We start from the raw sequence: 111,418 nt of genomic DNA on the forward strand, positions 1-111,418 counted from the left end.
CGTCCCCCAACAACCCGGGATCCGCTTCCGCCAACTCACCCACATTCCGATACCGCACCCGCGGCACCACCAACACATGCACCCTGGCCTGCGGATTTATATCCCGAAACGCAAACGTCTTCTCATCCTCATACACCACATCAGCAGGAATCTCCCCACCAATAATCCGCTCGAACAACGTCTCCGCATCACTCATCCCCCCACCCTACAAACCACCCCAACCACCACGCCGCAGGCGACCCTAAAACCCACCACGCTGATTCAGCACCACCCGCACCGTGGGGGGTCCGGGGGGCTCGGCCCCCCGGGCAATACGCGGAAACCGCTGCGGCGAAGGAGGCTGCGAAGCACCTCCGAAGACGCCGCGGGCGGTGGAGCCTGGGGGTCGCTCCACCGCTCCGCGGCTCCGCCGGACCGAGGGGGGAGGTGCCCGGCGGGGTTTTCGGGTACGCGCACACCGGTGTTCCCACCCAGTTGCGCGCCGAAACCTTGGTTTTCTTGCGCGTCGGTCACGAGCGTAGCTGCCCGGAGCGTGATCACGCCATAACTCGCCGCAAAATCCGCGCGTTTTTTCCCTGGTCCGGCTCAGTGCCAGCGGCTGGTCAGGGCGCCCAGTGCGCCGAGGGCGACGGCGGCCGCGGTGGAGGTGCGGAGCACTGCCGGGCCGAGGCGGACGGCGATGGCGCCGGCGGCTCGGAGGGTGGCGAGTTCGTCGTCGGTGATGCCGCCTTCGGGGCCGACGACGAGCAGGATGTCGCCGGTGTCGGGGAGGTCGACGTCGGTGAGCCGGCTGGTGACGCCGGATTCGAGCACGAGGGTGCGGGACATGGTGGCGGCGAGCTGGGCGAGTTCGCGGGTGTCGACGGGCTCGGTGACGTCGGGGATGTGGGCGCGGCGGGCTTGTTTGGCGGCGGAGCGGGCGGTGGCGCGCCAGCGGGCGAGGGCTTTGTCGCCGCGGGTGCCGTCTTCCCAGCGCGCGACGCTGCGGGCGGCACGCCACGGGACCACGGCGTCGGCGCCGGCTTCGGTGGCCAGCTCGACCGCCAGCTCGCCGCGGTCGCCCTTGGCCAGCGCCTGCGCGACATGCACGCGCAGCGCGGGCGGCTCCTCCGTCCAGCGTTCGACGACGGTGAGGGTGAGCTGGGCTTCACGTCCGGCTTGGACGGCTTCGACGGTGCAGCGCGCCATCGCGCCGGCGCCGTCGGAGAGCACGAGCTGCTCCCCGACACGCAACCGGCGGACGGTGGCGGCGTGCCGGGCCTCCTCGCCGTCGAGCACCGTCCGGCCGGCTTCGGGCAGGGCGGTGGCGAGGAAGACCGGCAGCGTCGTGTCGGGCACTTTTCCGGCTACGCCTAACGGTTCTTGGCGCGCAGCTTGGAGAACAGGCCGCCGTGCTTGCTGCCGTTGGAGGCCAGCGTCGGCACCTCTTCGCCGCGCTGCTGGGCCAGGTCCACGAGCAGGTCGCGCTGGGCCTCGTCGAGCTTGGTCGGCACCACGACGTCGACGTGCACGTGCAGGTCGCCACGGCCGTCGACGCGGCCGGACGAGCGCAGCCGCGGCATGCCCTTGGCCGTGAGCACCAGCTCGGTGTTGGGCTGGGTGCCGGGCTCGATGTCCAGCTCGTAGTCGCCGTCGACCAGTGTGGTGATCGGCACGGTGGCGCCGAGCGCGGCGGTGGTCATCGGGATGCGGAAGTTGCAGTGCAGCTCGTTGCCCTCGCGGATGAACACCTCGTGCGGGGTCTCGTCGATCTCCACGTACAGGTCGCCCGCCGGGCCGCCGCCGGGGCCGACCTCACCCTGGCCGGACAGCCGGATGCGCATGCCGTCGCCGACGCCCGGCGGGATCTTCGCCGTGACGTTGCGCCGCGCGCGGATCCGCCCGTCGCCGCCGCACTGGCGGCACGGGTCGGGGATGACCTCGCCGAGGCCGCGGCAGACCGGGCACGGGCGGGCCGTGACGACCTGGCCGAGGAACGAGCGCTGCACCGACTGCACCTCGCCGGCGCCGCCGCAGGTGTCGCAGGTCTTGGTGGTCGTGCCCTCCGCGGTGCCGGCGCCGCGGCACAGGTCGCAGACCACGGCGGTGTCGACCGTGATCTCACGGTCCGCGCCGGTGGCGCACTCCTCCAGCGTGAGCGCGAGCCTGATCAGGGCGTCGGAACCGGGCTGCACGCGGCTGCGCGGGCCCCGTCCGCGGCCGCCCCCGCCGCCGGCCGCGCCGAAGAACGCGTCCATGATGTCGCCGAGCCCGCCGAAACCGGCGAACGGGTCGCCGCCGCCCCCGCGCGCGCCCGAGTCCATCGGGTCGCCGCCGAGGTCGACGACCTTGCGCTTCTGCGGGTCCGAGAGCACCTCGTAGGCGGTGGTCACCTCGCCGAACCTGTGCTGCGCGTCCTCCGACGGGTTCACGTCGGGGTGGAGCTCGCGGGCCAGCTTGCGGTACGCGCGCTTGATCTCCTGATCGGACGCGTTCTTGGCCACCCCGAGGATCCCGTAGTAGTCCCTCGCCACCGTCTTCGCCTTCTCCTTCTGCTCCGCCCGGCCCGCTGCTGATCAGCGGGCGGACAGGATCTGCCCCACGTAGTTGGCCACCGCGCGGACCGCCGCGATGGTGCCCGGGTAGTCCATCCGGGTCGGTCCGACGATGCCCATGCCCCCCAGGATCATGTCGTCGGCGCCGTAGCCGATCGACACCACGGAGGTGCTTCGCATCTGTTCGTCCTCATTTTCCTCACCGATGCGGACCGTCACCGCACCGGGGTAACGCGCCGCCGCCAGCAGCTTGAGCACGACCACCTGCTCCTCGAGCGCCTCCAGCACCTGCCGCAGCGATCCGGGGAAGTCCGCGACGTTGCGGGTCAGGTTGGCCGTGCCGCCGAGCACCAGCCGTTCTTCCGGGTGCTCGACGAGCGACTCCACCAGAACCGTACAGATACGGGTGAGGCTGTCGCGCAGGTCGGCCGGTGCCGCCTCGGGCAGCTCGGCGACGCGGGCGGCGGCCTCGGCCAGCCGGCGCCCGGCCAGCGCGCCGTTGAGCACCGTGCGCAGCCGGAGCACGCCCTCCTCGGTGACCACGTCGCCGAGGTCCACGGTGCGCTGGTCGACCCGGCCGGAGTCGGTGATCAGCACCAGCATCAGTCGCGCCGGCGTGAGCGGGACCACCTCGAGGTGGCGGACCGCCGCGTTGGTCAGCATCGGGTACTGCACCACCGCGACCTGCCGGGTGAGCTGCGCGAGCAGCCGGACCGAGCGGCGGAGCACGTCGTCGAGGTCGGTGCCGGAGTCGAGGAAGCTGATGATCGCGCGGCGCTCGGCCGGGGACAGCGGCTTGATCTCCGAGAGCCGGTCGACGAACAGCCGGTACCCCTTGTCCGTGGGGATCCGGCCGGCGCTGGTGTGCGGCTGGGCGATGTAGCCCTCTTCCTCGAGCGCGGCCATGTCGTTGCGGACCGTGGCGCTGGAGACGCCGAGGTTGTGCCGCTCGACGATGGTCTTCGAGCCGACCGGCTCCTGGTTCGAGACGTAGTCGGCGACGATCGCGCGAAGAACCTCGAAGCGACGTTCGTCCGTGTTCGCCACCCGCACCTCCTTGGTCTGCCCCCGGTACTCACCACGAGTTTACGGAAGCCTGAGCGCCCGGCGCTCAACCCGCCGGGGTCGCCGCGGCGGGCCGGGCCGCCCGCCATTGTTAAATGGTTGGCAAACGACACTTAATAAAGGCGAACCGGACAAATCAAAACTTCGCTTGCCGAGGGAACCGTAACCGGGTTTGCTGCCTCAGAAAGACCATGGTGGAACCGAGGACCCGAGGGCAGTTGTGGACATGAACGCAGGGGCACCCAATACCTCCGATATCGCTGAAATCGGGCAGCGGGCCGCCGAGGCCCAGGAACGGCTGAAGCACGTCGCCGCCACGGCGACGAGCGCCGACGGGGCGGTCACTGTCACCGTGAACACCGCCGGAGCACTGCAGCAGCTGTCCTTCGGCCCCCGGTCCGAGGAGCTGCCGCGCGCCGCGCTGGCCGCGGCCGTGGTCGCCACCGCCCACCGCGCGCAGGCGCAGGCGGCCCAGCAGCTGACCGCGATCATGGCGCCGGTGATCGGTGAGAACAGCGACGCGATGAAATTCCTGGAAGAGCAGATCCCGGCTCCCGAGGTCGAAGAGGAACCGCCGCCCGCGGAGCCGCAGCGGCAATTCTTCAATCGCGACGACGAATTCCCGCCGCCCCCGCCGCCGGCCCGCCCCGGCCCACCTGCGCCCCCGGCGCCCCCGGCGCGTCCGTCGCGGCCGGCCCGGCCGCCCGCGGGCAACACCGATGACGACGACTACTACAACGGCGGCTCGATCCTGGGGAGGGGCAACTGATGCCAGATCAGAAGGTCAGTCTGGAAGCACTGCAGACGCACAAGGGCGAGGTGCAGAGCATCGGCGACGGCGTCAAGGCGGCCGCGCAGGCGACCGCCGGCGCGGGCCAGGCGATGAGCGACAACTCGTTCGGCCTGGTCGGGGCGCCGTTCGGCGCGGCGATGGAGATCTGGACGGCCATCGCGTCGTCCTTCATCGGCGACGTCGCGAGCTCGGCCGAGGACATCGCGGACAAGCTCCAGCAGGCCCACGACATGTACAGCGATCACGACAAGCAGACGGCCGGGCACATCAACGGCATCGGCAAGGAGCTGTAGGCATGACCGAGACGCAGGAAAACCCCCTCGTCGCGAAGTCCGAGTCGCCGACCGGCTTCACCACGAACATGGGCTCGGCGCCCAATGAGCTGGACAACCTCAACGCCCAGACCTCGGGCGCGGGCATCCTCAACGACGTCGCCTCCAGCCTCACCGACTTCCGCAACGGCGACTGGCTCAACTTCGGCGTGGACGTCGCCACGGACGGGCTCGACCTGCTCGGCGCGGCGATGGACCCGCTCGGCACGCTGGCCAGCGCGGGCGTCGGCTGGCTGATCGAGCACATCAGCTTCCTCAAGGAGGGCCTCGACCAGCTCGCGGGCAACCCCGAGGCGGTCACGGCGAAGGCCACGACCTGGGAGAACGTCTCCAAGCAGCTGGAGCAGAGCGCCGGCCAGTACGAGCAGGCCGCGGCGAAGGTGGCGCCGGACTTCCAGGGCGCGGGCGGGCAGGCCTACCAGAACACGGCGAAGGGCTACGCGGCGACGCTGCGGGGTGCCTCCGGCCAGGCGCACGCCGCGTCGATCGGCATGAACGTGGCGGCCGCCCTGGTCGGCACCGAGCGCGGCCTGATCCGCGACATGATCTCGTCCTTCGTGGGCGAGCTGATCATCAAGGGCCTGGCCGCGCTGGCCGCCTCGTGGTGCACCTTCGGCGGCACGATCGCCGCGTTCATCGCCGACACCGTGGTCGAGGGCGGCATCCTGGCCGAGAAGATCGGCACCCGCATCGCCAAGGTCGTCGAGCAGCTGGAGAAGCTCGCCAAGAGCGCCGGCAAGTCCAAGGCGGCCATCGAGGACGCTGCCAATGCGCTGAAGAAGCTCGGCAAGGCCGCAGACAAGGTGACCGACAAGAGCGTCGACCTGGCCGCGAACATCGAGAAGAAGGGCAACGAGCTCACCGACTCCGCCCGCGCCGCCGGGAAGTCCCATGTGGACGAGAGCGTCGGGGACAAGGCCAAGCGGTGGGGCGAGGCGTGGGAGGACAAGGTCCCGGGCCGCGATCATGTCAAAGGCTTGGGTGACAAGTACTCCGAAGACGGCCGCAGCTTCCTCAGTCAGAAGGAATGGCGCAAGCCCGGCGAGGAAACTCCGAAGTGGAACACCGCGGACACCGTGGGTGCCGCGACCGAAGCGCGCCGCCAGGAGAACGAACAGATCGCCCGCTCCAAAGAAGGCGCCGAAGCCTACGAAAAAGAGCACGGCGGGGAAGGCGGCGGCGAGGGCGCGAAGCCCGAAGGCGGCGGCCAGAAACCCGAAGGCGGGGCAAAGCCCGAGTAACAGCATGACTCGACGGGGCCGGCCGAAGTGGCCGGTCCCGCACCGGTGAGCCGACCGTGCCGGTCATCCCTTCCCGACCGGCTGCCACCATGACGCGGACCCGAGCACAGAAATGGAAGGTGGCGACGAGTGACGACGCCGGCGAGCCCGACGGAAGTGAACGCGGCGAACCTGGCCGGTCGGGTGCATCCGTCCCAGCGGGGTCAGGTGCTGGACGGGGTCTTCTGGATCTCACTCGTGGTGGGGATCCTGATGGCCGCGCTGGTCATCATCCTCCCGCTCGCCACCGGCATCCTCTCCGGCCCCAACGCCGGGGAGAGCTACGCGGCGCTGCCCTTCGGCGTGCTGCTGGCGGTCGCCTGCCTCGGGCTGTGCTGGCGGCGATACCGGGACCTGCACCGGCCGCTGACTGTGATCAGCGGATGGACGCACGACTTCGGCAATGGCCGGTTGACCGACGAATACCCGATCGGAATGCGGTTCCAGCCGCAGGCCTACAAATCGGTCGAACGCCGGGAAGTGCGCGCCGGCGGGAGGACCTACCAGCTGACCCCGCAAATGTGGGCGCTGCTGCACGCCGACCGGAACAACACGCTCTGCCTGCTGCCCCGGACCAAGGTGCTGGTCAACGTCATTCCGTCGTGAATCCGCCTTACCGCAAGGAAAAGCACGAATGACGGCGGACGCCGAGGTGGACCTGGCCAATCGCAACGGCCGGCTCCACCCGTCCCAGCGCGGGAAGATCCTGGACTTCAACTTCTGGGCGGCCGCTGTGCTCGTGGTCGCCGGGATCGCCGGGTTGGTGGCCCTTGTCGTCAAGGCCGTCGGCGACGTCGGCGATGCGAATCGGCTGAACGACGTCACCGGCTGGACGCACGACTTCGGGGAGGTGTCCGGCAAGCGCCCGGCACCGGGGCAGTATCCGTATCCGATCTACCTGTACACGATCTACGAGCGGATCCGGTTCACCTATCTCGTCGTGAACGGGCACAGCTACCGGCTCGACGACGCGGACTTGCGGAACCGGGTCCAGGGCGAGCGCACCAATATCGTGCTCTCCACGCCCCGCACCAAGATCCTGATCAACGTCCTGCCCGCCTGAACCGCTCAGGAATTCCCCGGAAACCCGAGATTCACCCCCGCATGCGAGGTGTCCGGCCACCGCGAAGTGACCACCTTCGTCCGCGTGAAGAAGTGGAAACCCTCCGGCCCATACGCATGGCTGTCGCCGAACAGTGAGTCCTTCCAGCCGCCGAAGGAGTAGTAGCTGACGGGGACCGGGATCGGCACGTTGACGCCGACCATGCCGACCTCGACTTCGTTCTGGAAGCGGCGGGCGGCGGCTCCGTTGCCGGTGAAGATGGCCGTACCGTTGCCGTAGGGGTTGGCGTTGATCAGGGACAGAGCGTCGTCGTACGAAGGCGTGCGCGCCACTGACAGGACCGGGCCGAAGATTTCGTCGGTGTAGATCGGCATTTCGGGGCGGACGTGGTCGAACAGCGTCGGGCCGAGCCAGAAGCCGTTGCCGGTCACCGAGATGCCACGGCCGTCCATCACCAGCGCGGCACCCGAGGCGACGCCGGCGTCCACATAGGACTTCACGCGCTCGTGGTGGGCCTTCGTGACCAGTGGCCCCATTTCCGACGACGGGTCGCGGCCGTCGCCGACGCGCAGCCGGGCCATGCGCTCGGTGATCTTCGCGACCAGTTCGTCGCCGATCGGGTCCACGGCGACGACCACCGAGACCGCCATGCAGCGCTCCCCCGCCGAGCCGAAGCCGGCGGACACGGCGGCGTCCGCGGCCAGGTCGAGGTCCGCGTCGGGGAGGACGACCATGTGGTTCTTCGCCCCGCCGAGGGCTTGCACGCGCTTGCCGTGCCGCGTGCCGGTTTCGTAGACGTAGCGCGCGATCGGCGTCGAACCGACAAACGAGATCGCCTTGACGTCACGGTGTTCCAGCAGGCCGTCGACCGCCACCTTGTCGCCGTGCAGCACGTTCAGCACGCCCGCGGGCAGCCCGGCTTCGGCGAACAGCCCGGCGATGAACACCGCGGCCGACGGGTCCTTCTCACTCGGCTTCAGAACCACAGTGTTGCCGCACGCCAGCGCGTTCGGCACGAACCACAGCGGCACCATCGCGGGGAAGTTGAACGGCGAGATCACGCCGACCACGCCCAGCGGCTGCGCGATCGAATAGACGTCGACGCCGGTGGACGCGTTTTCGCTGAAGCCGCCCTTCAGCATTTGCGCGGCGCCGCACGCGTACTCCACGTTCTCCAGCGCCCGCGCGATTTCGCCGGCCGCATCGGATTCGACCTTGCCGTGCTCGGCCGTGACGATCTTCACCAGCTCGTGCTGACGCGCCGAAAGCAGCTCACGGAACGCGAACAGCACCCGCGTGCGCCCGGCCAGCGAGGTCCCGCGCCAGCCCGGCAGCGCAGCCGCGGCGGCGGCCACCGCCTGGTCCACCTCGGACGGGCCGGCGAAGTCCACCTTCGCCCGGACCTCGCCGGTCGCGGGGTCGAACACGTCCCCGGTGCGCCCGGCCGGGCCGGTGACCGGCTTGCCGTCGATCCAATGGCTGATGCGCTCGGTCACGGCGTCCGCTCCTTCTCGTCCCGGGCTGGGTGTCCACCCGAGTCTCCGGGCGGGCGCCACGCGGGCGCCATCGGCAACGTGTACGGACTGCCCGGCCCGGCCGTACAGTCTGTGCCTGCCGGTGCGGAAGGAGGCCCGAGAACCCGATGTACCCGACTGTCGCCGAGGTGCTCGCGCTGCCCGTGCTGCGCCAGGGCCGGCCCCACGTCGTCGCGGGCAGCGCCGGGCTGGAGCGGGCCGTGCGGTGGGCGCACGTCGCCGAGATCGCCGAGATCGCGCCCCTGCTGCGCGGCGGCGAGCTGGTGCTGACCACCGGTGTCGCGCTGCCGGACGACGGCGCCGCGCTCGCCCAGTACGTCACGGACCTGGCCGAGGTCGGCGTCGCCGGCGTGGTGGTGGAGCTGGTGCGGCACTGGAGCGACCGGCTGCCCCGCGCGCTGGTCGAGGCCGCCGAGAAATGCGGGCTGCCGCTGGTCACGCTCTCGCGCGAGACCCGCTACGTCGCCGTCACCGAGGCGGTGAACGGGCTGATCGTCGACGCGCAGGTGGCCGAGCTGCGGGCCGCCGAGCGCGTGCACGAGACGTTCACCGCACTCACCGTCGCGGGCGCCGAGCCGGGCGTGGTGCTGGGCGAGGTCGCGCGGCTGACCGGGCAGCCGGTGGTGCTGGAGACCCTCGAGCACGAGGTGCTGGCCTACGACGCGGCCGGCCTCGACCCGGGCGAGCTGCTCACGGGCTGGCCGGCGCGCTCGCGCGTGGTGCAGCTCGGCGAGCGCACGGGTTACCACGCGGCGGCGGGCTTCCTGATCACCGTCGTCGGCGCGCGCGGGCACGACTGGGGCCGGCTCGTGCTCGTCTGCGCCGAATCGCCGCCGCACCGGTACCGCGTGGTAGCCGAGCGGGCCGCCTCCGCGCTGGCCGTGCACCGCCTCGTGGCCCGGGATTCCGACACGCTCGAACGCCAGGCCCACCGCGCCGTGCTGACCGAACTGCTGGCCTCACCCGCGCCGTCGGCCGAGGCGCTGGCCCGGGCCTCGGCGCTCGCCGTGCCGCTCACCGGACGGCGGCTGATCGGGCTGGCCGTGCGGCCGCGCGTTTCCGCGACCACCCGGCCCGCGTTGTCCACCCCACCGCTGCTGCGTGAACTCGCCGAGGCGACCGCCCTGGCCACGCGCCGGGCGAAGGTCTCGGCGCTGGTGGCCACGGACGAAACCGGCGTCCGGGCGTTGATCGCGCTGTCCCCCGAGGCCGCGGCCGAAACGGTGCTCTCGAGGCTGGCGACCGACATCCACGAGGCCCGCGCGAGCGCGCCCTGCGTGATCGCCGTCGGCACGACCGTCACCGGCTCCGCAGAAGCACGCCGCACGCTGGTCGAGGCCGCACAGGTCGCGGCCGCTGCGCTGGGCGAGGGCGTCGAGCGGCCGCTGCACCGGCTGCGTGACGTCCGGCTGCGCGGCCTGCTGCACCTGCTCGAAGGCGACGAGCGGGTCAGCGCGTTCGCCGCCCGCGAGCTGGGGCCGCTGTTGCAACGGGACGCCGCCTCCGGCAGCCGCCTGGTGCAGGCGCTGCGGCACTACTGCGCGCAGGGCGGCAACAAGTCGGCCGCCGCCGTCGCCGCGCACACCTCGCGCACGGCGTACTACCAGCAGCTCGCGCGGATCGAGCAGGTGCTCGGCGTGCGACTGGAAGACCCGGAGTCGATGCTGTCGCTGTACGTCGCGTTACTCGCGCACGACCTGGCCACGGACACCCGTACGAGCGAGGAAAACTCACCCGGAAGAGGAGCACAGTGAGCGGCTTCCGGCTGCCGATATCCGAAGTATGGTCTTCTCTTCCCTCGCTCCGATCGCCGCATGCATGCTGGGCCTCAGCAGTGTCGCCAGTGGTGTCGCCTCGCCGGCGTCCACTGTGCCGTCGTCGATCCTCCGGCTGAGCACGCACGAAACCTCCGGCCGGATCGCGGCCACTTCGCTGACCTGCCAGCCGACCGGCGGCAGCCACCCGAAGCGCGACGCCGCGTGCGCCGCGCTGATCGCCGCGGACGGCGACTTCGCCCGGATCAAGCCGCGGCTGCAGCGCTGCACGATGCTGTACGCGCCGGTGGACGTGTCCGCCGTCGGCACCTGGGCGGGCAAGCCGGTGTCGTTCCACACGACTTACCCGAACAAGTGCATGGCGGACGCCCAGTCCGCCGGCGTTTTCGCCTTCTAGGACTCGTGAGTGTTTGTGACGGTTCTAACCGTCACAAACACTCACGAGTTCTAACCGCAGTCCACCGCAGACAGGCGGACCGCCCGCGCACTGGCCCGGCTGAGATTCCAGCCGGGCCAGCTGTCGTCCGGCAGGTCCCGCAGCACCGGGCGGAGCACGCAGCCGGCGTCCGGCAGCCGCTGCGCCACCACGGGCACGATGTCGGTGGAAAACCCGCCCAGGTAACGGGTGTCGAGCGGCTTCCCCTGCGCGGCCCGGTCGATGTTGGCCCCGGCGATCAACGCCTCCGGATCGGCCACGGCCAGCGCGAGCAGCGCGGCCGCCGCGGTGGCGATCGCGGCCCGCGGCAGCCAGGCCGAGCGCAGCCGCACCAGTGAAACACCGACCAGCAGGAACACGCAGCCGAGCCAGATCTCACAGACCTCCACCAGCAGCCGCAGCACGGTGAAGCCGTACGCCTCCTGGTACGTCCACATGCGACTCAGCGCGGACAGCACGAGGACCAGGCTCAACGCGGCGAGCGCGCCGAGCAGGATCCGCTGGCCGATCCGGTCGCCCTTGAGCTCACGCGGCCCCCAGCGCAGGGCTGCGGAGATGATGCCGAGCGTCAGGACCGTGCACGCGCACAGCTGCCAGAAACCGCCGCGGGCGTACTCGGCGGAGGTCAGGCCGCCGGTGCGGAGCACGTAATCCTTGCCCCCGAACAAAACCGCGATCCGGACGCCGACAAAGCCGGCGAACAGCACCACCAGCGTGGCGAGCGGGAGTGTCCACAGCAGACGGTCACCCTGCGCGGTCCGCGGCCCGTCCGCGGCCGGGAACGGCGGCGAAGCGAGCAGGTAACACGCGCCGGTGACGCCGAACAGCGCGACGCAGAACAGGAAACCCCAGCGGAAGATCGTGCCGGCCCCCAGGTCCGGCACGATCTCCCCGACGAAGTGCGCGAAGGCCGCGTCCGCGCTGGTCAGCAGCGGCAGGAAGACCACGACCACCGCGACGGCGGCGAGCACGGCGCCGAACACCCGCCCGCGCTGCCGTCCGGACCCGCGCAGCCCGCGGGCCACCCACGGGATCGACCCGAAGGCCTCGATCGGGACCGCGAGCACGTCGTAGAACGTGGTGTTCATGGTGCGCCGCCCGACCACCGCGAGCGACCCGGTGACCACCGCGGCGAGTCCGCAAAGGATGAACAGCCAGCCGGACGCCCGCACCGCCCCCACGGCCAGCAGCGCCAGCGAAAGCGCGGCCCACCCCGCACTGGCCCGGGTGAAATGCCGGGGCGCGTCACGCGGGCGCGCCCGCCGGTCCACCGCGAAGATCGCCCCGGCCAGCACCGCGGCGGTCAGCACCCAGCCGATCCCGGGCCGGTCCAGCGGCACCACCACCGCGGCCACCAGCCCGGCCGCCCCCGCGGCGGGCAGCACCGCCGACGCCATCGGCACCACCTCGGACTTCGGCGGTGTCACCGGCAGCATCAGCACCGGGACCTGCGCTTTCGGCAACCCCGGCGCGCCGGGTTCCACGGACTCCTGCGTCTTGGCGGCTTGCAGCACGGACTCGGCCCAGCCCCGCGCGGCGCCCTCGGCCCCCGGCGGGACAGCGTGCGCCGGACGGCGGGTGGATTCCGGATCTGTTTCGGACAAGATTTCCTGCCTTTCTCCACAACGAACACCCGCTGCGCCGATTCGGGCAGCGTTGTTCGCCTTAGCAAATGTCAGGACGGCAGAGCGGACAAACCCCAGCGGGGCAGCGAAGTCAGGCGGGCAGCGTGACCCGGATCCGGCAGCCCTCCGCGCCGGCCGCGCCAGGCTCCGGCGAAACCCCTTCCGCGCCAACGGAAACCGGGTCGGAAGTCAGGGCGGGCGTCTCCGGCGCGACGACCGCGATCGAGCCGCCGTGCAGTTCCACCACCCAGCGGGCGATGGCCAGGCCGAGGCCCGTGCCGCCGCCGCCGGCGCGTTCACCGCGGGTGAAGCGTTCGAAGACACGCGCGCGGTCCGCCGGCGGGATGCCCGGGCCCTCGTCGCGGACCTCGATGTGGGCCACGCCCGTATCGACCACCGCGCGGACCTCCACCGAACCGCCCGCGGGACCGTGCCGGGCGGCGTTCTCCAGCAGGTTCACCACCACCTGGTACAGCCGCGCGCGGTCCGCGGTCACGGCCGCGCCCGGCGGCGAAACCGACACGTCGAACCGCACGCCCCGGCCGGTCGAGGCGGCCATCGCCTCGGCTTCGACCGCGACCTCGGCGAGCAGTTCCGCCAGGTCCACCCGGGCCAGGTCCAGCGACAGCGTGCCGCCGTCGATGCGCGAGAGGTCCAGCAGCTCCGTGACCAGGCGCCCCAGCCGTTCGGTCTGGTGCAGCGCCGTGCGCAGGGTGGCCGGGTCCGGCGAGGCGACGCCGTCCACCAGGTTCTCCAGCACCCCGTTCAACGCGGTGATCGGCGTCCGCAGCTCGTGCGACACGTTCGCGATCAGCTCGCGGCGCTGCTGGTCGGCGGTGGCGAGGTCGGCCGCCATCTGGTTGAACGCGTGGGCCAGGGAGCCCACCTCGTCCCGGGCGGTGGCGCGGACGCGGCGGGTGTAGTCGCCCTTCGCCATCGCGCGCGCCGCGGCCGTCATCTCGCGCAGCGGGCGGGTCATGCCGTGGGCCAGGATCTGCGAGGTGAGCAGCGCGATCAGCATCGCCGTGACCGTGGTCTTCGGCGGCAGCCAGCCGATCCGCCAGTTGAAGAACCCGAACGCGATCCCGCCCGAGGCGAGCAGCAGGATGGCCAGCTTGAGCTTGATCGACCGGATCGGGTCGAGCGGGCGCGGCAGCAGGTCCACGAGCTTGCCCAGGAACACCCTCATACCGGTACCTCCAGCGCGTAGCCCACCCCGTGCACGGTCCGGATCAGGTCGGCGCCGAGCTTGCGCCGCAACGCCTTGATGTGGCTGTCGACCGCGCGCGTGGTGGCGCTGCCGGCGTGCACGTCCCAGTCCCACACCTCGGCCAGCAGCCGTTCGCGCGGCTGCACCGAGCGCGGCCGTCGCGCGAAGTGCACCAGCAGGTCGAACTCGATGGGCGTGAGCTGCGCGGGCTCCCCGCCGCGGGTCACCCGGCGCTCGTCGATGTCGATCTCCAGGTCGCCCAGCACGATCCGCTCCGGCCCGCGCTGGGCGGCCGAGCGCTCGATACGCCGCAGCAGGGCGTGCACCCGCGCGGTGAGCACGCGCAGGGAAAACGGCTTCGTCAGGTAGTCGTCGGCGCCGACGCCCAGCCCGACCAGCAGGTCGGTCTCGTCGGCGCGCGCGGTGAGCATCAGCACCGGCACCGGCCGCCGCGCCTGGATCCGGCGGCACACCTCGAGCCCGTCGAACCCGGGCAGCATCACGTCGAGCACCACCAGGTCCGGGCCGCTCGCGGCCTCGGCCGCCACCGCGGCCGGCCCGTCGTGCGCCAGCTCCACGGTGAACCCCTCGGCCCGCAGCCGGGCGGCGATCGACGCGGCGATCGTGAGGTCGTCCTCGACGACCAGCACCCGCCGTCCCCCTCTGTCCATGCCGACGACTCTAGGGAACCACCGTGGAGGCCATCCGGGTGAGCTGTGGAGATCCTGTGGAGAACCTGGCCGTGTTTCGCTCACTTTGCGCCGACGCTACCGGCGGATTGTGACCCAGGTCATGCACCGTCGGGGCCGTTCGCGCAATCGACAGACTGCGCCGAGGGCAGCCGATCGGTGAACAGTCTGCATATGCCACCCGCGCGCACCCGGCGCGCAGGATTCCGCAATGGAGCCGACCTCACAGGTGCACGCCGACGGGCGGGTGGAACTCGCCGACGTCCGGTCCCTGCACGGCAGCCGGTTCTTCAACGAGGAACTGGCCCCGGTCCCGATCGGGAAACGGACCTGGAGCACGTACAACTACTTCGCGCTGTGGATGGGGATGGCGCACAACATCCCCAGCTACGCGCTGGCCGCGTCGCTCATCGCGCTCGGCATGAACTGGCTGCAGGCGCTCATCACGATCACCATCGGCAACCTCGTGGTGCTCGCCCCGATGCTGCTCAACAGCCACGCCGGCACGAAGTACGGCATCCCGTTCCCGGTGTTCGCGCGGGCGTTCTACGGCCTGCGCGGCGCCAACCTGGCCGCGCTGCTGCGCGCGTTCATCGCGTGCGGCTGGTTCGGCATCCAGACCTGGGTGGGCGGCGAGTCGATCTACGTGATCGTCGGCCGCCTCGCCGGGTCCGGCTGGCGCGATTCGACCGTGGTGCTCGGCCAGCACTGGACGCTGTGGCTGAGCTTCGCCGTGTTCTGGATCGTGCAGATGCTGATCATCTGGCGCGGCATGGACGCGGTCCGGAAGTTCGAGAACTGGACCGCCCCGCTGGTGTCGGTCGGCTTCCTGATCCTGCTCGGCTACGTGCTGGTGAAGGCGGGCGGTTTCGGCCCGATCCTGGCCGACCCGGGCAAGCTCGGCTGGGGCCCAGGGTTCTGGAAGGTGTTCGCGCCGTCGCTGATGGCGATGATCGCGTTCTGGTCCACGCTCTCGCTCAACATGCCGGACTTCACCCGCTTCGGCGGCAGCCAGCGCAAGCAGGTGCGTGGGCAGATCCTCGGCCTGCCCACCACGATGACGTTCATCGCGATCGTGGCCATCCTGACCACCTCCGGCGGGCACGTGCTCTACGGCCAGGACATCTGGGACCCGGCGCAGCTGGCGGACAAGTTCTCCAGCCCGGTCGTGGTCGTCGTCGCGCTAGCCGCGCTGGTGCTGGCGACGATCTCGGCGAACCTCGCGGCGAACGTGGTCAGCCCGTCCTACGACTTCTCCAACGCCTTCCCCAAGCGCATCACGTTCGCGCTCGGCGGCCTGATCACCGGCGTCGTCGGCATCCTGATCCAGCCGTGGCGGCTCTACTCCGACCCGAGCATCTACATCTTCGCCTGGCTCGGGTTCTACGGCGGCCTGCTCGGCGCCGTGGCCGGCGTGCTGGTGGCCGGCTACTGGGTGATCGCCCGGACCGAGCTGAAGCTGAAGGACCTCTACACACCCGATGGAGTGTACTGGTTCGCCGGGGGCTGGAACTGGCGCGCGGTGGTCGCGACGCTGGTCGGCGCGGTGCTCGCGGTCGGCGGGGCCTACGGCGGCCCCTTCCCCGCGGACGGCCTCATCCCGTTCCTCAAGCCGCTCTACGACTACAACTGGGTGGTGGGCCTGGTCGGCGCGTTCGTCGTCTTCGCCCTGCTGTCCCGGTCCAGCACGAAGGAGGAGACAAGTGAGCGACCTGGTCCGAGCCGGATTGATCCAGCAGCGGTGGACGGGTGACAAGGAGTCGATGATCGGAGGCGCCGTCGAAGCCATCGGCAAGGCGGCTTCGCAGGGCGCCCAGGTCGTCTGCCTCCAGGAACTGTTCTACGGCCCGTACTTCTGCCAGATCCAGGACGCCGACTACTACTCCTACACCGAGGGCATCCCGGACGGCCCCACCACGAAGCTCATGCAGGAGGTGGCCGAGCGCCACGGCGTGGTGCTGGTGGTGCCGATGTACGAGCAGGAGCAGCCCGGCGTCTACTACAACACCGCCGCGGTGATCGACGCCGACGGCACCTATCTCGGCAAGCACCGCAAGAACCACATCCCGCAGGTGAAGGGGTTCTGGGAGAAGTTCTACTTCCGGCCCGGCAACCTCGGCTACCCGGTGTTCGACACCGCCGTGGGCCGGATCGGCGTGTACATCTGCTACGAGCGGCATTTCCCCGAAGGCTGGCGCGCGCTCGGCCTGGCGGGCGCGAAGATCGTGTTCAACCCGTCGGCGACCAGCCGCGGGCTCTCGGAGTACCTGTGGCGCCTGGAGCAGCCCGCGGCCGCCGCGGCGAACGAGTACTTCGTCGGCACGATCAACCGCATCGGCGTGGAACCCTTGGGCGACAACGACTTCTACGGCCAGTCCTACTTCGCCGACCCGCGCGGGCAGCTGGTGGGCGAGGCCGCTTCGGACTCCGAGGAGGAGATCGTCGTCCGCGACCTGGACATGGGCAAGCTCGCCGAGGTGCGCGACCTCTGGGCTTTCTACCGCGACCGCCGCCCGGACAGCTACGGCCCCCTGACGGAGGCCTGATGACCACCCTCATCAAGGGCGGCCAGGTCGTCTCCCCCGCCGGCGCCGTCGAGGCCGACGTGCTCGTGGACGGCGAGCGCATCACCGCCGTCGCCGCGCCCGGCGTGCTCACCGGCGACGAGACGATCGACGCCACCGGCAAGTACGTGCTGCCCGGCGGGATCGACGCGCACACGCACATGGAGATGCCCTTCGGCGGCACGCATTCGGTCGACACCTTCGAGACCGGCACCATCGCCGCGGCCTGGGGCGGCACGACCACGATCATCGACTTCGCCGTGCAGGCCAAGGGCACCTCACTGCTGTCCACACTGGACAAATGGCACGGCAAGGCGGACGGCAACTGCGCCGTGGACTACGGCTTCCACATGATCGTCTCGGACGTCAACGACTCCTCGCTCAAGGAGATGCGGGCCTGCGTGGACGCCGGCGTGGGCAGCTTCAAGATGTTCATGGCCTACCCCGGCGTCTTCTACTCCACCGACGGCGAGATCCTGCGCGGGATGCAGCAGGCGCGCGAAATCGGCGCCACGATCATGATGCACGCGGAGAACGGCATCGCGATCGACGAGCTGGCCGCACAGGCGTACGCCGCGGGCCGCGTCGACCCGGTGGAGCACGGGCGCACGCGACCGCCGGAGCTGGAGGCCGAGGCGACCTCGCGCGCGATCCGGCTGGCCGCCGTCACGGGCTCGCCGCTGTACATCGTGCACCTGTCCGCCTCGCAAGCGCTGGCGGCGGTGGCGGAAGCGCGTGACAACGGGCAGAACGTGTTCGCCGAGACCTGCCCGCAGTACCTGTACTTGTCCATTGAGGACTTGGCGAAGCCCGGCTTCGAAGGCGCGAAGTACGTCGCTTCGCCGCCGCTGCGGGAGAAGTCGCACCAGGCCGACCTGTGGCGCGGGCTGCGCACCAACGACCTGTCCGTGGTGTCCACCGACCACTGCCCGTTCTGCTTCAAGGACCAGAAGGAGCTGGGCCGCGGCGACTTCCGGGCGATCCCGAACGGCATGCCCGGCGTCGAGCACCGAATGGACCTGCTGCACCAGGGCGTCGTCGCCGGAGAGCTGTCGCTCGGCCGCTGGGTCGAGACCTGCTCGGCGACGCCGGCCCGGATGTTCGGGCTGTACCCGCGGAAGGGCGTGATCGCCGCGGGCTCGGACGCGGACATCGTGGTCTACGACCCGGCGGCCAGGCAGACCCTGTCCGCCGAGACGCACCACATGAACGTGGACTATTCGGCGTACGAGGGATTCGAGCTGACCGGCAAGGTCCACACGGTGCTCTCGCGCGGCCGGGTCGTGGTGTCGCCGGACGGTTTCAGCGGCGGCGCCGGCCACGGGAAGTTCCTGTCCCGCGGCCTCAACCAGTACCTGAACTGAGGGGCGGAACCGTGGACTTCGGGATCGTGCTGCAGACCGACCCGCCGGCGTCCGACGTCGTGCGGCTGATGAAGGCCGCCGAGGGCCAGGGTTTCCGCTACGGCTGGACGTTCGACTCGGCGGTGCTGTGGCAGGAGCCGTTTGTCGTCTACTCGCGGATCCTGGCGGAGACCTCGTCGCTGGTGGTCGGGCCGATGGTGACTTCGCCGGGTACGCGGGGCTGGTCGGTGATGGCGTCGACTTTCGCCACCCTGAACGACATGTACGGCAACCGCACCGTGTGCGGCATCGGGCGGGGTGACTCGGCGCACCGGGTGGTCGGCAAGCCACCGTCCACATTGGCCACGGTGCGCGACTGCATGCGGGTGGTGAAGGACCTCGCCGAGGGCCGCGAGGTCACCATGAACGACACGGCCGTGCGCATCCCGTGGGTGCGGAACGGCCGGCTGGAGATGTGGATGGCCGGCTACGGCCCGAAAGCACTGAAGACCGTCGGCGAACACGCTGACGGCTTCATCCTGCAATGCGCCGACCCGGCCATCGCCCGCTGGACGATCGGCGCAGTCCGCGACGCCGCCCGCGCAGCCGGCCGCGACCCCGGCGGCATCACGATCTGCGTCGCCGCCCCCGCGTACGTCGGCGAAGACCTGCCCCACCAGCGCGAGCAACTCCGCTGGTTCGGCGGGATGGTCGGCAACCACGTCGCGGACCTGGTGTCGCGCTACGGCTCCACCGGCGCGGTCCCCCGCGAACTGACCGACTACATCCGCGAGCGCGAAGGCTACGACTACAGCCACCACGGCCGCGCGGGCAACCCGTCCACGGACTTCGTCCCGGACGAGATCGTGGACCGCTTCTGCCTGCTGGGGCCCGCTTCTGCCCATATCGCGCGTCTGCAGGAACTCGCTGAGCTGGGGGTTGATCAGTTCGCGCTGTATCTGATGCACGATGAGCGGGAAGAGACTTTGGGCGCGTATGGGAGTCAGATCGTGGGGAAGCTGACGGCTTGACGGATCCGGAACCGCCCCGGGGTCACCTGCCTTGATGCGCCCCCATGTGGCGTTCGGTGCGTCCAACGCACCGAACGCCGCATTGGGGCGCTCTCGGGCCGCGCGCTTGCGGTAAGCCGACAGAAAGTCCCAGCCATCTATACAAACGTGTGAAAGATTCGTACTCTCGCCTCGCCGCCGCTGTCCTGTCCGCATCGTCGCGACGAGGAGTCCCGTCATGGGCGTGTCCCGCCGTACTTTCCTGTCCCTGGCTGCCGCCGGTTCCGCGGCCGCCGCGCTGCCCTCGCTGGCCGCACTGGCCACGCCCGCGTCGGCCGCCAGTCCGCCCGGTGACGTGGTCGGCAAGATCACCGTCGGCTACCAGGGGTGGTTCGCCTGCATCGGCGACGGCGCGCCGATCAATGCCTGGTGGCACTGGGCGCGCGACGCGAGCCAGCCGCCGTCGCCTAGCAACACCGGGATCAAGTCGTGGCCCGACGTCCGCGATTACCAGCACACCTACCAAACCGGTTACGGGAACCTCGGCAACGGGCAGACCGCGAACCTGTTCTCCTCCTACGACCAGCAGACCGTCGACACGCATTTCTCGTGGCTGCAGCAGTTCGGCATCGACACCGCGGCCCTGCAGCGCTTCAACCCCAACGGCGCCGAGGGCCCGACCCGCGACGCGATGGCGGCCAAAGTGCGCAGCGCCGCCGAATCGCACGGGCGGAAGTTCTACGTGATGTACGACGTCACCGGCTGGACGAACATGCAGCAGGAGATCAAGGACGACTGGACGTCGAAGATGTCGGCGCACACCGCGTCCGGCGCGTACGCCCGCCAGAACGGCAAACCGGTCGTCTGCATCTGGGGCTTCGGCTTCAACGACGGCAACCACCCGTGGGACGCCGGCCCCTGCCTCGACGTGGTGAACTGGTTCAAGGGCCAGGGCTGTTACGTGATCGGCGGCGTGCCGCGGGAATGGCGCGTCGGCGGCTCGGGCACCCGCACCGGGTTCTCCGACGTCTACCACGCGTTCAACGCGCTCTCACCGTGGATGGTCGGCGCGATCGGCAACGTGGGCGACTCCGACAACGTCTACAACACCATCACCGTCGGCGACCAGGCGGACTGCAACTCCCACGGCATCGACTACCAGCCCTGCGTGCTGCCCGGCGACACCCAGGAACGCCAGCGCGTGCACGGCGACTTCATGTGGCACCAGTTCTACAACATGATCCGCGCCGGCGCCCAGGGCATCTACATCTCGATGTTCGACGAGTACAACGAGGGCAACCAGATCGCGAAAACCGCCGAGGACTCCTCGATGGTCCCCGCGGGTTCTGGCATCTGGGCCCTCGACGAGGACGGCACGCGCTGCAGCTCCGACTACTACCTCCGGCTCACCGGCGACGGCGGCCGGATGCTGCGCGGCGAGATCGCGCTGACGCCGAACCGGCCGACCCAGCCGGTGGTCTGAACGACCCCCGCGTACGTCCTCAATGGACGTACGCGGGTCAGTCGTTCGGCTGAACCGGCAGGCTCAGTCGACCAGCGCCTGGTAGACCAGCTGACGCAGCTGCTGCCGGATCGGGTGGGTGCTCGACGGCAGCAGCTGCGTGTAAAACGCCACCGTCAGGTCCTCGTCGGGGTCCACCCAGAACGCGGTGGACGCCGCGCCGCCCCAGGCGTACTCACCCGCGCTGGACAGGGTCTTCGCCTTGATCGGGTCCTCCAGCACCGAAAAGCCCAGCCCGAAGCCGAAACCGTCGAACGGCATCTCGGCGAACAGCGGCCGGCCGTAGGCCTCGAGGTCCACGTGGCCGGGCAGGTGGTTGCTGGCCATCACCTCGACCGTGCGCGGACCGAGCACCCGTGTGCCGTCAAGTTCGCCGCCGCGCAGCAGCATCTGCGTGAAACGGTGGTAGTCGCCCGCGGTGGAGACCAGGCCGCCGCCACCGCCGAGGAACTCCGGGCGGGCGGTGCCGAGCTTGCCGAAAACGTCGTTGCGCACGGCCCGTTTGGTGGCCGGGTCCGGCAGGTACAGCGCGGCGAGCCGGTCGGTGTCCGGGGTCCAGAAGCCGGTGTCGGTCATGCCGAGCGGGTTGAAGACGCGCTCGGCCAGCGCCTCGTCCAACGGCTTCCCGGCGAGCACCTCGACGAGGCGGCCGAGCACATCGCTGGACACCGAGTAGTTCCACTCGCTGCCGGGCTGGAACACCAGCGGGAACTCGGCCCACTGCCGGGAACACGCGGCGAGGTCCAGTCCCTTCGGCGTGCCCCACTCGTGCCCCGCCGCCCGGTAGATCGCGTCGACCGGGTGCGTGTGGTGGAAGCCGTAGGTCAGCCCGGAGGTGTGCGTGAGCAGGTGCCACAGCCGGATCGGCTCGGTCGCCGGCTCCGTGACCGGGGCCAGCGCCGAGCCCTTGACGTAGACCCGCGGCGACTCGAATTCGGGCAGCCACCGGGAAATCGGGTCGTTGAGGTCGATCCGGCCTTCTTCGACGAAGGTCATCGCGGCCACCGAGGTGATCGGCTTCGTCATCGAGAAGATGCGCCAGATCGTGTCGGGCTCCACCGGGGCGCCCGCCTCGACGTCGCGGCTGCCGTGCGACGCGACGTGCACGATCCGGCCGTGCCTGCTCACCACCGCGAGGTAGCCGGGAAGCAGCCCATCGTCGACATACCGGGCGAAATGCCGGTCGATGCGCAACAACCGTCCACTGTCGAACCCGGCCTCGGCCGGGTCGATGTCCACCTTCACCTCAGTCGCCATGCGGCGAGGTTACGCCGATTCGCGCGCCCGCTCGGCCGCCTTCTCCTCACGCCAGGCCTCGTCGTTCTTGCCCTCGCGCCAGTATCCGGACAGCGACAGCGAGTCCCGCGAAACGGCGCGCTCGTCGAGCAGGTACCGGCGCAGCTCCCGGACGAACCCGGCCTCGCCGTGGACAAACGCCTGAACTTCGCCCTCGCGCCACGGCAGTGCCTTCACCGCCGCGGCGAGGTCGCCGCCGCTCGCCCGGTGCAGCCAGGTGATCTGCGCGTCCGCCTTGGTGACGAGCGGCTGCTCCTCGCCCACGTCCGCCACCAGCAGGAAAACGTGCGCGGGCGCGCCGGCGGGCATGGCCTCGAGCGCCGCCGCGATGGCCGGCAACGCGGCCTCGTCGCCCACCAGCAGATGCCAGCCCGCGTCGGCCCGCGGCGCGTAACCGCCGCCGGGACCGGAGAACAGCAGCTCGTCCCCGGGTTCGGCGCGCATCGCCCACGGCCCGGCGAGCCCCTCGTCCCCGTGCACGACGAAGTCGATCACCAGCTCGCCGGCCGCCTCGTCGTACGAGCGGACGGTGTAGGTGCGCAGCCGCGGCGCGTGCTCGCGCGGCAGCTCGGCCCGGATCCGCTGCAGGTCGAACGGCTCCGGGTACTCGACGCCGGGCACCTTGAAGACGACCTTCACGTACGCGTCGGTGAACTCGTTCGGCGAAAAGTCCCGCAGGCCCTCGCCGCCCGCCACGATGCGGATCATGTGCGGGCTCAGGCTCTCCTTGCGGAGGACCTGGAGCCGCACCGCCGGCCTCCCCTTGCGCGCCGGAGCATCGGCCATCGGTAACCACCCATTCAGTAAGGCTTGCCTAATCTTGATTCCACCGTACGCGCCCGCCACCCGTCTCGCCTAGGCAATACCTTGGCCCAGTTCCGCGAGCAGCGCGGCGAACCCGGCCCGGACGCGGGGCCGGAAACCGACCAGGAACCGGTTGGCCAGCAGCACCGCCCACCACTGACCCTCGGCGGCGTTGAGCACCCGGTGGGTCACGCGCGCGCCCGCCGGATCGGCCACGACGTGGTACTCACCGCGATACCACCAGCCGCCCTGCTGCACGAGCGTTCGCCGTTCGCGGTCTGCCTCGACCGGTGTCGGATACTTCTTCAGCCGCCGCTCGATCCCGGCGAAGGCCTCCGACGGCGTGGTAGCGACGACGCCGGAGACCTCCACGATCGTTCTCACGCCGCCCGCGGATCCGACACGCGGGTGTTCTGGAACGCGGTGATCAACCAGCCTTCCCCGCCGCGCACGAGCACAAAAGTGACCGTGACCTCCCGCCCTTCCTCGACGACGTCGCCGCCGGACAGCGAGGAACCGCCGCCGGAGACGACGATCGCGACGTCCTTCGAGGGGAAGCGGATGCGCGCTTCGCCGTAGCCGTTGACGAGCTTGGAACCCTTCAGCGGGCCTTCGAACAGCGCTCGATGCGAACTTTCGATCAGCTCCCGGCCCGGGAACTGCATGCCGAAGAACGTCACGTAGTCGGCGTCTTCGGTGAAGAGCCGGCCGTACGCGGTGGCGTCGCCGGCGTTCCAGGCGTCGTTTAGGCGGCCGAGGACGGCGAGGACTTCTTCCCGGGCGGTCTCTTGAGTGGCCAGGTCAGTCATGGCTTTCTCTCCTTAGCGAACGTGGTTCGTTAAGAACAGTTCTACTCACGAACGTCGTTCGCGTCAAGGAGATCGGCGCGGCTAGGCTGAGCGGCATGACCGTCCCGCCCCCGCCCTGGCGCCGAACCCCCAGCCCGCGGCGGCGCGCCGCGAAGCCCCTGCTCTCCCAGGAGCTGGTGGTGAAGACGGCGCTGGAGATCCTGGCCGCGGAAGGCATCGAGGCCGTGACGATGCGGAAAGTCGCGCAGCGGCTGGAAACCGGGCCGGCGTCGCTGTACGCGTACGTGTCCAACAAGGAGGAGCTGGACGAGCTGATGCTCGACGCGGCGCTGGGCGACGTGCCGCAGCCGGCGCCGGACGCCGAGCGCTGGGACGAGCAGGTGAAGGAGCTGGTGCGGCTTCAGGTGCGCGCGATGATGGCGTACCCGGGCATCGCGCGGGTCGCGTGGAACACGCCGGTGCCGGTCACGCCGAACGCGCTACGGCAGGGCGAGGCGATGCTGGCGCTGCTGCGCGCGGGCGGCCTGAGCATGGAGCAGGCGATGTTCGCGAGCGACGCGCTCAGCCTGTACGCGAAAGCCCACGCGTACGAGGCGAGCAGCTGGACGTTCGGCGACTTCGACCAGGCCGAAGTCGCCGAACGTGAGAGTCAGATGGAGGAGTACATGCGGTCGCTGCCCGCCGGCGCCTTCCCGAACCTGTTGCAGGCCGGGGAGTTCTTCACTGCCGAGACGAGCGGGCCGCGCTTCGAGTTCGCCCTGGAGATGTTCGTGGCCGGGCTGAAGACGCTGGTCAGGGCTTGAGCACGATCTTGCCGCGGGTGTGGCGCTCTTCCAGCTCGCGGTAGGCGTCCTGCACCTGCGCGAGCGGGTACACGGCAGCGATCGGGACCTCGAGCAGGCCCTTGTCCACCAGCGCGACCAGGTCGCGCATGACCTCGGCGGACGCGGCAGCCGAGTTGCCCTCGGACTTCACGCTGTACGTCTCCACAGCGGCAAAGTCGATCACCGTGTTGATCCGTCCCGTGTAGACACCCAGCCGCAGCGCCAGCTCCACGTAGCCGTCGCCGTAGTTGTCGATGAAGGAGTCCACCTGGCCGCCCGTGGCCACGCGGATGCGCTCCTCAACGCCTTCGCCGTACGCCACCGGGATCACGTCCTGCTCGCGCAGCCACGCGTGGTTCGCTTCGCTCGCGAGGCCGACCACGGTCGCGCCGGTGAGCTTGGCCAGCTGCACCGTCAGCGAGCCGACGCCGCCCGCGGCGCCCGAAACCACCACGGTGTCCCCTTCGCGCACACAGACGGCCCGAACCGCGGCGTACGCAGTGGTACCGGCGACGAACAGCGCGCCGGCCGCCTCCCAGGAAACGCCGCTGGGCTTCGGGGTCAGGTCCGCGGCCTCGACCACGACGTACTCGGCGTGGCTGGAGCGGGTGTTCACGAAGCCGACGACCTCGTCGCCCACCTGGATCTCATCGACCTCGGGCCCCAGCCCGACGACCACGCCGGCCAGGTCACTGCCCTGCCCGGACGGGAACTCCGACGGCCACCGGTCAGCGAGCGCGCCGCGCCGGATCATGGCCTCGCCGGGGTTGATGCCGGCGGCTTTGACCTGGACGAGCACCTGGCCGGGTCCGGGTTCGGGACGGGGTACTTCGACCACTCGCAGCACGTCGATTCCGCCGTGTTCGCTGTATCTGACCGCCTGCGGCATGCGCGACTCCCTCGCTCGTGGACACTTGCAGCAACCAAGCATCGGCCGCGTTTATGCCCGCGAAGCGAAAATTCCCCCGCGATCAGCCGGGATTCAGCCGGCCAGGCGACGCACGACGCCGTCCGCGAGCAGCCGCCCGCGATCGGTCAGCACGGCGCGGCCCTGACTGTCCAAAACGGACTCGTCCAGCAGTCCTTCCGCCGCCGCCGCGCGTGCCTCGGCCACCCCGGCGGCGTCCAGCGCGGAGAGCGGAAGCCCTTCCGCGACCCGGAGTTCGAGCATGATCCGCTCCAGGTGGCGGTCTTCGCCGGTGAGCAGCTCACGGCCCGCTTCGGGGCTTTCGCCCGCGGCGAGCTGGGCCGCGTACCGCGCCGGGTGCTTGACGTTCCACCAGCGCACGCCGCCGACGTGGCTGTGCGCGCCGGGGCCCGCGCCCCACCAGTCGCCGCCCTGCCAGTAGCCGAGGTTGTGCCGGCAGCGCGCGGCCGCCGAGGAGGCCCAGTTCGAAACCTCGTACCAGCCCAGGCCCGCGGCGGCGAGGGTGATGTCGATCAGCTCGTAGTCGGCGGCCAGCACGTCGTCGTCCGGGGCGGGCAGCTCGCCGCGCCGCACGCGCCGAGCCAGCGCAGTGCCTTCCTCGACGATCAGCGCGTACGCCGAGACGTGGTCGACCCCCGCGGCGAGCACGGCGTCCAGCGACGCCCGCAGGTCCTCCGTGCGCTCGCCGGGAGTGCCGTAAATCACGTCGAGGTTCACGTGCTCGAAGCCCGCGGCCCGCGCCTCGCGCGCCGCGTCCACCGGCCGTCCTGGCGTGTGGACGCGGTCGAGCACCTGCAGCACATGCTGCGCCGCGGACTGCATGCCGAGCGAAACGCGGGTGTAGCCGGCCTCGCGGATCCCGGCGAAGAACTCCGGCGAGGTCGACTCCGGGTTGGACTCGGTGGTCACCTCGGCGCCGGGCGCCAGCCCGAACACCCCACGGACGATGTCGAGCACCTCGCCGAGCCCGTCCGCGCCGAGCAGCGAGGGCGTCCCGCCGCCGACGAACACGGTCTCCGCGGCCGGCGGCGCCTGGAGTACCCGGGCGGCCAGCTCCAGCTCACGGCGCAATCCGTCCAGCCACGACCGCGGCGACGCGCCCGAGCCGAGCTCGCCGGCGGTGTAGGTGTTGAAGTCGCAGTAGCCGCAGCGGGTGGCGCAGAACGGCACGTGCACGTAGACGCCGAACGGCCGGGTCCCCAGCCCTTCGAGGGCGCTCTCGGGCAATCCGATGGTGGCAGGTTCGGTGGTCTGGCTGGTCACGGGCACGACGTCCATTGTCCACCGGCTCCCGACGGAGTCCGGCACAGGGACTCGAAGTCCGTCAAGGCCTCCTTGCCCGCGGCCCACGCCGGTAAGGAGGCCTTGGCGGACAGTGCGCTTGTACCGCCCCACCGCACCGCATTGTCCCCTCACAGTGAGGCCTCTCCCACCATCCGGGCAAGCCTGGACCACATTGTGGACGCGTGGCACGCTCAGAGCCGTGAGTCCTGCCGGTGTCCTGCTCGTGGCGCGCCGCCACGTCGACCTTGTGCGCGTCGCGAGCGCGCTCTGCCGGCCGGTCCGCTGACTCCCGACGCCCGACCAGCCCACCACACCTGGACCGCCGGCGCCGGACCGCCGCGAACCAGCCTGCCCGCCGGAAACTCCCCGGGCCCCGCGGTGGCCCCGGTGCCACGACCGCCTCCCGGAGGACCCCCAAATGGCCTCACCCACGCGTGACACCCCCGCGCCCGGCCGCGCCCCCCGTGCCCGGCAGAAGCGCGGCGAGGGCCAGTGGGCGCTCGGCTACCGGGAACCGCTGAACCCGAACGAGCGCTCGAAGAAGGACGACAACCCGCTCAACGCCCGCGCGCGCATCGAGAACGTCTACGCCCACCGCGGCTTCGACTCGATCGACCCCGGTGACCTGCGCGGCCGGTTCCGCTGGTTCGGCCTGTACACCCAGCGCAAGCCCGGGATCGACGGCGGCCGCACCGCCACGCTGGAGCCCGAGGAGCTGGACGACCGCTACTTCATGCTCCGCGTCCGGCTCGACGGCGGCATGCTCACCACGCAGCAGCTCGCCGTGCTGGCCGAGATCTCGCAGACGCACGCGCGCGGCACCGCCGACATCACCGACCGGCAGAACATCCAGTACCACTGGATCCAGATCGAGGACGTGCCCACGATCTGGCAGAAGCTCGAGAACGCCGGGATGACCACGCTGGAGGCGTGCGGCGACAGCCCGCGCGTCATCCTCGGCTCCCCCGTCGCCGGCATCGCCGAGGACGAGGTGATCGACGGCACCCCGGCGATCGAGGAGATCAAGCGCCGGTTCATCGGCGACCCGCGCTACTCGAACCTGCCGCGCAAGTTCAAGACCGCGATCTCCGGTCAGGCGGACGTGGCGCACGAGATCCACGACATCGCGTTCGTCGGGGTGAACCACCCCGAGCACGGCCCCGGCTTCGACCTGTGGGTCGGCGGCGGCCTGTCCACCAACCCGATGATCGGGCAGCGGCTCGGCGCCTGGGTGCCGCGCGACGAAGTGCCCGACGTCTGGGAGGGCGTGATCAGCGTCTTCCGCGACTACGGCTACCGGCGGCTGCGCGCGCGGGCCCGGATCAAGTTCCTGGTCAAGGACTGGGGTGCGGAAAAGTTCCGCGACGTCCTCGAATCCGAGTACCTCAAGCGCAAGCTCATCGACGGCCCCGCGCCCGACGTGCCGCCCGCCCCGATCGACCACGTCGGCGTGCACAAGCAGGTCGACGGCCGGTTCTACGTCGGCGCCGCGCCGGTCGCCGGCCGGGTGAACGGCGAGACGCTGCTGGCCGTGGCCAAGGCCGCCGAGCACGCGGGCTCCGAGCGCGTCCGGCTGACGCCGCAGCAGAAGCTCGTGGTCCTCGACGTGCCCGAGCCCGAGGTGCCCGCGCTGGAGGCCGAGCTGGCCGAGCTGGGCCTGCACACCCGGCCCTCGCCCTGGCGGCGCAGCGTGATGGCGTGCACCGGGCTGGAGTTCTGCAAGCTCGCGATCGTCGAGACGAAGGCCCGCGCGCAGGCGCTGGTGGCCGAGCTGGAGACGCGCCTGGCCGACATCCAGGCCGACCTCGACACCCCGGTGAGCGTGCACCTCAACGGCTGCCCCAACTCCTGCGCCCGGATCCAGACCGCGGACATCGGGCTCAAGGGCCAGATCGTCACCGACGGCGAGGGCAAGCAGGTCGAGGGCTTCCAGGTGCACCTCGGCGGCGGCCTCGGCCTCGACGCCGGGTTCGGCCGGAAGCTGCGCGGCCACAAGGTGACCGCGACCGAGCTGACCGCGTACGTCGAGCGGGTGGTCCGCGCGTACATCGACGGCCGCGAAAGCGGAGAGCGGTTCGCGCAGTGGGTCGCGCGGGCCGACGAAAGCGTGCTGCAGTGACCTCGACCGAGCGGGCGGTGCCGTACTACTGCCCGTTCTGCGGCGACGAGGACCTGCGTCCCGAGGAGGGCGGCGGCTGGCTGTGCACCGGCTGCCGCCGGACGTTCTCGGTGAAGTTCCACGGACTGTCCCTACCGGAGGTGTCGCACGGATGACCGCCACAGCGGATTACCGGACCCTGGCCGAACGAGCGTCGAAGGAGCTGGCCGACGCCACCGCCGAGGAGGCGCTGCGCTGGACGGCCGAGACCTTCGGCGACGACTTCATCGTGGCGTCCAACATGCAGGACGCGGTGCTGATCGACCTGGCCACCCAGGTCAAGTCCGATGTGGACGTGCTGTTCCTGGAGACCGGCTACCACTTCGCCGAGACCATCGGCACCCGTGACGCGGTGCAGACCGTGTACCCGGACGTGACGATCGTCAACGCCCAGGCCGAGCAGAGCGTCGCCGAGCAGGACGCCGAGTACGGCGCGAAGCTGCACGACCGCGACCCGACGCTGTGCTGCAACCTGCGGAAAGTGGTGCCACTGCGCAAAACCCTGGCCGGCTACTCCGCCTGGGTCACCGGCGTCCGCCGGGTCGACGCCCCGACCCGCGCGAACAGCCCGATCGTCACCTGGGACGAGCGCAACGGCCTGGTCAAGATCAACCCGATCGCGCCGTGGACCGACGAGGAGTTCGCCGGCTACATCCGCGAGCACGGCATCCTGGAGAACCCGCTGGTCTCGGTCGGCTACCTGTCCATCGGCTGCGCGCCGTGCACCGCGAAGGTCGCGCCGGGGCAGGACCCGCGCAGCGGCCGCTGGGCCGGCCAGGCGAAAACCGAATGCGGGCTGCACGGATGACGGCGGCGGGCGAAGAGACAAAGCTCGTGAGTGTTTATGACGGTTCTAACCGTCATAAACACTCACGAGTCCTGGAGCCGGCCCAGGACAACCTCGCCGCTCTGGAGTCCGAGGCGATCCACATCTTCCGCGAGGTCGCGGGCGAGTTCGACCGCCCGGTGATCCTGTTCTCCGGCGGCAAGGACTCGACGCTGCTGCTGCACCTGGCGATCAAGGCGTTCTGGCCCGCGCCGGTGCCGTTCCCGCTGCTGCACGTCGACACCGGGCACAACTTCGACGAGGTCATCGACTTCCGCGACCGGGTGGTGGAAAAGCACAACCTCCGCCTGGTCGTGGCGAAGGTCCAGGACTGGATCGACGACGGCCGCCTCGAAGAACGTGCCGACGGCATGCGCAACCCACTGCAGACCACGCCGTTGCTGGACACCATCTCGGACAACAAGTTCGACGCCGTGTTCGGCGGCGGCCGCCGCGACGAGGAGCGGGCCCGCGCCAAGGAGCGCATCTTCAGCCTGCGCAACTCCTTCGGCCAGTGGGAGCCGCGCCGCCAGCGCCCGGAGTTGTGGAACCTCTACAACGGCCGTCACCGCCCCGGCGAGCAGGTGCGCGTCTTCCCGCTGTCCAACTGGACCGAGGCCGACGTCTGGAACTACATCGCGCGGGAGAACGTCGAGCTGCCCTCGATCTACTACGCCCACCAGCGCTCGGTCTACCAGCGTGACGGCATGTGGCTCACCGAAGGGCCCTGGGGCGGGCCCCGCGCGGGTGAAGAGGTCCACGATCTCACCGTCCGCTACCGCACGGTCGGCGACGGCTCCTGCACTGGCGCCATCGAGTCCACCGCGGCCACGGTCTCCGACGTGATCGCGGAGGTCTCCGCGTCCCGCCTCACCGAGCGCGGCGCCACGCGCGCCGACGACCGGATGTCCGAAGCAGCCATGGAAGACCGTAAACGAGAGGGCTACTTCTGATGTCCAGCCTCCTGCGGCTCGCCACCGCCGGCAGTGTCGACGACGGCAAGTCCACACTCGTCGGCCGCCTGCTGTACGACACCAAGTCCGTGCTCGCCGACCAGCTGGACGCCGTCACCCGCGCGTCCGTCGACAAAGGACTGTCCACCCCGGACCTGTCGCTGCTGGTCGACGGGCTGCGCTCGGAGCGTGAGCAGGGCATCACCATCGACGTGGCGTACCGCTATTTCGCGACGCCGAAGCGCTCGTTCGTGCTGGCCGACACCCCGGGCCACGTCCAGTACACCCGCAACACGGTGACCGGCGCCTCCACCGCGCAGCTCGCCGTGCTGCTGGTCGACGCTCGCAAGGGCGTGATCGAGCAGACCCGCCGGCACGCCGCCGTGCTCGCGCTGCTCGGCGTCCCGCAGCTGGTGCTCGCGGTCAACAAGATCGACCTGGTCGACTACGACGAGGCCACGTTCGCCGTGATCGCCAAGGAATTCGCCGCCCACGCCGAATCGCTCGGCTACCGGACCGGCTCGGTGACCACCATCCCCGTCTCCGCGCTGCAGGGCGACAACGTCGCCGCGAAGTCCGCGCGGACCCCGTGGTACACCGGCCCGACGCTGCTGGAGCACCTGGAAAACGTGCCGGTCGCGCCGGACCCGCACGAGGCCGCGTTCCGCTTCCCGGTGCAGTACGTGATCCGGCCGCGCACCGCCGAATACCCGGACTACCGCGGGTACGCCGGGCAGATCGCCGCGGGCACCGTGCGGCCCGGCGACGAGATAGTCGTTCTCCCGCAAGGACTCCGCACGCGAGTGGAGGGCATCGACACCGCCGACGGGCCACTCGCCGAGGCGGGCGCGGGCACCTCGGTCACCCTGCTGCTCGCCGACGACCTCGACATCTCCCGCGGCGACCTGATCGCCACGGCCGACCGGCCGCCGCGCGTCACCGACGAGCTGGCGGCCACGCTGTGCTGGCTCTCGGCGAAGCCGCTCAAGCCGGGCGCGCGGGTGCTGGTGAAACACGGCACACGCACCGTGCAGGCGATCGTCGAGGAGCTGTCCGCCCGGTTCGACGAGCAGACGCTGTCCAGTGTGGACTCGCCGGATTCACTGGAGCTGAACGACATCGGCCGCGTGGAGCTGCGGCTGGCCGAGGCACTGGGCGTCGACGACTACACCGCCAGCCCGCGCACCGGGGCGTTCCTGGTGATCGACCCGAAGGACGGGGACACGCTCGCGGCCGGCCTGATCGGCGACCGATTCCCGTGATCGCCCCCCTGGTGCCCGTCGCGCACGGCAGCCGCGACCCCCGCTCGGCAGTGACCGTGCGGGGGCTCGTGGAGCGGGTGCGCGACCAGGCACCGGGCGCCGAGGTGTATGAGTCCTTTTTGGACCTTTCCGAGCCGCGGGTCACGGACGTGCTGCGGCGTTTGTACGACCAAGGACACCGCTCCGCCGTGGTGGTCCCGCTACTGCTCGGCAGTGCGTTCCACGCGCGGGTGGACCTGCCCGCGCTCGTCGCCGAGGTCCAGGCGGACTGCCCGGGCTTCGACGTGCGGGTGTCCGACGTCCTGGGCGTTGACCCGGTGCTGGAGGAGGTCGCGCTGGACCGGCTGGCCGGCGCTGGTCTCGGCTCGGGCAGCGGCTTGGTGGTGAGCGCCGTGGGCTCGTCGAACGCGGGCGCCAACGCGGCCGTCGCGGACCTGGCCGCGCGCTGGGAAACCCGCCTCGGCATCCCGGTGACCGAGGCTTTCGCGAGCGCCGCCCAGCCGGACGTCCCGTCCGCCGTCCAGCGGCTCCGGTCCCGCGGCGTCGAACGGATCGCGGTCGCGTCGTGGTTCTTGGCCCCCGGCCTGCTGCCCGACCGCATCGCCGCACTGGCCCGCGAAGCAGATCCGGGCGTCTACCTGGCCGAACCACTCGGCACCGACCCGCGCGTGGCCGCCGCTGTGCTGCGCCGGTATGAAGCGGCACAGAACCGCGTTCCTGCTCCCTGAGAACTCCGTTGCCGTCCCGGCCGCCCTGATTCAGGGTGGCCGGAGACGGCACTCACTCTGGAGGGACCATGGATTTCGAGCTTGCCCAGGTAAACATCGCCCGGCTGCTCGCGCCGCTGGACGACCCACGGCTGCGCGACTTCGTCGACGGCCTCGAGCCCGTGAACGCGCTGGCCGACGCCGCACCCGGCTTCGTCTGGCGGCTGCAGACGGAAGACGGCGACGCGACGGCGGTCCAGGCCTTCGCCTGGGACACCGCGGGCAGTGCGGGTGTGCTCACGAACATGTCGGTCTGGACGTCGGTGCAGGCCCTGGCGGACTTCGTCTACTCGCCCGGGCACCTGGCCGTGCTGCGACGGCGGCGCGAGTGGTTCGAGCGGGTTCAGGAGATGACGTCGGCGCTGTGGTGGGTGCCGGCCGGGCAACGCCCGGCGGTCGCCGACGCCGAGGAGCGCATCCGCCTGCTGCGCGCGCACGGCCCGACCCCGGCGGCGTTCACGCTGAAGCGCCACTTCCCGGCGCACGACGCGGTCGAAGCGCAGGACGGCGACCCGGGCTGGCTCTGCCCCGCCTGACGCACGTCACAGCGGGCAGTGCGCGCGGATATGCGAGGGTGATCGCATGGCTGACGAACTGGTGCACTACGACGTGGTGGGCGGCACCGCCACGATCACCCTCGACTCCCCGCACAACCGCAACGCGCTGTCCGCCCAGTTGCGCCGCGAGCTGAGCGCGTCGCTGGAGAAGGCCCGCGAGGACGACGCCGTGCGCGTGGTGCTGCTGACCCACACCGGCCCGGTCTTCTGCGCCGGCATGGACCTCAAGGAGGCGCGCGGCGCGGGTGCGGGCGACCAGGGCGTCAACGAGTTCCCGAAGATCCTGGACCAGCTGTGGACCAGCCCGAAGCCGGTTGTCGCGCGGCTGGCCGGGCCCGCGCGCGCGGGCGGGATCGGCATGGTCGCCGCGTGTGACATCGCGGTCGCCGTGCCCGAGGCGACGTTCGCCTTCTCCGAGGTGCGGATCGGCGTGGTCCCGGCCGTCATCTCGCTCACCGTGCTGCCGCGCCTGAACCCGCGCGCCGCCCACGAACTGTTCCTCACCGGCGAGGTCTTCGACGCCCGTCGCGCGGTGGAGATCGGCCTGCTCAACGCCGCCGTCCCGGCCGACGAGCTGGACGCGAAGACGGCGTCCTACCTGAAGTCCCTCACCCTGGGCGGCCCGAAAGCGCTGGCCGCCACCAAAACCCTGCTCAGCCGCCCCCGACCGGCCACCCCCGGCGACGGCTTCGCCGCGATGAACGAGCTGTCCGCGGGCTTCTTCGCCGGCGAGGAAGGGCAGGAAGGCATCCTGGCCTTCGCCCAGAAGCGCAAGCCGAACTGGGTGCCCGCCGACGAGTGAGCCTTCAGGAATCCGCCAGCACCACGGTCAATCGCCGGGCGCCGGGCAGCCCGGCGTCGGGTCCCAGCGCCCGTTGCGCGTCCGACAGCACGCTCCGGATCGCCAGGTACGTCTTGGGCTCCGCGCGCCGCAGCCCCTCGGACCCGGTCCAGATCAGCACGTGCTCCCCGGCCGGCAGCCACGACAGGTCCGTCAGCATGTCGTACAGCGCGTCGAGATTGCGCCCGAAGTAGTCCGGAAAGGACATCGCCTCGGCGATCGCGGCCAGCGTGCCCGGCTTGTCGAGCGTGCGGCTCCCGTCGACGTAATGCGGGTACGCGCCCCGCGCGAAGGCGTCGTCCGCGGCGGCCTTCGCCTCGCTGCCCGCGGTCATCGGCTCGGGTCCACGACGACGAACGACGCGTAGTGGTCGCCGGTGTAGAACAGCTCTTTCGCCTGCCCCGTGACGAGCCGGCGCGGGCCGCGGTCCGGGCTGTTCGGGGTCTTCACGGTGTACTCGTGGTAGTAGCCAGACTGCTTGCGCGGCAACACTTTCTCGCGATTCTCGAAGACGACGTTGTCGTTGCGCGGATACGGATACGGCCCACCGGACTGGATCAGCTTCCAGGTGTCGCGCGCCTGCGAGGGCAGGGCGGACAAGGCCTCGACCCGCAGCCCGGAGTCGGTGCCGGGCAGCTTCGCCCCGGCCGCGCCGCCGCTGACCGAACTGGCCGGGGCCGGCGCGGATGAGGAAGAGGACCCGTCGACGGCGTCCTTGACCAGCCAACCCCCGAACACCAGCACGAGGAGACCGACGAGTGCGGCGGTGATCCGCCTACGGTTGACCATGGTGCGCCAGCTTAAGAGGAGTGGCCGTCGTCGTCGCGGGCCGGGCCGAACCAGTGCGACAGCCGGCCCACCAGCTTGTCGATGGCCCAGGCCGCGAGCAGGCACAGCGGCACCACCACGACCATGACCAGCACGAACTGCACCGGGAACCAGGCCTGGGCGAGCCACAGCTCGACCCCGTCCCACCAGTCGGCCAGCCCGTTCAGCACGAGTGTGAGCCTACGCGCGGTGTGCTGCGCGGGCGCGCCCAGGGGCGGTACGTTGCACGCATGTTCGCCGTTTACGCGAAGGAACCCAACGCCGATTCCCCGCTCGACTCGCTGGTCGTCGGCGAACGGCCGGAGCCCGAGGTGCCCGAAGGCTGGGTCCGGGTGCACGTCAAGGCCGCGAGCCTCAACATGCACGACCTGTGGACGCTGCGCGGGGTCGGGATCAAGCCGGAGCAGTTCCCGATGATCCTCGGCTGCGACGGCGCCGGGACCCTCGACGACGGCTCCGAGGTCGTCATCCACTCCGTGGTCAACGCGCCCGGCTGGCAGGGCGACGACACCCTGGACCCCAAGCGCACGCTGCTCACCGAGAAGCACCAGGGCACGATCGCCGACCAGGTGATCGTGCCGGCCCGCAACGTCGTGCCGAAGCCGGCCGGGCTGAGCTTCGCCGAGGCCGCCACCATGGGCACCGCGTGGCTCACGGCGTACCGGATGCTGTTCGTGAAGTCCGGCCTGCGCCCCGGCCAGACGATGCTGGTGCAGGGCGCCTCCGGCGGGGTGTCGACGGCGCTGATCGCGCTCGGCCGCGCCGCCGGGTTCCGCGTCTGGGTGACCGGCCGCAGCGAGGAGAAGCGCGCGCTGGCCGAGACCGTCGGCGCGCACCAGACGTTCGAGTCCGGCGCGCGGCTGCCGGAGCGGGTCGACGCGGTGTTCGAGACCGTCGGCAAGGCCACCTGGGCGCACACGCTCAAATCGCTCAAGCCGGGCGGCATCGTCGTCGTCTCGGGCTCCACCAGCGGCCCGGACCCGTCGGCGGACCTGCAGCGGGTGTTCTTCCTGCAGCTGCGCATCGCCGGCTCGACCATGGGCACCCGCGACGAGCTGGCGGACCTGCTGAGCTACCTCGACCTCAAGGGCATCAAGCCCCAGATCGGCAGCGAGCTGGCCTTCGAGGACGCGGCCGAGGGATTCCGCGCGATGCTCGACGGGGAGACCGCGGGCAAGATCGTCTTCACGCGCTGAGGCATTTCAAGCACCCAGCCGGCCCGCGCACCGAGTGACCAGGGCGGCCCTGGTCTGGACCGATCCCGCCCGGACGGCCCAGGCCAGGGCCCTTTTACGCGACGTTTCGTGACCCGTCAACACCCCGAGTTCGCAATCGGCTTGTTACCCCCGAAGTTCCACCAGAAGTCGACCTTCGGCGGTTAACCTGTAGACATGACCGCGACGAAGCGGCCCGCACCCGCTGTCCGCGGCGGCCGGCCCAGCAGCGAACCGGACCCGATCCGGGTCTCCTTCCGGCGTTTCGCCGGGGTGCGCACCCGCGTGCTCGAGGTGGGGCCGCCCGTGGCCGAAGCCGAGGCGCCCAAGCGCAGCCGCAAACGCGCGGCCGAGAAGCCCCGCGCGCCACGGCTCGTCCTGCTCCACGGCTACTGCGACAGCGCCGACACCTGGCGTGCCGTGCTGGCCGAATTCGCCGCCGCGGGCGTCGCCGCGATCGCGGTGGACCTGCCCGGCTTCGGCGACGCGCAGCCCCTGCGGCCCGGGCCGATGCTGCCCCAGCTCGACGCCTTCACCGCCGCGGTGGTGCGCGAGCAGGCCGTGCTCGGCCCGGTGGTGCTCGCGGGCAACTCCCTGGGCGGCACGATGAGCCTGCGGGCGGCCCAGAACCCGCGGCTGCCGATCGCCGGCGTCGTCTCGATCGCCGCGCCCGGGTTCGTCGACTCGTGGCTGGTCCGCACGGTCGCGCGCAACCCGTTGCCGCTGCGCCTGTTCTCCGCGCTGCCCGTGCCCGTGCCGGGTTTCGTGGTCCGCGCGGTGGCCGAGCAGGTCGTCCCGCGGCTGCTGTACGCCGACGCGGCCGCGGCCGACGTCACCCAGGTCCGGCGCTTCACCACGCTCTTCCCGGACTACCGGGCCACCACCAGCCGGCTCGAGGAGGCGCGTCAGCTCGTCAGCGAGCTGGCCGACGCCTACCAGCTCGACCGCGTCCAGGTGCCGTTGCTCGTGGTGGCCTGCGGCAAGGACAAGCTGGTCACGTCGGCGTCCGGGCGTCAGCTGCACACGCTGGTCCCGCACAGCCGGCTGCTGGTCCGCGAGGACTGGGGCCACTGCCCGCAGCTGGACGACCCGCCGGAGATCGCGGAGCTGCTCACGTTCTTCGCGGCGGGCGCGATCCGCATGGCAGGTGGAAAGGACAGCGCCCCCGCGGTCGCGAGCGAGGACACCGCGGCGGGCTGAACGAGCACGTCGACGCCGGACTGAACGGGCATCGATGACATAGAGGACAGCGCCTAGTACGGTGCCCTGCCAGAGCCCGTTGACCCGGGCTCTCTTCACAACCGTATGAGGAGACACCGATGTCCGCACCCCGCATGCTGGGCACAGGCTCCGGGATATTCCGGCGCAAACCCATCGAGGAGATCGACGGCAGCGCTGCCGGTGGTCTACAACGGACGCTCGGCCTGCGCCAGCTGACCGCGATCGGCGTCGGCGGCATCATCGGCGCCGGGATCTTCTCGCTCGCCGGCGCGGTCGCCAACAAGACCGCCGGCCCGGCCGTGCTGATCTCGTTCCTGATCGCCGGCATCGCGAGCGCGGCGGCCGCGTTCTCCTACGCCGAGTTCGCCGGCCTCATCCCGCGCGCCGGCTCGGCTTACACGTACGGCTACGCGGTGCTCGGCGAGATCGTCGGCTGGTTCATCGGCTGGGACCTGCTGCTCGAGTACACCGCGATCGTCTCGGTGGTGGCCATCGGCATCTCGGGCTACTTCAACGACCTGCTCGGCTTCCTGCACGTCTCGCTGCCGGCTTGGATGTCCGGCGCGCCCGGCACGGAACCCACCGGGATCGCGCCCGGCTCGTACAAGGTGAACCTGTTCGCGGTGCTGCTGTGCCTGATCATCGCGTTCGTGCTCAACCAGGGCATGAAAAACGCCGCCCGGTTCGAGACGCTGCTGGTGTACCTCAAGGTCGCGCTGGTGGTGCTGGTGATCGTGGTCGGCGCGTTCCACATCAAGACGGGCAACTACAGCAACTTCTTCCCGTTCGGCCTCAGTGGAGCGTTCACCGGCGCCGCGACGGTGTTCTTCGCGGTTTTCGGCTATGACGCGATGTCCACCGCGGCCGAGGAGTCGAAGGACTCCCAGAAGCACATGCCGAAGGCGATCCTGTACTCGCTGGCGATCTCGATGGTGCTGTACGTGCTGGCCTGCCTGGTGCTCACGGGCATGGTGAACTTCAAGGACATCAACCCGGAGAGCGCGTTCTCCAGCGCCTTCGCTTCGGTCGGCCTGGGCTGGCTGGGCGCGGTGATCGCGGTCGGCGCCATCATCGGCATCCTGACCGTGCTGTTCACCTTCCTGATGGGCGCCACCCGCGTCGGCTTCTCCATGAGCCGTGACGGCCTGCTGCCCAAGTGGTTCTCCGGCACCCACCGCAAGCGCCAGGTGCCGCACCGGATGACGTGGGTCCTGGGCATCGCGTCCGCGGTGATCGCCGGGGTGCTGCCCATCGAGGAGGCCGCGGAGCTGACCAACATCGGCATCCTGCTGGCGTTCGTGGTGGTCTGCATCGCGGTGGTCGTGCTGCGCTACAAGCGCCCCGAACTGCCCCGCACGTTCAAGACCCCGGGCATGCCGGTGGTGCCGATCATCGGGGTGATCTTCTCGCTCTGGCTGATCACCTTCCTGCAATGGCAGACCTGGCTCCGCTTCGCCATCTGGTTCGTCATCGGCATGGCCATCTACTTCGGCTACAGCCGCCGGCACTCGGCACTGAACCGGCCGGCTTCGCCGGAGGTCGAGTCGGAGTCCACTTCGGACTGACGCTTTGGGACGGGCCGCCCTCGGACTGTTCGAGGGCGGCCCTTTCCGGTCTTCGTGGCTTCTCTCAGCGGAGGCGGTCGAGCCGTTCCGCGGCGGTGCGGGCCTCGCTGCGGAGGCGTTCGACGATCGAGGCCGCCGGGCCTTCGGCGGTCAGCGGGTAGGTCTGACCGGCCCAGAGTGACATCGCCTCGGGGTCGCCGGCTTTGGCCGCGGCGGCGCGGATCGGCTTGCTCAGGTGGTGCAGCTGGGGGTACGCGGCCGGCGCGTGGGCGGACAGGTCGCTCAGCACGCGGTTCACCAAGCCCCGCGCGGGGCGGCCGCTGAACGCGCGCGTGAACGCCGTCGCCCGGTCCGCCTCGGCCAGCACCCGACGGTATGGGGCCGCCGTCCCGGCCTCGTCCGCTTGCAGGAACACCGTGCCCAGTTGCGCGGCGGACGCCCCGGCGGCGAGCACGGCCGCCACGTCGGCGCCGTGCACCAGCCCGCCCGTCGCGATGAGCGGGAGGCTCGTGCGCGCACCGATCAGCCGCAGGAGCGCGAGCAGGCCGTACTGTTCGCCGCCCGCCGGGGCGGTCGCGTTGTCGGTGAACAGCCCGCGGTGTCCGCCGGCCTCGAAACCCTGCACCACCAACGCGTCCGCACCACGCGCGGCCGCGAGGTCGGCCTCCTCCGGACTGGTCACGGTGACCGCGACCCGGCTGCCGGCCTCGTGCACCCGATGCACTTCCGCCGACGTCGGCGCCCCGAACGTGAACGACACCACCGGAACCCGCCGTGCCACCACGAGGTCGAGCTTGGCCGGGTACTCGTCGTCGTCCCAGCGCGGCTCCCCCGGCTCGACCCCGTAACGCAGCGCCTCGGTCAGCATCCGCTCGCGGTGCGCCGTGAGGTCCACCCCCGAACGGCTGCCCGGCACGAACAGGTTGACGCCGAACCGCCCGCCGGTCAGGTGCGCGGTGCGGGCGACCTTGGCCTCCAGCGTCTCCGCCGCGAGGTACCCCGCGGCGAGGAACCCGAAGCCACCGGCCGCCGTGACCGCGCTGACCAGCTCGGGTGTGGTGGGCCCGCCCGCCATCGGCGCCACGATCACCGGGAAATCGAGATCTTCGAACATGCCCGGGAGCCTAGTCCGGGGAGCGGATCGGACAGCGACCTCTCGATGCGCCCGTTGATTGCCTCGCCGCAGTCCGGCCGCGCCAGGGTCGTGGCGCAGCGTCGCCCTGGCCGCGCCATGGTCGTTGCCGCGCCGTGGTCTTTGCCGTTGCCGTTATGTACCCGCAGCCACGCTGTGGCTCTAACCGCGCGGTGCCGTAGCTGCGGCTGCGGCCGCACTGTGGCTGCGGCTTGCCCATGGCCGGAAGCTACCAGTCGACGAACAGCCCGGCGCGGACAGCGACGGCCGGACCAGCACCAAGCCCGGCCGAGGCCCGCATCGGGTTAGGCTGCGTCATGAACGCTGACCTGGAGCACACCCACGCGCTCGCCTTGCAGGAGAACGGGCTCGCGACCATCGCCACCGTCCGCGCGGACGGCACCGTGCACGCATCCGTCGTCAACGCCGGCCTGATCGACGACCCGGTGACGGGCAAGCCGTCGATCGGCTTCGTCGCTCGCGGGGACGCGCACAAGCTGACCCTGCTGCGCCGCGCCGGCCACGCGACCATCACCTTCCGCCGCGGCTGGGACTGGGCCTCGGTAACCGGCGCGACCCACGTGATCGGCCTGGACGACCCAGACCCGGCCTTCGACCCGGCCGGCCTGCCTGAACTCCTGCGCACCGTCTTCAAAGCCGCCACCGGCACCCACGACGACTGGGCCGAATACGACCGCGTCATGGCCGCTGAACGCCGCGCGGCCGTTTTCATCAGCGCGGACCGGATCATCCGCAACCGCTGAGCCAGCCCGGACACCAAACGCCGCGCCAACCCCTGCACCCGAGCCAGGCCAACGACAACCCAGCCACCGCCTCCCGCCCGCCACGCCCGCGCAAGCCGTGGCTGCACAGACGACAGCTGCGCGACTGGCTCGGGCACCAGGAACCGTGGCAGCACAGGCGATGCCTGGGCAGATCCTGCGCACCGCGGCTCCAGCAGCGATGGCTGCGCGACTTGCACGTACTGCGCGAACCGTGGCTGCACGAGCCGGGTCGCGCGGGCCGCGACAGCGCAGCCTGCGCCACCCGATCCGTGCAGCCCGGCCCGTGCAGCCACGGCGGAGAAAAGCCGCCGTGCCAACGAAACCACCGGAATCACCGGAGTCGCCGCGCGCGCAAAGCGGCGTGTCACCCGGCCAACGCCGGCAGCCACCAGGGCAGCAACGTACAGCGCGTGTACCCGCACAACAGCCCCCTCAGCTCAGGCGGCCGAGTAGTTCCGCGGGTACCACGCGTACCGGAAATGGCTGGCGGGCCTGGAAAACCTCGTCGACCGCGGCCTTCGCCACCTGTTGGTAGACGCCGTCGCCGTCCAGTTCGAAGACGGCCAGTGCCGGTTCGGCCGGGTCGACGACCCAGTAGCTCGGGACGCCCAGGCGCTCGTACACGGCCTTTTTCGTGTTCAGGTCGTGGATGGCGGTGCTGGGCGAAAGCACCTCGACCGCGAGCACCGGTGGCTCGGGGAGGTCCTGTTCGGTGAAGCCCTCGCCGCGGCCGACCAGCAGGTCGGGTTGTAGTTCGAGGTGATCGCCGATGCGCACCGCGAACGGGGCCCCGGCGACGAAGTACCCGGGCGGGCAGGCCTCGTCCAGCACGGGGTACAGGCGGTACGCGATGGTCTGGTGTCTCAGTCCGGGCGCGGGGCTCACGACCAGCACCCCGTCGATGAGCTCACGGCGGCGGCCGTCATCCGGCATCTCCTCGAGGTCGCGCACCGTCATGGGGCGCGCCCCCTCGGGACGCCGGGTGTCTGTCATGACCGTCATGGTGCTCTCCTTCCGTCGGTCACACCAGAGGAGACCAGGGGGTACCGACAAGAAAGCCGCCCGCGGCCAGGCGGACGGCTTCCTTCACTCGAACGTGTGAGCGAACGCGTTATTTCTTGTTCTTCCCGCTGTCCTCAGTGGACAGTGCCGCGACGAACGCCTCCTGCGGCACCTCCACGCGGCCCACGGTCTTCATCCGCTTCTTGCCTTCCTTCTGCTTCTCCAGCAGCTTCCGCTTACGCGAGATGTCACCGCCGTAGCACTTGGCGAGCACGTCCTTGCGGATGGCGCGGATGGTTTCGCGCGCGATGATCCGCGAGCCCACCGCCGCCTGGATCGGGACCTCGAACTGCTGGCGCGGGATCAGCTCGCGCAGCCGCGTCGCCATCCGGTTTCCGTAGCTGTACGCGGCGTCCTTGTGCACGATCGCCGAGAAGGCGTCCACCGTCTCGCCCTGCAGCAGGATGTCGACCTTCACCAGCTCCGACGCCTGCTCGCCCGCCTCTTCGTAGTCCAGCGACGCGTAGCCGCGCGTACGCGACTTCAGCGTGTCGAAGAAGTCGAAGATGATTTCCGCGAGCGGCAGGTTGTAGCGCAGCTCGACGCGGTCCTCGGACAAGTAGTCCATGCCGAGCAACTGGCCGCGCTTGGTCTGGCACAGCTCCATGATCGTGCCGACGAACTCGGCCGGCGCCAGGATGCTCACCTTGGACACCGGCTCGTACACGTCCGAGATCTTCAGCCCGGTCGGCCAGTCCGACGGGTTGGTGACCACGACCTCGCTCCGGTCCTCCAGCACCACCCGGTAGACCACGTTCGGCGCCGTGGAGATCAGGTCGAGGCCGAACTCGCGCTCCAGCCGGTCGCGGGTGATCTCCAGGTGCAGCAGGCCCAGGAAGCCGCAGCGGAAGCCGAAGCCCAGCGCCACGGACGTCTCCGGCTCGTACGCCAGCGCGGCGTCGTTCAGCTGCAGCTTCTCCAGCGCCTCGCGCAGCTCCGGGTAGTCCGAGCCGTCGACCGGGTACAGCCCGGAGTAGACCATCGGCTTCGGCTCGCGGTAGCCCGCCAGCGCCTCGGTCGCGCCGTGGCGCTCGGAGGTGACGGTGTCGCCGACCTTCGACTGGCGGACGTCCTTCACGCCGGTGATCAGGTAGCCCACCTCGCCGACACCGAGTCCCTTGCTGGGCTTCGGCTCCGGCGAGATGATGCCGACCTCCAGCAGCTCGTGCGTGGCGCCGGTGGACATCATCCGGATCTTCTCGCGCGGGGTGATCTTGCCGTCGACCACGCGGATGTAGGTCACCACGCCGCGGTAGGTGTCGTAGACCGAGTCGAAGATCATCGCCCGCGCGGGCGCGTCGGAGTCGCCGACCGGCGCCGGGACCTGCTTGACGACCTCGTCCAGCAGCGCGCCGACGCCCACGCCGGTCTTCGCCGAGACCCGCAGCACGTCGCCCGGCTCGCAGCCGATGATGTGCGCGATCTCGCCCGCGTACTTGTCCGGGTCGGCCGAGGGCAGGTCGATCTTGTTCAGCACCGGGATGATGGTGAGGTTGTTCTCCAGGGCCAGGTACAGGTTGGCCAGGGTCTGGGCCTCGATCCCCTGCGCCGCGTCCACCAGCAGGATCGCCCCTTCGCACGCTTCGAGCGCGCGGGAGACCTCGTAGGTGAAGTCGACGTGGCCGGGGGTGTCGATCATGTGCAGCACGTGGTTCTGCCCGTCGACCTGCCAGGGCAGGCGGACGTTCTGGGCCTTGATCGTGATGCCGCGCTCACGCTCGATGTCCATCCGGTCGAGGTACTGAGCGCGCATCGCCCGCTCCTCGACGACACCGGTGAGCTGCAGCATGCGGTCCGCCAGCGTCGACTTGCCGTGGTCGATGTGGGCGATGATGCAGAAGTTGCGGATGAGCTCCGGCGGCGTGAAGGTGGTGTCGGCGAACGTCTTGGGCGCTGTCACTCGTGTGGTCCTCGGGAACGTGGTTCGGGGTTGGCCACCTTCCATGGTCCCATGGAGCTCCGGGTGCGGGTGGGGGTCATCCCCGATGCGAGATCACCGTGACTCGTGGTGACCTCGAAGTATGAGCACTTCGCACCAGCCCGCGCCGGTTCCACCGGCCGCCACGGGCACCCTCGGCACCGCCCTCGACCGGGCGTTCGGCCACCCCGCCGGCCTGCTCGGGCGCCTCGGCGGGTGGGTCATGGCGCGCGGCAACGCCGCCACCGAGCACCGGATCGTCGACCTGGCCCGGCTGGAGCCGGACGAAACCGTGCTGGTCGTCGGCCCCGGCCCCGGCGTCGGCCTCGACGCCGCCAGCCGGCTGGCCGGCGAGGTCATCGGGGTCGAGCCGTCGGCCGAGATGCGCTCGCTGTGCCTCGAACGCTGCGGCGACCGCGTCGAGCTGCGCGACGGCACGGCGGCCCGCACCGGGTCGGCCGACGACTGCGTCGACGTGGTCCTGACGGTCAACAACGTGACGTTCTGGCAGGACCGCCCGGCCGCGTTCGCCGAGTTGTTCCGGATCCTGCGCCCGGGCGGGCGGCTCCTGCTCTCGGCGCACGAGAAGTGGCTGCCCGTGTCCCGCCACGAGCTGGCCGACGAGGCCGCCGCCGCGGGCTTCACCGATCTGCAGACGTGGACCTGGGAGCCGCCGGGCTTCGCCGGGCTGGCGGCCCAGCTGAAGGCCCTCAAGCCGGCTTGACGGACGGCTACCGGGGGTCGGTCCGGAGCGGATGGCCGGACGGCACCTCGACCAGCACGATGCGCGTCCCGTCGGGATCGGCGATCCAGGCCTCGTCCAGGCCCCAGGGCTCCCGCTGAGCGCCGCGGACCGGCGTGACGCCGCGTCCCGCCAGCTCGGCCAGCGTGGCCGGCAGATCGCGGACCTGGAGCCACAGCGCGACGTCGGGCGTCGGCCCGGACTCGGCCCGCCCGACCACCTCGATCGACCCGCCGCCGGCGAAGAAGACCGTGCCGCCGGGGAACTCCTTGTCGATCGCGAGCCCCAGCGTGTCGCGGTAGAACGCGGTGGCGGCGTCCAGGTCACGGGGGTGGATCAGCACGCGGCTGCTCAGTACTTCCATGGTTACTCCCTACCCGAGTGGTTCAGGCCACCGCAATCGCGGCGATGCCGGCCAGCACCACCAGCGAACCGGCCAGCCGGCGCGCGGCGTTGCGCTCGCCGAGGACCAGCCACGCCGCGACGCCGCCCACCACGATCGACAGCTCCCGCGCCGGGGCGACCAGGCTGACCGGCGCGATCCGCAGCGCGTACAGCACAAGCAGGTACGCCGCCGGCGACAGCAGCCCGACGATCAGCACCTCCTTGCGGTGCTCCCGCCACAGCCGGCCGACCTCGGCGCGGCCGCGGTAGGCCGTCGGGGCCAGCAGCAGGCTCTGGCCGATCGCGCCGCCGCCGAAGTAGACCAGCGGCGGGACGCCCAGCGTGGTCACGGAGCGGGCGTCCCAGAGCGTGTACGCGGCGATGACGGCGCCGGTGAGCACGCCGTAGAAGACGCCGGCGCGGCGCGCGGCCCGGTCCGCCGTGCCGCCGCCGATGCTGATCACCAGCACGCCGGCGATCACCAGGAACGCGCCGATCAGGCCCCACACGCCGGGGTGCTCGTGCAGCACCAGGACGGCGGCGAGCACGGACAGCAGCGGCCCGGTGCCGCGCGCCAGCGGGTAGACGATCGACAGGTCGCCGACGACGTAACCGCGCTGCAGCACGATGCCGTACGCGATGTGCATCACGGCCGTCACGGCGGCGGCGATCAGCCAGCTCCACTGTGGACGTTCCGGCTCGACGACGAGCGCGACGGCGACTGCCGGGGCCATCGCGACGGCCGAAACGGTGTAGTAGAGCCAGACGAAGCGCGGCCCGCCGAAGGTGACGCGCTTGGCGGCGAGGTTCCACGCCGCGTGCACGAAGGCGGCGACGAGGACGAGCGACAGAGCTGTGGTGTTCACCGGACCCCTTAAGGGTCTTTCGCGCGCGCGAAAGACCGGGTCCTCCAGGCTTTTGTCCCGTCAGATGAACGGCAGGGCTTCCGGCTCCGCCGATGGTGCCGCTCGGACCTGTCCCACCGGCCCTCGTTGTGGGTGGGCCCGCGCGAGGCGGGCCGCGGGCGGTGGCGGAACCCTAGGCACTAGCAGGTCCCACCGTAGCCGAACCGATCACCGCGGGGCGGCCGCGGGGGTCCGGAGCAGGGCTGTTAGGCTTTCCCGCTGTTGCCGTGCGGCATTCCGTCATGGAGGAAACCCGGCCGCGCCCCTCGCGGGCGCACGGGGCCACTTCGACGCGGCAGCGACCTCACCGAGAGACACAGGAGCGCCCCCGTGGCCAACATCAAGTCCCAGATCAAGCGCATCACCACCAACGAGAAGGCCCGCCAGCGCAACCTGGCGATCCGGTCCTCGGTGAAGACCGCGATCCGCAAGTTCCGCGACGCCGCCGACTCGGGCGACAAGGCCAAGGCCGTCGAGGCGCAGCGCGACGCCGCCAAGAAGCTCGACAAGGCCGTCACCAAGGGCGTCATCCACGCCAACCAGGCCGCGAACAAGAAGTCCGCGATCGCCAAGCGCGTGAACTCGCTCTGATTTCCGGCTCTTCTCTTCGGAAGGGGCCCGGTGACCACTGGTCGCCGGGCCCCTTCCGCGTGTTCGGGGCTTGCTCTTCGCGTGGGCTGGCTCGGTGTTCGCCCTTGGCGGCTGGTCACCTCGGTGACCACTGGTCGCCAGATTCTTTTCGCATGTTCGGGGCTCGCTTCGCCTGGGCCTGTCGATGCGGGTCACCGGGCCCATCTCGCGTGGCCGGGGTGTGCTGCGCCTGAGCTGGCTCAGTGTTCGCCCTTGGCGGCGACGACCTCGGTGACCGCACGCTCCAGCGCGTAGTCCGCGTCGGCGGCGGCGCCCTTGACCTCGGCGTTCAGGCGGGCCACCACGCGCATCGCGGTGGCGAGCCCGTCCTGGCCCCAGCCGCGGGACTGGCCCTGCGCCTTGCGGATCTTCCACGGCGGCATGCCCAGCTCGCCCGCCATCTGGTTCGGGTTGCCGCGGCCTGCCGCCGAGACGCGCGCGATGGTGCGGACCGCGTCCGCCAGCGCGTCGGCCACCAGGACGTGCGGGACACCCAGCTGCATGGCCCAGCGCAACGACTCCAGCGCCGCCCCGCGGTCGCCCGAAACGGCCTTCTCCGCCACCGCGAAGCCGGTCACGTCGGCGCGGCCGGTGTGGTAGCGCCGGACCGCCTGCTCGTCCACGACGCCCCCGGCGTCGGCGACCAGCTGTGTCGCCGCGGAGGACAGCTCGCGCAGGTCCGAGCCGACGGTGTCGAGCAGCGCCATCACCCCGGCGGCGTCGATCTTCCCGCCGGAGCGGCGCACTTCGTTGCGCACGAACGATTCCCGCTCGGCGGGCTTGGTCAGCTTCGGGCACTCGATGATCTCGGCACCCGCCTTTTTCAACGCCGCGGGCAGCGCTTTCGCCGCCTTGCTCCGGCCCCCGCCGCTGTGCACGACGACCAGGACGATGCCGTCCGCCGGCGAAGCGATGTACGCCAGCACGGCGTCGGCGAGCTCCTGCGAAATGTCCTGCGCCGAGTCCAAAACGATCACCCGTCCCTCGCTGAACAGCGAAGGACTCACCAGCTCGGCCAGCACCGGCGGTGTGAGTTCGGACACCCGGTTGCGGGTCAGATCGGCCGTCGGGTCGGCCGCCCTCGCGGCGTCCAGCGCGGCCCGGACGGCCCGTTCGATGAGCAGTTCTTCCTCGCCGATGACGAGCTGGAGCGGCGCGGGGGCGGTGGTCACCCGGCCATCCTCTCACTCGTCCGGCCGCCGGCCCGTCCCGGTGACGGGGCGGGCACCGTGGCACGAGGTGATCGCCATGTCGTACGGTGTAGCCGAGGCAGCGCCCGCGAGCGCGCCGACAACTGAATACCGCTCATCCAGAGGGGCAGAGGGATACGGCCCGACGAAGCCCCGGCAACCGGCGTACAGCCTGTCATTCCGCGATCGCGGGATAGCTGACGACCACGGTGCCAATTCCGGCCCGCTTCGGCGGGGCAGATGAGGAAGGAACCTCGTGATGACCGTTACCCTCGGAACGACCTCCGCCAGCAAGACCGTGGACCTCGGGCCCGCCGTCGAACTGGTGTCGAAGGAAGAGGGCCACCGGCAGCCGCTCGCCCCGGAGTTCGTCTCCGCCGAGGACTTCTCACCGCTCGAGGTCGCCTACGACTTCGGCCGCGTGCGCCGCGAGGACATCGAAGCCGGGCCGAACAACATCTGGCGCTACAAGAAGCTCCTGCCCGTCCCCTCGAACGTCGAGGAGATCCCCAACACCGAGCCCGGCGGCACCCGCCTGGTGCGCGCCGACCGGCTCGCGAAGGCGCTGGGCCTCAAGCGCGTGTGGGTCAAGGACGACACCGGCAACCCGACGCACTCGTTCAAGGACCGCGTGGTCGCCGTCGCGCTGGCCGCCGCCCGCGAGTTCGGCTTCGAGGTGCTGGCCTGTCCGTCCACCGGAAACCTCGCCAACGCGGTCGCCGCCGCGGCCGCGCGCGCCGGCTGGCAGTCGGTGGTGCTGATCCCGAAGACGTTGGAGCGGGCCAAGATCCTCACCACCGCGGTGTACGACGGCGCGCTGATCGCCGTGGACGGCAACTACGACGACGTCAACCGCCTCGCCACCGAGCTGGCCGCCGAGCACGCCTCGTGGGCCTTCGTGAACGTCAACGTCCGCCCGTACTACTCCGAGGGCTCGAAAACGCTCGCCTTCGAGGTCGCCGAGCAGCTCGGCTGGCGCATCCCGCAGCAGATCGTGGTCCCGATCGCCTCGGGCTCGCAGCTGACCAAGGTGGACAAGGGATTCCGCGAGCTCGGCCAGCTCGGCCTGGTGGAAGCCAGCCCGTACAAGGTGTTCGGCGCCCAGGCCACCGGCTGCTCCCCCGTCTCGGCCGCGTTCCGCGCGGGCCACGACGTGGTCCAGCCGGTGAAGCCGGACACCATCGCCCGCTCGCTGGCGATCGGCAACCCGGCCGACGGCCCGTACGTGCTCGACGTGGTCAACCGCACCGGCGGCGCGATCGAGGACGTCAGCGACGAGGAGGTCGTGGAGGGCATCCGGCTGCTCGCGCGCACCGAAGGCATCTTCACCGAGACCGCGGGCGGCGTCACCGTCGCCACCGCGAAGAAACTGGTGGAGACTGGCAAGCTCGACCCCGACGCCGAAACCGTCCTGCTCATCACCGGCGACGGCCTCAAGACCCTGGACGCCGTCGAAGGCCACATCGGCCCGAAGGCGACCGTGCCGCCATCCGCCGAAGCGGTCAGCAAGGCACTCGGTTTCTGACCTCGGTAGTGGAGGACTCCTTGCCTAACTTGAGAGTAGGCAAGGAGTCCTCCGTTGCCGCGCGGGGCTAGTGGGGCGGTCCACGGGGCTCACCACGGCGGGCGATCGCCGGTCCGCCTTCGCCTGGGAGCACGGCGGTGTCACCGTCCACATCGGTCCGGGTGACCAGGGCACCCAGGGACTTCAGTACGTCCATAGTGGACTGGCTCGGGTGGCCGTAGCTGTTGCCCGCGCCCACACTCACCAGCGCTGCCCGCGGGGCCGCCGCGGAGAGGAAGCCCGGTAGCGAGAAGCGCGAGCCGTGGTGGGGCACCTTCAGGATGTCGGCGCGGAGGTCGGCGCCGTCGCCGAGCAAGTCGGCCTGGGCGGCCAATTCCACGTCTCCCGGCAGGAGCACCCGGCCCGCGGGGGTCTCCGCCCGCAGGACGACCGAGCTGTTGTTGATCATCGTGCCGTCCTGCTGCGTGGGCGAGCGAGCCGTGACATAGCGCGGGCCGAGCACGTCGAGCGTGAGGCCCGGCCAGGACAGCCGCTGGCCCTGGCTCAGCTCCAGCAACGGCACGCCGCGCCGGCCGGTTTCGCGTGAGACCTGCTGCCACGCCCAGCCCGGCGCGCGGCCGGGGCCGACCGCGATCGCGCCGACGGACCGGCCCTCGAACACCGACGCCAGCCCGCCGGTGTGGTCGGCGTGCAGGTGGGACAGCACCACCAGCGGGACCCGGTCGACGCCGAGCCGCCGCAGGCATTCGTCGACCGGGCCCGGCTCCGGACCGGTGTCGACGACCACGGCCCGCCCGGGCTCGGAAGTGGCCAGTACCAAGGCATCGCCCTGGCCGACGTCGCACTCCACCACCGCCCAGCCCGCCGGCGGCCAGCCGGGCGTAAGCACCCGGGCCGGCACCACGGTCAGCAGGACCGCGACCAGCGTCACGGCGACCAGCAGCCGCACCCGGCGGAACCGCAGCGCGAAGACCGCGACGACCAGCAGCCCGGCCGCGCAGAGCCCGCCCCACCAGCCGCCGGGCCAGTCGAGCACGGCCCCCGGCGCGCGGGCGCCGTGCCGGGCCACCGTGATCAGCCAGCGGGCCTCGGGATCGGCGAGGTGGACCAGCAGGCGCCCGGCGCCCGGCCACCACGGGCCGACGACGGTGGCCAGCACGCCGAGCACCGTCACCGGCGCCACGACCGGCGCGGCCAGCACGTTCGTGACCACCGAGACCAGGCTCACCGTGCCCGCCATGCCCGCGATCACCGGGGCGGTGACGACAAACGCCGCGAGCGGCACCGCCATGCCCTCCGCGTACCCGGGCGGGATTCCCCGGCGTACCAAGGAATCCGCCCAGCGCGGTGCGAGCAGGACCAGTCCGGCCGTGGCAAGAACGGACAAGGCGAACCCGAAGTCCGCCGCCATCGCCGGGTCCCAGGCCACCAGCAGGCAGACCGCGAAGGCGAGCGCGGGCAGGGCGGATCCCCGCCGTCCGAGTGCCAGCGCCAGCAGCCCGACGCCGCCCATCAGCCCGGCCCGCAGCACACTCGGCGCCGGGCCGACGAGTACGAGGAAGCCGAGCAGGCACGAGCCCGCCGCGACCGCCGACAGCCGCGGGCCGGCGCGCAGCAGACGGAACAGCAGGAGGACCGCGCCGCAGACCACAGCGACGTTTCCGCCGCTCACGGCCATCAGGTGGGTGAGCCCGGAGTCCTTGAACTCGCGCTCGACCTGTTGCGGCAACGCGCTCGTGTCGCCCAGCACCAGGCCCGGCAGCAGGCCGGCGGGCTCATCCGGCAGCACCGTGCACAGCCGGTGCAGCCCGGACCGCAGCGCCGAAGCCGCGCGTTGCCACCAGGGCGCCTCGCCGATGGCCGTCGGAGCTTCGCGCACGTACAGCACCGCGGACGTCAAGTCGCCACCGCGCGCCGGGGCAAGCTGGCCGGAGGCTGTCACTTCCTGCCCGGGCAACAGATCCGCCCACCCTGCGGCCGGGGCGAGCAGCAGCACTCGCCCGGTGGACGCAGCCGGTTGATCGTCCACTGTGGCCGATCGAACTTCGGTTTCCACGACTACGGAACGCGTTCCTGCCTGCTGGTCGGCGTATCCCGCGCTGTGAATCGGGCGCGGCCGCTCGGTGACCTCCACGCGCAGCACGGCGGCGCGCCCATGCTGGGCTGCCGGAACCAGAGCTTCCTGCTCGACGGCTCGGATCCGCAGTGCGCCGGGACCCGCCACGACGAGGCCGAGCAGCAGCAGTGCGCCTGCGGCTCCCAGCAGGTGGCCGCGGCCGCGCACCAGCAGCAGCACTGAGAGGGCCACCGCCACCACGCCGGTGACGAGTGCGACCCACCAGCCGAGCCGCAGACCGGCGAGCGTTCCGCCCCAGGCGGCCAGCGCGGCCGGGACGAGGCGGAAGTCCTGGTTGCGCCACGCCGGGACGACCTCCGGCTCGGTCATCCGACGCTCACCTGCTCACGTAGCTTGCCGAACTTGCTCTCGCCGATGCCGTCGACGTCGCGGAGTTGCTCGACAGTGACGAGCACGGCCCACCAACCCAGCCGCAGACCGACGGGCGTCCCGCCCCAAGCCAGCGCCACCGGGACCAGACGGAAATCCTGGTCACGCCACATCGGGACGACCTCCGGCTGACGCAGCTCGCCGAACCTGCTCTCGCCAATGCCATCTACGGCACGAACCTGCTCGACACTGACGAGCACGGCCCGCCAGTCCAGCCGCAAACCGGCGAGCCTCCCGACCCAAGCGGCCGGGACCAGGCGAAAGCCCTGATCGCGCCACGCCGGGACGACCTCCGGCTCAGTCATCCGACGCTCACCTGCTCACGTAGCTTGCCGAACTTGCTCTCGCCGATGCCGTCGACGTCGCGGAGTTGCTCGACGCTGCTGAAGCCGCCGTGCTGGGTGCGCCAGTCGACGATGCGCTGGGCGGTGACCTCGCCGACGCCGGGCAGGGTGTCGAGTTGTTCGGGGGTGGCCGAGTTGAGGTCGACCTTCCCGGGTGCGGCACCGGCGCCTGCCGGGCCTGCGGCGGCGGGTGCGGCGGGCACGGTGATGCCGACCGCCAGCTGTTCGCCGTCGGTGAGCTTGCGGGCGAGGTTGAGGCCGGTCAGATCGGTGCCCGGGTCCGCGCCGCCCGCCGCGCGCAGGGCGTCGTCGACCCGGGAGCCGGACGGGACCGTGATCAGGCCGGGCGCGCGCACGTGGCCGACCACACTGATCACGAGCTTCCCGGCGCTGGGCGCCGCGGCCGAAACCTGGGCGCGGGCGATCGGCAGCGGCGGTGGTGCCTCCGCCGCCGGCGCGCTGCCGCCGAAGATCGTGAAACCGGTCACGACCAGTGCTACGACGGCTGCGAACACCGCCCCGAAGAGAACCCAACGACGGCCGAAACGGCCGGGCAATCCAGGTATTCCAGGCAGGGCGCGCCGGCCGGGGAGGGAGGTGCCGGCCGGCAGCCAGCGTCGCACGAGCCGGCCGCCGGGCCCGACCGTCGTCGGGCCCGCGGCCAGCTGGTCGGCCAGCCAGGCGAGCCTGGCGTTGACGGGAGAGCCCGGGTCCCGGGCGGTCTGCTCGAACACACGATCGACGCTAGGGCGGGGGTGGTGGGTGTGCGAGGTCGGCTGGGCGGGTCTGTGGACAACCGGCCGGTTGGGGACAACTCGCCCCGGAGCAGGCGCGCGGACGGTGTTTTCGTCGGTGCAGGGTGAGAGACTGGACGGTCACCCGCAAGGAGTTCCCACGCCAGCAACCAGCCGGTTGCGGACAACCCGCCCCGAGGCGGGCCTACAGATGGCGTTTTCGTCGGGTTGGGATGGGAGACTGGCCCGTCACCTGCGAGGAGTTCCCACGCCAGCAACCGGCCGGTCGGGGACAACCCGCTCCGAAGCGGGCCCGCGAGCGGTGTTTTCGTCGGTGTGGAGTGGGAGACTGACCCGTCACCTGCGAGGAGCTTTCCACGCCGGCCCGGGCTCCCCCGGCGGTGCCGCACCGGAGGAAGGGACACCCCATGGCCACCGACGAACAGCGAATCCGCACGCTCATCGAGAGCTGGGCCGAGGCCGTCCACACCGGCGACCTCCCCGGAGTCCTCCGGGACCACGCCGACGGCCTGGTCATGTTCGACGTTCCGCCGCCCCAGGAGGGGATTCGCGGGATCGACGACTACTCCGCCACCTGGCCGCCGTTCTTCGAGTGGCAGGCGCGGGGAGCGTCGTTCGAAATCCTGGAGCTGGAGGTCACCGCGGGCCGCGACGTCGCGTTCGCCTGGGCGCTCCTGCGCTGCGGCACCCCGCAAGACCCACCGGACAACCGGCTGCGGCTGACGATCGGGCTGCGCAAGGAAGACGACCGCTGGCTGGTGACGCACGAGCACCACTCGTTCCCGCACACCGACTGAGCGCTCGCGCGTCCTAGCGCGTGTCTGGCAACGGTTGTGGGTCGCTGTGCGGGCTGGCGGCGGCCGCGAGACCGGCTTTCTCAGACACGCGCTACGACGCGCGCTGCACGACCACCCCGAGCACTCCCGGCCCGGTGTGCGCGCCGATCACCGCGCCGATCTCCGAGACGACGCAACCGCCCGAGCAGCCCGGAATCTTCTCCTCCAGGCGGTTCGCCAGGTCGACGGCGCGCTCCGGCGAAGCGAGGTGGTGCACGGCCAGCTCGACCGGCCCGTCGCCCGCGGCCTGCACGGCCAGCTCCACCAGCCGCGCCATCGCCCGGTTCATCGTGCGCACCTTCTCCAGCGGCAGGATGCGGCCTTCGGCCATGTGCAGCACCGGTTTCATCGCCAGCGCGGTGCCCAGCAGCGCCGCCGCGGGCCCGATCCGGCCGCCGCGGCGCAGGTGCTCGAGGGTTTCGACGACGAACAGCGTCGACGAGTGCCGGGCCGCCTCGGCCGCGGCCGCCTCGACTTCGGCCGGGGAGCCACCGCCGGCGGCCACGATCGCGGCGTGCAGGGCGGCGAAGCCCAGGCCCATCGCCGTGGTCCGCGAATCGACTACGCGCACGCGGTCCGGGCCGACCTCCTGCGCCGCCAGCACCGCGGCCTCCCACGTGCCCGAAAGCTCGCTCGAGAGGTGCACGGACACCACCGAATCGGCGCCGTCGGCCAGCGCCGCCCGGAACTCGGTGACGAACTCGGCGGGCGTCGGTCTCGACGTGGTGACGATCTTGCGCTCCCCCAGCGCCTCCGCGAGCGCCGCGGGGCCCATTTCCTTGCCATCGAGGGAAACCACGCCGTCGACGAGGACGTGCAGGGGCACCACCCGTACCGCATGCCGCTCGGCGAAGCCCTCGGGCAGGTGGGCGGTGGAGTCCGTGACCACGGCGACCGACACGCCGTCAGCCTACGTCGCTCAGCGCCGGGGCCATCAGCTTCGCCATCGCCGCGCCGACCGCCGCGTGACCGGCCCAGCCCCAGTGCATTCCGTCCGGGTTTCCCGCGCCGCTCAGCACATGCTCGCCGACGACACCGGCGAGATCGAGCAACGGGACGTCGGTGCGCGCGGCCCACGAAGCCATCGCCGCGGCCGCGCCCGGACGCGCGGTGTGTACGCCGCCGTACGCGTCAGCACGGTGCACTGACGGCAGCATCCCGAAGATCGGCAGCTCCGGCCGCAGCACGCGCAACGCGGCCACAGACTGGTCGAGATAGTGCACCGTCAGCTTCGCAGGCAGGACCGCCGGACGGCCCCGCAGCGCGACGGAAAGCTTCGGCTGTGCGGCGAGGTAGGCGCCGCGGACGACCCGGCGCACGCCGTCGGGCCGCAGGTAGCGCAGCCCTTGACGCAGGTAGGTCGGCAGCGGCGACGGCAGGGTGTCCATGCTGCCGATCGCGAGCACGATCGCGTCGACGTGGTGCAGGTCGGCCCAGACGCGCGGGTCGCCGGTCAGCGACCACCACACGTCCCGGGCGGTCCAGCCGATGCCCGCGACCAGGTCCGCGTGCCCGCCCAGATCGGCCGCGGCGATGTTCGGCCACAAGCGTGAATCGTCGGCGGGACAAGGCCCCTCGGGACCGTGGAAGCTCAGCGAATCGCCGAAGACCAGCAGGTGCGGCGCCATCGATCAGCCGGTGATGCCCGCGTTGTACGCGTGCAGCCGCCACTTCCCGTCGCGGCGGCCGAGCTCCACCCAGTGGCAGTTCATGATGCCGCCCAGCGACGGCCAGATCTCGATCGGCAGGCCCAGCAGCTTCGCCGTGAGCGCGACGATCAGCCCGCCGTGCGAGGCGAGCAGCACCGCGTCGCCGACGTCGGAATTGGGCTGCAGCAGGTCGTTGACGACCTCGCCCGCGCGCCCGGCGACGTCCACTCGCGACTCCCCGCCGGGCGGCGCCCAGGCCGCGTCGGTGCGCCATCGGTCGCGCTCACCGGGGTAGGCGGCGTCGACCTCGGCGCCGGTCATGCCCTGCCACTCGCCCAGGTGCGTCTCGCGCAAGCGCTTGTCGATGCGCAGCGGGACGCCGATGGCCTCGGTCAGCACCGTGGCGGTGTCGGTGGCGCGGCGCAGGTCCGACGCGATCACCAGGTCCGGGGAGAACCGCGCGAGCGCGGGGACGGCGAACCGCGCCTGGTTCCAGCCGACCGGGGTCAGCGCGGAGTCCAGGTGCCCCTGCATGCGGCCGGCGGCGTTGTAGTCGGTCTCGCCGTGGCGCCAGAGGAGCAGCCGTCGCGGGCTCACGCGTCCAGGTCCTCGACCTCGTCGTCGGCCTCGTCGGCCGGGGGCTGGTCGAGGCCCTCGACCTCGATGCGCGGGCAGTCCTTCCACAGCCGCTCCAGGCCGTAGAACGAGCGCTCCTCCTGGTGCTGGACGTGCACGACCACGTCGACGTAGTCGAGCAGGACCCAGCGGCCCTCGCGGGCGCCTTCGCGGCGGACCGGCTTGTGCCCGCCGACCCGCAGCTGCTCCTCGACGTTGTCGACGATCGCGCCGACCTGGCGCTCGTTGGGCGCGGAGGCGATCACGAAGGCGTCGGTGATCACGAGCTGGTCGGACACGTCCAGCACGACGACGTCGCTGGCCTTCTTGTCGGCGGCCGCGTGTGCGGCCGCCACGGCCAGCTCTCGTGCCTGGGACGTCGCTGCCACGGTGCTCCTTCAGGGTTCGGGGTATGCCCGACGAGGGTACCCGTGCCCCCGGAGTCACTCACCCTGGTCCTTGCGGTAGAGGTCCTTCTTGGCGATGTAGCGCACCACGCCGTCGGGCACGAGGTACCAGACGGGCTCACCGCTCTCCACCCGCTCGCGGCACGCGGTGGACGAGATCGCCATGGCCGTCACCTCGACGAGGCTGACCTTCCCGCTGGGCAGATGGCGGGAATTGAGCCGGTAACCGGGCCGCGTGACGCCGATGAAATGGGCGAAGTCGAACAGCTCGTCGGCCTTGTGCCAGGTCAGGATCTGCTCCAGCGCGTCGGCGCCGGTGATGAAGAACAGCTGGTCCTGCGGGTACTCCTCGTGCAGGTCCCGGAGCGTGTCCACGGTGTAGGTCCGGCCGCTGCGGTCGATGTCGACGCGGCTGACCGAGAACACCGGGTTGGACGCGGTGGCGATCACCGTCATCAGGTACCGGTCCTCGGCGCGGGTGATCCGGCGCGCGGTCTTCTGCCAGGGCTGTCCCGTCGGCACGAAGATGACCTCGTCCAGCGCGAACCGCGACTGGACCTCACTGGCCGCGACGAGGTGGCCGTGGTGCACAGGGTCGAACGTGCCGCCCATGACCCCGATGCGGCGTGGTGACATAACGCGTGAGCCTATACGCGCGGGCGCGCGAAGGCCTGCCGCTCGGCTGCGATGTGGGTGACGCGGTGCACGGCCCGGCCTCCCCGCTCCCCGGGGGAAGCCGGCCGCGCACCGCACCCGGCGGTCAAGGGGGTCCATCGCCGGGCAACCCGTCGCCTCCCCCGAGAGGGACCGGTCGCCCGGGAGAGTCGCGAGCCGGGCCGTCCTTACGCGGGTCTCGATGGTGATTGAGGTCACAACACGGTGGGTTTCCGGTTGTGAGCGGACCGTTCGCGACCCCGTCGGTTCCCGGACTGTCGGGGTGATGGGGTAGACCGGGGGCGTGGACACCACCGAAGCCCTGCGCGAACGCGCCGAGACCCTGCTCCGTGCGCTCGCCGGCGACAACGCGACCCTGCGCGAGGACCAGTGGACGGCGATCGAGGCACTGGTCGCGCACCATCGGCGCGCGCTCGTCGTGCAGCGCACCGGCTGGGGCAAGTCGGCCGTGTACTTCCTGGCCACGGCCCTGCTGCGGGAGCAGGGCGCGGGCCCGACCGTGATCGTCTCGCCGCTGCTCGCGCTGATGCGCAACCAGATCTCGGCCGCCGCGCGGGCCGGGATCCAGGCGGCGACGATCAACTCCGCGAACGCGCAGGAGTGGGACCAGGTGCAGGCGGCCGTCGTCGCGGGTGAGATCGACGTGCTGCTGGTCAGCCCCGAACGGCTGAACAACCCGGACTTCCGCGACGCCGTGCTGCCCAAGCTCACCGCCAGCGCCGGCCTGCTGGTGGTCGACGAGGCGCACTGCATCTCCGACTGGGGCCACGACTTCCGGCCGGACTACCGGCGGCTGCGCACGCTGCTGGGCGACCTGCCCGACGGCGTGCCGGTGCTGGCCACCACCGCGACGGCCAACGACCGGGTCGCCACGGACGTCGCCGACCAGCTGGGCATCGGCAACGGCGGCGACACGCTGGTGCTGCGCGGCCCGCTCGACCGCGAGAGCCTGCGGCTGGCGGTGGCGGAGCTGCCCACCGACCAGGCCCGGCTGGCCTGGCTCGCCGAGCACTTGGCGGAGCTGCCCGGGTCCGGGATCATCTACACGCTCACCGTCGCGGCGGCCCACGACGTGGCGGCGCTGCTGGGCGAGCGCGGCTACCCGGTCGCGGCGTACACCGGCAAGACCGACCCGGCCGACCGGCAGGCCGCGGAGGACGACCTGCTGGGCAACCGGGTGAAGGCGCTCGTTGCGACTTCGGCGCTGGGCATGGGGTTCGACAAGCCGGACCTGGGTTTCGTGGTGCACCTGGGCGCGCCTTCGTCGCCGATCGCGTACTACCAGCAGGTCGGGCGCGCCGGGCGCGGGGTCGAGCGGGCGGAGGTGGTGCTGCTGCCCGGGCGCGAGGACCGGGCGATCTGGGCGTACTTCGGCTCGCTCGCGTTCCCGGACGAGCTGCGCGTCTCGCAGGTGCTGGAGTCGCTGGCGTACGCCGGCCGTCCACTTTCGACAGCCGCGCTGGAGCCGACCGTCGAGCTTTCCCGCTCCCGGCTGGAAATGGTGCTGAAGGTGCTGGACGTCGACGGCGCCGTGCGGCGGGTGCGCGGCGGCTGGGAAAGCACCGGGCAGCCATGGGAATACGACCGGGAGCGGTACGCGCGGGTGAGTTCCGCGCGCACCGCCGAGCAGGACGCGATGCTCGGCTACATCGCGACCACCGGCTGCCGGATGGAGTACCTGCGCCACCAGCTCGACGACCCCGACGCCGCGCCCTGCGGCCGATGCGACAACTGCACGGGACAACACTGGGACACCTCGGTTTCGGAGGAGGTCGCGGGCGCGACGCGGGAACGGCTGGACCGGCCGGGCGTCGCGGTCGCCCCGCGCAAGCAGTGGCCGAGCGGGATGAGCGGCCTCGACGTCCCGCTGTCGGGCCGCATCGCGGCGGGCGATCTGGCCGAGCCGGGCCAGGTGCTGGGCCGGCTGACCGACGTCGGCTGGGGCTCGCGGCTGCGTGAGCTGCTGGGCCCGGGCGCGGCGGACGTCGAGGTGCCCGAGAACGTGTTCCAGGCCTGCGTGAAGGTGCTCGCGGGGTGGCAGTGGGCGGAGCGCCCGGTGGCGGTCGTCGAGGTGCCGTCGGTGACGCGCCCGCGGCTGACGCACAGCCTGGCCGCGAAGCTGTCGGAGATCGGGCGGCTGGAGTTCCTGGGCGCGCTGGAATCGGCCGGCCCGCCGCCCCGGCAGGCGAACAGCGCCCAGCGGCTCGCGGACCTGTGGCGCCGGCTCAGCCTGCCCGAGGACGTCGCCGCCCGCGTCGCCGCGACCACCGGGCCGATCCTGCTGGTCGACGATGTCATCGACACCGGCTGGACGATGACCCTGGCCACCCGGCTGCTGCGGCGGTCCGGGGCGAAGGCGGTGCTGCCGTTCGCGTTGGCCAGCACGGCCTGAGCCGGGGACCGGCGGCCCGGCCCGGGGAATCTTTACCGGAATGTTTCGTCCGGATCTTTCGGCAACCGGACGAATCTGGCAAAGTGCCGTTCCACTCACCGCAGACGTGGAGGTCACCGTGCCCGAACCGACGAAGGATGTCCAGGTACGGCACCGGCTTCCGGTGCGCAAGCTCTTCGCCGCCAGTGCGGGCAACGCCCTCGAGTGGTTCGATTGGACGGTCTACGCGACGTTCAGCATCTACTTCGCGAGCGCGTTCTTCCCGCCGGGCAACGACACCCTGGCCCTGATCAACACCTTCGGCACGTACGCGCTGGCGTTCTTCTTCCGGCCGCTCGGCGGGGTGCTGCTGGGCCGGTTCGCCGACGTGCACGGGCGCAAGCCCGCGATGATCCTCACCATCGTGCTGATGGCGGGCGGCTCGGTGGCGATCGGCGTGCTGCCGACGTTCGAGCAGGTCGGCTGGCTCGCGCCGATCCTGTTGCTGCTCGCCCGCGTGGCGCAAGGGCTTTCACTCGGCGGCGAGGTGTCGAACGCGTCGGCGTACCTCGGGGAGATCGCGCCGCCGAAGCGCCGCGGGCGGTACTCGTCGTTCTTCTACATCTCCACCGGCTCGGCCGTGCTGGTCGCGACCGTGCTCGGCTTCGTCCTGGCGCGCACCATGGACAAGGCGGAGCTGACTTCGTACGGCTGGCGGATCCCGTTCCTGCTCGGCGGGGTGCTCGGGGTCATCGGCCTGTGGCTGCGGCGCAGTCTCGCCGAGACCGAGCTGTTCGAGAAGAACAAGGGCGCGGCGAAGCGCGTCGAGAAGCCGTTGCGGACCACGCTGACCGAGCACCCGAAGGCCGTCGGGCAGCTGATCGGCTTCACCATGCTCTCGACCCTTTGCTACTACACGTTTTTCAGCGCGCTCACGTCCTTCGCGGTGAAGACCCGCGGGGTCAGCGACGTCGACGCGTTCCTCGCGCTGTCCATCGCCACGGCGCTGTTCGTCGCGCTGCAGTACCCGATGGGCGCGCTCGCCGACCGCGCCGGGCGCAAGCCGCAGCTACTGGTCTGGGCCGGGCTGACGGCGCTGGTGATCGTGCCGCTGTCCTATCTGGTGCAGCCGGGCCTCGGCGGGGTGCTCGTGATGTTCTGCGTCGGGCTCGGGCTCTACACGGCGATGACGTCCCTGGCGCCGGCAATCATGAGCGAGCTCTTCCCCACCGAACTGCGCGGGCTGGGCATCGGCGCCTGGTACAACCTCACCGTCGCCGTCTTCGGTGGCACCGCGCCGCTTGTGCTGAGCGCGCTCTCTGCGGCCGGCGCGTCGGTGGTGTTCTTCTGGTACGTCGCGGTCGCCGCGGCCATCTCGTTCTTCGTGATCCTGCGCATGCCGGAGACGAAGGGCAGTGAGCTGCGGTAATCCCCTCGGTCCCGCTCGGGGCGGGTCGCTAGGCTTCAGCGACTCGGCAACCGAAGGAGGGACACCATGCAGGCGACTGAGGTGAGCGAGGAACTGGCGCGACGCGTGGTGGACGCCGTCGGCCGCGCCCTGGACGTCGAAATCGCCCCGGAGGACGCGCTGATCGCCGTCTCCGCCCGCGAGGGCGTCGACTACCAGTGCAACCTCGCGATGAGCCTGGGCAAGCGGCTCGGCCGGCCGCCGCGCGAGGTCGCGGGCCTGATCGTGGCGCACCTGGAGCTCGACGGCGTCGCGGAGACGCCGGAGATCGCGGGGCCCGGGTTCCTGAACTTCTTGCTGCGCAAGGAATGGCTGGAGCAGCGGGTGACGGCGCTGGGCGGCGACGACCGGCTCGGCGTCGCGCCCACGGCCGCGCCGCGCCGGATCGCCCTCGACTACAGCAGCCCGAACGTCGCCAAGGAGATGCACGTCGGGCACCTGCGCTCGTCGGTGATCGGCGACGCGATCGCGCGGCTGCTGCGGTTCGCGGGCCACGAAGTGCTGCCGCACAACCATCTCGGCGACTGGGGCACGCCGTTCGGCATGCTCATCGAGCACCTGCTGGACGAGCCGCCCGCGGGCCCCAGCGGTATCGGCGACCTCAACGCGTTCTACCAGGCCGCGCGCCGGAAGTTCGACTCCGACGAGGCGTTCGCGACGCGTTCGCGCGAGCGCGTGGTCAAGCTGCAGGGCGGCGACGCCGAGACGCTCGCCGTCTGGCAGGAGCTGGTCGACGAATCGACACGGCACTTCAACGAGGTCTACCGGCTGCTCGGCATCACGCTCACCGACGCCGACATCTACGGCGAAAGCTTCTACAACCAGTACCTCGGCAAGGTCGTCGACGAGCTGGAGGCCGACGGCCTCACCGAGATCAGCGACGGCGCCGTTTGCGTGTTCCCCCAAGGCTTTCACAACCGTGAAGGCGACCGGCTGCCGTTGATCGTCCGCAAGCGCGATGGCGGCTACGGCTACGCGGCGACGGACCTGGCGACCGCGAAGTACTGGACGACCGAGCGCGGCGCGACCGACCTGCTGTACGTCGTCGGGACGCCGCAGGCCCAGCACTTCGCCATGCTGTTCGCCGTCTGCCGCGCAGCGGGCTGGCTCGACGGCGTGCGAGCCGAGCACATCGGCTTCGGCTCCGTGCTCGGCGCGGACGGCAAGGTGATGCGCACGCGCGCCGGTGAGACGACCAAGCTCGCCGACCTGCTCGACGAGGCCGTGACCCAGGCCGCGGCCGTGGTCGCCGAGCGCAGCGAGCTGGGCGCGGACGAGCAGCGCGCGGTGGCGCGGGCCGTCGGCATCGGCGCGGTGAAGTACGCGGACCTGTCCGGTGACCGCGAGCGCGACTACGTGTTCGCCTGGGACCGGATGCTGGCCAAGGACGGCAACACCTCGGTCTACCTGCAGTACGCGCACGCGCGGATCGAGTCGATCCTCGCCAAGGCGGGCGAGCAGCCGGCGCAGGCGCCCGTGCTGCTGGGCGAACCGGCCGAACGCGCGCTGGCCCTCACCCTGCTCCGGTTCGGCGAAGCCCTGCGCGCCGCCACCTCGGGGTACGCGCCGCACAAACTGTGCACCTACCTGTACGAGACGGCGGTGACGTTCTCGCGCTTCTACGAGCAGTGCCCGGTCCTCGCCGCCGCGACGCCGGAGCTGCGCACGTCGCGCGTCCAGCTCGCCACACTGACCTCGCGGACGCTGGTGCTCGGCCTGGGCCTGCTCGGCATCGAGGCCCCGCGCCGGCTCTGACTCACGACTCGCCGTGCTCGGCGAACATTCGGCGCTTCAGCGCGGGAATCGAGCCGACGACCGCGAACATGCTGCGGGACATCGCGCGGGCGAAGCGGTTCTCGGTGACGAAATCCTCGGCGCTGCGGGCCGAGGCGCGCACCGCCTGGAAGCCGTACACGCGCATCCGGTGCTCGTAGTCCGCGACGGCCGCGCGGACCTCCCCAGCGTCGATCAGGTTGGCACCGATCAGGTTGCGGCACAACAACTGCGCGTCCCGCAGCGCCGTGTTGGCGCCGATCCCACGGAACGGCGTCATGCTGTGCACGGCGTCGCCCAGCAGGGTGACTGGACCGGTCTCCCACGGTTCGACCGGCACGGAGGTCTTGATCGGCAGGCGGCTCACGGTGCCCTCGGGCGACAGCTCCACCAGCCGGGACAGGCCCGGGTGCCAGCCCCGGATCTGGTCCAGCACCACGGCGCGCAGCCCGGCACCGTCCAGTTCGGACAGTCCATCCGGGAGGCGCCGGGCCGACGCGCCGTACGCCCAGGTCACGTAGCTGCCGGTGTTGTCGAACAGCACCGGGTCGACGGCGGCGGTCTCGTCGTTCACCTCGGCGCCGGCGAATTCGTGCGGCGCGGTGAACATCGCGCGGCCGCGTGGCGGGAGCACGAAGTTCGGCCCCGCCGTCAGCCGGGCGGGCACGAGGCCCCGGGTCTCCGCGGTCAGCGGGTACTTGCCGACGACCGCGGTGATCCCGGTGTCCACCCGTCCGGCGTGCGGCAGCAGTAACGCGCGCACGCGTGAATTCGCGCCGTCGGCCCCCACGACCAGGTCCGCTTCGGCCGTGGTGCCGTCCGCGAAGAAACACGTGACGCCGTTCGGCCCGGTCTCGTAGCGGACGAACTCCTTGTCGTACCAGAGGATCCCGTCGAGCCCGGCGGAAAGCACCTGGTGCAGCGAGATCCGGCTGACCGAGTGGTGCGCGGCGGCCGGGTCCGCCCCCGTCTCCTCGTCGATCACGGCCAGCTCCCGCAGCTGCTCGGTGACGAACGCGAAGTCGCCGGTCCCCTTCCCGCGCGTGGCCAGGAACCGCTCCCACGCGGGCGCCGGCAGGCACTCGTGCAGCGCGGCCGAGCCGTGCGGGTTGATGTGCAAACGGTAGCCCTGCAACCGTTCCGTGCGGGTGCGGCTGCGCTCGTACACCGCGACCTCCACGCCGGCCGCCGCCAGCCCGTGCGCCAGGCACAGCCCGCCGGTGCCGCCGCCGATCACGGCCACTCTCAGGTTCTCGCTCATGGTCACTCCCCTTGGTCTCGGCGTCCATAATTATCCGTATAGATGATTAAGTCAACCGTGAGGATGATTGAGTCACCGGCTAGGCTGAGCCCGTGCCCGAGAACAGCCCCCGCCGCTCCCCCCGCCCCGGCGAGCGTCAGCGCGATCGCGAACGCACGCGGGCGCGGATCCTCGAAGCGGCGAAGGCGGAATTCGGCAGCAAGGGTTACGCCGCGGCGCGCGTGGGCGAGATCGCCGAACGCGCGGGCGTCAACAAACAGCTGATCTCGTACTACTTCGGCGGCAAGGAAGGCCTGTACAACGAGCTGAACAGCCCGGTGTACCAAGGATTCTCCGCGCTCGCGGGGACGGACCGGCCGCTCGCGGAGGTCGCGGCGGACTTCGTGCGCACCGGCCTCGCCGACACCGACCTCGGCCGGCTCTTCCTGTGGGAGAACCTCACCGACGGCGCGCCGGACGCGGTCGGCGTGGAGGCGCAGCGCGAGTTCCTGCGCGGCCAGGTCGACTACGTGCGCGCCCGGCAGGAGGCCGGCGACTTCCCCGAGGACGTCGACCCCGCGGCGCTGATGCTGATGCTGATGGCGGCGGCGAGCGCGTCGCTGGCGTTCCCGCGGGTCGCGCGCGCGATCACCGGCCAGGACCCCTCGTCACCCGAGTTCGCCGAGGAGTACGCGGAGCAGCTCGCCCGCGTCGTGCGGCACCTCAAGCGGTAGCGAGCAGCGCCACCAGCTCGTCGGCCAGCTCCGGGCCGAGCGGCTCGTGCGTCGCCAGCAGCCGGTACCAGAGCGTGCCGAAGACGACGTCGAGCACGGTGCCCCGCTTGAGCCCGTCCGGCAGCTCGTCCCGCTCGACCGCCCTGGTCACGATGCGGTCCAGCACTTCGCGGCGTCGCGAAAGGAAGTCCTCGCGGAAGCGGTCGCCGAACACCGGGTCGAGCTGGGCCTGGGCCATCAGCGCCCGCAGCGTGTCGCTCACCGGCTGCTTGGTGCCGAGCGCGAACGTGGCGACCAGGAACTCGCGCAGGTCCTCGGCGAACGAGCCGTGGTCGGGCACCGGCACGATCAAGTCGGCCTTGGTCGCCAGCGCCTCCATCAGCACGTCCGCCTTCGACGGCCACCACCGGTAGACGGTCTGCTTGCCCGCGCCCGAACGCGCGGCGATGCCTTCGACCGTCAGGCCGGCGTACCCGACCTCGACGATCAGCTCCAGGGTGGCGGCGAGGATCGCGTCCCGGCTCTGCTCGCTGCGCTTGCGGCCGGGACGAGGGGGCTGGTCGGTCATGGGAAACGATGGTAGCGTAATTCGAGACGAGACGGCACGGTTCGAATTAGGTTCAGCACTAGGAGAACACATGAGCAAGCGCACGGCCCTTGTCGCTGGGGGCACTTCGGGCATCGGGCTGGCGACCGCGCGGAAGCTGCGCGAGCGGGGCTACGACGTCCACATCACCGGGCGCGGCAAGGAAAAGCTCGACGCCATCGCGGCCACCGACCCGGAGCTGACCGGCCACCAGGCCGACGGCGGGGACGCGGCCGCGATGGCGGCGGTGGCCGAATCCCTCGGCCAGGTCGACGTGCTGGTGGTCAGCCTCAGCGGCGCCGAGGGCGCGGGCCCGATCGCCGAGCTGGACCTGGACGGACTGCGCCGGGCCTTCGACGCGAAGTTCTGGGCCCACCTCACCACGATCCAGGCGGTGCTGCCGCGGCTCGCGCCGGCCGGGTCGATCACGCTGCTGACCGCCATCAGCGCGCGCACCGGGATGCCCGGGACCGCGGGGCTCGCGGCGATCAACGGCGCGCTGGAGGCCACCGTCAAGCCGCTGGCCGCGGAGCTGGCGCCGATCCGCGTCAACGCCGTCTCGCCCGGCGTCGTCGACACGGCGTGGTGGAGCAGCATGCCGGCGGAGCAGCGTGAGCCGTACTTCGCGCAGCTCGCCGCGGCGCTGCCCACCCGGCAGGTCGGGACCGCCGACGACGTGGCCGACGGCGTGGTGTTCATGGCCACCAACCCGAACGTCACCGGCACCGTGCTGGAGACCGACGGCGGCGCGCGGCTGATCAGCCTCTGACCCTGCCTGCTTTAGCGGCCTGCTCTAACGACGCAGCGGCACCAGGTCGTCGGCGTGGACAACCTCGCGGCGGAACTCCGCGGGCAGCTCGGGGGTGGAGCGGCCGATCAGCGCGGGCAGCTCACCGGCGTCGAACGCGACCACGCCGCGGGCCACCGGGATGTCCTTGGCGTCCACCAGGTCGACCACGTCACCGGCCTGGAACTCGCCCTCGACGCCGGTGATGCCGGCGGCCAGCAGCGAGCGGCGCCGGCGCACGATGGCGGTCACGGCGCCGTCGTCGAGGCGGAGGCGGCCGGACGCGTCGGCGGCGTAACCGAGCCAGAAGCGGCGCGCGGACAGGCGGGTGTCGGCCGGGGCGAAGGCCGTGCCGACATCCGCCGGGCCGAGGGCGCCCGCGGCGTCCGCGGCGGCGGCGAGCAGCACCGGGATGCCCGCTCCCGCGGCCGTGCGTGCGGCCGCGAGCTTCGAGACCATGCCGCCGGTGCCGAGGCCGGACGAGGACATGCCGACGCTGATGCCGTCCACATCGGACTCGCTCAGCACCTCGGTGATCCGGCGGGTCGCGCCGTCCCGCGGGTCGCCGTCGTACAGTCCGTCCACATCGGACAGCAAGACCAGCGCGTCGGCGCCGATCAGGTGGGCCACCAGTGCGGCCAGCCGGTCGTTGTCGCCGAAGCGGATCTCCTGCGTGGCCACGGTGTCGTTCTCGTTCACCACCGGCACGGCGCCGAGCGCGAGCAGCCGCGAGAACGTGCGCTGCGCGTTGCGGTAGTGCGAGCGGCGGACCACGTCGTCGGAGGTCAGCAGCACCTGCCCGACGGTCAGCGAGTAACGGCCGAACGACTCGGCGTACGCGTGCGCCAGCGCCAGCTGCCCGACGCTCGCCGCCGCCTGCTGCGTCGCGAGGTCACGCGGGCGCTTGACCAGGGACAACGGCGCGAGGCCCGCGCCGATCGCGCCGGAGGAGACCAGGACGATCTGCGCCTCCCGCGCCACGCGCGCGGCGATGGCGTCGACCAGCGCGTCCAGCCGCGCCACGTCGAGCCCGCTGCCCGCGGTGGTCAGCGCCGAAGACCCGACCTTGACCACGAGCCGGCGCGCGTCGGCGATCTCCTGGCGGGTACCGCTCACCGGTCCAGCTCCACCGAATCCCCGGTGACGCCGGTGTCCGGACCGGCTGCGTCGAAGTCCGCATCATCATCGGCGTCTGTGTCGAATTCAACGGCGGTGCCTGATTCGAAAGCGGTGTCGAACTCGGAGCCGCCGTCGGGCCCGTCGCGGCGGATCCGGCGGGCCTCCTTGCGGTCGGTCGCGCCGATGCGCTCGTTGCGCTCCAGCCGCACGTCCGTGCCGCGCCCGGACAGGTGCACGTGGACGTCCGGGGTCGAGGGCTGCCACTCGAACTGCACGTCGCCGACCGTGACCGGGCTGCCCGGCCGCGCGCCGAGCTTCGCCAGCTTGTCCTCGACGCCGAGCCGGTTGAGCCGGTCCGCGAGGTAGCCGACGGCCTCGTCGTTGGTGAAGTTGGTCTGCCGGATCCAGCGCTCGGGCCGGGTGCCGCGCACGATGAACGCGCCCTCTTCCGCCGGGTCGGCCTCAACGGTGAACCCGCTGTCGTCGACTGCCATCGGCCGCAGCACGATCCGCTCGGCCTCCAGCACCGGCTGGGCCTCGCGGTACTCCTCGACGACCTTCGACAGCGCGAAAGTCAGCTCGCGCAAGCCCTTGCGCGACGCCGTCGACACCTCGAACACCTGGAGCCCGCGGGCCTCGAAGTCCGCGCGGACGAACTCGGCCAGCTCCGCGGCCTCGGGCACGTCGATCTTGTTCAGCACCACCACGCGCGGCCGCTCGTCGAGCTTGCCGCCCAGGCCCGGGGTGTACTTGGCCAGCTCGGCCTCCAAAGCGTCCACATCGGACACCGGATCGCGGCCCGGCTCCAGCGTGGCGCAGTCGACCACGTGCACCAGCACGGCACAGCGCTCGATGTGGCGCAGGAAGTCCAGGCCGAGGCCCTTGCCCTCGGACGCGCCGGGGATCAGGCCGGGCACGTCGGCCATGGTGAACGCGGTCTCGCCGGCGGTGATCACGCCGAGGTTCGGCACCAGCGTGGTGAACGGGTAGTCGGCGATCTTCGGCTTCGCCGCGGACAGCACCGAGATCAGCGAGGACTTGCCCGCCGACGGGAAGCCGAGCAGCCCGACGTCGGCCACCGAGCGCAGCTCCAGCACCAGGTTGCGGCTCTCCCCCGGCTCGCCGAGCAGCGCGAACCCTGGCGCCTTGCGGGCCTTGGACGACAGGGAGGCGTTGCCGAGCCCGCCGCGGCCGCCCTGGGCGGCGACGAACGTGGTGCCGACGTTCACCAGGTCCGCGACCAGCTCACCGTCCTCGGTGAACACCACGGTGCCGGCCGGGACGTGCATCTCCAGCGCGTCGCCCGCGGCTCCGTTGCGGTTGCTGCCCTGGCCCATCTTGCCGTTGCCGGCGCGGGCGTGCGGGCGGAAGTGGAAGTCGAGCAGGGTGTGCACGTTGGGGTCGACGACCAGGGTGACGTCGCCGCCGTTGCCGCCGTTGCCGCCGTCCGGGCCGCCGAGCGGCTTGAACTTCTCGCGGTGCACCGAGGCACAGCCGTTCCCACCGTCGCCGGCGGTCAGGTGGATCACCGCGCGGTCCACGAACCGGGACGCCATGACAAGCCTCTATTCACTCGCGAAAAAAGTACCGAACAAAACAAACGAGGGGTGGGGCCGGATATTCCGGCGCCACCCCTCGTTCGGAGAATCGTGCGTGTCGAAAGCCTGGATCAGGCGTCGACGGACGCGGGCACGATGTTGACCGTCTTGCGGCCACGCTTCGTGCCGAACTCGACCGCACCGGCGGCGAGCGCGAACAGCGTGTCGTCGCCGCCACGGCCGACGTTCACGCCGGGGTGGAACTTGGTGCCGCGCTGGCGGATCAGGATCTCGCCGGCGTTGACTTCCTGGCCGCCGTAGCGCTTCACGCCCAGTCGCTGGGCGTTGGAGTCGCGACCGTTGCGGGAGCTGGACGCACCCTTCTTGTGAGCCATCGCTCAAGCCTCTTTCTGAAGACTAACGACTTTACGAAGATCCGGAGAACTACTGGGAGATAGCGGTGACCTCGACGCGGGTCAGCTTCTGCCGGTGACCCTGGCGCTTGTGGTAGCCGGTCTTGTTCTTGAACTTGTGGATCCGGATCTTCCGACCCTTGGTCTGCTCGACGACCTTGCCGGTGACCGAGACCTTCGCCAACGCGTCGGCGTCCGTGGTGACCTCGCCACCGTCAACGAACAGCACGGCGGGGAAGGTGTGCTCGGTGCCCGGCTCGCCCTCGAGCTTCTCGACCTCGACGACGTCGCCGACGGCCACCTTGTACTGCTTGCCGCCGGTCTTGACGATCGCGTACGCCGACACGGAAGTCTCCTGCATTGATCTCGGCCCTGTAACTACTAGGCAATCGGGTGGGGGCTGGCGCGGACGGCCCACCGTTGAGGCGGTCCAGGTTCTCGCGCAGCGGCCTGCTCTGGTGGCGGGCCGTATTACAGGTTACGTGAGGTTCCCCGGTGGATGGACACCGGGGTCCCCTACGTGGTGGTTCAGCTCTGCTCCGAGGCGTGCACCGGCGGGCCCGCCGGACGCGAAGCCGTGCGCCGCGGACGGCGCCGGGTGCTGCGCCCGGCCGGGGCCGGCACGTCGATCTCGGATCCGGCCGCGGCGGACTGGTCCGCCTCGGCCGAAGTCTCACTGTACGTCACCGGCTGCTCGGCCGGCTCGGGCTCCGGCGTGGCCTCGGCCACGACCGGCTCCTCCTGCGGCACCTCGACCTCGTCGGCCGGGCTGGTGACCGGCTGCCCGGCCACCTCGACGGCCGGCTCCGGGACCGCGGGCGCGGCCTCGTGGACCTCCGGCGTCTCCGCGGTGTCGGTGACCTCGGGGGCGTGCTCTTCGTGTTCCGGCTTGACCGCCGCGACCTTCGCCGCGTGGGCGATCGCCTGCACCGCCGTGACCACGGACTCGCGCTGCTCCGGCGTCGGGGCCGGCTGCACCGGCTCCGGCTTGGCCTCGGCCTGCTGCGGGCTGTCCTCGCCCTTGCCGCGGCCGCCGCGCGACCGGCGGGAGCTCTTGCTCTCGCCACCGCCACCGTGGTTGTGGCCGTTGTTCCCGCCACCGTTGCCGTTGCCGCCGCCGGCGGTGCGCTGCGGCTCGGTCGAGACGACCACGCCGCGGCCCTTGCAGTGCTCGCACGGCGTGGAGAACGCCTCGAGCAGCCCGGTGCCGATCTTCTTGCGGGTCATCTGGACCAGGCCCAGCGAGGTGACCTCGGCGACCTGGTGGCGCGTGCGGTCGCGGCCGAGGCACTCGGTCAGCCGGCGCAGCACCAGCTCGCGGTTCGACTCCAGCACCATGTCGATGAAGTCGATCACGATGATGCCGCCGATGTCGCGCAGCCGGAGCTGGCGGACGATCTCCTCCGCCGACTCCAGGTTGTTGCGGGTCACCGTCTCCTCGAGGTTGCCGCCCGAGCCGGTGAACTTGCCGGTGTTGACGTCGATCACCGTCATCGCCTCGGTGCGGTCGATCACCAGGTAACCGCCCGAGGGCAGCCAGACCTTGCGGTCCAGCGCCTTGGTGATCTGCTCGTCGATCCGGTGGTCGGCGAACGCGTCGCCGGTCCCGGTGTAGCGCTTGAGCCGGCCGATCAGGTCCGGCGCCACGTGCTCGACGTACGAGTGGATGGTGTCCCAGGCCCGGCTGCCCTGGACCTCGAGCTTCGCGAAGTCCTCGGTGAACAGGTCGCGCACGACCTTCACCAGCAGGTCGGGCTCTTCGTAGAGCATGGTCGGCGCGCCGCCCTTCTTGGGCTGGCCCGACCCGGCCTTCTCCTTGATCACGTCCCACTGCGCCTTGAGGCGGCGGACGTCGCGGTCCAGCTCCTCCTCGACGATGCCCTCGGACGCGGTGCGGATGATGACGCCCGCGTCCTCCGGGACGATCCGCTTGAGGATGTCCTTGAGCCGGCGCCGCTCGTTCTCCGGCAGCTTGCGGGAGATGCCGGTGGCCCCGCCGGCCGGCACGTAGACCAGGAAGCGGCCGGGCAGCGAGATTTGCGTGGTCAGCCGGGCGCCCTTGTGCCCGACCGGGTCCTTGGTGACCTGCACCAGCACGCTGTCGCCGGTGGAGAGCGCCTGCTCGATCTTGCGGGCCTTGCCTTCCAGGCCGGCGGCGTCCCAGTCGACCTCGCCGGCGTACAGCACGGCGTTGCGGCCGCGGCCGATGTCGATGAACGCGGCCTCCATGCTCGGGAGCACGTTCTGCACCCGGCCGAGGTAGACGTTGCCGACGATCGAGCCGGTGCCCGAAGACGTCACGAAGTGCTCGACCAGCACGCCGTCCTCGAGCACGCCGATCTGCGTCGAGTCGCCCTTCTCGGCGACGACCATGGTGCGCTCGACCGCTTCCCGGCGGGCCAGGAACTCGGCCTCGGACAGGATCGGCGCGCGGCGGCGGCCGGCCTCGCGGCCGTCGCGGCGGCGCTGGCGCTTGGCCTCCAGGCGGGTGGACCCGCGGACGCTGCGCACCTCGTCGCGCGCCGGGCGCTCGGCGGGCTGCTGCTCGGCCTTGGCCTGGCGGACGTGGGTGACGGTGTTGGGCGGGTCGTCGGTGCCCGAAGAGCCGTCGGAGCTGTCGTCGTCCCCGCCCTTACGGCGGCGACGGCGGCGACGGCGCTTGTTGCCGCCGTCGGAATCGGAGTCGTTGTCGGAGTCGGCGTCGCCGGAGCTGTCCTCGGACTCGGCGCTCTCGGCCTCGGCGGGCTTGTCGTCCTCGTTCGTGTCGCCGCCACGGCTGCGCTTGCGGCCCTGCGGGCGTTCCGGCTGCTCGTCGGCCGAGTCGTCTTCGCCCTCGCCCGAGCCCTCGTCGCCGCCCTTGCCGCGGCCACGGCCACGGCGGCCACGACGGCGGCGACGGCGGCCGGCGGCCTCGTCGCTGTCGTCGTCCTCGCGGTTGTCGCGGTCGTCCTGCTCGTCCGTGGTCTCCTCGGCCTGGTCCTCGTCGGCCGGCGCCTCGACCACGCCGAAGACCGGGCCGGGCTTGGAGCGCGCGGGCTTGGCCGAGGCGGGCTCGGCCTCCGGCGGCAGGAACACCGGCGACGGCGCGGCGAACACCGGCACGTGGACCGGGCGCTTGCGACGGCCGGTGGGCCGCTCGGCCTGCTCGGCCGATTCGGCCGGTGCTTCGGCGACCTGCGGCTCGGCGGCCGGCTGGGTGCCGGTCGGCTGCTCGGAGGCCTGCTGGGTGTCGGCGGGCTGCTCGGCGACCGGCTGCCCGGCCGCTCGGGAAGCTCCGCGACGCACGGTGCGGCGGCTGCTCGACTTGGCGGCCGGGGCTTCAGCAGCTTCTTCGGCAGCCGGGGCTTCGGTGACCGGGGCAGCTTCGGCGACCGGGGCGGCTTCGGGCTCGGCCGCGGCGGGCTGCCCGGCCTCGTCGCCGGTGGCGTCGGCGGAGAGCGCCTCGGCCAGGCGGATCGCGACCTCACGGGTCACGCTGGACTGCGCACTGCGCGGGCTCTCACCCAGCTCGGTCAGCTTGGCGAGGATCTCGCGGCTGTTCGAGCCCAGCAGCTTGGCGAGCGCGTGCACGCGGATGCGCGGCGGAAGCTCGCCCAGCGGGCTGGTGGTAGGTGCGGCGGTGTTCCCGCCGGCCTGGTCGGCGGGTGTATCCGCGTTCGACATGTTTCTCCTCCGCCCCCGGGCGCGTCGGCCGGTGAACACCGGTGACGACGCGGCCGCGCAGGGGCCCTTTCTGTTTCGTGCCCGCCAGGTGTGTCCACCGGCGGGAATCCTTGCCAACAGCCATGCGGTCCACCGGTCGGCGGGACACGCATGGCAAGGTCTGCTCGGCGGTGCGCCGGTCTGGCTCGCAACCCCGCAGGCCACCCACCACGACGTCGAGCTGCCCGGCCTCCCGGGTGCGACGCACGTAGTGCCGGTCCGGCACTCCACCGGGCCGCTCAGGACGCGGGCGGGATGCCCGTCGCCGAAGCGGCCGACTTGAGTATCCCACACCGGGGTGTGCACCCGGTGTACTCGGTGCCACACCCAGGCGGGCAGGCGTGCCGCGCTCATGCACCCGGGCGAACTTCGGCGTTGCGCTTGTCGCGGTGCCGCGCCGGTGGCTACCGTGCGGCTCGGGCACGTGCGCGCAGGTCGCCGCGGTGCCCGGCGTTTCCTGCGTGCGGTGGGAGGTCCGGTGTCCCTGCTGGCGCGGCCGCTGCGGGCGGCCGTGTGCACCGTCGTGGCGCTTTCCGGGTGCCTCGCCGCCGGCCCGGCCGCGGCCTCGGCCGGGGACTCCTGCGCCCCCGGGGCGCGGGTGCTGCGCTACGTCGTCGCGTTCGACCGCGGCACGCCCGAACCGGACGCGCGCGGGCAGATCGGCACCGCCTGCGGGGACACGACCGTGTACTACCCGCAGATCGCTGTGGCGGTGGCCACGTCGGCGGATCCAGGGTTCCCCGCGAAGATCGGGACAGACCGGGCATTCAGCGCACAAGAGACGAGGCTGGCGGCGCAGCGCGCGACCGGCGCCGACCCGGTCCGGCCGGCGCTCGCCCCGCTCTCCCCCACCGACCCGGCCCGGGTGCCGGCCGCCGACCTGTCCGGCGAGCAGTGGGACATGCGCGCGATCAACGCGGCCGCGGCGCACCGGATCACCGAGGGCCGCCGTGACGTGGTGGTCGGCGTGCTCGACTCCGGCGTCGACCCGCGTCACCCGGACCTGGCGGGCGCGATGGACGCCGCGGACTCCGCGGGCTGTCTGACCGGCGCGGCCGACCCGCGGCCGGCGGCGTGGCAGCCCACCACTTCGGTGCACGGCACGCACGTGGCCGGCATCATCGCGGCGGCCGACGACGGCAAGGGCATCACCGGGGTCGCGCCCGGCGTGCGGATCGCCTCGGTCAAGGTGATCGACGACCGCGGCAACGCCGACCCGGAAGCCGCCGTCTGCGGGCTGATGTGGTCCGCGGCGCACCACCTGCCGGTGACCAACAGCAGCTGGTTCGTCAACCCGTGGTCCCTCTCGTGCGTGCGCGGCGACGACAACGGCGTGGTGCACGAAGTTCTGGCGCGGGCAGCGGAGTACGCGACTTCGGCCGGCACCCTGAACGTCGCGGCGGCGACGAACGAGGCCGTCGACCTGACCCCCTCGGCGCATTCGGGCGTGCCCTCGGCCGCCGGCCGGTGTGAGGCGCTGCCGGCCGGGCTGCGTGACGTGGTGGCCGTTTCCGCGGTCGGCGCGGACCGGGTGAAAACGGGCTACAGCTCGTACGGCCTCGGCGTGGTCGACGTCGCCGCTCCCGGCGGCGACGCGGGCCAGTGCGTGGTGTCCACCGTGCCGGGCGGGTACGCGCCGCTGTGCGGCACTTCGATGGCGGCGCCGCACGTGGCCGGGGTGCTGGCGCTGCTGAAGTCCGTCCATCCGGCCGACTCCCCGGCCGACCTGCGCCGCACCCTGGAGACCCGGGCCGCGCCCCTGGCGTGCCCCGACGACTACGACCTGACCGGCGACGGCGCGCAGGACGCGTACTGCGCGGGCTACGACAACTACAACGGTTTTTACGGCCACGGCATGGCCGACGCGCTGGCCGCGGTGGAGACCCCGGTGACGGGGCCGCCCGACCCCTCCGCACGGTGAGGCTGGCAATCAGGTGAGCACGGCAACCAGCCTGACGATCAGGTGAGCACGGCGATCAGGTGAGCAGCAGCTTGGCGATCCTCCTCGTGGAGCCCCAGACCCCGAGGCCGGCCAGCACCAGCAGGTAGGCCAGGTTGCCGAGCAGGCTCCAGGACAGGAAGCCCGACGCGAGGCCCCGCATCAGCTCGATCCCGTGGTACAGCGGGAAACAGCGGACGACCCACTGCAGCGCCTCCGGGTAGACCGACAGCGGGAAGAACGTGGTGGAGAACAGGAACATCGGCATCAGCACGAGCTGGATGTAGTCGAACTGCGAAGTCGACTTCAGGAAGCTCACCAGCGTGATGCTGATCGCCGAGAAGGCGAACGACACCAGCAGCGAGACCGGCAGGAGCAGCAGCGCCCACCACGACGTGAGCAGGCCCATCGCACCCGTGACGGCCATGAAGGCGACCGAGTAGATGCCGCCGCGGAGCATGGCCCAGCCGATCTCGCCGAGCGCCACGTCGAGCGGGCCGATCGGGGTGGCGAGCATGGCGTCGTACGTCTTGGCGTAGCGCAGCTTGAAGAACAGGTTGTACGTGGACTCGAACACGGCCCCGTTCATCGCCGAGGACGCGAGCAGCGCGGGCGCAACGAAGGCGACGTAGCTCATCGGCCGCCCGTCCGGGCCCGCGACGCTGGTGACGAGCTTGCCGAAGCCGACCTTGAACGCGATCAGGTAGAACAGCGGCTCCAGGGCCCCGGACAACAGGATCATCCAGGACCGGCTGTAGACCGTGAGCGCCCGCTCGATCAGCGCGCTCGCCCGGCCGCTGTACATGCCCGGCGGCAGGACACGCAGCATCAGGCCGCGCCGCTCCGGGACGTCGAGCAGGGTCATCGGTTCACCGGCTTTCGAGACGGGCACGGGAAGGCAGCCTGGATACACAGCTCTGACTGAGGCAGTTCCGATCGGGGCATCAGTTCACCAGCCGTTGCCCGAAGAAGCGGTGTGCCAGTGCCCAGCCGCCCAGCACCAGGACGGCCAGATAGGCCGCGTGGCCGACCGCGGGCCAGGTGCCGACCCCGCCGAGCGTGACCGCGCGCGAGAGCTGGGTGCCGTGCCACAGCGGGGAAATCCAGGCGAGCCAGCGCAGGTACAGCGGGATCTGCGTGATCGGGAAGAAGGTCCCCGAGAACAGCGTCATCGGGATCACCACGAAGCGGAAGATCAGGCCGAACCGGGTGCCCTCGTCGAAGGTCTTCGCGGCCAGCGCCGTCATCGGGGCCGAGCAGGCGAGGCCGGTCAGGGTGCCCACGAGGATCACCGCCAGGGCGCCGAAGTTCGCCCAGGCGCCGAAAAAGACGGCGACCAGCGCGTAGATCGAGCCGGCCAGCGTCAGCTTCAGCGCGCCCCAGATCAGGTGCCCGCCGAGCACCTGGCCCGGCGACACCGGTGTGGCCGTGACCGCCAGATAGTCCTTCTGCCACTTGAATCCCGACAGCACCGGGTAGCTCGAATCGCTGACGCCCATCTGGGCGGAGCCGGCGACCAGCAGGGCCGGCGCCACGTATTGCAGGTACGACAGGCCGCCGGTGGCCGGGCCCGCCTGCACCTGCGAGCCGAAGCCCAGCCCCATCGCGGCGAGGAACAGCACCGGCTGCAGGCCGGTGGAGTACAGCGTGGCCAGCCAGTAGCGCCGGTACCAGGTCCAGTGGCCCTCGACGCGCAGCCAGGCGCCGTGCCAGCGGCCGACGACGCGGCCGGTTGCGGGTGCGGTCATCAGTCAGTCCACCAGCGTCCGGCCGGTGAGCCGGAGGAACACGTCCTCCAGCGAGCTGCGGCGGACCAGGCTGGACAGCGGCCGCAGGCCACGCTCGTGCGCGCGCTCCAGCGTGTCCTCGCCGGCCGCGGTGTACAGCAGCACGCGGTCGGGCAGCACCTCGACGCGGTCCGCCAGGTCCTCGACCCGCCGCGCCGCCGCTTCCTGCTCGCCGGCCGGGAACCGCAGCTCGACGACCTCCCGGGTGGAGTACCGGGCGATCAGCTCCGCGGGCGAGCCCTCGGCCGCGATCCGCCCGGAGTCCATCACCACCAGCCGGTCGCAGAGCTGCTCGGCCTCGTCCATGTAGTGCGTGGTGACGATCAGCGTGGTGCCCTGCGCCTTGAGCCGGAACAGCCGGTCCCACAACAGGTGCCGGGCCTGCGGGTCGAGGCCCGTGGTGGGCTCGTCGAGCAGCAGCAGCTCCGGGTCGTTCACCAGCGAGCGCGCGATGGTGAGCCGCCGCTTCATGCCGCCGGACAGCGAGTCGACCGGCTTGTCCGCCCGGTCGGTGAGCTGCGCGAACTCCATCAGCTCCTCGGCCTTGCGCCGCACGTGCGCCCGCGACAGCCCGAAGTACCGGCCGTAGATGTGCAGGTTCTGCCGCACGGTCAGCTCGACGTCGAGGTTGTCCTCCTGCGGCACCACGCCCAGCCGCGCGCGGATCCGCGGCCCGGACACGTCCGGGTCCTGGCCCAGCACGCGCAGGTCGCCCTCGGTGCGCGGCGACACGCAGGCGATCATCCGCATGGTGGAGGACTTCCCGGCGCCGTTGGGCCCCAGGAAGCCGAACGCCTCGCCCGGGCGCACCTCCACGTCGATGCCGCGGACCGCTTCGAAGTCACCGAACCGCTTCACCAGCGCCTTGGCCTGGACCAGTGGCGGTTCTGTCGCTGTGTCTCCCACAACAGCAGACCCTAGGACCCACCACCGACAGTTTTCGACCGCTTTAGCCGATCACCGGCCGACGGTGACCGGGAAAACCCGCGAAACCCCGTTCACCGTCACGGAAATCCGCGCGACGCCCGGGTGCAGCGCGGTCAGCGAACCCGTCGCCGGATCGTAGGAGACGACGTCCCACGGCAGCGGCGGCCACGGCCCGATGTGCACGCCGGAGCCGCCCCAGTCCGCGCTCACCGGGTAGGCCACCGGGACCACGCGCCCGCCCTGGGTCAGCGACGCGCGCAGCTCGGCTTTCTGGCCGGGTTGCAGCGACGACGGCCCAGTGACCGCCAGCGTGTCGACGTTCGGCCGCGTTTCGAACCGCACCGGCTGCGCGCGGTCCGCCGGGTCGACCCGCACCAGCGTCCAGCCGACGAAGCCGCCGTCGCTGGGCGCCGCCGCCGGGGTCTTGCCCGAGTTGCCGTTCACCAGGTACGGCACGCCGTCGGTGCGCGACAGGCTGAACACACCCGCGTGCGACGCGATCGAGGCCGCCTGCTTGCCCGAAGCCTGCTCGAAATCGGTGAGCCAGCTGGTCAGCAGGTCGGCTTCCTTGCGGTCGCCCAGCTGCGAGTTGCCGGTCGGGCTCGGGTCCTTCACCGGGTGGTGCATCGCGACGACGACCCCGCGGATCGACGGGTCCCGCTCCGCGCCATCGAGCGCGTCGCGCAGCATCCGCACCTGGTCGAAGCCGCCCGCGCGCAGCGATCCGCGCGAGGAGTCCAGCAGCACCAGCCGGATCCCGTGCACGTCCACCACCTGGTGCGTGACGCCGAACGCGACCTGGAACTGGGCCAGCCCGTCACCGGCCTCGGCCTCGTGGTTTCCGGGCACGTAGTACCACGGCACCTTGCCCGCCAGCTCCTCGTCGATCACCTTCCGCGCCAGCGCGAAGTCCGGCGCCGTGCCGCGGTCGACCAGGTCGCCGTTGATCAGCACCAGGTCCGGTTTGGCCGCGACCGCCTCGCGCATCGCCCGCCGCGCCTGCGCGACCAGCGGGCCGTCCGGCGCGTCGGCGGTGAACTGCGCGTCGCTGACCACCGCGATCCGCAGGCCGCCCGAGCCGAGCGTGCCGTCGGTCACCAGGGCCGGGTCGTGCACCGGCGGGTCCGCCGGCACCGTGGCCGACGGCGCGACCTCGAAGGTGAGGTCGTCGAACACCAGCCGGCCCTCGTACTGCTGGTCCGGCACGTTCTCCACGGCGTAGAAGCGGGTCAGCGCCTGCCCGGCCGGCAGCCCGGCGGGCACGGCGGCGGTGACGTAGCGCCAGCCGGTCCAGTCCACGCTCAGCGAGAGGTCCACAATGGACGCGACGTTCGCCGCGTCGTGCAGCTCCGCGCGCAGCCAGGCGCCCTTGCCGTCGCCGTTGACCCACAGCCCGATCTTCTGCGTGCCGGCCGGCAGCGGAATCGGCGTCGCCGCGTTGATGTACGCGGCGCGCGTGGCGTTCGTGCCGGTCAGGCGGTAGTCGAGGGCGAGGCCTTGCCCGCCGTCATGCCCGGGCGCGGCCGAGAGCGCGGCGCCGACCACGGCCGGGTACACGCTGGCGCTCCAGCCGGCCGGACCGTCCAAAGGGGACGCGATCTGCGGCACGGTGCCCACGGAAGCGGCCAGGTGCGTGGTGAGCCCCGCCGCGTGCACCGTGATCGCCGACGCGCCCGAGGCGGCCAGCGCGGTGACGGCGAACCCGTCCGCCGAAGGCTCCACCTTGACCACCGCGGGGTCGTAGTCCAGCTTCACGTCGCGTGGTTCGAGCCAGGCGCCGTAACCGTCGGCGTCGTAGCCGTAGACCTGGAACGTGCTCTTCGCACCGGCGCCGGACAGCGCGACCTGCTCGGTGCTCGTGCCGAGCCGCACCGGGGTGCCGAGCACGGACAGCGTGGTCCGGCCGGAGACCCGGCCGGCGCGCGCGGTGACGTCCAGGTCCGTCCGCGCGTCCGGGTGCAGCAGGTCGGCGTGCGCGGTGAAGACGTTGTTCGTCACGCTGCCCCGCCACGGGTTCGACGTGGTCCAGCGCGGGCTGGCCGCCACCGCCGCGCCGGTCTCGTCGTGGCCGTCCGCGACGAGCACACGCGACAGCCCCGACAGGACCCTGGTGGCGTTCTTGGTGCTCTGCGCGGGCGCCGGCGCGAAACCGGTCAGCCGGCCACTGCCCGGCACGGTGGCGACGCCGATGCCGTTGGGCACCAAGCGTTCCCCGCCGTCCGATGGGGAGTTGCGCACGCTCGGCGCGGCCTCGCCCTCGTCGCGGGCGAGCAGGGTGGACGAGCCGCCGCCGTCGAGGTTGATCGCGTCGTCGGCGCCGAGGGCCTTCATCTGGCGGGCCAGTTCCAGCTCGGTCATGCCGCGGCTGTCGGCCTGGCGGCCGTCGATGGTCACGAGCCACATCCGCTTGCCGTCGGCGGAAAACCCGACGGCCGTGCGCGGCGCGAGCGTGACGTCGTCGACCGGTTGTGGCTGCCCGCCCTTGAGCAGCGCCTCGTTGCCGCCGACCGCGACCGCGATCTTCCCGGCATCCGAGCGCGGCGCGTACGAGACGCCGACGCGATCGCCGACGTGCAGCGCGCTCACCGTGTCCGCCCCCGCCTCGCGGCCCAGCAGAACCGTGCTGCCGGAAGGGATCGGGCCGTCCGCGGGGGCGGTCCGCACCTGCGTGACCACGCCGTCGCGGACCTCGGCCTCGGCCACGCGCTGGGCTCCCGCCACCGACGTCGTGCGAGCAGACGCGCCCCAGAGCGGGGTGTACACGCCGAGCGCGTCGGGACCGAGGACCGGGCTGTTGAAGTTGGTGGCGGGCACCGAGCGGCCGTCCGGCATCGTGACGGTGGCCTCGAGGAAGATGTCCGCGAGCTTCGCCTTGCCCTCGTCGGTGATCGCGGCGGTGGTGTTGTGCCCGGCGGCGGGCGCGGTCTGGAGCTGCCCGTGGTCGATGCCGACGCCGATCGGCGCGCCGGTGGCGGAGATGTCGAAGAAGTCGCCGTTCACGCCCGCGACCGCGCCCGTCCGCGCGACCTGCTGCGAGAGCGGCGTGCGCGCGGAAACCGTGCCAGGGCTCAGGTACGTCGGCTTCAGCACCTTGCTGGACAGGTCGACGCTCAGCGTGTCGCCGCGGATCCAGCCCTTCGGGTCGAAGCGGTCGAACTGCGTCAGGTCCAGACCAGGTGCGACGGCCGACTTGGCGCTGCTGGTGATGAGCCCGTCGTCCGGCGTCGGGGCGGCGTAGGTGACCGGGGCCTCGCGGGCCGAAGACGCGGCGGGCGCGCCCTCGACCGGCGGCGGGCCGAGCGGCGCGGCGAGCGGGTCCGCGGTGGCGGTGGCCGGGCTCGTGGTCAGGACGCAGAGCAGCGCGCAGACGAGCACAAAAGGCGACTTATTCACTTGGTACCCCAGTATCGAGTGAGTGACTTCGCCCAGAAAAGTCCACCGGCGAGAGCGGCGGAAGGCTTCGCGGGTGAACGTCGCCTGAATGGCTCAGGTCAGGGCGTGAGCGGGGCCCTCAGAAACGCCTCGGCGAGCGCTTCGTCGCCGGTGATCCGGGGCTCGGCCGCGGGGCGCTTCCACAGCCGTAGCAACAACTGCTGCGCCGGAGCCTCGACGGTGGCGGCGGCCTCGGCCTCACCCAGTGCGGGCGGCTCACCCGGAACCAGCGTCCAAGAGTGGCCGGTGTCGGTGGCGCGAACGGTGATCGGCGCGGGCAGCGACGGCACGGCGTGCCAGCGCGTGATCCGCGGCAGCATCGCGCCGAAGACCTCGTCGACACCGTCGGCGGCGATCAGCGGGTCCAGCTCCGGGGCGGGGCCGTGGGCAGCGTCGACGAGGTGCACCGCGGTCTCGTGGACCTGGCGGCGGAACCAGAACGCCTTGGTCTTCCCGGTGCCGCCGAAGTGCCAGCAGCGCGCGTCCGGATCGGCCTCGGCGAGGGCGTCGAGCAGCAGCTGCGCGCTCTCGGCGTACCACTGCGCGAGGTCCGCGGGCGGCGCGCTCTCGAACGCCTGGCGCTGCGGTTCGCCGGTGCGGACGACCGTGGCCGCCCAACGGTGCACGTTGCCCAGGTGCGTGCCGAGGTCCGCGCGTGTCCAGTCGCCGCAGGCCGGGACCGGCGCGTCCGGTTCGCCCGCGCGCAGTTCGGCGGCGAACGCCTCGGTGAGCGTGCGCAGATGCGGCAGGTACGCGGAGGGCGGCAACGCGGTCATCGGCAACCTCACCAGGGGAAGTGCTTGCGGGAAAAGGAAAAGCCGGGGCGGGGCACTCGGCCCGGCCCCGGCTTCACCGCGCGGCTCACAGGTCCGGGAACCACAGCTTCAGCTCGCGCTCGGCCGACTCCGGCGAGTCGGAGCCGTGCACCAGGTTGTACTGCGTCTCCAGGCCGAAGTCGCCGCGCAGGGTGCCCGGGGTGGCCTTCTCGACCGGGTCGGTGCCACCGGCCAGCTGGCGGAACGCCGCGATGGCGCGCGGGCCCTCGACCGCGAGCGCCACAACGGGCGCCGAGGTGATGAACTCCAGCAGGTCGCCGAAGAACGGGCGCTCCTTGTGCTCGGCGTAGTGCTCCTCGGCCAGCGAGCGCTCGACCGTGCGCAGTTCGAGGGCGGCCAGCTTCAGGCCCTTGCGCTCGATGCGCGAGACGACCTCGCCGACGAGGCCGCGCGCGACGCCATCGGGCTTGACGAGGACCAGCGTGCGTTCAGTCACGACGGTGTTTCTCCTTGTAAGGATTCGTGTTATCGGGTGCCGAGCGTAACCGACGGGCCCGGATCGCCCGCTCCCGCAGGCTGTTACATCGGAAGTCTATGCGTCACAGGTCGATTTGTGGTCTGATGTGCCCCGCTACCCGGTATGACCTGAGGGGGACGGGATGAAAAGCGTGATCTGGTGGTCCATCGGCCTGCTTTGCGGACTGGGCCTGATGGCGATCGGCCTGTTCGGCACCATGAGCGGCACCGACATCGTGCTGTGCGGCAGCGAGCACATGCAGCCGGGGGAAACCTGCGAAACGACCTCATACGGCCAGAAGTCCAGCGAGACCTACGAGGAGAAGCTGCAGGAATCGAAGGACGACAAGGCGAACTTCGAGGGCGGCGGCCGGTGGGTCACGTTCGGGATCGGCGCGGGAATCGGCGCCCTGTGCGGCTGGCGGCTGGTCGTCGCGATCCGGCGCCGGGCCAAGCAGGGGTCCGGCCCGGCGGCCCAGGCCGTGGCGCCCGGGCAGCAGCCCGGTTTCGCCGTGGCGCCGGGATACCCGCAGCAGGGCTACCCGGCCGCGCAGAACTACCAGCCGGGATACCAGCAGCAGGGATTCCCGCCGCCACAAGGGTTTCAGCAGGCTCCGCCGCCCGGCCACCAGCCGCCGAACGGGCCGTATCAGCAGTAGCGGCCAGAACGCGCCCGGGTCCGGTACCCCCGGGACCCGGGCGCCGTCCGGCTCAGCGGCCCTGTGGCTGCAACGTCTTCGACCACAGCGAGGCGCCCGTGCCGTCCCGCAGGTCGACGGTCAGCTCGCCGCTCGCGCCGTCGACGTTCAGCTCGCCGAAGTGCTGGAACCCTTGCGCGGGCGAGGAATTCTGCGTCACCGGGGCGTGCACGAACACCGCCTCGGGCCCAAAGGTCGGGTCGAGCGCGTTGGGGCCGAACGCGCCGGCGTTCAGCGGGCCGGAGACGAACTCCCAGAACGGGTCGAAGTCGCCGACCGCGGCCCGGTCCGGCGAGTAGTGGTGCGCGGCGGTGTAGTGCACGTCGGCGGTCAGCCAGACGACGTTGCGCACGCGACGGCGCGAGATCTCCCGCAGGACCCAGGCCAGCTCCGTCTCGCGGCCGCCCGGCGCGCCCGGCCGGTTGTTCGCGACGGCCTCGATCGCCGTGCCGTCCGGCACCACCAGCCCGATCGGCATGTCAGCCTGCACGATCTTCCACGTCGCAGTGCTGCGGCCGAGCGCGTCGGCGAGCCAGCGCGCCTGCCGGTCGCCGAGGATGTAGCCGGGCGCGCCCTGGTCCGCGGTATTGGCGTTGCGGTAGGTGCGCATGTCGAGCACGAAGATCTCGACCCGGCTGCCGTGGCGGAAGCTGCGGTAGACGCGGCCGTCGACGGCCTGGCGCCGGTCGATCGGGTGCCATTCGTGGAACGCCTGATAGGCGCGCGGGGCGAGCACGTCCAGCCGCTTCTCGGTGTATTCCGGGCGGTCGTTCATCACCTCGCCCGGGTACCAGTTGTTGGTGACCTCGTGGTCGTCCCACTGGATCACGCTGGGCACCTCGGCGGCGAACCGGCGGAAGTGCTCGTCGAGCCGGTTGTAGGCGTGCTGGCCGCGGAACTCGTCCAGGGTCTCGGCGACCTTGGACTTCTCCGGCGTCACGACGTTGTGCCAGGTGCCGCCCCCGCCGGGCAGGGTGACGGATTCGGTGAGCGGGCCGTCGGCGTACACGGTGTCGCCGCTGTGCAGGAACAGGTCCGGGCGGCGGTCGGCCATGGCGCCGAAGATCGTCATGCCGCCCAGGGCCGGGTTGATGCCGTAGTTCTGGCCCGCGACGTCGCCGCTCCAGAGGATCCGCGTGTCGGCGCGACCGAGCGGCGCGGTGGCGAACCGGCCCGTGACCGCTTCGCTCGTGGTGCGCCCGTCGAGGTCCACGGCGGTGACGCGGTAGTGGTAGCCGGTGCCCGGCCGCAGTCCCGCGAGGCGCACCTTGCCGGTGCCGCCGGTGGCCGGCGAGACCACTGGCCCGGCGACGCGGCGGGCCCCGCGGAACGACGGGTCGCGCGCGATCTCCACCATCAGCCGCGCCGGCCGGTCCGCCCGGGACCAGACGATGCCGGAGCCGGTGGTGACGTCGCCGGACGCGACGCCGTGGGTGAGCACCGGACGGCCGCCGCGGAGCAGGGGCGCGGGCGCCGCAGTTGCCGCGCCCGTCATCCCGGGCAGGAGCAGGCCGCCGGCCAGTGCGGACGTCGCGAGCCCGGCCTTGAGCAGCGCGCGGCGGGAGTGGGTCGATTCGGTCATGCCGGACGTTCTATCCCGCCCTCACGGCGCGGTGGCCAACACCGCCTGACACCGGAGTGAACTGAGGGCAGGCCCACAGGCCTCAGGCTTGGGGCTGCTGCTGGCTCATCAGGGTGCCCGCGGCCATCCGGCGGGCGACGTCGCGGCGGAGCCACAGGAACCACAGGTACACGGCCAGGAAGGCGACGCCGATGATCGCGATCGCGGGCAGGGCGCCGGCCATCGCGATCAGGCCCAGTTGCAGCACGAGCACCACGGGCAGGGCCCAGACGCGCTTGATCATCCCGCACAGCACGACCAGGACGATCGCGATGGCGAGCACCGTCCAGCCGAGGAAGCCGGAAAAGCCGTCGCCGAGCTTGTTGATCACCGGCAGCGCGAGCGCGACAGTGATCGCCTCCAGGATCAAGGTGCCCGCGACGACGCCGCGGAAGCCCTTCATCGGGTCCTTGGGCGGCGGGGTGACCGTCTTGGCCTCATCCGCCGGAGCCTGGGTCTTGGCCGCAGGGGTCTCGCTCGCCGGGGTCTCACTCATGACGGCTCCTTCCCGAACAGTGTGCGCGCGTCGCCCGCCGTGACGACCGAGCCGGTGACCAGCACGCCGCCGCCGGCCAGGGGCTCCTCCGGGTCGTCGGACTGCTCCACCAGGCCGATCGCCGTCTCCACCGCCGTCTCCAGGTCCGGCTCGGCGAGCACGCGGTCCTCGCCGAAGATCGAGATAGCCTGCTCGTTCAGCTCGTCGAGCGGCATCGAGCGCAGCGCAGAGTTCCGGGTGATCACCACCTCGGAGACCACCGGCTCCAGCGCGTCGAGGATGCCGCGTGCGTCCTTCTCCGCCATCACCGCGACCACCGCGACCAGGCGGCGGAACGCGAACTCCTCGGCCACCGTGGTGGCCAGCGCCCGGGCGCCCATCGGGTTGTGCGCCGCGTCGATCAGCACGGTCGGCGCCGCGCGCACGCGCTCCAGCCGGCCCGGGTTCTCCACCTCGGCGAACGCCTCGCGCACCGCCTCGATGACCAGCTGCTTGTCTTTGCCCGCACCGAAAAACGCCTCGACGGCCGCGAGCGCGAGCGCCGCGTTGGCCGCCTGGTGCGCGCCGTGCAGGGGCAGGAAGATCTCGTCGTACACGCCGCCGAGGCCCTGCAGCTTGAGCAGCTGCCCGCCGACCGCGACCTCGCGCTCCAGCACGCCGAACTCGCTGCCCGCGCGCGCCACCGCGGCGTCGACCGAGACCGCGCGCTCGAGCAGCACGTTCAGCACGTCCTGGTCCTGCTCGGCGATCACCGCGACGGAGCCGGGCTTGATGATCCCGGCCTTCTCGCGGGCCGCGTCCACGGCCTTCGGGCCGAGGTACTCGACGTGGTCGATGCCGATCGGGGTGATCACCGCGACGTCGCCGTCCGCGACGTTCGTGGCGTCCCAGGCCCCGCCCATGCCCGCCTCGACCACGGCGGCCTCCACCGGCGCGTCCGAGAACGCGGCGAACGCCATCCCGGTGAGCACCTCGAACTTGCTCATCGGCACGCCGTCCTCGCTCGCGCCGTCGACCATCGTCACGTACGGGGCGACGTCGCGGAACAGGTCCACGTACTTCGCCGCCGAGATCGGGTGCCCGTCCAGGGCGATGCGCTCGGTGACGAGCTGCAGGTGGGGGCTGGTGTAGCGGCCGACGCGCAGGCCCATCCGGGTCAGCAGCGCGTCGATCATGCGGGAGACCGAGCCCTTGCCGTTGGTGCCGGCCACATGCAGCACGGGGTACCCGCGGTGCGGCTCGCCCAGCAGCGTGACCAGTGCCTGGATCCGCGCCAGCGAGGGCGCGATCTTCGTCTCCGGCCAGCGCTGGTTCAGCTCCGCCTCGACGGCCATCAGCTCACGGCGCGCCTGCTGCCCGTTCGGGTCCGACGGCTGCTCCTCGACGCCCTGGTCGTCCAGCTCGTGCAGTTCGGCGTCCTGCGCCCCGAGCAGGTCGGGCACCGGGCCGGTGGCCAGGTTGTCGCCCAGTTGCCCGATGCCGCCGATGCCGCCGCGCGAGCCGCCGCCCACGGTGTACGCGGCGTCGGGGGCGTCCAGATCGGGGTCGATGTCGTCGGATTCGTCGTGCTCGTCGGCAGCGTGGGCGCGGGCGCCCAGCTCGTCGACGCCGGCGAAGCTGTCCGGATCCGCGAGGTCCCGGCGGCGCTCCCGGCCGCCTTCGAAATCGCCGTCGAGCTCCTCGGCCCCGAACGGCTCGTCCTCACCACGCGGCACGCGACCGCTCCCCTCGACACCCTGGTTCACCTGACCAGACGAGTCTACGTGCGCGGTTCCTGGCAGTCTCGGGCCATGCCGTTCAACCACAACCACCACTACCACCATCCACCTTGGTAATGGTGACCAGCTCGCACTAAGCGGGGCGTCAGGCCTTCCTTCGGACCGGAGGGAGACCATATATGTCGACGTACCTGGAGAGGAAGCTCGACGACCTTCAGGCCAGAAGCGACGAGCTGCGCGGTGAGGTAGCCCGCATCGTCGGCAAGTACAGCGCCCGCAACGAGCGCTGCGAGAACGGCAACAACGCAGACCTCGCCGCGGTAGTGGCCGAGCTGGAAGTGGCCCTCGCACGAACGTTGGCCCATACCCTCGGTGGTTCCCTGTGAAGGGGCTGCTGGCCAACGTAGCCATCACCCTCGAAATCGTGGCCGGACTGCTGATCGGTACCGCCATCATCTCGCCGGCCCAGGCATCGAGCCCCGAAATCGTGTGGGCCGCGTCCGCCGCCCAGGCACCCGAGGTCGCTCGGGCACGCGACTACATGGGTGACCACGTCACGTCGATCACGTGGGTGTCTCGGACACAGGCGACGGAACACGGCGAAGGCGCCGCGGCTGCGTGGGCACAGGACAACGGCGCCGGTGTCTTCGTGACCACCAACCTCCCTGCGGAGTACGTGGCGGCTGTCGTGGTCCACGAGCTGGCGCACCAGCGGCAGTTCGCCGCCTACGGCGGTGTCCGTGGCGCCGTGGCCCACTACGGCAGCACGCTGGCCGAGGAGCGCGCTGCGCAGTGCACGGCGGCGCTCTCGGGCTTCAAGGACTTCGAGGCGTACGGCGTCGAGACGACGGCGGATTGCACCGACGGTGAGCTGGCCGAGGCACACAAGCTTCGGGCGTCGGTCCGGTGATGTACCGCCCGGCCCAATCGAACCGGGCCGGCCAGATCGAGTAACGACCCCATTGATCAACGCGACCACTACACGCCCACCACGGGGAGGAACCAACAATGTCCGACACCGAGAAGCCACGCGAGGCCTCCAAGGCCACCGGGATGAGTCGGGGCATGATGTACCTGATCATGTTCATGGTCCTGGGATTCGGAGGCGTCATCACCGCCATCGTCGTGATCCACAACCAGGACGTGGCAGCCCAGCAGGCCAAGGACAAGGCGCAGGAACAGCAGCGGATGTTCGCCGACCTGCACAAGTTGGCGGCACTGTGCCAGATCAACCCTCAGCCGCCCTGCTAGTCCGTCAGCAGAGAGCCCCGGTCACCCTCGTGGCAGCCGGGGCTCTCTCGCGAACTTCGCTAGCCAGATGGCGCGAGATTTCCGAGTATGCGCAGCAGCATGGCGCGGGCCTGGTCGCCTTCTTCGGCGACCTCCCAGAGGTCTTCGACGAGGCCAGTGTAGATCGCTACGTCGTCGGGATCGCTGGTGGTGAGTTCGGTGTGCATTACCTCGATGGACAGCAGTTCGTCATCGAACAGCCAAAACCCGTGGAGCAGCGGCACCGGTAGCTCCGCATCGAGCGGCACGACGCCAAGCCGCACGGTGTGCAGATAGGTGACCGCGATCAGCCGATCGATCTGGCCAGCCCGGATATCGGCCGGGATGACGCCACTGTGGAGACAGGCTTCGAAGACCAACAGCTCGATCGTCTTCGAGCCGTCATAGTTGATCTGCTGCCGCTCCATGCGGGCTGCGACCGCGGCGTCCACGTCAGCACCCGCACCCCGGAATGCGGCGTTCTTCTCGAACACTGCGCGGGCGTAGGCGGGTGTCTGGACAAGTCCGGGAACGACCCCGGTTTCGACGCCCACGATCTTGCCGGCGGCCTGCTCGATCGCAGCGAACGAGTGCTGCACAGCTTCGTGACCGCCGCGGCGGAGGCGGTACTTCCACTCCGACTGGTCGAGCCGGATGGCACGTAGTTCCTGGAGCAGCCCGTTGAACACATCTTCGGGCATGTCCAGAGCCCGAGCCCACTGGGTGAGTTCGGGCTCGGTGATGGCCTGCCTGCCGCGCTCGATCAGCGACACTTTCATCGGCCGCCAGCCGAGTAGCTCGCCGAGCGCCTTGCCGGTCAGCTTCGGCGTGTGGGCGACGCGATGTTGCCGCAGCTGATCAGCGAACGCCAACAGACGGCTCGTTGGATCTTCGGTCACGGGCTCCTCGTCGTTGGTGCGAGCTTGTCGTGTGGCACGGCGACCGGCCAGACGATGTCACGCCAGCGCCGATGCTGCGCGACCGTAGCGGGATCATCGGTCACCTCGACGCCGGCCACTCCGTTCTCGTCGAAGTGGAGCGTCGCAACGATCCGGTCGTCGAGGAGATAGAAGTCCGCGGGCGGGGCGCCGAGCTTGCGGGCGTGCCCCTCGCTGATCCACCGGATGTCTTCACCGGCATCGATGTTGAGGTGGGTCAGTTGCAGCATCCACCGCAGGTACTCCGTCGGTGGGTCAGTCAGCAGCCGCACCCGCTCGAACCGTTTCCCGGCGGCGCGTTGCGTGCGGATCTGGTCGAGCCAGGGCTGTAGGAACGCGTAGTCGGGATGCCCGTCGCGCCATGCCTGTAACGGCCTCTGCTCGTCCGGCTCGCGGTAGGTGCCTTGGCATTCCCAACGCCACGCCGTCTGCTCGTAGCTGCGGAGCAGGTCGGCGAATTCGGGCCCGGGCTTGATCCAGGTCATGCGCGGACGGCGGCGGCGAGCTGCTGGAGCTTCTCGACCGAGGCGGGGTCGGTGACGAATTCAGGTCGGTCTTCGTCGGCGAACGCGATCCGTTGCAGGGCTTCGATGTCGATGAACGGGAGGAGCGCGGCCGGGATCTCGACGGCGGACTCGTGGGCGGGCATGCCGTTGCCTCGGGCGTGGATCGTGTCCAGAGCGGCCGGGTCGGTGACCGTCGTGCCCTGCACGACGAGAGTGCCGCGAGCAGTGACGAACAGCGTCGGGCATGAGCCGGTGTTGGAACTGGTGCCAGCGAACGCCATGAGGTGATCGGACATCGGGTCTCCCTCGGTCGGTTGGGCGTCCATCGTGACCAGTTGGTAGCCGACTGTATCACCGGCATCGGAGTGAATCTCGGTCGGCGACCTCGAATTATCACTCCACAGCCGTACTCCGTTCGAGTGTTGTCATGATATTTCATGAGATTTATCTTGCCGATGCGGGCTCGGCGAGCCAGCCTTGACGCCGTGCGGGGATGGCGGAAAGAGCGGTCGCGGTGACGACGGGGCTCACGACTGACCACCTCGCCGAGGACAACAACCGGCAGGGAGGTGCGTGATGACCGTGATCGCGGGGAACCTGTCCGCCGCCGAGGTCGACGCCGCGATGTACGCCGTCCACCGCTGGGAGCCGGACAACCGAAATCACCTGTTCAAGCGGGACCAGGACGGGGCCGGAGTCGGTGCCGTGTGGCCGAAGTGCACACGCGGGAAACCCATCCCGCAACGCACCTGTTTCCCGGACGAGCTATCCCCCGAACTCGGCGACGACCGTGACCACTCGCAGGACTGCCGAAGCTGCTTCCCCACTGGCTCGCGCCAGCCCTGGCGGCCGTGATGGGCACCTGGCAGCGGGACCACGACAACGAGGTCTACGACGACGACGGAGTCCTCATCGAGATTGACGGGGAGGACGCGGAGTGACCGCAGCCCCGCAACACCAGACGACGTTCACCCTCGCCTGGCGCGCCGACAACTCCGGGTTCGCACGCCCGGGTCCCGCTCGGCACCGGGATCTCCCGTTTCGGTTCGCCTGCAAGCGCTGCGGCGCGACGGTCAGCGCAACCGACAGCAAGTGCAGCGCGTGCGGCCACTCCTTCTGGAACGCCGACTGATCTCCCGGCCGCTGCGTCTTCTCCCCGGCGGGCGTAGCGGCCGGGTTCCAACCTCCCGCGTATTTGCGAACGCAATCAACCTGAGGGTGGTCGATGCCACGCAACCCCGCAGGACCCGGACCGACAAGACCCGGTCCAGGCAAGGACGGATCCCCAAACCCTGGCACCAAAAACCCCGGACCACAGCCCCGACCTGTCCAGCCGCCGCGACCACAGCGCTAAGAGGAAGCCCCATGCCCAAGAGGTCGAGACCAGCCCGCCGTGACCGTCGAAGCTGCCTCGCGAGCGGACACGAAGGGAACGTGGCCATCGGCTCGGCGGGAAGCTACCCGCCGCGTCAGCCGACCGGCCCGACCCATCCGGAGGCCATTTACCGGTCGACCTTGTTCCGGTGGCGGCCGAAGCCGTCGGGACCGCCAGAACCGGACGACGTGGCTTAACATCGGACCATGAAGTCGCGACGGGACATGCGCAAGCTGAAGACAGCGCTCCTCGCCGGCGCCGCCGGGACCCGCTTCTACAGCGGGGACCTGCGGCAAGCAGCCAGCCTGCACAACGCACGCCTCTACCCCCTGCTGGTGCTGTTCGAACAGCGCGGCTGGATCACCAACGGCTGGGACGAGCCCGAAGCCGGCGAGGATCAGCCGCGGCCCTGGTACGTGCTGACGGATCTCGGTCGGCGCGAAATGACCAGGCCGTAGCTGCGGCACGCGACCCAGAGACGACGAAAGAGCCCCCACCACCTGCGTGATGCAGTGGTAGGGGCTTCTTCGCGTGCGCACAAAAAGGGCCCCCGCGCTCGACCCAGTTGTGGGGAGCGCGGGGGCTGGGTGGCCGCCGGGAGTAGGCGGCGGCCGTCAGGGGGCGGTGGTCTTCTTCTCGGGGGTCAGATAGCCGGCCAGCGGCGTCAGGATGCCGACGATCAGCACACCCAGCGCCGGATCCACATGCACTCCGACGGCGTCGAGGATGGCCAGCGGTCCAGCGGTCAGCACGGCGGCAACGGCCGCGGCCAGCACCTTCCGGACGGGCACCCAGGGCAGCAGCTTGGAAGCAGCAGGGACCTGCGGCGGGGCGACGGGAGTCGGCTCGGGCACGGGGGCGGTCACCGGAGGGCCGCCGAGACGTAGAATGCGTGGTCCGCGTCGTAGAGGACCGTGCACGAGGTCGAGCCCACCGGGATCGCGATCGGACCCGGACGGTTCGGGGCCCAGTCCCAGCGCGCTTTCGGCGTACGGAACTCGCCGTCGTAGCCGCCGCCTTCGCCAGTGCCGTTGGGGTCGGCGCCGGTGTCGCCGTAGAACAGGACCGCACGCACGTGCACGACGTGCCCGAACGAGGTGTGGATGCGCAGCTGCTTACAACCCACCACCCCAAGGTCCACGTGTTCGTTAGTGCCGGCCGGGGCCGGGGTTCCGAAAGCCATGTCGTCCTCTCCGATGGTCGTGGAAGGCGCCGACGGCGCCTGAGGGGATCCCAGGTCAACCCGGGCGATGTCGAGGTCGATTCCTCCGGCGAACCCGGGAATGAAACCCTTATCCCAGTACTGGTAGATCCCGAGCTGGGGGTGATCCCACCCGAGCGTCGAGAAGTCAGCGGAGTTCTGGGAATACCGGGCTGCCCAGAGGACCGTGTTTCCGGTGATGAATCCCGCCGGGTTGCAGGCGCCGGTGAACAGCGACTCCGAGGAGTAGACCACCGTCAGCTCTTGCCCGGTCTGACGCTGGTACTCCGCCAGGAACGCCTTGATGCCAGCCGAGGTGACGCCCTGGTACTCGGCGTCGAGCATCGGCGGGAGTTCCCAAGCCCTAGCGCGGACCTGAGCTACGAAGGTGGCTACCTCGGCAGCCGAGGACCCGCGCATGAAGTGATACGGGCCCCGAGGCTTGCCGGCGAACCCGCCGTGATGCTCGTCGATCGACGGGTCGACGAAGGAACTTCCCTCGGTGACTTTGATGTACACCCAGTCAACCGCTGACTTGGCTGCGGCGTAGTCGGTGCAGACGTTGTGGTGCGAGATATCGATACCTCGACTCACGGTCACCCCTTCCCCATCAGTTGGAGGACGTTGGGTACCCAGGCCAGTACGCCGACACCGACTGCCAGCCACACCGCGGACCGGGAGGCTTGGGCCTTCTCCAGGTGTAGCAACCGTTCCTCGTGACGGCCGAGGGTTGTCACGGCGCCGTCCAGCTTCTCGTCTAGCCGGTCGAGCTTGCCTTCGAGGCGGGCGAACCAGTAGTCACTGGTGTGCGTCTCTTCGTTCATCGGGGAAGCTCCTAGGAGGGGAACGGAAGTCCGTTGTCGATGTAGTAGTTGGAAGCCGCCACCCCGTGGCACAGCTGGCTCGCGAAGGAGCACGGCTGGCTGACGGTGGGCGTGGCCAGGAGAGTCATCGTGACTTCAGTGGCCATCGCAACCTCCGGAAGGAGCACCGTTTCGACGATGTACTGCGATGCGGTCAATCCGGTCCTCAGCGTCGAATACACACTTCCGCCGGGGTAATCGACCTTGTAGCGGTACGACCAGGTTCCCGAGTTGGTGTTCGGGCTGACCAGCGAGGAGAACCGGATCGCGGGGTTGTACAAGACGTTTAGCCCGATACCGATCACGGACTCGGAAGTCGGCACGTTATTCCGGTTGAGACCGTAGAAATCGGCGCCCATCACCATCGACATCTGCGGGGCGGAAAGCCCATATCCGCACAGCTCATCCTGGTTCCACACAGGATTACCGGCAAGGTCATACATCCGCACAGCTTTCCCGCCGTACACCCTCGAATAGAACGTATTCAGGAACGGCTGACCAGCGCCGTTGCCGATGACGATCTGCGGATTTCCGTTGGGGTCGTTCAGGTCCGGAACAATCTGGAAATCCTTGACCCCGGAACCGTGCGAGATGACGAACGGGTACTTTGTCGACGCGGCCAGCTCGGTAATCTGACGCTGCAAGTCGTTGATCTTGTTGACGAGGAAGTCCGTCGAATCCGGACGCTCGACCGGCGGTTGAGCAACCATGATTCTCCTAACTCTGGCGGACGGCCTGAATCTGATGATCGACGCGGTCACGCGGAGTCGACGATGTTCGTGACATCCCGATCAGCCGCCAACTGTAAATGCCATCCTTGATCCATAAATGGCCCTTGACGGCATAGTTGACGTAATGCCCGCTGGAGTACGAGCCGAGCCTGGGTTCGGTATCCGCCAGCACGGTCGTCTGCCATTGCTCGGGCTGGTTGCTGTAGAGCGCGACATCGGCAACAGCCCAGGAATCCAGCGTCGACTGAACCGGCGTCGAGGTGTGACCCGAGTCGACCATGTCCATCAGCGGCCAACCCAACGACACCAGCGAGGTATCCGAGGCGTACCCGTACAGCGAGCCGGACTCGTTGCCGGTTCCCTTGACGTACGCAGAATTCGCGTCGTTCGAGCCGTCACCGCTGAGCGTGATGTCTGTCAGGTTCGACGGGTAGTCGAACAGCATCGGCACACCCGGCTGCACGAGGTAGGGTTTGCCCACCTTCATTTCGTGCCGGATGTACCGCGCTCCCCCAGTCACCGTGAGATAGGGTCGGAATAGAACATCTGGCCCACCGTCGACCTGCGTCAGCTCTTGGAGCCGCTGCCCGAACGTCACCATGTCATAGCCGTGGTAATTGCGGACATTGGTGCCCTGCGTCGGGTCCAACGCGGGAAGGTCGATCGGCAGATTCGAGCCGAGAAGGAACGACATGTTGATCGCGTGGTTCACGATCTCCCGTGCGATGTCCGGCAGCGTGTCCGTCAGGTTGATGTCTGCGGAGGCGTCGGTCAGCCTGCCGCCAGCAGCCGGGTTGTAGATCGCGTTGTGCAGCAGCCGGCGGTTCAGCAGCTCCCACACGCCCTTGCCGGACAGCGTCATCGTGGGTGTGCTGGTGTCCGGAGTGTAGGCGACGATCGGGCCTGCCTGGCAGACCTGGCCACCCCGGAGGACGGCCACCGAGAAGCGCCAGCGGACGCACCACTCCCGGACGCGGACAGTTCTCGGTCCGCCGTCCAGGGGCACCGTGATTTTCCAGCCGCCCGGGTCGTTGATCTTCTCCGACCACTCAGGTTCGGCTGCTAGTTCGAGGTCGTAGAGCACCTTGCCCGTGGTCGTGTCGTACACGACAGCGGAGTACTCGCGTTCCACAGGCAAGGCCATCGTCTACCCCCCGAAGCTATAGAGTGCGTTTTCGGAACACGTCTGGAACCCGGGAAAAGTGCTGAGATTGTCATCGGTTGTGCCGGGCGTTTGACCTTTCCCGCACACGATGAACTGGCCGACCTCCGCCCGTGCGGGGATGTTGTGATCACCGTTCCACGACAGGCCGCCATCGACGACGTTCACGATCGTGTTGCCGTACGATGAAACCGCGACAGCCGTAGCGGACAATTCTTCCGCCTTGACTTCCACCGAGAGAATCACGTTCGGCGCCGAGGTGAGGAATTCGATAGTCAAGATGTGCCTTTCGTTAGGGTCGCATCCACGCCATTTCAATCCGGTTGGCGCCGAGGGTTACGTTCGTCGCGAGGTTGCCGCCCGAGGACTGCCAGAGCCACACGGCGAACTGCTCGCCGGCGGCGAACCGGTGCTTGCCGATAATCGGGTACTGCGTCTGGACGTAGTACGGAGAAAGCGCCCCGTTCAGGTTCGGGTCGTAGTTGTTCATACCGCCGAACCGGTACGCGGTCGCGGACGTGGTCGACAGGACCACCGCCCGCTCGAAGATGCCGTTGCCCGCGGCGCCGTTGATGCGCATCGTTCCCGAGATATCCCAGACACCCGCACGGTTCACGGTGAAGATGCCGCCGGAGTACGAGATGTCCGGCGAGGAGATGACGGCGGTATCCCACGTTGCCCGAACGTCGGTGTTCGTCGCGAATGTCTGCGCCGTCGTCTGGGAGTACTCGGCGTACCCGTAGGTCGACCCCACCAGAGTTCCGGTCGACCACGCCGACCCGTTCCATACGTCGATCGTCGGGGAAAACCAACGCTGGTCGCCCGGCATGAACGACGCGTCTGATGGCGAGTCGCCGGGGAGAGCCACGCGGACTGTGCCCTGAATCGCCGTGGACCGGCGGAGGTCGGTCAGCGTGATAACGCCGCCGGTTGACACCTGTGCTCGTGCCAGCACGATCCCGACGCCGCCGCCCGTCGGCCACGATGTGACCGTTCCCGTAGCATCCCAGGTGACTGGATCGGTCGGGGAAGCTGCCGGCGTGCCGGGGATGATCTCGATGGAGCAGGGGCCGGTTGCGGGCACCGTGTCGCCGAGCGCGGCGTCGTAGATCCGCATCACGACGATGTCTCGCCGGGGGTTGGTCGCCGGGGCGGCGTCGCAGGTGACGTTCTGCGCGGCCGGTAGGAGCCAGCCGAGGTACGGCCCCTGACCGGACCGGTTGACGATGGCGCTGCCGGGCTGGACGGTCATCGTCAGCCCCGATGACACCGTCACCCGGAGGTCGTAGGCCTGCGTGCCGTCCGACGAGGTCGGGATGACGCCGGAACGGTTGTTGGACAGCGGGGCGTTCGTGTTGCTGCCAAGGAAAAGCGACTGCGCGAGCGCTCGCCCCTGGCGCGCGTTGTTACGCTGCTGAGCGGACCAGAAGCCGGTACCGCTGGCGTTCGTGGGCATGAAAGCTCCTTAGAGATAAGCCGCTTGCCACTCGGCGACAACGGTTCCGGTGCCTGTCCCGGTGAACTGAAGATTGAGCGTCGAGCCCGGTTCGATCTCGGGCCAACCGACGAGACCCATGGCGCCCAAGCGATCGACGCCGTCAAGGGTCACCGACCGCGTGAACGGCGAGGTGTCGATGACGAGCGTCTGCCCGGAGTTGATCGAGCCGAGATACGACAAGATGGCCCCGGAAAGCGGGTCTTGGAGCGCGGGGTTGGTCAGTGTGGTCGTCGTCGTGAACGTCAACACCGGCCACGTCGGTGCCGTGCCAGGGTTGTTCAGCGCGAGGATGTTGACGCCGGTTCCCGAGGTGCCCCAGTCGAGGCCACCAGGCGAACCCGCCGCCCAGTCGAGGCCACCAGGGGAACCGAGAGTCCAATCCAGACCGTCAGTCGATGCCGATGGAGGCAGCGCCGCCGCGGAGAGGACTTCCGTCGACAGGAACCGGGGGTCCGCCGCGTACAGCGAAATCTGCCAGTCGAAGCCGTTGCCGTCTGGCCAGACTGCGCACTTCGGATCGTCAGTGCCCAACTCGACGGTCAACTGTCGCGGCGAGATCCCGTCGTCCACAGTGAGCAGCGCCGTGCCGCCGTCCACAAACAGCGCCATCAGCCTGTCCCGCGCCGCAATTCGGCCGGCGCGTCCAGAGACCCCAGCGTCGCACCAGCCCTGTAGCACGGCGGTGCGGGCCGTCAGGTACGAGCGCGATCGATACGCGCCCGGACCGAACGGCCGCTCCACGGTGTGCGTTTTGCGGCCCACGCCGCCGGTGAGGCTGTCGGCGCCGCCGGGCTCAATCACCCAGCGGCACCCCTGATCGTCGTCCACATTGGCCGCCCACGAACCGATCGTGTACGTCGGAAAGATCACGGGCGTCGGCATCAGCTCGCCCCTCTCATCGCCCAGCCCAGCCGGCTCGACACCTTCGCGGCGAGCATTGCTGGGTCGGTCTCGACCGTTTGAATGTTGATGTTGTTCGTGACCGAGCCAGACATGCGGCCCATCCGCCGGTTCGTCTCCGACAGGATCTGTTGCGCCTGCGGGTCATGCGGGTCGTTCGGGATGTACGACTCGGGCACCTTCGGGTTATCCCCGAGCAGGCGTGGGCTGTTCGCCGGGATGATCGACGCAGTCCGCGCCATCGTGCCGAGCAGTGAGGCGCCGTCCGTGCCGACGATGTCGCCGAGCGCGTAGCCCTTGGGCGGCAGGTGAGGGTTCGCCTGCTGCACCGCGGAGATGTCGCCGTACCGCCGCATGATGTAGTTGATCGACGCCGCGATGTTCGCGACGGGATCAAACATGTTGTCCGGCAGGCCACGGTTGCGGTTGGACTCGAACGTCGGCCCGATGGTCTGGGTCAACCCACCCGACGGATGACCCGCCGCAGCGTTGCTGTCCCACCGGTTCACCGCACCGGCGTTCCAGTTGGACTCACGCTGAATCAACGTGTTCATCCCGGCTTCCCACCGGGCCCAATCGGCATGCGGGACACCATCAGCCGCCAGCGCAGCATCAATCAGAGCGAGGTGCTGCCCCGAGGGGATCGGGCCACTGCCACCGCCGATACCTGATCCCGGGGGCGGAGGCACCCACTGGGACAGTTGCGGCGGGTGCGGCAGACCCAACTCGGTAGCCATCGCCACGGTCGTGACGTACGAGCTGCCGATATCCAGACCACCGATGTTCGACGCGACGATCTGGCCGCCGTTGGCGAACTTCGGAAGCTTCTTCTGCCGCAACGCTTCCATGTAGCCGACGCCGTAGTGGGCGACCACGTCGGCCGGCTGCATGAACTCGCCGTCCGACGCCATGATCGGGATCACGTCCGCCTTGGGACCACCGGGACCCGCGATCGGACCACCGTCGGCATAGCCGATCTGGCCGCCCTTGGACCGGAAGCCACCACTGAAGTAGCCGCCCACGAACGGGTCCAGCTGGGAAGTGTCCAGCTGGGCCACGCCGGTGGTGGTGAACTTGAAGTTCGCCGGGATCTGCCCCTGCTGCTTCAGGAAGTCGAAGGCCGCCTGCCTGGAGATATTGAACTTGTCGGCGGTCTCCTGAACCATCGTGTTGTAGCGGTCCGTGCCAGCGATCCAGGTCGGGATCGCGGTGAACATCGTCTGCAACTGGGCAAAGTTGTTCCGTCCAGCCTGCGTGTTCAGGTCCAGCGAGGACGTGTTCAGGTCATTGGCCTGACGAGCCGCGTCCTGCGCCTGGCGCAACTGGTACAGGGACTGCTGCTCGTTGAAGATGGCATCCTTGACCGCCTGGCGCGCCTTGCTCTCGTTGTAGATCGCATCGGTCACGCCCTGCTGGGCCTTCACAACGTTGGCCTGAGCGTCCACAATGGCCTGCTGCGCCTTGCCCAGGTTGTAGTTCGCCTGCGACAGCGCGTACACCGCGTCCGTGACAGCCTGGTGTGACTTGACCAGGGCCAGCTCAGAGGATTTGACCTGTTCCTGCGCAGACTTCACCTGCTGCTGCGCCGAAACGACCTGCTGGCTTCCCGCCACCCCGGCCTTGTCCGCCGCCGTGACCTGCTCGCGCAGGTTCGCGCCAGTGTTCAAGGTGTCGGCCAGAGAGTTTTGTGCGTTCACCAAGTCCAATGCGGACTGCTTCAGCGCCGTGTTCGACGCCGTGATCGGAGTAGCGAGGATTGACGCCGCGTTGTCCTGGGTAACCCCGGCGTTAGCCGAGGACTGGATCTGCTGGAACAGCTTCAGCTGCGCCTGCTGTTCGGCTGCCGCCTGGTCATTCAGTTGCAGGTGCAAGGACTTCAGCTGTTCGGCTGCCTGTTCCCGGGCCTGCGTAAGAGCCAGTTGAGCCTGGGTCTCCGCCTGCTGCGACTTCGTCAGATTCTGCTCAGCAGTGGTGACACCCAACTCTGCATCCATGACGGCCTGTTGGGCCTGCGCGGTCGAATGCTGCGCGTCCGCGTAGGAATGTTCTGCATCGGTCACCGAACGGGTCGCCGTCGCCACACCCTGCCGGGCCGTCGTCACCGCCTGAGCCGACTGGGCGGCCGAGTGTTCGGCGTCCGAGACGGACGTGACCGACTGCGCGTAGGAGTGCTGCGCCGACAGCAGCGATTCGTTGGCCTGGGCGGCGGACTTCTGTAGGTTCGTGAAGTAGTCCGTCACCGACTGCTGCGCGTTAAGCGACTTCACCTCGCCGTCGGTGAACGCCGACGTGATCTGCGAAACCCCGTCCGCAGCGGTAGACCCTGCGCCGGGGAGGCGCGAGAGCGCGGCTGCCACGTCGTCGACCGACAGGCCGAACTGCTTGGCGATTCCGGCGGCGGCGGCCTGCTGCTCGCCCGTGAGCTGGACCGACTGGGCCGCAACACTTCCGGCCGCCTTCTGCGCGTCAGCGTTCTGGGCGAACGTCGGCCCCAGACTCGTCAGCAGCGCCTGCAGATCCTGATACTGCTTGACTGCCGCCTGCTGGGCAGGGGTCAAGTCCTCCATCTTCCGTGTGTGGTTGCCGATCTGATCGGCCAACGCCTTCACGCTCAGCGAATAGGTCGAGGTGGATGCCGCCGCACCACGTGCACTGACATTGGTCTGCGTGAATGAGAACGCCTGAGCGCCCACAGCGGCAGTCGCGTTACTGATCTTGTCCGTGACCGCCTGCTGCGCCTGGCCGCCCTGCTGCATGGCGTTGTTCAGATCGTTCACCGATACGCCTGCTTCGGCGGCCTGGTTGACCAGCTTGGACAGCGCGGGGTCCGCTCCCAAGATCCCCCTGGTCGCACCTGGCGCAGCCGACGCCAGGTCGTTCAGCTTCTGCGTGAAATTTTCGACCGCCGGCACCGCATCAGACTTCGTGGTGCCAGTGAACAGGGTCATCACCCCGGCCAGGACACCCAGTCCGATGCCGACGGGCCCGAAGGCGAACGAGGACGCCTCAGATGCCGCAGCCATAGCGGTGGTCGCTTCAGCCTCGGCCTCGGTGGCAGCCGTCGCCGCCGCACGGGCAGCAGTCAACTCCGTCTCGGTGGCGGCCAGCTTGCCGTCAACAGCCGCAGCCTCAACCTTTACCAGGTTGGCCTGCGCTTGCGCCGCCGTCTCCTTGGCTGCGCCCAACGTGCTGACCGCCTGCTGAACGGCCGCCTTCTTCATCGCATCCGTCATCAGCGAGAAGGAGCCCACCGACTTGTCGGTGTTGCCGGTCAGATCCAGCACCTTGTTGGCGAGCGCGCTGGCGCCGCTGGACACGACGTTGAAGCCTGAGAGCAGACCGGTAGTGGCGCTGGAAAGCGCCTTGAACGCCAGGACGCCCACGAGCACCGTCGCCGTCGGGCCGGACATGAAGTTCAGCACGGGCCCCAGGGCGGAGATCGCCGCGCCGAAGAGGTGGACCGCCGGGGAGAGGTCGCCGATGAAGACGTTCGCCAGGTTCGTCGCGGCCGGGATGACCGAGGACAGCAGCGCGTTGGCGAACGGCATCACGGCGTTGACCAAGCCGCCGACGACCGGCAGTAGGCGGCCCACGTCCGTCAGCAGCAGCTGCAATCCGGTCGAGGCGGTGTTGAAGTCCAGGTGCGTCAGGAACTGCGCGATCCCGGTGGCGATGTCGTCGATCCCGGTACCCAGCGCCTTGGCCAGCGGGCTGGCGTTGCCGAGCGCGGAGGCGAAGGCGGGGAGCAGCGTCTGTGCAGCCGTCACGAGCGAGCCCGACAGCGTGGTCAAGAACGGGGACAGCTCACCGGAGATGGTCTGGATCTCCGGGCCCATCCGGCGGATGCCGTCGGTCATCGTGCCCATCGAGGAGACGATGACCGGTGTCAGGGACGAGAACCCGTTCTTGAGCAGGTCGACGCCTTCGGTCTTCATCGTGGCGAACGCCTGCTGCACCTGCGGAGTGGAGTGCTCCGCCGCGATGGCGATGGCGGCGAAACCGCCGGCCACTACGGCCAGACCACCGGCGACCGCCGGACCGGCGACCAGAGCGCCGAGGCCAGTCCATGCCGCAGCGGTCGAGCTGAGCATGGACTGGAACTTCGAGCCGTTGTCCTTGGTCGTGCTGTCGACCGTGGAAGACAGCTCCTTCAGCGCCTTCTGCGCCTGCGCCGTGTCCGCCTCCACCGGCAGCTTCACCGGGGGTTCAGCCTTGAGCTTCTCCCGGATCAGCGCGAGGTTCTCCGGATCCTCCAGCCAGGTCTTCAAGCTGATCGGCTTGTCGCCTTCGACCTTCGTGCGGATCTTGACGGCCTCAGCGTCGGTATCGTCTTGAAGATGGACCTCGATGTATGCGCCCGCGATCTTAAAATCGCCGTCAGGCATGGATTCCCCCTCACGGCTTGGATCACGAGGCAGGGACGGTTACCGCTGTTCCCATGCCCATGAAGAGTGGATCTGTGCGCATCAGCTCAGCCACGTCTTGGGTTTGCGGCTGCGATACGGATTGCTGAGGCTGAGCGGCACGCTGCTGTTCCTGTTGAATCAGGAAGGCCACGGCACCGCCGTAGACCGGCAGCCGGCGCAGATAGGCCAGGAACCGATCGGCGGTCATAGAGTCGATCTCATCGACACGGTGGTAAACCGAGAAGTCCGAACGCACGTCGTCGATGTGGTCTATGAACCACGCGATCTCAGCCACCGCGTCGAGGAAATGCTGCGGCGTCAGGACGCTTTTGGGCCCTGCGGGTACACCCGCTTCACGATGAGGTCCCGAATCGTCTCGAAGTCGGCCGTCGTCAGGGTCTCGCACTCGGACAGGGCCGCGTAACCGTCCTCGCCGAGCATCTTGCGCAGGACAAACTCCATGGCCTGGAGTTCCTGGCCGCGGGCAGCCATCGTGGTGGCCTTCATCGCCCAGGCGGCCGGGGCCTTCTTCGGGATCGTGTAGGTGTTGTCGCCAATGGAGAACAGCGGCTCCCGATCGGCCACGATCTCGGCGATAGCGTCGATGGCTTCCTGCCGGTCCAGGCGCAGCACTGAGGATTCTTCCTCGGGCGCGGCCTGCGGCTTCGCTGCCGGACTGGTTTTGCGCGTGGTGGTACGGCGCGCAGGGGTCTTACGGGGGACGGTGGCCATGATGCGCTACTCCTTCGCATATGGGGGTGGATGGGTTTTTCCGCAACGGGTTCGGAGGCGCGGCGGCACGAACCCGTTGCGGGGTAAGGATCAGCTCACCTGATCGACCAGGTGATATGGGGCGACCGTGTTGGACACGAAGTAGGCCTGCCACGTAACGCTCAGACCGAGCTGCTTGTCCTTGGCGTAGTTCAGGTCGACCTTGCTGGTCTGCATCGTCTTGCGGAGAATCACGCGCCGGCGGAAGTTCTGGCCCGAAGTCGAGGGGGCCCAGCCGTCCAGGATCACGGCGGCGTAGGGCAGCTGGCTGGCGAACTGCCCGAAGTTCGGTTCGAAGGTCGCGAAGTTCGCGCCGGTCGCACCGACGGTGCTGTTGAGGGCATTGGCCAGGTTCGCCAGCGTCACCTCAGACATCGTGGTCGCCACGACGATGGTCCGGCTCGTAAGCCGGGTACCCGGGGTGTCCACGATCTGGTCCGCGTTGAAGTCCGTGAACTTCGGGGTGATCGTCATCGACACGCCGCCGTCGGTCAGGCCGACTTCGGTCCAGCCACCGGACGCAGCCGGGGCGAGGTTGACAGCCGCATCGGCCGGTTCAGTCGAGGTGCCGAAAGCGCCGAGGTAGACCTGGGCCGGCCCCATGATCAGGTTATTCGGGTTCTGTGCCATGGTTGGCATCTCCTTGCACGAGGGACGGCACGAACCGACCCATTGGGTTGGGGTCCCCCGCAAAGCTGCGGAAGCGTGGGAAGGGTTGGGGCTACCGGGAAACCGGCGCCCAGTGCAGTTGCACGTCGACCGAGTAGGCCGCGTAATCGCCAAGGTCGCCGTAGACGCGGCGCGGATGCCCGACGACCGAGGACGACAGCACGCGTGCGTCCTCATCACAGGTGGGCAACGGAACCGGCACCGGATTGTTGAGGTAGGTAGCCACGCGGATCGTCTCGGCGATCGCCTGGGCCTTCACCCACGGCGCAAGGCCGGTGGAGGGATCGCACGCCCAGCACTGCAAGGTGACCACGGGTGAGTCCAAGCGGAAGTAGACGTTCGCCCCGCCGCCGGACACCATCGGAGTGATGAAGCCCGACGCCGCCCAGGTCGTGTTATCGACGGGCAGCTGATCGTCCACCATGGACGGACTCAGCCCCGGCGCGAGACCAGCCCACGCCAGGGCCACCTTGTCGGGTGTGGCGTAGTAGAACATCACGCCTCACCGCCCAAGTTCCGAATGCGGTACAAACTGGGACGTAGAAACGGCTGAGGCGGGACGACTTCGCCCGTGTAGTGAACTTCGCCGTCTGCGCCGCGGTAAGCCACTCGGTGGCCTTCCTCCACAAATAACGCATAATTGAGGTTCGAACCGATGCGCGCGGTCTCGCCGTTGATCTCCGAGTCGATCGACTCACGCAAGTGCCCGGTATCGACCGGTGCCAAGCGCTTCGCGTCATCGTGGATCTCACCGACGAGCTTGGAGAACATCGTTTGCACGTCGGCGTTGATGCGCTCTTTCCAGCCGGGCTCTTCGCGGTACTCGGCCATCAGCCCACCCGCTTCAGCGAACAGACCTTGTCCGGAGTGAACAACGGCCCAGTGGACTGCACCACGTCATCGACGACGAAACGCACGTTGTGATTCAGGTCCAAGACCTGATCACCCGGGCGCACATCAGCGGCCGACGAGATCAGCATCTCCAAGTTCCGCACGGTGCGCGGTGTCTGGGTGGCGAAGTCGAAGTACTGATTCGACCTCTCCGTGATGCTGGCCGCCGTCGAGGCGATGACCACCGTTCCAGTGGCCTGACGCTCCCCGCGTGCGTCCTTGGTGGTGCCCCGCGAGATCTGGACGTTGCACGTCGCCATGCCGTACATCGAGACCTCCTTGCGTCAGAGGGGATTCCAGGGGCCGAGCCAGTCGGCGGCCGAGGACAGCGGATCCAGCCCGATCGCACCAAGGTTGTCGGTGAACGGGGCGCGGATGTGGACACTGCGGGCCTTGAGCCAGGACACCCGCTTGAGTGCCCGACGGGCGTGCGGGGCGAGGAACATGGCCGTGTCACGCAACTGTGTGCGGGAGCGACCCTGGCTGATGTCCAAGGCGTCGATGCGGTTGAACGCGTCGACCTGGGTCGCCAGCCACGCAGCCTGGTAGGCGGTGGCCATGCGCAGCCAGTACAGATCCCGGGAGCCGACACGGGTTCCATCGACCGCGAACGCCCTCGCGGCGGCCACGTCGATGTTGAAACCCGCCTGCAAAAGCTGGTCCTGCGTGACCTGCACGCCGGTGATCAGCGGAACGTCCGGCAGCGTGCACCACGTCGCCGAAGACGACGCAGTGACCGCCAGGGCTTCCTGGACCGTGAGACTCGGGGATGTCCCGGTCCACGTCACGGTGTGGTTGCCCAGCGGTGCAGCCGTCGGCACCAACCAGGTGAACTGGACGATGCCGACGGCCACGTGCGTGACTGCCGAGGTCGGGATCTGCTCGACCGTGCCGGACGGGTCCGTGATCCCCACCGTGACCGTGGCGGGGTCGACCAGCTGGCCGCCGGAGAAGAACTCCCCCGTCAGCGTCACCGTCTGGCCCTGGTATGCGGTGGTGACCATCGGATCCTCCTAGGCGACCGGACCCGGAGCGGGCTCCTGGCCGTCCACAGGGGACTCGGCCGGAGCGGGCTCGGGCTCGGGCTGCACGGGCTCTTCCGGGAAGAACGCCGGGGGTTCGGCCGGCGAAGTCGAGACCGACACGGCCGCGTCCGACGGGTGGACCGGCACGGAGTACGTAACGACGGTCGCCACCGGGTAATCCCGCTGCTCGATCGTGAAGGTCACGTCCCCGTCCGGCACAAGACCGCGCCGCAACGCTTCCCGCTTGGTCTCTTCCTTGTTCGGCTCGTGCATCGACGAGTCCTCGGACACGCTCTGAGCGAACGAGAAGTCGCGCACGAACACGCTGCCGTCGGTGGGACCGTCGGCCCTGGACTGCACGATGGCAGCCAGGTCGGGGGTCGGTTCGGTCATGCCACGCCTCCTTACGGCTGGATTTCCAGGATGGAGAAGGCGTTGGGGTGGCCCGGGGCGAACGCCTTGCGGGCGCGGTACTTCAGGATCGCCTCGTCGGTCAGCGCACCGAGACCGGTGTTCGGGTCGATGAACATCGTCTCCAGCAGGGTGCGGTTGCCGACCATCAGGTACGGCGCCGAGCAGAACACCACGAGCGGGTTGCCGGTCGGGCTGTCCGTCGGCGTGGCCGAGGTCTTCGCACCGAGGCTCCAGTGGATCTGGTGACCGAAGAGCGTGCCGCCCGTGCCCTGGCCACCGCCGGCGGTGCCGTTGCTGGACTCGTTGAAGATCGGCCGGCCCTGGAGGTCCACGATGTTCCGCAGCTTGGCCTTCACTGACGGGTGGGCGATGACCAGGCCCTCCGTCTCGTCCCAGTAGTCGCCAGCCTCGACGAGCCCCAGGGTGTCCGACAGGTTCTTGTAGCTGGCGCCCGAACCCGCCGCGGTCTTGTTGATGTTCGCGTTGGCGGTGTAGCCGGTGGACGCGTCGGTCTGGGTGAGGATGTAATAGAGCGAATCGAACGCCCAGCCGGTCGAGGCCTTCGCAGCCGTGACCGCCAGCGAGCTGTTGTCCAGCAGCTTCGCGAAGCTGGTGGCCGCGTCGGCGTTCTTGGTGTTGACCACATCGGCCAGCGAGTCGGAGATGTCCTCCTCGGCGATGCGGACCGCGCCGGTGTACTTCTGCGCGTACAGGTAGACCGAGTCGTTGGTCGAGCCGTCCTCGGTGTAGGAGCCGCCCTTGGCGGTACCGGTCATGTGCAGGCCGCCCGAGCGCGGGGTGGACCGCGACTCGGTGGACATCGGGACGTTCTGGCCGTAGGCCAGCACCGCCGAGGTCTGCTTGATCTTCTGGATGACGTTCGAGGCGAACTCGACCGGGATCCACGCTTCGTAGGTGTTGCGAGTGGGCATTTCAGCTCCTCAATTCGGTAGCGAGCGAGTCGAGTTCGTCGGCCACCGAGGCGAAATGCTGGTAAGCATCCGTCGAGGTCGAGATGTCGTACAGGCCCTGGATAGTGGCGTAGCTACGCCTTTCGGCAGCCAGCATCTCTGCGGCGTTAGCCAGCAGTTCCTTTGCTACCGCTTGATATTGAGCCTGCGTAATTGCCGCAGCCACAATTCATCCCTTTCACTTGAAGGAATAGGAGATTTACCCACTCCCTCGGGGGAAGGGGTGGAATCAGCGGCCGAAGACCTGCCGGGCGACAATTTCGCCTGGGGTCAGCTCCTTCTGCTGCGGACGTTTGCCCGCGACATTGAGCTTCGGCGGCTTAACGCTGTCCTCGCCGTCCTTCGTGGACTGAGCTGAGAACAACTCGGGGACTTCGTCTTTCAGCTCGGCTACCTGCTCTTCGAGGCCGGCGATGTCGTCGCCGTCGAAGTCGATCCGTTCGAGGTCGAGCATCCGGAACAGACGGTCAACCCGCGCGGAATTGGCTCCCTGCTCAATGAATGCAGCCTTCGCGGCAGCCTTGATCGCGAACGGCTTGTACTTCGCGGCTTCCGCGGCTTCGCGGGCCGATTTGCCGTCGGCGTCCTCGTACCGTTCGGAAAGCTCGGCCAGCTTCTTCCGGCGGTCCGCGCTCTCCGCGTTCACCTTCTTCAGCTTGTCGGCCGTGGTGTTCTTCTCCGCCTGCACCGCTTCCCACTCTTCTTTCGTGGGCGGCGTCCACTCATCGGCCGGCGCATCCGCGGTGGCCTCAGCTTCGGGTGCAGCGGTGTTCTCGTCAGCCATCAGCGGCTCTCCTTGGTGAATGCCCCTCTCGGGACGACCTGTCAGCCCGGAACGGGCCGGGTAGTGAACGTGCGCTTCTTCAAGGCGCGTTCGGTCTTGCGCTTCACGGAGGCAGGAACCAGCCAGCCGGAAGGACTCGGGGCGTTGCGCTGCATGCCGATCCGGGTCAGCAACCGGTCAGCTGCCTCGCGCCGGACTGCCTCGGATTCCGAGGGCAGCGCGTAGCCGTTCAGGATCGAGCGCTCAGCCTCACGGCGAAGCACGGTCGGAAGATCGGTCGAGGCAGACACCATCGCCGCCTGAGCAGCCTCGTGTGCGGCGGCAACAGCCACCTGGTCGCCATTGGCTTGTGCGTCGGCGATCGCGCCTTGCCAGTCATGGGTGACGGCCTGCGCTGCGGCAGTGTCGTGACCCAGCCATGGCGTGACACGGCACCTGCAATTCATGTGGCGTGGAGGTCCATTTAGGACCGTCTCGTTGCCGTCCGGGCCGACTGGCTGGTACGCCTTGCCGAAGGACAGCCGCCAGTCGAAGACTCCGTTGACGGCGAAGTGGCCTGACAGCGCCAGGCACTGCACGCACGCGTCCCGCTCAGCCACCCAGAGCAGACGGCCGCCGACCTCATCGTTGACTGAGGCAAGGGCGTTGTTCAGCTCCTCGTTGACAACGGTCCGGGCGGTGCGGTGGACAATGTTCGCTGCCTGCTGCGCCGGAGAGATCGCGCGGTTCACCGTCACGAATGAGCCGCGCTGCAAGGTGCCGACCAATGCCGACGCCATCGAAGTCTTCGACCGGGCGGTAGTGACTGCCCTAGCGACCCTCAGATGGGTGTCTGTGTCGAGCGCATCCGATACGTCGGTGGGGATCGCGCCTGCCTCAGCGAACCCCTGCGAAATCCCAAGCTGCCGTGCCTGCCGGGCGAACCGGAGGATAGTGTTCGTGGCGTCGCCGCCGATGTTCATCAGCGACAGCCGATCCGCCAGCTCGGTGACGTACTTCCGGAACTCCGTGCCGTCTTGCTCGACACGGGGCTTCCCGAAACGGCGGATCCATTCGACGTGCGCCCACGCCAGAACCTGCTTCAAGGTCTCGTTGATCGGGCTTGAAGCGGCGACCGCGGCTGCCTCTTCAAGGTCGAGGGCCTGCCCGTCATGTGCGACGACGATCAGCGGCAGCGCGCTACTCGGCTGGGGGGACATCGTCGGTGTCCTGCATGTCGCCGAGGATCGCCTGGACCACTGCCTGTACCTGCTCTTCGGTGATCAGGCCGGCAGCCTGCGCCGGGGCAAGCGCGCCCATGGCGTCGCCGAACTTCACCAACTGGTCCAGCCGGCGAGCCAGCGTGGCCTCACCGTCCTGATCCCAGGAAGTGACCTGCTCGTCGGTGTAGCCGTTTTCCTTCAGCGTCTGCTCGACAGGCACGCCAGCGTTCTGCTTGGCCTGCGCCGTCTCCCAGTCCGCCAAGGAGTCCGAGGTTTCCGACGGTGCCCACGTGACCTCCACCGACGGATCAGCGAAGCCCAGCACCTTCAACGCGAACACGAACAGGTCGCACCAGGTCTGGCTGAACGACAGTTTCCGGCTGTCCACCTTGAACACGAACGGCCGATCCACGATCTTCAGCGACTCGCCCGAGGGCTGGCCGCCGGTCATCTGGAACCGCGACATCGGCGTGCGGGTGATGTGCGCGCCGTACGCCAGGTACTTGTCAACCGGGTCGAAAATGACCTTCGGGTCCGAAGCGTTGAACTCGCCGAACTGCTTGATACCCGAAGACATGAACAACGAGTCCGGGCCGCCCTGCAACTGCGACTGCGCCTCGCCGGCGATCGGCTGCGTGGTACCGATGTCGCTCAGCGGAATCGAGAACCGACCCTCGTCCAGGCTGGCGGGGTCCGACGAGTCGGAGTCGTCGTTCATCAACGCCCAGCGCTGGTTGAAGCTCTGGTACTCCACACCGGACAGGTGCGTCAGGAGCAGCTTGTGGATCGCGTCCTGCGCCGAGTAGAAGCCCCGATGCTCAGGTGTGCCGTAGTCGTCGGCGTCAGTGCGGAAGTGGAAGATCGGGACCTGCCCGTACGGGTTGTCCAGTACGTGACCCGAGGGACCATCGTCGTCATCGTCGATATCCCCCGTGTACGGAACGAACTCCTCGGCCTTGGTGCCGTCGGTGCCGGCGCGGGACACGAACTGTTCGATACGGTCCGGGTACAACAGATCGACCCGCACGGGCTGCTTGCTCTGCCCGTGCGCCGAAGACAGCGACTGCTCGGGATGCCCCAACGTCCACTGCTTGACCGCGAACAGCACCATCAGCGGGTTCTCGGGGTCGTAGAAGATGCGTACCGAGCGCGGGTCCTGATAGAAGACGTTGACCTGGGTGGGATCCTCGTCGTCCGGCCACACGAACACGTAGCTGTCGCCGAAGGTGCAGGCCTTGCGGTGCACGTTGACCGAGCCCAAACCGAGCTTGTTGGACTTCCAGACCGCCTCGATCGCCTGCTGCTGCGCCTCGTCCTCCGAGGTGATGCTGGTGATCGAAAGCCGTTCCACCACCGCATCGACCGGTGTGGCAGCGAAACCGAACTGATATGTCAGTCCACTCCGGATCAATGCCCGGCGCAGACGCAGTGAGGCGAACTGCTCCGGCACGACACCGCAGTAGTACTGCTCGGCAACGTCGTAGTCGTGGTGCGAGTCCTTCAAGCCCTTCAGCGCCAGCGTCAGGTCTGCGTTACCGCCGTACGCCAGCGGATTCACGGTCTGCTCGGAGGTGATCGTCATGGGCCACCTCCTCAAGGTTCCGTGTTGTCAGGCCACTCCGATGGAGCGCACTGCGGGCTTCTGCTTGTGGTTCTTGGGAAGGATCGCGGCCACACCGGACCCGATCGCGTCCACGAGGTCGTCGAACGGTGCCTTCGGAAACGCCACCATCTGGCCTTCCGCGGCAGGCAACGGCTTCTCGTGCACCACGAGGCCGCGCTGATAGCGGGTCAGCAGCCGGGCTGCACGGACTTCCTTGCGGTCCGACTGGTGCACGGTGGTAATCGGCACTGGCAAGTCATGCAGGATCGCCCGCCACGTCTCGCCGCCTTGATTGGTTTCGATCAAGACGCCGGCTGTTTCCGGGTAGGCATCCAAGATCTGGAGTACGCGGTTACGCAGCTCCCGGCCGGGCTGGATCCGCAACTGCCAGGCATCGCGTACGACGGCGCGCTGTTCCAGCGGCGAATAGCCGACAACAGCCAGCGCCGTATAGTCGCTGCGATCGGTCGCCGTCACCGCCGGGTCGATCGACAGCAGCTGGCGGGCGATGCCATGGACCTCGGCGTGAGTGAAGTCCTCCGGACGCCAGTACTCACCGTCCGCACCCATCGGATCGTTCTGGTAATTCTTCAGGAACGAGCGCGTGTGCCTAATCGACTGTAGATACTCCAGTGACCACTTCTCCGGCCAAATCGACCGCTCAGAGCCCGTCTGTGGGTCGGTGATCAACGCCGGGTAGTAGTACGCCTGGAAACCCTCGTCGCGCACCCACTGGGCTGTATCGGAGGGAAGCGTCACTGACTTGACGAGGTCGTGCACCAGGGAGCCGGCCATCGTGACAGTGCCGACGACGACAACGGCGGCGTAGACGTTCAACGGCAGGATAGCGTCCAGCAGCGTCGACAGCCGCTTGTCCTTCTGTGCCAACGAGTAGCTTGCCTCGTCTGGTTCGATATCGTCGATGATCAGTAGATCTGGTCGGGTATTGCCGACTTTCAATCCGAGCGCGGACGAGTCGACACCGCGGGCAGCGAACACGAACCCTGACCGGGCTTGGTACAGACCGCGGTTGTCGGCAGTCTTGGTTCCGCCGCTGCGAGTCATCGGCGTGCACAGGTCCGGGAAGTCGAGCCGGAGCAGAGCGTTGGTTTCAAGTTCACGCTTGAAACTGGCAAGGTGGGTCTCGGCCTGTGTGGCGCTGTCAGCGAAAGCGGCTGCGAACCGCCGATGCCCATGGGCGGCAGCCCACATCGGCAAGATCAGGTAAAACCATGTCGATTTTCCGCATGATCGCGGAGCGACATACGCCGAACGTTGAGAGCCCGGTTTGGCGGCCGGGACCACCCACTGCAACGCCTGCTTGACGATGTCGGCGTGGAACTCCGACAGGGTGATCTCGCCACCGGTTTCATCACCGCGCATGTGCGCAGACAGATACAAGACCCCGAACAGCAAGGGGTCGAGCCGGCAAGCGGCTCGGCGTCCCCGGGAGGTCTCCAGTACGCGCTGGTCGTATCTCCGCAGGTAGGCAGTCAGATCGAACACTGACGCACACCCCCTGCGCGCCTTGGCTGAGTTCGGGCTGGAAAGCCACAACCTCGCGCACTAGACACACTAAGCGCACTGAGATACAGTAGCTACATGACGAACACCAAGTTGGACGC

At 70.1% G+C, this 111,418-nt stretch carries 116 protein-coding genes and 1 riboswitch (2 of these 117 running past the window's edge); of the genes, 43 read left to right on the forward strand and 73 right to left on the reverse strand.

Annotated elements, in window-relative coordinates:
- From OG371_RS01390 to hrcA, 4 genes are all read right to left on the reverse strand, one after another.
- Positions 1–196, reverse strand: the 5' portion of a protein-coding gene (locus OG371_RS01390; protein ID WP_329064702.1) for a histidine triad nucleotide-binding protein. It extends 164 nt beyond the left edge of the window; only the first 196 of its 360 coding nucleotides appear in the window; its start codon is at positions 194–196; its stop codon lies beyond the left edge, outside the window.
- Positions 197–585: 389 nt separating this feature from the next.
- Positions 586–1,338: a 16S rRNA (uracil(1498)-N(3))-methyltransferase gene (locus tag OG371_RS01395; RefSeq protein WP_329064704.1), complete on the reverse strand. Its 753-nt coding sequence runs from the start codon at positions 1,336–1,338 to the stop codon at positions 586–588.
- Positions 1,339–1,352: 14 nt separating this feature from the next.
- Positions 1,353–2,513, reverse strand: a complete 1,161-nt coding sequence (dnaJ, locus tag OG371_RS01400; protein WP_329064706.1) for a molecular chaperone DnaJ — start codon at positions 2,511–2,513, stop codon at positions 1,353–1,355.
- A 42-nt stretch (positions 2,514–2,555) separates the two neighbouring features.
- Entirely contained in the window at positions 2,556–3,581 is a 1,026-nt protein-coding gene (gene hrcA / locus OG371_RS01405) for a heat-inducible transcriptional repressor HrcA (protein WP_329064707.1), read from the reverse strand.
- 244 nt (positions 3,582–3,825) lie between these two features.
- Here hrcA and OG371_RS01410 point away from each other — a divergent pair, with 244 nt between their 5' ends.
- The 5 genes from OG371_RS01410 to OG371_RS01430 all read left to right on the forward strand — a co-directional run bounded on the left by OG371_RS01410 (position 3,826) and on the right by OG371_RS01430 (position 7,067).
- Complete coding sequence (locus tag OG371_RS01410; protein WP_329064709.1) at positions 3,826–4,368, forward strand: YbaB/EbfC family nucleoid-associated protein; 543 nt, start codon at positions 3,826–3,828, stop codon at positions 4,366–4,368.
- Complete coding sequence (locus OG371_RS01415) at positions 4,368–4,685, forward strand: type VII secretion target (protein ID WP_329064711.1); 318 nt, start codon at positions 4,368–4,370, stop codon at positions 4,683–4,685. Before OG371_RS01410 ends, OG371_RS01415 begins: the two co-directional genes overlap by 1 nt.
- 2 nt (positions 4,686–4,687) lie before the next feature.
- On the forward strand, positions 4,688–5,965 hold the full coding sequence (locus OG371_RS01420; protein WP_329064713.1) for a WXG100 family type VII secretion target: 1,278 nt from the start codon (positions 4,688–4,690) through the stop codon (positions 5,963–5,965).
- A gap of 129 nt (positions 5,966–6,094) precedes the next feature.
- Positions 6,095–6,610: a hypothetical protein gene (locus tag OG371_RS01425; protein ID WP_329064715.1), complete on the forward strand. Its 516-nt coding sequence runs from the start codon at positions 6,095–6,097 to the stop codon at positions 6,608–6,610.
- Between the two features lie 28 nt (positions 6,611–6,638).
- Positions 6,639–7,067 carry a hypothetical protein gene (locus OG371_RS01430; protein ID WP_329064717.1) on the forward strand — a complete coding sequence of 143 codons (429 nt, stop codon included), beginning with the start codon at positions 6,639–6,641 and terminating at the stop codon, positions 7,065–7,067.
- Positions 7,068–7,072: 5 nt separating this feature from the next.
- On the opposite strand, the gene OG371_RS01435 is transcribed toward OG371_RS01430, so the two are convergent.
- Positions 7,073–8,563: a CoA-acylating methylmalonate-semialdehyde dehydrogenase gene (locus tag OG371_RS01435; RefSeq protein ID WP_329064720.1), complete on the reverse strand. Its 1,491-nt coding sequence runs from the start codon at positions 8,561–8,563 to the stop codon at positions 7,073–7,075.
- A gap of 146 nt (positions 8,564–8,709) precedes the next feature.
- Between OG371_RS01435 and OG371_RS01440 the strand changes: the two genes are divergently transcribed.
- Together OG371_RS01440 and OG371_RS01445 are read left to right on the forward strand one after the other, a co-directional pair.
- Positions 8,710–10,356, forward strand: a complete 1,647-nt coding sequence (locus tag OG371_RS01440) for a PucR family transcriptional regulator (RefSeq protein ID WP_329064722.1) — start codon at positions 8,710–8,712, stop codon at positions 10,354–10,356.
- 64 nt (positions 10,357–10,420) lie between these two features.
- Positions 10,421–10,774 (forward strand): SSI family serine proteinase inhibitor, encoded by a 354-nt coding sequence (locus tag OG371_RS01445; RefSeq protein ID WP_329064724.1) that lies wholly within the window; start codon positions 10,421–10,423, stop codon positions 10,772–10,774.
- 50 nt (positions 10,775–10,824) lie between these two features.
- Here OG371_RS01445 and OG371_RS01450 read toward each other — a convergent pair whose 3' ends face one another.
- From OG371_RS01450 to OG371_RS01460, 3 genes are all read right to left on the reverse strand, one after another.
- Positions 10,825–12,417, reverse strand: a complete 1,593-nt coding sequence (locus OG371_RS01450) for a DUF4153 domain-containing protein (protein WP_329064726.1) — start codon at positions 12,415–12,417, stop codon at positions 10,825–10,827.
- Positions 12,418–12,529: 112 nt separating this feature from the next.
- Complete coding sequence (locus OG371_RS01455; protein ID WP_329064728.1) at positions 12,530–13,627, reverse strand: HAMP domain-containing sensor histidine kinase; 1,098 nt, start codon at positions 13,625–13,627, stop codon at positions 12,530–12,532.
- Positions 13,624–14,298: a response regulator transcription factor gene (locus tag OG371_RS01460; RefSeq protein ID WP_329072866.1), complete on the reverse strand. Its 675-nt coding sequence runs from the start codon at positions 14,296–14,298 to the stop codon at positions 13,624–13,626. Before OG371_RS01460 ends, OG371_RS01455 begins: the two co-directional genes overlap by 4 nt.
- A gap of 250 nt (positions 14,299–14,548) precedes the next feature.
- Here OG371_RS01460 and OG371_RS01465 point away from each other — a divergent pair, with 250 nt between their 5' ends.
- The 5 genes from OG371_RS01465 to OG371_RS01485 all read left to right on the forward strand — a co-directional run bounded on the left by OG371_RS01465 (position 14,549) and on the right by OG371_RS01485 (position 20,737).
- Positions 14,549–16,090, forward strand: a complete 1,542-nt coding sequence (locus OG371_RS01465; RefSeq protein ID WP_329064730.1) for an NCS1 family nucleobase:cation symporter-1 — start codon at positions 14,549–14,551, stop codon at positions 16,088–16,090.
- Positions 16,041–16,883 carry a nitrilase-related carbon-nitrogen hydrolase gene (locus tag OG371_RS01470; RefSeq protein WP_329064732.1) on the forward strand — a complete coding sequence of 281 codons (843 nt, stop codon included), beginning with the start codon at positions 16,041–16,043 and terminating at the stop codon, positions 16,881–16,883. Before OG371_RS01465 ends, OG371_RS01470 begins: the two co-directional genes overlap by 50 nt.
- Complete coding sequence (gene hydA / locus OG371_RS01475) at positions 16,883–18,265, forward strand: dihydropyrimidinase (protein ID WP_329064734.1); 1,383 nt, start codon at positions 16,883–16,885, stop codon at positions 18,263–18,265. The genes OG371_RS01470 and hydA overlap by 1 nt, the downstream gene beginning before the upstream one ends.
- 11 nt (positions 18,266–18,276) lie before the next feature.
- On the forward strand, positions 18,277–19,275 hold the full coding sequence (locus OG371_RS01480) for a TIGR03842 family LLM class F420-dependent oxidoreductase (protein WP_329064736.1): 999 nt from the start codon (positions 18,277–18,279) through the stop codon (positions 19,273–19,275).
- A gap of 217 nt (positions 19,276–19,492) precedes the next feature.
- The gene (locus tag OG371_RS01485; RefSeq protein ID WP_329064738.1) at positions 19,493–20,737 is read left to right on the forward strand and encodes a glycoside hydrolase family 71/99-like protein; all 1,245 of its coding nucleotides are present in this window, start codon (positions 19,493–19,495) and stop codon (positions 20,735–20,737) included.
- Positions 20,738–20,800: 63 nt separating this feature from the next.
- Here the strand turns inward: OG371_RS01485 and OG371_RS01490 are convergent, their stop codons facing one another.
- The 4 genes from OG371_RS01490 to OG371_RS01505 form a co-directional block, all read right to left on the reverse strand.
- The gene (locus OG371_RS01490; RefSeq protein WP_329064741.1) at positions 20,801–22,033 is read right to left on the reverse strand and encodes a serine hydrolase domain-containing protein; all 1,233 of its coding nucleotides are present in this window, start codon (positions 22,031–22,033) and stop codon (positions 20,801–20,803) included.
- Between the two features lie 9 nt (positions 22,034–22,042).
- A complete protein-coding gene (locus OG371_RS01495) occupies positions 22,043–22,858 on the reverse strand; it encodes a siderophore-interacting protein (RefSeq protein WP_329064743.1) in 816 nt (271 codons plus the stop codon).
- 69 nt (positions 22,859–22,927) lie between these two features.
- Complete coding sequence (locus tag OG371_RS01500; RefSeq protein WP_329064745.1) at positions 22,928–23,260, reverse strand: hypothetical protein; 333 nt, start codon at positions 23,258–23,260, stop codon at positions 22,928–22,930.
- Positions 23,257–23,685: an SgcJ/EcaC family oxidoreductase gene (locus tag OG371_RS01505; protein ID WP_329064747.1), complete on the reverse strand. Its 429-nt coding sequence runs from the start codon at positions 23,683–23,685 to the stop codon at positions 23,257–23,259. Before OG371_RS01505 ends, OG371_RS01500 begins: the two co-directional genes overlap by 4 nt.
- A 95-nt stretch (positions 23,686–23,780) precedes the next feature.
- On the opposite strand from OG371_RS01505, the gene OG371_RS01510 reads away from it, so the two are divergent.
- Positions 23,781–24,488: a TetR/AcrR family transcriptional regulator gene (locus OG371_RS01510; protein ID WP_329064749.1), complete on the forward strand. Its 708-nt coding sequence runs from the start codon at positions 23,781–23,783 to the stop codon at positions 24,486–24,488.
- Here OG371_RS01510 and OG371_RS01515 read toward each other — a convergent pair.
- Positions 24,478–25,398, reverse strand: a complete 921-nt coding sequence (locus tag OG371_RS01515) for an NADP-dependent oxidoreductase (RefSeq protein ID WP_329064751.1) — start codon at positions 25,396–25,398, stop codon at positions 24,478–24,480. The two genes, OG371_RS01510 and OG371_RS01515, sit on opposite strands and share 11 nt — an antisense overlap.
- A gap of 93 nt (positions 25,399–25,491) precedes the next feature.
- On the reverse strand, positions 25,492–26,700 hold the full coding sequence (hemW, locus tag OG371_RS01520) for a radical SAM family heme chaperone HemW (protein ID WP_442876137.1): 1,209 nt from the start codon (positions 26,698–26,700) through the stop codon (positions 25,492–25,494).
- On the opposite strand from hemW, the gene OG371_RS47315 reads away from it, so the two are divergent.
- The 9 genes from OG371_RS47315 (at position 26,669) to OG371_RS01560 (ending at position 34,046) form a co-directional block, all read left to right on the forward strand.
- Positions 26,669–27,007 carry a putative leader peptide gene (locus OG371_RS47315; protein WP_442876068.1) on the forward strand — a complete coding sequence of 113 codons (339 nt, stop codon included), beginning with the start codon at positions 26,669–26,671 and terminating at the stop codon, positions 27,005–27,007. The two genes, hemW and OG371_RS47315, sit on opposite strands and share 32 nt — an antisense overlap.
- Before the next feature lie 132 nt (positions 27,008–27,139).
- Complete coding sequence (locus OG371_RS01525; RefSeq protein ID WP_329064755.1) at positions 27,140–28,840, forward strand: nitrite/sulfite reductase; 1,701 nt, start codon at positions 27,140–27,142, stop codon at positions 28,838–28,840.
- Positions 28,837–28,995 carry an Insertion element protein gene (locus OG371_RS01530; protein ID WP_329064757.1) on the forward strand — a complete coding sequence of 53 codons (159 nt, stop codon included), beginning with the start codon at positions 28,837–28,839 and terminating at the stop codon, positions 28,993–28,995. Before OG371_RS01525 ends, OG371_RS01530 begins: the two co-directional genes overlap by 4 nt.
- The gene (locus OG371_RS01535; protein ID WP_329064759.1) at positions 28,992–29,687 is read left to right on the forward strand and encodes a phosphoadenylyl-sulfate reductase; all 696 of its coding nucleotides are present in this window, start codon (positions 28,992–28,994) and stop codon (positions 29,685–29,687) included. The genes OG371_RS01530 and OG371_RS01535 overlap by 4 nt, the downstream gene beginning before the upstream one ends.
- Before the next feature lie 71 nt (positions 29,688–29,758).
- Positions 29,759–30,658, forward strand: a complete 900-nt coding sequence (gene cysD, locus OG371_RS01540) for a sulfate adenylyltransferase subunit CysD (protein ID WP_329072869.1) — start codon at positions 29,759–29,761, stop codon at positions 30,656–30,658.
- Entirely contained in the window at positions 30,658–31,920 is a 1,263-nt protein-coding gene (locus tag OG371_RS01545; RefSeq protein WP_329064761.1) for a sulfate adenylyltransferase subunit 1, read from the forward strand. Before cysD ends, OG371_RS01545 begins: the two co-directional genes overlap by 1 nt.
- On the forward strand, positions 31,917–32,648 hold the full coding sequence (locus OG371_RS01550) for a sirohydrochlorin chelatase (protein ID WP_329064763.1): 732 nt from the start codon (positions 31,917–31,919) through the stop codon (positions 32,646–32,648). Before OG371_RS01545 ends, OG371_RS01550 begins: the two co-directional genes overlap by 4 nt.
- 68 nt (positions 32,649–32,716) lie before the next feature.
- Positions 32,717–33,223 (forward strand): DUF3291 domain-containing protein, encoded by a 507-nt coding sequence (locus tag OG371_RS01555; RefSeq protein WP_329064765.1) that lies wholly within the window; start codon positions 32,717–32,719, stop codon positions 33,221–33,223.
- 46 nt (positions 33,224–33,269) lie between these two features.
- Positions 33,270–34,046, forward strand: coding sequence for an enoyl-CoA hydratase-related protein (locus tag OG371_RS01560; protein ID WP_329064767.1), 777 nt, complete (start codon positions 33,270–33,272; stop codon positions 34,044–34,046).
- A gap of 4 nt (positions 34,047–34,050) precedes the next feature.
- Here the strand turns inward: OG371_RS01560 and OG371_RS01565 are convergent, their stop codons facing one another.
- Genes OG371_RS01565 through OG371_RS01575 form a run of 3 tightly spaced genes read right to left on the reverse strand, consistent with a single transcriptional unit; the run spans position 34,051 to position 35,083 of the window.
- Entirely contained in the window at positions 34,051–34,419 is a 369-nt protein-coding gene (locus OG371_RS01565; RefSeq protein WP_329064769.1) for a barstar family protein, read from the reverse strand.
- The gene (locus OG371_RS01570) at positions 34,416–34,874 is read right to left on the reverse strand and encodes a ribonuclease domain-containing protein (RefSeq protein WP_329064771.1); all 459 of its coding nucleotides are present in this window, start codon (positions 34,872–34,874) and stop codon (positions 34,416–34,418) included. The genes OG371_RS01565 and OG371_RS01570 overlap by 4 nt, the downstream gene beginning before the upstream one ends.
- 11 nt (positions 34,875–34,885) lie before the next feature.
- A complete protein-coding gene (locus OG371_RS01575; protein ID WP_329064773.1) occupies positions 34,886–35,083 on the reverse strand; it encodes a hypothetical protein in 198 nt (65 codons plus the stop codon).
- 60 nt (positions 35,084–35,143) lie between these two features.
- Between OG371_RS01575 and OG371_RS01580 the strand changes: the two genes are divergently transcribed.
- From OG371_RS01580 to OG371_RS01590, 3 genes are all read left to right on the forward strand, one after another.
- Entirely contained in the window at positions 35,144–36,109 is a 966-nt protein-coding gene (locus OG371_RS01580) for a zinc-binding dehydrogenase (RefSeq protein ID WP_329064775.1), read from the forward strand.
- 195 nt (positions 36,110–36,304) lie between these two features.
- Positions 36,305–37,327: an alpha/beta fold hydrolase gene (locus OG371_RS01585; protein WP_329064777.1), complete on the forward strand. Its 1,023-nt coding sequence runs from the start codon at positions 36,305–36,307 to the stop codon at positions 37,325–37,327.
- Between the two features lie 119 nt (positions 37,328–37,446).
- Positions 37,447–38,913, forward strand: a complete 1,467-nt coding sequence (locus OG371_RS01590; protein ID WP_329064778.1) for an amino acid permease — start codon at positions 37,447–37,449, stop codon at positions 38,911–38,913.
- A gap of 64 nt (positions 38,914–38,977) precedes the next feature.
- On the opposite strand, the gene OG371_RS01595 is transcribed toward OG371_RS01590, so the two are convergent.
- Positions 38,978–40,027, reverse strand: coding sequence for an NAD(P)H-dependent flavin oxidoreductase (locus OG371_RS01595; protein WP_329064780.1), 1,050 nt, complete (start codon positions 40,025–40,027; stop codon positions 38,978–38,980).
- Between the two features lie 335 nt (positions 40,028–40,362).
- Here OG371_RS01595 and OG371_RS01600 point away from each other — a divergent pair, with 335 nt between their 5' ends.
- Positions 40,363–40,809, forward strand: a complete 447-nt coding sequence (locus OG371_RS01600) for a pyridoxamine 5'-phosphate oxidase family protein (protein WP_329064782.1) — start codon at positions 40,363–40,365, stop codon at positions 40,807–40,809.
- 453 nt (positions 40,810–41,262) lie between these two features.
- Here the strand turns inward: OG371_RS01600 and OG371_RS01605 are convergent, their stop codons facing one another.
- Complete coding sequence (locus tag OG371_RS01605; RefSeq protein WP_329064784.1) at positions 41,263–41,832, reverse strand: Uma2 family endonuclease; 570 nt, start codon at positions 41,830–41,832, stop codon at positions 41,263–41,265.
- A 109-nt stretch (positions 41,833–41,941) separates the two neighbouring features.
- Positions 41,942–43,837 (reverse strand): translation elongation factor 4, encoded by a 1,896-nt coding sequence (gene lepA / locus OG371_RS01610; RefSeq protein ID WP_442876069.1) that lies wholly within the window; start codon positions 43,835–43,837, stop codon positions 41,942–41,944.
- Between the two features lie 76 nt (positions 43,838–43,913).
- Between lepA and OG371_RS01615 the strand changes: the two genes are divergently transcribed.
- Positions 43,914–44,534, forward strand: coding sequence for a class I SAM-dependent methyltransferase (locus tag OG371_RS01615; protein ID WP_329064788.1), 621 nt, complete (start codon positions 43,914–43,916; stop codon positions 44,532–44,534).
- 7 nt (positions 44,535–44,541) lie between these two features.
- On the opposite strand, the gene OG371_RS01620 is transcribed toward OG371_RS01615, so the two are convergent.
- On the reverse strand, positions 44,542–44,916 hold the full coding sequence (locus OG371_RS01620; RefSeq protein ID WP_329064789.1) for a VOC family protein: 375 nt from the start codon (positions 44,914–44,916) through the stop codon (positions 44,542–44,544).
- A 22-nt stretch (positions 44,917–44,938) separates the two neighbouring features.
- On the reverse strand, positions 44,939–45,802 hold the full coding sequence (locus OG371_RS01625) for a DMT family transporter (protein WP_329064791.1): 864 nt from the start codon (positions 45,800–45,802) through the stop codon (positions 44,939–44,941).
- Positions 45,803–46,171: 369 nt separating this feature from the next.
- Between OG371_RS01625 and rpsT the strand changes: the two genes are divergently transcribed.
- On the forward strand, positions 46,172–46,432 hold the full coding sequence (gene rpsT, locus OG371_RS01630; RefSeq protein ID WP_091619377.1) for a 30S ribosomal protein S20: 261 nt from the start codon (positions 46,172–46,174) through the stop codon (positions 46,430–46,432).
- A 239-nt stretch (positions 46,433–46,671) separates the two neighbouring features.
- On the opposite strand, the gene holA is transcribed toward rpsT, so the two are convergent.
- On the reverse strand, positions 46,672–47,643 hold the full coding sequence (holA, locus tag OG371_RS01635) for a DNA polymerase III subunit delta (RefSeq protein ID WP_329064796.1): 972 nt from the start codon (positions 47,641–47,643) through the stop codon (positions 46,672–46,674).
- A 130-nt stretch (positions 47,644–47,773) separates the two neighbouring features.
- Positions 47,774–47,908: riboswitch (SAM riboswitch) on the forward strand.
- Positions 47,909–47,920: 12 nt separating this feature from the next.
- On the opposite strand from holA, the gene thrC reads away from it, so the two are divergent.
- Positions 47,921–49,186, forward strand: coding sequence for a threonine synthase (gene thrC / locus OG371_RS01640; RefSeq protein WP_329064798.1), 1,266 nt, complete (start codon positions 47,921–47,923; stop codon positions 49,184–49,186).
- A 67-nt stretch (positions 49,187–49,253) separates the two neighbouring features.
- Here the strand turns inward: thrC and OG371_RS01645 are convergent, their stop codons facing one another.
- Genes OG371_RS01645 through OG371_RS01655 form a run of 3 tightly spaced genes read right to left on the reverse strand, consistent with a single transcriptional unit; the run spans position 49,254 to position 52,770 of the window.
- Positions 49,254–51,632: a ComEC/Rec2 family competence protein gene (locus OG371_RS01645; protein ID WP_329064801.1), complete on the reverse strand. Its 2,379-nt coding sequence runs from the start codon at positions 51,630–51,632 to the stop codon at positions 49,254–49,256.
- Positions 51,629–51,997, reverse strand: a complete 369-nt coding sequence (locus OG371_RS01650) for a hypothetical protein (protein WP_329064803.1) — start codon at positions 51,995–51,997, stop codon at positions 51,629–51,631. Before OG371_RS01650 ends, OG371_RS01645 begins: the two co-directional genes overlap by 4 nt.
- Positions 51,994–52,770, reverse strand: a complete 777-nt coding sequence (locus OG371_RS01655) for a ComEA family DNA-binding protein (protein WP_329064805.1) — start codon at positions 52,768–52,770, stop codon at positions 51,994–51,996. Before OG371_RS01655 ends, OG371_RS01650 begins: the two co-directional genes overlap by 4 nt.
- A 428-nt stretch (positions 52,771–53,198) precedes the next feature.
- Here OG371_RS01655 and OG371_RS01660 point away from each other — a divergent pair, with 428 nt between their 5' ends.
- A complete protein-coding gene (locus tag OG371_RS01660) occupies positions 53,199–53,588 on the forward strand; it encodes a nuclear transport factor 2 family protein (RefSeq protein ID WP_329064807.1) in 390 nt (129 codons plus the stop codon).
- Between the two features lie 91 nt (positions 53,589–53,679).
- On the opposite strand, the gene OG371_RS01665 is transcribed toward OG371_RS01660, so the two are convergent.
- The 5 genes from OG371_RS01665 to nadD are packed head-to-tail and all read right to left on the reverse strand — an operon-like array spanning position 53,680 to position 56,934.
- Positions 53,680–54,528, reverse strand: a complete 849-nt coding sequence (locus OG371_RS01665; RefSeq protein ID WP_329064809.1) for a DegV family protein — start codon at positions 54,526–54,528, stop codon at positions 53,680–53,682.
- A gap of 4 nt (positions 54,529–54,532) precedes the next feature.
- Positions 54,533–55,255, reverse strand: a complete 723-nt coding sequence (gene octT / locus OG371_RS01670) for a diglucosylglycerate octanoyltransferase (protein WP_329064810.1) — start codon at positions 55,253–55,255, stop codon at positions 54,533–54,535.
- A gap of 3 nt (positions 55,256–55,258) precedes the next feature.
- Positions 55,259–55,873, reverse strand: a complete 615-nt coding sequence (locus OG371_RS01675; protein ID WP_329064811.1) for a histidine phosphatase family protein — start codon at positions 55,871–55,873, stop codon at positions 55,259–55,261.
- Complete coding sequence (gene rsfS, locus OG371_RS01680; RefSeq protein ID WP_329064812.1) at positions 55,870–56,280, reverse strand: ribosome silencing factor; 411 nt, start codon at positions 56,278–56,280, stop codon at positions 55,870–55,872. Before rsfS ends, OG371_RS01675 begins: the two co-directional genes overlap by 4 nt.
- Positions 56,281–56,334: 54 nt before the next feature.
- Entirely contained in the window at positions 56,335–56,934 is a 600-nt protein-coding gene (nadD, locus tag OG371_RS01685) for a nicotinate-nucleotide adenylyltransferase (protein ID WP_329064813.1), read from the reverse strand.
- Between the two features lie 322 nt (positions 56,935–57,256).
- On the opposite strand from nadD, the gene OG371_RS01690 reads away from it, so the two are divergent.
- The 3 genes from OG371_RS01690 (at position 57,257) to argS (ending at position 62,567) form a co-directional block, all read left to right on the forward strand.
- The gene (locus OG371_RS01690; protein WP_329064814.1) at positions 57,257–59,365 is read left to right on the forward strand and encodes a RecQ family ATP-dependent DNA helicase; all 2,109 of its coding nucleotides are present in this window, start codon (positions 57,257–57,259) and stop codon (positions 59,363–59,365) included.
- Between the two features lie 118 nt (positions 59,366–59,483).
- A complete protein-coding gene (locus tag OG371_RS01695; protein ID WP_329064815.1) occupies positions 59,484–60,773 on the forward strand; it encodes an MFS transporter in 1,290 nt (429 codons plus the stop codon).
- Between the two features lie 66 nt (positions 60,774–60,839).
- Positions 60,840–62,567, forward strand: a complete 1,728-nt coding sequence (gene argS, locus OG371_RS01700) for an arginine--tRNA ligase (RefSeq protein ID WP_329064816.1) — start codon at positions 60,840–60,842, stop codon at positions 62,565–62,567.
- Between the two features lies 1 nt (position 62,568).
- Here the strand turns inward: argS and OG371_RS01705 are convergent, their stop codons facing one another.
- A complete protein-coding gene (locus OG371_RS01705) occupies positions 62,569–63,846 on the reverse strand; it encodes an FAD-dependent oxidoreductase (protein WP_329064817.1) in 1,278 nt (425 codons plus the stop codon).
- Positions 63,847–63,938: 92 nt separating this feature from the next.
- On the opposite strand from OG371_RS01705, the gene OG371_RS01710 reads away from it, so the two are divergent.
- Positions 63,939–64,559 (forward strand): TetR/AcrR family transcriptional regulator, encoded by a 621-nt coding sequence (locus tag OG371_RS01710; RefSeq protein WP_329064818.1) that lies wholly within the window; start codon positions 63,939–63,941, stop codon positions 64,557–64,559.
- Here OG371_RS01710 and OG371_RS01715 read toward each other — a convergent pair.
- On the reverse strand, positions 64,549–65,127 hold the full coding sequence (locus OG371_RS01715) for a TetR/AcrR family transcriptional regulator (protein WP_329064819.1): 579 nt from the start codon (positions 65,125–65,127) through the stop codon (positions 64,549–64,551). The genes OG371_RS01710 and OG371_RS01715 overlap by 11 nt on opposite strands.
- Before the next feature lie 70 nt (positions 65,128–65,197).
- On the opposite strand from OG371_RS01715, the gene OG371_RS01720 reads away from it, so the two are divergent.
- Positions 65,198–65,914: an SDR family oxidoreductase gene (locus tag OG371_RS01720; protein ID WP_329064820.1), complete on the forward strand. Its 717-nt coding sequence runs from the start codon at positions 65,198–65,200 to the stop codon at positions 65,912–65,914.
- 24 nt (positions 65,915–65,938) lie between these two features.
- Here OG371_RS01720 and proB read toward each other — a convergent pair whose 3' ends face one another.
- The 5 genes from proB to OG371_RS01745 all read right to left on the reverse strand — a co-directional run bounded on the left by proB (position 65,939) and on the right by OG371_RS01745 (position 72,665).
- Positions 65,939–67,048 (reverse strand): glutamate 5-kinase, encoded by a 1,110-nt coding sequence (gene proB / locus OG371_RS01725; protein ID WP_329064821.1) that lies wholly within the window; start codon positions 67,046–67,048, stop codon positions 65,939–65,941.
- Positions 67,045–68,607, reverse strand: a complete 1,563-nt coding sequence (gene obgE, locus OG371_RS01730; protein ID WP_329064822.1) for a GTPase ObgE — start codon at positions 68,605–68,607, stop codon at positions 67,045–67,047. The genes proB and obgE overlap by 4 nt, the downstream gene beginning before the upstream one ends.
- Positions 68,608–68,720: 113 nt before the next feature.
- On the reverse strand, positions 68,721–68,984 hold the full coding sequence (gene rpmA / locus OG371_RS01735; protein ID WP_315660579.1) for a 50S ribosomal protein L27: 264 nt from the start codon (positions 68,982–68,984) through the stop codon (positions 68,721–68,723).
- 49 nt (positions 68,985–69,033) lie between these two features.
- On the reverse strand, positions 69,034–69,348 hold the full coding sequence (gene rplU, locus OG371_RS01740; RefSeq protein ID WP_329064825.1) for a 50S ribosomal protein L21: 315 nt from the start codon (positions 69,346–69,348) through the stop codon (positions 69,034–69,036).
- Positions 69,349–69,530: 182 nt separating this feature from the next.
- A complete protein-coding gene (locus tag OG371_RS01745; protein WP_329064827.1) occupies positions 69,531–72,665 on the reverse strand; it encodes a translation initiation factor IF-2 N-terminal domain-containing protein in 3,135 nt (1,044 codons plus the stop codon).
- Positions 72,666–73,182: 517 nt separating this feature from the next.
- On the opposite strand from OG371_RS01745, the gene OG371_RS01750 reads away from it, so the two are divergent.
- Positions 73,183–74,625 (forward strand): S8 family peptidase, encoded by a 1,443-nt coding sequence (locus tag OG371_RS01750; RefSeq protein ID WP_329064829.1) that lies wholly within the window; start codon positions 73,183–73,185, stop codon positions 74,623–74,625.
- Between the two features lie 55 nt (positions 74,626–74,680).
- Here the strand turns inward: OG371_RS01750 and OG371_RS01755 are convergent, their stop codons facing one another.
- The 6 genes from OG371_RS01755 to ndk all read right to left on the reverse strand — a co-directional run bounded on the left by OG371_RS01755 (position 74,681) and on the right by ndk (position 82,061).
- Positions 74,681–75,508, reverse strand: coding sequence for an ABC transporter permease (locus OG371_RS01755; RefSeq protein ID WP_329072871.1), 828 nt, complete (start codon positions 75,506–75,508; stop codon positions 74,681–74,683).
- A gap of 79 nt (positions 75,509–75,587) precedes the next feature.
- Complete coding sequence (locus tag OG371_RS01760; RefSeq protein WP_329064831.1) at positions 75,588–76,391, reverse strand: ABC transporter permease; 804 nt, start codon at positions 76,389–76,391, stop codon at positions 75,588–75,590.
- 3 nt (positions 76,392–76,394) lie between these two features.
- A complete protein-coding gene (locus OG371_RS01765; RefSeq protein WP_329064833.1) occupies positions 76,395–77,336 on the reverse strand; it encodes an ABC transporter ATP-binding protein in 942 nt (313 codons plus the stop codon).
- A 51-nt stretch (positions 77,337–77,387) separates the two neighbouring features.
- Positions 77,388–80,732 (reverse strand): phosphodiester glycosidase family protein, encoded by a 3,345-nt coding sequence (locus OG371_RS01770; RefSeq protein ID WP_329072873.1) that lies wholly within the window; start codon positions 80,730–80,732, stop codon positions 77,388–77,390.
- A 116-nt stretch (positions 80,733–80,848) separates the two neighbouring features.
- Entirely contained in the window at positions 80,849–81,565 is a 717-nt protein-coding gene (locus OG371_RS01775) for a maleylpyruvate isomerase family mycothiol-dependent enzyme (RefSeq protein WP_329064835.1), read from the reverse strand.
- A gap of 85 nt (positions 81,566–81,650) precedes the next feature.
- On the reverse strand, positions 81,651–82,061 hold the full coding sequence (gene ndk, locus OG371_RS01780) for a nucleoside-diphosphate kinase (RefSeq protein WP_329064837.1): 411 nt from the start codon (positions 82,059–82,061) through the stop codon (positions 81,651–81,653).
- A 163-nt stretch (positions 82,062–82,224) separates the two neighbouring features.
- Between ndk and OG371_RS01785 the strand changes: the two genes are divergently transcribed.
- Positions 82,225–82,740: a hypothetical protein gene (locus tag OG371_RS01785; RefSeq protein ID WP_329064839.1), complete on the forward strand. Its 516-nt coding sequence runs from the start codon at positions 82,225–82,227 to the stop codon at positions 82,738–82,740.
- A 52-nt stretch (positions 82,741–82,792) separates the two neighbouring features.
- Here OG371_RS01785 and OG371_RS01790 read toward each other — a convergent pair whose 3' ends face one another.
- The 3 genes from OG371_RS01790 to folC form a co-directional block, all read right to left on the reverse strand.
- Entirely contained in the window at positions 82,793–84,361 is a 1,569-nt protein-coding gene (locus OG371_RS01790; protein WP_329064841.1) for an alkaline phosphatase D family protein, read from the reverse strand.
- Between the two features lie 82 nt (positions 84,362–84,443).
- Positions 84,444–84,803: a DUF4233 domain-containing protein gene (locus tag OG371_RS01795; RefSeq protein ID WP_329072875.1), complete on the reverse strand. Its 360-nt coding sequence runs from the start codon at positions 84,801–84,803 to the stop codon at positions 84,444–84,446.
- Between the two features lie 89 nt (positions 84,804–84,892).
- Positions 84,893–86,611 carry a bifunctional tetrahydrofolate synthase/dihydrofolate synthase gene (gene folC, locus OG371_RS01800; protein WP_442876070.1) on the reverse strand — a complete coding sequence of 573 codons (1,719 nt, stop codon included), beginning with the start codon at positions 86,609–86,611 and terminating at the stop codon, positions 84,893–84,895.
- A gap of 182 nt (positions 86,612–86,793) precedes the next feature.
- Here folC and OG371_RS01805 point away from each other — a divergent pair, with 182 nt between their 5' ends.
- From OG371_RS01805 to OG371_RS01815, 3 genes are all read left to right on the forward strand, one after another.
- The gene (locus OG371_RS01805; RefSeq protein WP_329064843.1) at positions 86,794–87,000 is read left to right on the forward strand and encodes a hypothetical protein; all 207 of its coding nucleotides are present in this window, start codon (positions 86,794–86,796) and stop codon (positions 86,998–87,000) included.
- 38 nt (positions 87,001–87,038) lie between these two features.
- The gene (locus OG371_RS01810) at positions 87,039–87,524 is read left to right on the forward strand and encodes a hypothetical protein (protein ID WP_329064845.1); all 486 of its coding nucleotides are present in this window, start codon (positions 87,039–87,041) and stop codon (positions 87,522–87,524) included.
- Between the two features lie 98 nt (positions 87,525–87,622).
- Positions 87,623–87,865 carry a hypothetical protein gene (locus OG371_RS01815; RefSeq protein ID WP_329064847.1) on the forward strand — a complete coding sequence of 81 codons (243 nt, stop codon included), beginning with the start codon at positions 87,623–87,625 and terminating at the stop codon, positions 87,863–87,865.
- 59 nt (positions 87,866–87,924) lie between these two features.
- Here the strand turns inward: OG371_RS01815 and OG371_RS01820 are convergent, their stop codons facing one another.
- The 3 genes from OG371_RS01820 to OG371_RS01830 are packed head-to-tail and all read right to left on the reverse strand — an operon-like array spanning position 87,925 to position 89,623.
- Positions 87,925–88,782, reverse strand: coding sequence for a helix-turn-helix domain-containing protein (locus OG371_RS01820; RefSeq protein ID WP_329064849.1), 858 nt, complete (start codon positions 88,780–88,782; stop codon positions 87,925–87,927).
- Entirely contained in the window at positions 88,779–89,306 is a 528-nt protein-coding gene (locus tag OG371_RS01825) for a DUF6879 family protein (protein ID WP_329064851.1), read from the reverse strand. Before OG371_RS01825 ends, OG371_RS01820 begins: the two co-directional genes overlap by 4 nt.
- Positions 89,303–89,623 (reverse strand): hypothetical protein, encoded by a 321-nt coding sequence (locus tag OG371_RS01830; protein WP_329064854.1) that lies wholly within the window; start codon positions 89,621–89,623, stop codon positions 89,303–89,305. Before OG371_RS01830 ends, OG371_RS01825 begins: the two co-directional genes overlap by 4 nt.
- A gap of 280 nt (positions 89,624–89,903) precedes the next feature.
- On the opposite strand from OG371_RS01830, the gene OG371_RS01835 reads away from it, so the two are divergent.
- A complete protein-coding gene (locus tag OG371_RS01835) occupies positions 89,904–90,182 on the forward strand; it encodes a hypothetical protein (RefSeq protein WP_329064856.1) in 279 nt (92 codons plus the stop codon).
- A 726-nt stretch (positions 90,183–90,908) separates the two neighbouring features.
- Positions 90,909–91,160 (forward strand): helix-turn-helix transcriptional regulator, encoded by a 252-nt coding sequence (locus OG371_RS01840; RefSeq protein ID WP_329064858.1) that lies wholly within the window; start codon positions 90,909–90,911, stop codon positions 91,158–91,160.
- Positions 91,161–91,316: 156 nt separating this feature from the next.
- Here the strand turns inward: OG371_RS01840 and OG371_RS01845 are convergent, their stop codons facing one another.
- From OG371_RS01845 to OG371_RS01955, 23 genes are all read right to left on the reverse strand, one after another.
- Complete coding sequence (locus OG371_RS01845; RefSeq protein ID WP_329064860.1) at positions 91,317–91,556, reverse strand: hypothetical protein; 240 nt, start codon at positions 91,554–91,556, stop codon at positions 91,317–91,319.
- A gap of 8 nt (positions 91,557–91,564) precedes the next feature.
- Positions 91,565–92,497, reverse strand: a complete 933-nt coding sequence (locus tag OG371_RS01850; RefSeq protein WP_329064862.1) for a glycoside hydrolase family 25 protein — start codon at positions 92,495–92,497, stop codon at positions 91,565–91,567.
- A 2-nt stretch (positions 92,498–92,499) separates the two neighbouring features.
- The gene (locus OG371_RS01855; protein ID WP_329064864.1) at positions 92,500–92,727 is read right to left on the reverse strand and encodes a hypothetical protein; all 228 of its coding nucleotides are present in this window, start codon (positions 92,725–92,727) and stop codon (positions 92,500–92,502) included.
- An 11-nt stretch (positions 92,728–92,738) separates the two neighbouring features.
- On the reverse strand, positions 92,739–93,476 hold the full coding sequence (locus OG371_RS01860) for a hypothetical protein (protein WP_329064866.1): 738 nt from the start codon (positions 93,474–93,476) through the stop codon (positions 92,739–92,741).
- A 7-nt stretch (positions 93,477–93,483) separates the two neighbouring features.
- Complete coding sequence (locus OG371_RS01865) at positions 93,484–94,605, reverse strand: hypothetical protein (protein ID WP_329064868.1); 1,122 nt, start codon at positions 94,603–94,605, stop codon at positions 93,484–93,486.
- A 39-nt stretch (positions 94,606–94,644) separates the two neighbouring features.
- Positions 94,645–94,938, reverse strand: a complete 294-nt coding sequence (locus OG371_RS01870; protein WP_329064870.1) for a hypothetical protein — start codon at positions 94,936–94,938, stop codon at positions 94,645–94,647.
- Between the two features lie 13 nt (positions 94,939–94,951).
- Entirely contained in the window at positions 94,952–96,115 is a 1,164-nt protein-coding gene (locus tag OG371_RS01875) for a hypothetical protein (protein WP_329064872.1), read from the reverse strand.
- 9 nt (positions 96,116–96,124) lie between these two features.
- Positions 96,125–97,039, reverse strand: a complete 915-nt coding sequence (locus OG371_RS01880; protein ID WP_329064874.1) for a phage distal tail protein — start codon at positions 97,037–97,039, stop codon at positions 96,125–96,127.
- Entirely contained in the window at positions 97,039–101,442 is a 4,404-nt protein-coding gene (locus OG371_RS01885) for a hypothetical protein (RefSeq protein WP_329064876.1), read from the reverse strand. The genes OG371_RS01880 and OG371_RS01885 overlap by 1 nt, the downstream gene beginning before the upstream one ends.
- A gap of 22 nt (positions 101,443–101,464) precedes the next feature.
- Positions 101,465–101,758, reverse strand: a complete 294-nt coding sequence (locus OG371_RS01890; protein ID WP_329064878.1) for a hypothetical protein — start codon at positions 101,756–101,758, stop codon at positions 101,465–101,467.
- 23 nt (positions 101,759–101,781) lie between these two features.
- Positions 101,782–102,195, reverse strand: coding sequence for a hypothetical protein (locus OG371_RS01895; RefSeq protein WP_329064879.1), 414 nt, complete (start codon positions 102,193–102,195; stop codon positions 101,782–101,784).
- Positions 102,196–102,285: 90 nt separating this feature from the next.
- Positions 102,286–102,864 carry a hypothetical protein gene (locus OG371_RS01900; protein WP_329064880.1) on the reverse strand — a complete coding sequence of 193 codons (579 nt, stop codon included), beginning with the start codon at positions 102,862–102,864 and terminating at the stop codon, positions 102,286–102,288.
- 91 nt (positions 102,865–102,955) lie between these two features.
- The gene (locus tag OG371_RS01905; RefSeq protein WP_329064883.1) at positions 102,956–103,399 is read right to left on the reverse strand and encodes a hypothetical protein; all 444 of its coding nucleotides are present in this window, start codon (positions 103,397–103,399) and stop codon (positions 102,956–102,958) included.
- Complete coding sequence (locus tag OG371_RS01910) at positions 103,399–103,734, reverse strand: HK97 gp10 family phage protein (protein WP_329064885.1); 336 nt, start codon at positions 103,732–103,734, stop codon at positions 103,399–103,401. Before OG371_RS01910 ends, OG371_RS01905 begins: the two co-directional genes overlap by 1 nt.
- On the reverse strand, positions 103,734–104,063 hold the full coding sequence (locus OG371_RS01915) for a hypothetical protein (RefSeq protein WP_329064887.1): 330 nt from the start codon (positions 104,061–104,063) through the stop codon (positions 103,734–103,736). Before OG371_RS01915 ends, OG371_RS01910 begins: the two co-directional genes overlap by 1 nt.
- A 15-nt stretch (positions 104,064–104,078) precedes the next feature.
- Positions 104,079–104,798, reverse strand: a complete 720-nt coding sequence (locus OG371_RS01920) for a hypothetical protein (protein ID WP_329064889.1) — start codon at positions 104,796–104,798, stop codon at positions 104,079–104,081.
- A 9-nt stretch (positions 104,799–104,807) separates the two neighbouring features.
- Entirely contained in the window at positions 104,808–105,212 is a 405-nt protein-coding gene (locus tag OG371_RS01925) for a hypothetical protein (RefSeq protein ID WP_329064891.1), read from the reverse strand.
- A gap of 11 nt (positions 105,213–105,223) precedes the next feature.
- Complete coding sequence (locus tag OG371_RS01930) at positions 105,224–106,165, reverse strand: phage major capsid protein (RefSeq protein ID WP_329064893.1); 942 nt, start codon at positions 106,163–106,165, stop codon at positions 105,224–105,226.
- A 1-nt stretch (position 106,166) separates the two neighbouring features.
- A complete protein-coding gene (locus OG371_RS01935) occupies positions 106,167–106,370 on the reverse strand; it encodes a hypothetical protein (RefSeq protein WP_329064895.1) in 204 nt (67 codons plus the stop codon).
- A 63-nt stretch (positions 106,371–106,433) separates the two neighbouring features.
- Positions 106,434–106,988 (reverse strand): phage scaffolding protein, encoded by a 555-nt coding sequence (locus tag OG371_RS01940; RefSeq protein WP_329064896.1) that lies wholly within the window; start codon positions 106,986–106,988, stop codon positions 106,434–106,436.
- A 41-nt stretch (positions 106,989–107,029) separates the two neighbouring features.
- On the reverse strand, positions 107,030–108,187 hold the full coding sequence (locus OG371_RS01945) for a hypothetical protein (RefSeq protein ID WP_329064898.1): 1,158 nt from the start codon (positions 108,185–108,187) through the stop codon (positions 107,030–107,032).
- Positions 108,168–109,772: a phage portal protein gene (locus OG371_RS01950; protein ID WP_329064900.1), complete on the reverse strand. Its 1,605-nt coding sequence runs from the start codon at positions 109,770–109,772 to the stop codon at positions 108,168–108,170. Before OG371_RS01950 ends, OG371_RS01945 begins: the two co-directional genes overlap by 20 nt.
- A 27-nt stretch (positions 109,773–109,799) precedes the next feature.
- A complete protein-coding gene (locus tag OG371_RS01955; RefSeq protein WP_329064902.1) occupies positions 109,800–111,299 on the reverse strand; it encodes a hypothetical protein in 1,500 nt (499 codons plus the stop codon).
- Between the two features lie 96 nt (positions 111,300–111,395).
- Here OG371_RS01955 and OG371_RS01960 point away from each other — a divergent pair, with 96 nt between their 5' ends.
- Positions 111,396–111,418: the beginning of a hypothetical protein gene (locus tag OG371_RS01960; protein ID WP_329064904.1), read on the forward strand. Its footprint extends 235 nt past the window's final position; the window shows 23 of its 258 coding nt (coding positions 1–23); its start codon is at positions 111,396–111,398; the stop codon falls past the right edge of the window.

Origin of the sequence: Amycolatopsis sp. NBC_01480 (genome assembly GCF_036227205.1) — a bacterium.
Classification (GTDB): Bacteria; Actinomycetota; Actinomycetes; order Mycobacteriales; family Pseudonocardiaceae; genus Amycolatopsis.

Excerpts from the sequence above, each read along its gene's own strand:
- OG371_RS01895 (WP_329064879.1), bottom strand. The coding sequence starts at position 102,195 with ATGGCCACCGTCCCCCGTAAGACCCCTGCGCGCCGTACCACCACGCGC.
- OG371_RS01835 (WP_329064856.1), top strand. The coding sequence starts at position 89,904 with ATGACCGTGATCGCGGGGAACCTGTCCGCCGCCGAGGTCGACGCCGCG.
- OG371_RS01945 (WP_329064898.1), bottom strand. The coding sequence starts at position 108,187 with ATGTCCCCCCAGCCGAGTAGCGCGCTGCCGCTGATCGTCGTCGCACAT.
- OG371_RS01795 (WP_329072875.1), bottom strand. The coding sequence starts at position 84,803 with ATGAAGGGCTTCCGCGGCGTCGTCGCGGGCACCTTGATCCTGGAGGCG.
- OG371_RS01940 (WP_329064896.1), bottom strand. The coding sequence starts at position 106,988 with ATGGCTGACGAGAACACCGCTGCACCCGAAGCTGAGGCCACCGCGGAT.
- OG371_RS01950 (WP_329064900.1), bottom strand. The coding sequence starts at position 109,772 with ATGACGATCACCTCCGAGCAGACCGTGAATCCGCTGGCGTACGGCGGT.
- OG371_RS01915 (WP_329064887.1), bottom strand. The coding sequence starts at position 104,063 with ATGTACGGCATGGCGACGTGCAACGTCCAGATCTCGCGGGGCACCACC.
- OG371_RS01605 (WP_329064784.1), bottom strand. The coding sequence starts at position 41,832 with ATGACGGTCATGACAGACACCCGGCGTCCCGAGGGGGCGCGCCCCATG.
- OG371_RS01715 (WP_329064819.1), bottom strand. The coding sequence starts at position 65,127 with ATGACCGACCAGCCCCCTCGTCCCGGCCGCAAGCGCAGCGAGCAGAGC.
- OG371_RS01565 (WP_329064769.1), bottom strand. The coding sequence starts at position 34,419 with ATGACCGCGGGCAGCGAGGCGAAGGCCGCCGCGGACGACGCCTTCGCG.
- octT (WP_329064810.1), bottom strand. The coding sequence starts at position 55,255 with ATGGCGCCGCACCTGCTGGTCTTCGGCGATTCGCTGAGCTTCCACGGT.
- OG371_RS01590 (WP_329064778.1), top strand. The coding sequence starts at position 37,447 with ATGTCCGCACCCCGCATGCTGGGCACAGGCTCCGGGATATTCCGGCGC.
- OG371_RS01900 (WP_329064880.1), bottom strand. The coding sequence starts at position 102,864 with ATGGCACAGAACCCGAATAACCTGATCATGGGGCCGGCCCAGGTCTAC.
- OG371_RS01775 (WP_329064835.1), bottom strand. The coding sequence starts at position 81,565 with ATGACCGCGTTGCCGCCCTCCGCGTACCTGCCGCATCTGCGCACGCTC.
- OG371_RS01535 (WP_329064759.1), top strand. The coding sequence starts at position 28,992 with ATGACCGCCACAGCGGATTACCGGACCCTGGCCGAACGAGCGTCGAAG.
- OG371_RS01485 (WP_329064738.1), top strand. The coding sequence starts at position 19,493 with ATGGGCGTGTCCCGCCGTACTTTCCTGTCCCTGGCTGCCGCCGGTTCC.
- OG371_RS01785 (WP_329064839.1), top strand. The coding sequence starts at position 82,225 with ATGAAAAGCGTGATCTGGTGGTCCATCGGCCTGCTTTGCGGACTGGGC.
- OG371_RS01650 (WP_329064803.1), bottom strand. The coding sequence starts at position 51,997 with ATGACTGAGCCGGAGGTCGTCCCGGCGTGGCGCGATCAGGGCTTTCGC.
- OG371_RS01885 (WP_329064876.1), bottom strand. The coding sequence starts at position 101,442 with ATGCCTGACGGCGATTTTAAGATCGCGGGCGCATACATCGAGGTCCAT.
- OG371_RS01465 (WP_329064730.1), top strand. The coding sequence starts at position 14,549 with ATGGAGCCGACCTCACAGGTGCACGCCGACGGGCGGGTGGAACTCGCC.
- thrC (WP_329064798.1), top strand. The coding sequence starts at position 47,921 with ATGACCGTTACCCTCGGAACGACCTCCGCCAGCAAGACCGTGGACCTC.
- OG371_RS01585 (WP_329064777.1), top strand. The coding sequence starts at position 36,305 with ATGACCGCGACGAAGCGGCCCGCACCCGCTGTCCGCGGCGGCCGGCCC.
- OG371_RS01415 (WP_329064711.1), top strand. The coding sequence starts at position 4,368 with ATGCCAGATCAGAAGGTCAGTCTGGAAGCACTGCAGACGCACAAGGGC.
- OG371_RS01445 (WP_329064724.1), top strand. The coding sequence starts at position 10,421 with ATGCTGGGCCTCAGCAGTGTCGCCAGTGGTGTCGCCTCGCCGGCGTCC.
- OG371_RS01790 (WP_329064841.1), bottom strand. The coding sequence starts at position 84,361 with ATGACCGAATCGACCCACTCCCGCCGCGCGCTGCTCAAGGCCGGGCTC.
- OG371_RS01830 (WP_329064854.1), bottom strand. The coding sequence starts at position 89,623 with ATGTCCGATCACCTCATGGCGTTCGCTGGCACCAGTTCCAACACCGGC.
- OG371_RS01755 (WP_329072871.1), bottom strand. The coding sequence starts at position 75,508 with ATGACCCTGCTCGACGTCCCGGAGCGGCGCGGCCTGATGCTGCGTGTC.
- OG371_RS01430 (WP_329064717.1), top strand. The coding sequence starts at position 6,639 with ATGACGGCGGACGCCGAGGTGGACCTGGCCAATCGCAACGGCCGGCTC.
- OG371_RS01925 (WP_329064891.1), bottom strand. The coding sequence starts at position 105,212 with ATGACCGAACCGACCCCCGACCTGGCTGCCATCGTGCAGTCCAGGGCC.
- OG371_RS01805 (WP_329064843.1), top strand. The coding sequence starts at position 86,794 with ATGTCGACGTACCTGGAGAGGAAGCTCGACGACCTTCAGGCCAGAAGC.
- OG371_RS01545 (WP_329064761.1), top strand. The coding sequence starts at position 30,658 with ATGTCCAGCCTCCTGCGGCTCGCCACCGCCGGCAGTGTCGACGACGGC.
- obgE (WP_329064822.1), bottom strand. The coding sequence starts at position 68,607 with ATGGCGTCCCGGTTCGTGGACCGCGCGGTGATCCACCTGACCGCCGGC.
- OG371_RS01525 (WP_329064755.1), top strand. The coding sequence starts at position 27,140 with ATGGCCTCACCCACGCGTGACACCCCCGCGCCCGGCCGCGCCCCCCGT.
- OG371_RS01760 (WP_329064831.1), bottom strand. The coding sequence starts at position 76,391 with ATGACCGCACCCGCAACCGGCCGCGTCGTCGGCCGCTGGCACGGCGCC.
- OG371_RS01440 (WP_329064722.1), top strand. The coding sequence starts at position 8,710 with ATGTACCCGACTGTCGCCGAGGTGCTCGCGCTGCCCGTGCTGCGCCAG.
- nadD (WP_329064813.1), bottom strand. The coding sequence starts at position 56,934 with ATGTCACCACGCCGCATCGGGGTCATGGGCGGCACGTTCGACCCTGTG.
- OG371_RS01570 (WP_329064771.1), bottom strand. The coding sequence starts at position 34,874 with ATGGTCAACCGTAGGCGGATCACCGCCGCACTCGTCGGTCTCCTCGTG.
- lepA (WP_442876069.1), bottom strand. The coding sequence starts at position 43,837 with ATGGAAGGTGGCCAACCCCGAACCACGTTCCCGAGGACCACACGAGTG.
- OG371_RS01905 (WP_329064883.1), bottom strand. The coding sequence starts at position 103,399 with ATGTTCTACTACGCCACACCCGACAAGGTGGCCCTGGCGTGGGCTGGT.
- OG371_RS01825 (WP_329064851.1), bottom strand. The coding sequence starts at position 89,306 with ATGACCTGGATCAAGCCCGGGCCCGAATTCGCCGACCTGCTCCGCAGC.
- OG371_RS01720 (WP_329064820.1), top strand. The coding sequence starts at position 65,198 with ATGAGCAAGCGCACGGCCCTTGTCGCTGGGGGCACTTCGGGCATCGGG.
- OG371_RS01410 (WP_329064709.1), top strand. The coding sequence starts at position 3,826 with ATGAACGCAGGGGCACCCAATACCTCCGATATCGCTGAAATCGGGCAG.
- OG371_RS01455 (WP_329064728.1), bottom strand. The coding sequence starts at position 13,627 with ATGAGGGTGTTCCTGGGCAAGCTCGTGGACCTGCTGCCGCGCCCGCTC.
- OG371_RS01600 (WP_329064782.1), top strand. The coding sequence starts at position 40,363 with ATGAACGCTGACCTGGAGCACACCCACGCGCTCGCCTTGCAGGAGAAC.
- OG371_RS01490 (WP_329064741.1), bottom strand. The coding sequence starts at position 22,033 with ATGGCGACTGAGGTGAAGGTGGACATCGACCCGGCCGAGGCCGGGTTC.
- OG371_RS01555 (WP_329064765.1), top strand. The coding sequence starts at position 32,717 with ATGGATTTCGAGCTTGCCCAGGTAAACATCGCCCGGCTGCTCGCGCCG.
- hydA (WP_329064734.1), top strand. The coding sequence starts at position 16,883 with ATGACCACCCTCATCAAGGGCGGCCAGGTCGTCTCCCCCGCCGGCGCC.
- OG371_RS47315 (WP_442876068.1), top strand. The coding sequence starts at position 26,669 with ATGGTGGCAGGTTCGGTGGTCTGGCTGGTCACGGGCACGACGTCCATT.
- OG371_RS01880 (WP_329064874.1), bottom strand. The coding sequence starts at position 97,039 with ATGCCGACGCCCGTGATCTTTCCGACGTACACGATCGGTTCGTGGGCG.
- OG371_RS01420 (WP_329064713.1), top strand. The coding sequence starts at position 4,688 with ATGACCGAGACGCAGGAAAACCCCCTCGTCGCGAAGTCCGAGTCGCCG.
- OG371_RS01920 (WP_329064889.1), bottom strand. The coding sequence starts at position 104,798 with ATGGTCACCACCGCATACCAGGGCCAGACGGTGACGCTGACGGGGGAG.
- OG371_RS01910 (WP_329064885.1), bottom strand. The coding sequence starts at position 103,734 with ATGGCCGAGTACCGCGAAGAGCCCGGCTGGAAAGAGCGCATCAACGCC.
- OG371_RS01660 (WP_329064807.1), top strand. The coding sequence starts at position 53,199 with ATGGCCACCGACGAACAGCGAATCCGCACGCTCATCGAGAGCTGGGCC.
- OG371_RS01875 (WP_329064872.1), bottom strand. The coding sequence starts at position 96,115 with ATGCCCACGAACGCCAGCGGTACCGGCTTCTGGTCCGCTCAGCAGCGT.
- OG371_RS01515 (WP_329064751.1), bottom strand. The coding sequence starts at position 25,398 with ATGCCGCAGGCGGTCAGATACAGCGAACACGGCGGAATCGACGTGCTG.
- OG371_RS01745 (WP_329064827.1), bottom strand. The coding sequence starts at position 72,665 with ATGTCGAACGCGGATACACCCGCCGACCAGGCCGGCGGGAACACCGCC.
- OG371_RS01840 (WP_329064858.1), top strand. The coding sequence starts at position 90,909 with ATGAAGTCGCGACGGGACATGCGCAAGCTGAAGACAGCGCTCCTCGCC.
- OG371_RS01580 (WP_329064775.1), top strand. The coding sequence starts at position 35,144 with ATGTTCGCCGTTTACGCGAAGGAACCCAACGCCGATTCCCCGCTCGAC.
- OG371_RS01620 (WP_329064789.1), bottom strand. The coding sequence starts at position 44,916 with ATGGAAGTACTGAGCAGCCGCGTGCTGATCCACCCCCGTGACCTGGAC.
- OG371_RS01860 (WP_329064866.1), bottom strand. The coding sequence starts at position 93,476 with ATGGTTGCTCAACCGCCGGTCGAGCGTCCGGATTCGACGGACTTCCTC.
- argS (WP_329064816.1), top strand. The coding sequence starts at position 60,840 with ATGCAGGCGACTGAGGTGAGCGAGGAACTGGCGCGACGCGTGGTGGAC.
- OG371_RS01645 (WP_329064801.1), bottom strand. The coding sequence starts at position 51,632 with ATGACCGAGCCGGAGGTCGTCCCGGCGTGGCGCAACCAGGACTTCCGC.
- OG371_RS01560 (WP_329064767.1), top strand. The coding sequence starts at position 33,270 with ATGGCTGACGAACTGGTGCACTACGACGTGGTGGGCGGCACCGCCACG.
- OG371_RS01930 (WP_329064893.1), bottom strand. The coding sequence starts at position 106,165 with ATGCCCACTCGCAACACCTACGAAGCGTGGATCCCGGTCGAGTTCGCC.
- OG371_RS01815 (WP_329064847.1), top strand. The coding sequence starts at position 87,623 with ATGTCCGACACCGAGAAGCCACGCGAGGCCTCCAAGGCCACCGGGATG.
- OG371_RS01855 (WP_329064864.1), bottom strand. The coding sequence starts at position 92,727 with ATGAACGAAGAGACGCACACCAGTGACTACTGGTTCGCCCGCCTCGAA.
- OG371_RS01615 (WP_329064788.1), top strand. The coding sequence starts at position 43,914 with ATGAGCACTTCGCACCAGCCCGCGCCGGTTCCACCGGCCGCCACGGGC.
- rpmA (WP_315660579.1), bottom strand. The coding sequence starts at position 68,984 with ATGGCTCACAAGAAGGGTGCGTCCAGCTCCCGCAACGGTCGCGACTCC.
- OG371_RS01705 (WP_329064817.1), bottom strand. The coding sequence starts at position 63,846 with ATGAGCGAGAACCTGAGAGTGGCCGTGATCGGCGGCGGCACCGGCGGG.
- OG371_RS01505 (WP_329064747.1), bottom strand. The coding sequence starts at position 23,685 with ATGACTGACCTGGCCACTCAAGAGACCGCCCGGGAAGAAGTCCTCGCC.
- OG371_RS01595 (WP_329064780.1), bottom strand. The coding sequence starts at position 40,027 with ATGTTCGAAGATCTCGATTTCCCGGTGATCGTGGCGCCGATGGCGGGC.
- OG371_RS01495 (WP_329064743.1), bottom strand. The coding sequence starts at position 22,858 with ATGGCCGATGCTCCGGCGCGCAAGGGGAGGCCGGCGGTGCGGCTCCAG.
- OG371_RS01510 (WP_329064749.1), top strand. The coding sequence starts at position 23,781 with ATGACCGTCCCGCCCCCGCCCTGGCGCCGAACCCCCAGCCCGCGGCGG.